This window comes from Citrobacter sp. CK195 (assembly GCF_030333365.1).
GTDB lineage: Bacteria > Pseudomonadota > Gammaproteobacteria > Enterobacterales > Enterobacteriaceae > Citrobacter_B > Citrobacter_B koseri.
The window spans coordinates 443261-558603 of record NZ_JAOWGB010000024.1; the positions used below are offsets into that span (position 1 = coordinate 443261).

Here is a 115343-nt window from a genome sequence, read left to right on the forward strand (position 1 = left end):
TCCTTTCCGCGTTTATCGGGGATGAGATCCCGCAGGAAATCTTAGAAGAGCGCGTCCGCGAGGCATTCGCTTTTCCGGCGCCGGTGCGTCAGGTGGAAGGCGATGTCGGGTGCCTGGAGTTGTTCCACGGCCCGACGCTGGCCTTTAAGGATTTTGGCGGTCGCTTTATGGCGCAAATGCTGACGCACATCAGCGGCGACAAACCGGTGACTATCCTGACGGCGACCTCTGGCGATACCGGCGCGGCAGTTGCTCACGCATTCTACGGTCTGAAAAATGTACGCGTCGTGATCCTCTACCCACGCGGCAAGATCAGCCCGTTGCAGGAAAAACTGTTCTGTACGCTGGGCGGCAACATCGAAACGGTTGCGATTGACGGTGATTTCGATGCCTGCCAGGCGCTGGTAAAACAGGCGTTTGATGATGAAGAACTGAAGGCGGCGCTGGGGCTGAATTCGGCGAACTCCATCAACATCAGCCGTCTGCTGGCGCAGATTTGCTATTACTTTGAAGCGGTCGCTCAACTGCCGCAGGACGCGCGTAATCAGTTAGTGATCTCCGTGCCCAGCGGTAACTTTGGCGACCTGACGGCGGGGCTGCTGGCGAAGTCGCTCGGCCTGCCGGTGAAACGCTTTATCGCCGCCACTAACGTCAACGATACGGTGCCGCGCTTCCTGAAAGAGGGGCAGTGGTCGCCGAAAGCGACGCAGGCTACCTTGTCGAACGCGATGGATGTCAGCCAGCCCAATAACTGGCCGCGCGTGGAAGAGCTGTTCCGCCGTAAAATCTGGCGTCTGACGGAGCTGGGCTACGCTGCGGTTGACGATGAGACGACGCAGGAGACCATGCGCGAACTGAAAGCGGCAGGTTATACCTCTGAACCGCACGCTGCCGTGGCGTACCGCGCGCTGCGTGATCAGCTGCATCCGGGGGAGTATGGCTTGTTCCTCGGGACCGCGCATCCGGCGAAATTCAAAGAGAGTGTGGAGGCGATTCTTGGTGAAACATTGGATCTGCCAAAAGAGCTGGCGGATCGTGCCGATCTGCCGCTGCTCTCGCATAATCTGCCTGCCGATTTTGCCGAATTGCGTAAGCTGATGATGACACGCGGCTAACGGTTGTGCCCGGTGGCGCTTCGGGGCTATTGTAGCTATTGTAGGCCGGATAAGGCGTTAGCCGCCATCCGGCTTTTTTATGGAGAAAATAAGGAGAAATTTAGCAGGTAAAAAGGAGTAATTCTCAATAAATGCGGTAACTTAGAGATTAGGATTGCAGAGAATAACAACCCGCGTTCTCATCAAGTAATCTCCTTTCATCGACCCAAATCGGGCAATGGTAAAAAGGAGTACCTCATGAACAAGTTGAAACCCGTGCTTCTTGCACTTTCCATGATGCTGGTGGCTCCCCTCGCAGCACAGGCTGCCGAAATTACTCTCGTACCGGCAGTTAAACTTCAGATTGGCGATCGCGATAACCACGGCAACTACTGGGATGGCGGTCACTGGCGCGACCACGGCTGGTGGCAGAAGCATTATGAGTGGCGAGAAAACCGCTGGCAGCCGCATGGACCACGTCCGCAACCGCATCATAATAAGCATGACGAGCATCGTCATGATGATCGCCGCGACGACCACCGCCATTAAGTACGCAAGCCTGATAAGCATAGCGCTATCAGGCAGTTATGCGATTTTAGCGCCGGATAGCGACAAAAGGCGTCTTATTCGGCCTGCGCTTCAGGGCATCAGTTTTGCTCGTGGCGTTTAAACACCAGTTCGCCTTTTCCTGACGCTGGCTCATCATAGAAATAGCCTTCGCTGTTAAATGCGGTGAGCTGTTCCGGCTTCGTCAGCCGGTTTTCAATGATGTAACGGCTCATCAGGCCGCGCGCTTTTTTGGCGTAGAAGCTGATAACTTTGAATTTGCCGTTTTTCTCGTCAAGGAACACGGGCTTGATAACCTCCGCATTCAGCTGCTTCGGCTTCACGGATTTATAATATTCATCCGAGGCCAGGTTGATGACGATTTTATCGCCTTGCGCAGCCAGCGCTTCGTTCAGCTTATCGGTAATCACATCGCCCCAGAACTGATAAAGGTCTTTCCCTTTGGCGTTCTCAAGGCGAATGCCCATCTCCAGACGGTAAGGCTGCATCAGATCCAGCGGACGCAGGACGCCGTACAACCCGGAAAGCATACGCAAATGCTGCTGCGCGAAATCAAAATCGGCTTCGCTGAACGTTTCCGCCTGTAGTCCGGTATAGACGTCGCCTTTAAACGCCAGAATCGCCTGGCGGGCGTTTTCAGGGGAGAAGTCAGGCTGCCAGTCATGAAAACGGGTGGCATTCAGATCGGCCAGTTTGTCGCTAATGCCCATTAGCTTGCCAATCTGCGGCGCCGAGAGCTTGCGCGCCTCGCGGATCAACTGCTGGGAGTAATCCAGCAGTTCAGGCCGCGTATAGCGCGTCGTGGCCAGCGGGCTTTGGTAATCGAGCGTTTTTGCAGGTGAAATCAGAATCAGCATATCCAGTCCTTGCAGGAAATTTACCGCGACTTTAGCAAAAAAACCGACCGATTTGATCGATGGTTGTGATTGCCGCGCTAGTGACGCGGCAACTCATCCCATGTATCCGGCGCCAGTTGCTGCTCAATTTCAGGGTAGCGGAACGGGTCGAATACGGGTTGTACGCCGAGCTTACGCTGTCGCAGATAGTCGCTGGCGATCGTATGCACCACTGGCGAGAGCAGCAGAATCGCCGTCAGGTTGGTGATGGCCATACAGGCCATAATAATGTCGGCCAACTGCCAGACGAGCGGAAAGCTGAGTAACGTGCCCGCCACGACCATCCCGACGGTGACAATACGCAGCGCCCAGCGCATTCGCAGACTGTCCAGACGCAGAAAAATCAGGTTATTTTCGGCGTAAACGTAGTTGGCGACAATCGAGCTGAAGGCGAACAACACCACAATAAACGCGACAAGGCTTGCGCCCCATTCGCCGGTCAGTGAAATCATTGCCTGTTGCACCAGCTGGATGCCTTCTGTTGGCATATGCGAGGCGCCATTGCCTGCCAGCAGAATAATCATCGCGCTGGCGGTGCAGATAATAATGGTATCGGTAAAGACGCCGATCATCTGCACAATTCCCTGCGCGGCAGGGTGCGGCGGCCAGGATGAAGCGGCGGCCGCAATGTTAGGCGCAGAACCCATTCCCGCTTCGTTGGAGAACATGCCGCGCTGGAAACCGCTGGTAATCGCCTGGCTGAGCGTATACCCAGCCGCCCCGGCAGTGGCTTCCTGCCAGCCGAATGCGCTTTTCACAATCGACGCGATAATGTCGGGCAGCTGTTCGATGTGCCAGAGGCAAATCACTAAACCGGTGAGCGTCCACAGAAGGGCCATCGCAGGGACGAACCATTGCATGAGTTTTGCGACATCTTTAATGCCGCGAACGATGACAAAAAAGGCCGCCAGCGCCAGCACGATACCGGAGATAATGGGCGGTATGTCAAAGGCAAAAGCGAGCGCCCGCGAGACGGAGTTCGCCTGTACGCTATTAAAAATCAGACCATACGCAATGAGTAAGAAAATCGCGAAGAGAACGCCCATCCAGCGCATACCCAGACCACGCGCCATATACCATGCCGGGCCGCCGCGATACTGTCCTGTGCTGTCGCGCTCTTTGTAGAGCTGGGCCAGAGAGCATTCGGCAAACGAGGTCGCCATGCCGATAAGCGCAGATACCCACATCCAGAATACGGCGCCTGGCCCGCCTGCGGCGATGGCCAACGCAACGCCTGCCAGGTTGCCGCTGCCAATACGCGCGGCAAGGCTGGTACACAGCGCCTGAAATGACGTAAGCCCGCCCGGCTGGGGATGTATGCTGTTTTTAAGACTTTTGCCAAACTGGCGGATATAGCGAAACTGAACGAATCCGGTACGGTAAGTAAACCAAAAACCTGCGCCAAGCAGGAGGTAGATCATTACCGAACCCCAGAGTATTTCATTAATAAAGGCGAAGAAATCAGGCATTAACATCCCTCTTGTTGATGCCGGTACGCTTTTGGGTTCCAGTGTAAGCGTTACCAATTCACGAACAGTATAGACCCTGTCAGGCTATTGAATGGGGGGAGTCTACCATACTATATGGCAATATCCTTTAATTGCGCGCAGCCGTGGCGAGGGGCTGAAAAGGGGCAAACAAAGAGGGGAGAGGGATAACCGCATTGTCTGCGGTTGCGCTGTGAGTGCGTCGTGTTATCATCAAGGCAGACCGGTTACATCCCCCTAACAAGCTGTTTAAAGAGAAACACTATCATGACGGACAAATTGACCTCCCTTCGTCAGTTCACCACCGTGGTGGCCGACACCGGAGACATCGCGGCAATGAAGCTGTACCAGCCGCAGGATGCCACAACCAACCCTTCTCTCATTCTTAACGCAGCACAGATCCCGGAATACCGTAAGCTGATTGACGATGCCGTTGCCTGGGCGAAACAGCAGAGCAGCGATCGCGCGCAGCAGATTGTTGACGCGGCCGACAAGCTGGCGGTGAACATTGGTCTGGAGATCCTGAAACTGGTTCCGGGCCGTATCTCCACCGAAGTTGACGCTCGTCTGTCTTACGACACCGACGCGTCTATCGCCAAAGCAAAACGCATCATCAAGCTCTACAACGACGCGGGCATCAGCAACGATCGCATCCTGATCAAACTGGCGTCTACCTGGCAGGGGATTCGTGCTGCTGAACAGCTGGAAAAGGAAGGTATCAACTGTAACCTGACTCTGCTGTTCTCCTTCGCGCAGGCGCGTGCTTGTGCGGAAGCGGGCGTATACCTGATCTCTCCGTTCGTGGGCCGTATTCTTGACTGGTACAAAGCCAATACCGACAAGAAAGAGTACGCTCCGGCAGAAGATCCGGGCGTGGTTTCCGTTACGGAAATCTACGAATACTACAAACAGCACGGTTATGAGACAGTGGTGATGGGCGCGAGCTTCCGCAACGTCGGTGAAATTCTGGAGCTGGCGGGTTGCGATCGTCTGACTATCGCTCCGGCGCTGCTGAAAGAGCTGGCGGAAAGCGAAGGCGCTATCGAACGTAAACTGTCCTTCTCTGGCGAAGTGAAAGCGCGTCCAGAACGCATCACCGAGTCTGAGTTCCTGTGGCAGCACAACCAGGACCCGATGGCGGTAGACAAACTGGCGGACGGTATCCGTAAGTTTGCTATTGACCAGGAAAAACTGGAAAAAATGATCGGCGATCTGCTGTAATCATTCGGCGTGACCAGACAGGTTTCTGGTCACGCTACCTCTTCTGAAACCTGTCTGTCCTTTCCTTTGCAGTGTATCATTCTGTTTAACGAGACTGTTTAGACGGAATAATCATGAACACCTTACGTATTGGTTTAGTTTCCATTTCTGACCGCGCGTCCAGCGGCGTATACCAGGATAAAGGCATTCCTGCTCTTGAAGAGTGGCTGGCCTCCGCGCTGACCACCCCTTTTGACGTACAAACCCGACTGATCCCGGATGAGCAGGCGATCATTGAGCAAACGCTGTGTGAGCTGGTGGATGAAATGAGCTGTCACCTGGTACTGACGACGGGCGGTACGGGGCCAGCGCGTCGTGATGTCACGCCTGACGCGACTCTGGCCGTCGCCGACAGAGAAATGCCCGGCTTTGGCGAGCAGATGCGCCAGATCAGCCTGCACTTTGTTCCTACGGCGATCCTTTCCCGCCAGGTTGGCGTGATCCGTAAGCAGGCGCTGATCCTGAACTTACCGGGGCAGCCAAAATCCATCAAAGAGACCCTGGAAGGGGTGAAAGATGCCGAGGGTAAGGTTGTTGTGCCGGGAATTTTCGCAAGCGTACCGTATTGTGTACAGTTGCTTGAAGGGCCTTATGTGGAAACCGCAGCGGAAGTGGTAGCATCTTTCCGCCCGAAAAATGCCAGACGCGACATAAACGCCTGAAGTTGGCCTTTCTGTGACATAAATTACGCAGGTGGTGGAGTATTGAATTGTTTACGATATAGTAATTTTTGATTTACACATATCGATAAGCGCCCTCAATAACTCCACTGACTCATGGTTTGCTATGTCACAACACACACGACCTCTGAATCGCCAGGATTATAAGACTCTTTCACTTGCCGCTCTCGGCGGCGCGCTCGAGTTTTACGACTTCATCATCTTTGTTTTCTTCGCAGCGGTTGTGGGCGAACTGTTTTTCCCCGCTGATATTCCTGAGTGGCTTCGTCAGGTTCAGACGTTTGGGATCTTCGCCGCCGGTTATCTGGCGCGCCCGCTGGGCGGCATTATCATGGCGCACTTTGGCGATCTGGTAGGGCGCAAGAAGATGTTCACCCTGAGTATTCTATTGATGGCTGTTCCAACGCTGGCGATTGGCCTGCTGCCGACTTACGCCTCAATGGGCATCCTTGCGCCGTTGTTATTGCTGCTGATGCGTATTTTGCAAGGCGCAGCGATTGGCGGCGAAGTGCCGGGAGCGTGGGTGTTTGTGGCTGAACATGTGCCGGAGCGCCGTATCGGCATCGCCTGCGGCACGCTGACTGCGGGACTGACGGTCGGTATCCTGCTTGGCTCTGTCGTGGCGACGCTGGTGAATACCAGTATGACCCAGCAGGCGGTGCATGATTATGGCTGGCGTATTCCCTTCCTGCTCGGCGGCGTATTTGGTCTGATTGCGATGTATTTACGTCGTTGGTTGCAGGAAACGCCCATCTTCCTTGAAATGCAGCAGCGCAAAACGCTCGCGCAGGAATTGCCCGTCAAAGCGGTAGTGGTGAAACATAAAAAAGCGGTGGCGATTTCGATGCTGCTGACCTGGTTGTTATCGGCCGGCATTGTCGTCGTGATTTTGATGTCGCCGGTCTGGTTGCAAAAGCAGTACGGGTTTGCGCCCGCGTTAACTTTACAGGCAAATAGCGTGGCGACCATTATGCTGTGCGTGGGATGCCTGCTGGCAGGGTTCATTGTCGATCGGGTTGGCGCCAGCAAAACCTTTATTGTAGGCAGTTTTCTGCTGGCCTGCTCAAGCTGGATCTTCTATCACCTGTCTGGCGCGCATCCCGAGCAGTTGTTTTTATTATACGGGCTGGTGGGGCTGTGTGTTGGTGTTGTTGGCGCGGTGCCGTACGTAATGGTGCGAGCCTTCCCGGCGGAAGTGCGTTTCACCGGCATCTCTTTTTCTTACAACGTCTCGTATGCCATTTTTGGTGGCCTGACGCCAATTGCGGTCACCATGTTGATGGGCGTGTCGCCAATGGCGCCGGCCTGGTATGTGCTGGCGTTGTCACTGGTGGGGCTGGGGTTGGGCATCTGGTTGCGACAGGATATTTATTATCGCGATGCGGATGTGCAGGCAGAATTACAACAGCTGTAAAAATTATCCCCCCGGTCGGGGGGATAACGGAAGATTAGTGCGCTTCACCGATTGGCAGGATGGTGCGGCCAAACTGTTCGTTCAGCACTTCGCCCATCGCCAGGTAAATGGCGCTGGCGCCACACACTAAGCCAATCCAACCCGCAACGTGGATCACCGCTTCGTTACCCGCGATGTTGCCGAAGGCCAGCAGGGCGAACAGTACGGTCAGGCTCAGGAAGACAAACTGTAGCGCGCGAGCGGCTTTCAGCGTGCCAAAGAACATGAACAGTGTGAACACGCCCCACAGCCCCAGGTAGGCGCCCAGGAACTGCGCGTTCGGCGCTTCTGTCAGACCCATTTTCGGCATTAACAGGATCGCGACCAGCGTCAGCCAGAAAGAACCGTAAGAGGTAAATGCGGTTAAGCCGAAGGTGTTGCCTTTTTTATATTCCAGCAGGCCAGCAAAAATTTGCGCGATACCGCCGTAGAAAATGCCCATCGCCAGAATAATGCCGTCTAAAGCGAAGAAACCCGCGTTGTGCAGGTTAAGCAGAATGGTGGTCATGCCGAAGCCCATCAGGCCCAGCGGAGCCGGGTTAGCCAACTTAGTGTTGCCCATAATTCCTCAAAATCATCATTAATCGAATGGTGAAATAGTTTCCCCGAACAACCGATACCGTATTCGGGGCGCGGCATGATAATCAGGGGAATAGAGGCTGTCTATGATCTAATAGGGGGAAAATGAAATATTTCCCCTTGTGATGACGATCACGGAAGAAAAAGGCTTAACCGTTGCGCCGGCAGAGGTGTTTTCCATATGCCCGGTGAAGAAAATTATCGTTTTTCGCAAAAAAAATTTTTCATGCCCCCCTTGATGACGTGGGTTACGACCCCATCTTGTAGTCAACCGCAGTGAGTGAGTCTGAAAAAAAACGATTCAGGGTAGTTGAAACCGCACGTTTCGCCCTTATTACAGATTCACAACCACATGATGACCGAATTTTTAGTGGAGACGTTTAGATGGGTAAAATTATTGGTATCGACCTGGGTACTACCAACTCTTGTGTAGCGATTATGGATGGCACAACTGCACGTGTGCTGGAGAACGCCGAGGGCGATCGCACCACGCCTTCTATCATTGCTTATACCCAGGATGGTGAAACTCTGGTTGGTCAGCCGGCTAAACGTCAGGCAGTGACAAACCCGCAAAACACCCTGTTTGCGATTAAACGCCTGATTGGCCGCCGCTTCCAGGACGAAGAAGTTCAGCGTGACGTTTCCATCATGCCGTACAAAATCATCGGCGCTGATAACGGCGACGCATGGCTTGATGTGAAAGGTCAGAAAATGGCACCGCCGCAGATCTCTGCTGAAGTGCTGAAAAAAATGAAGAAAACCGCAGAAGATTACCTGGGCGAACCGGTAACTGAAGCTGTTATCACCGTACCTGCTTACTTCAACGATGCTCAGCGTCAGGCAACGAAAGATGCCGGTCGTATCGCAGGTCTGGAAGTAAAACGTATCATCAACGAACCGACCGCCGCCGCGCTGGCTTATGGTCTGGATAAAGAAGTCGGCAACCGTACTATCGCGGTTTACGACCTCGGTGGTGGTACTTTCGATATCTCTATTATCGAAATCGACGAAGTTGACGGCGAAAAAACCTTCGAAGTTCTGGCAACCAACGGTGATACTCACCTGGGTGGTGAAGACTTCGACAGCCGTATGATCAACTACCTGGTTGAAGAATTTAAGAAAGATCAGGGCATTGACCTGCGTAACGACCCGCTGGCGATGCAGCGTCTGAAAGAAGCGGCAGAGAAAGCGAAAATTGAGCTTTCTTCCGCACAGCAGACCGACGTGAACCTGCCGTACATCACCGCAGATGCTACCGGTCCGAAACACATGAACATCAAAGTGACTCGCGCGAAACTGGAAAGCCTGGTCGAAGACCTGGTGAACCGTTCCATCGAGCCGCTGAAAGTCGCGTTGCAGGATGCTGGCCTGTCCGTATCTGATATCAACGACGTTATCCTCGTTGGTGGTCAGACGCGTATGCCGATGGTGCAGAAAAAAGTGGCGGAGTTCTTTGGTAAAGAACCGCGTAAAGACGTTAACCCGGACGAAGCTGTTGCTATCGGCGCAGCGGTGCAGGGCGGCGTACTGACCGGTGATGTGAAAGACGTTCTGCTGCTGGACGTTACCCCGCTGTCTCTGGGTATCGAAACCATGGGCGGCGTAATGACGGCGCTGATCAGCAAAAACACCACTATCCCGACCAAACACAGCCAGGTGTTCTCTACCGCTGAAGACAACCAATCTGCGGTAACCATCCATGTGTTGCAGGGTGAGCGTAAACGCGCGTCTGATAACAAATCTCTGGGTCAGTTCAACCTGGATGGCATCAACCCGGCGCCGCGCGGTATGCCGCAGATCGAAGTCACCTTTGATATCGATGCTGACGGTATCCTGCACGTTTCCGCGAAAGACAAAAACAGCGGTAAAGAGCAGAAGATCACCATCAAGGCTTCTTCTGGTCTGAACGAGGACGAAATTCAGAAAATGGTTCGCGATGCTGAAGCGAACGCAGAATCTGACCGTAAGTTCGAAGAGCTGGTTCAGACGCGCAACCAGGGCGACCATCTGCTGCACAGCACGCGTAAGCAGGTTGAGGAAGCGGGCGATCAGTTACCGGCAGACGACAAAACGGCTATCGAGTCTGCACTGAGCGCGCTGGAAACGGCGCTGAAAGGTGAAGACAAAGCGGCTATCGAAGCGAAAATGCAGGAACTGGCGCAGGCTTCCCAGAAACTGATGGAAATCGCTCAGCAGCAGCATGCACAGCAGCAGGCTGGCGGCGCTGACGCTTCTGCAAACAACGCGAAAGATGACGATGTTGTCGACGCTGAGTTTGAAGAAGTGAAAGACAAAAAATAATCGCCCTTTGAACGGGTAAAATACTGGCACGGGCGAAGAGGGTTCCTCTCCGCCCGTGCACGCATGTTAGGGGCAGATAAAAACAAGATGGCTAAGCAAGACTATTACGAGATTTTAGGCGTTTCCAAAACAGCGGAAGAGCGTGAAATCAAAAAGGCGTACAAGCGCCTGGCCATGAAATATCACCCGGACCGTAACCAGGGTGATAAAGAGGCCGAGGCCAAGTTCAAAGAGATCAAGGAAGCCTACGAAGTTCTGACCGATGCGCAAAAACGTGCGGCATACGATCAGTACGGGCACGCCGCGTTTGAACAGGGCGGTGGTGGATTTGGCGGCGGCTTCGGCGGCGGCGCTGACTTCAGCGATATCTTTGGTGACGTTTTCGGCGATATCTTTGGCGGCGGACGTGGTCGTCAGCGCGCAGCGCGTGGTGCTGATTTACGTTACAACATGGATCTCACCCTGGAAGAAGCCGTACGTGGCGTGACCAAAGAGATCCGTATTCCGACGCTGGAAGAGTGCGACGTTTGCCACGGCAGCGGTGCGAAAGCAGGTACTCAGCCGCAGACCTGTCCAACCTGTCATGGTTCCGGCCAGGTGCAGATGCGTCAGGGCTTCTTCGCCGTGCAGCAAACCTGCCCGCACTGTCAGGGGCGCGGTACGCTGATTAAAGATCCGTGCAACAAATGCCACGGTCATGGCCGCGTAGAGAAAACCAAAACCCTGTCGGTTAAAATCCCGGCGGGTGTGGACACCGGCGATCGTATTCGTCTCTCCGGCGAAGGTGAAGCGGGCGAGCATGGTGCGCCAGCGGGCGATCTGTACGTTCAGGTGCAGGTGAAGCAGCACCCGATCTTCGAGCGTGAAGGCAACAACCTGTATTGCGAAGTGCCGATTAACTTTGCAATGGCAGCGCTGGGTGGCGAGATTGAAGTCCCGACGCTGGATGGCCGTGTGAAGTTGAAAGTGCCGCACGAAACGCAAACTGGCAAGCTGTTCCGTATGCGCGGAAGAGGCGTGAAATCCGTACGCGGCGGCGCGCAGGGCGATCTGCTGTGCCGTGTTGTGGTCGAAACGCCGGTAGGTCTGAACGAGAAGCAGAAGCAGTTGCTGAAAGATCTGCAAGAAAGCTTCGGTGGCCCGACAGGCGAGAAAAACAGCCCGCGTTCGAAGAGTTTCTTCGACGGCGTGAAGAAGTTTTTCGATGATTTGACGCGTTAATCACCGCTGTTACATTGCATAAAAAGCCCGGGATTGCACAATCCCGGGCTTTTTTGTTTGTCGGCGGTGATGATTTTATTTCGTAAAAACCGAACATTTCACCATAAATAATCTAATTTTAACGATAGATCATGCGAGGTAAGATAGACGCCACGAGGTTTGATTATATTGAGAGAATAAAAAGTGAAACACCTGCATCGTTTTTTTAGCAGTGATGCCTCCGGGGGCATCATTCTCATTATCGCCGCCGTGCTGGCTATGCTGATGGCGAACAGCGGATTCACCAGCGGATGGTATCACGCCTTTCTGGAGACGCCCGTTCAGCTGCGGGTTGGGGCGCTTGAGATCAACAAAAATATGCTGCTGTGGATCAACGACGCGCTAATGGCGGTATTTTTCCTGCTGATTGGTCTGGAGGTCAAGCGCGAGCTTATGCAGGGCTCGCTTGCCAGTTTACGTCAGGCGGCGTTTCCGGTGATTGCCGCCATTGGCGGCATGATTGTTCCGGCGCTGCTCTATCTGGCTTTTAACTATTCCGACCCGATTACGCGTGAAGGCTGGGCGATCCCGGCGGCAACGGATATTGCTTTTGCGCTGGGCGTATTGGCCTTGCTGGGCAGCAGGGTGCCGCTGGCGTTGAAGATATTCCTGATGGCGCTGGCTATTATTGACGACCTGGGCGCGATTGTGATCATTGCGCTGTTCTACACCAGCGATCTTTCGATGGTCTCGCTGGGAGTTGCGGCATTTGCGATTGTGCTTCTGGCCGTGCTGAACCTGTGTGATGTCAGACGAACAGGGGTTTATATCCTGGTCGGCGTGGTGCTGTGGACTGCCGTATTGAAATCTGGCGTCCATGCCACTCTTGCCGGGGTGATCGTCGGTTTCTTTATCCCATTGAAGGAGAAGCATGGTCGTTCTCCGGCGAAGCGTCTGGAACATGTGCTGCACCCGTGGGTGGCGTATCTGATTCTGCCGCTGTTCGCCTTCGCCAATGCGGGCGTCTCGCTACAGGGGGTGACGCTTGACGGGCTGACCTCAATACTCCCGCTGGGAATCATTGCCGGGTTGCTGATCGGTAAACCGCTGGGGATTAGCCTGTTTTGCTGGCTGGCGCTGCGTCTCAAACTGGCGAAGCTGCCGGAAGGAACACGTTTTCAGCAAATAATGGCGGTCGGTATTCTGTGCGGGATCGGTTTTACGATGTCGATTTTCATCGCCAGTCTGGCGTTTGGTAGTGTAGATCCGGCACTGATTAACTGGGCGAAGCTGGGGATTTTGATTGGTTCTCTGCTTTCGGCAGTGATCGGCTACAGCTGGTTACGTACACGTTTAAGCCCGGTGGTCTGAGTGGGGACAGAGGGTTGGGGGGGGCTGATGTGGCCCCCTTGCGACACAGATCAGGGAGAGGAGTGAGCATGTCTCATATTAACTACAACCACCTTTATTACTTTTGGCATGTGTATAAAGAAGGTTCCGTTGTCGGGGCGGCAGAAGCGCTTTACCTGACGCCGCAAACCATCACCGGTCAGATCAAAGCCCTTGAGGAGCGCTTGCAGGGAAAATTATTCAAGCGTAAAGGGCGTGGGCTGGAGCCCAGTGAATTAGGGGAACTGGTGTTTCGCTATGCGGACAAAATGTTTACCTTAAGCCAGGAAATGCTGGATATCGTTAACTACCGCAAAGAGTCTAACCTGCTGTTTGATGTCGGCGTGGCGGATGCGTTGTCAAAACGTCTGGTCAGCAATGTGCTGGACGCGGCCGTGGTTGACGACGAACAAATTCATTTGCGCTGTTTTGAATCCACCCATGAGATGCTGCTTGAGCAGCTTAGCCAGCATAAGCTGGATATGATTATCTCGGATTGCCCAATCGACTCTACCCAGCAGGAAGGGCTGTTTTCGGTGAAGATAGGTGAATGCAGCGTGAGCTTCTGGTGTACGAAACCACTGCCTGCAAAACCCTTCCCGGCGTGTCTGGAAGAGCGTCGGCTGCTGATCCCTGGCCGTCGCTCTATGCTCGGTCGCAAATTATTAAACTGGTTTAATTCGCAGGGCTTAAATGTCGAAATCCTCGGCGAGTTTGATGATGCGGCGCTGATGAAAGCGTTTGGCGCTACCCACAATGCGATTTTCGTCGCGCCGACGCTCTATGCGCATGACTTTTACGCCGATGAGTCGATCGTTGAGATTGGCCGTGTGGAAAACGTCATGGAAGAGTATCACGCCATTTTTGCCGAGAGGATGATTCAGCACCCGGCCGTACAGCGTATTTGTCACGCGGATTATTCGGCGCTATTTAGCCACAAAGGGTAAGCGCTACAGGCCGGATAAGGCGTTTGCCCGCCATCCGGCAGACATAAAAAAACCCGCTTGCGCGGGCTTTTTTACAAAGCTGATAACAAGCGGGCGATTAAGCCAGTTTGTTGATCTGTGCAGTCAGGTTTGCTTTATGACGTGCAGCTTTGTTTTTGTGGATCAGACCTTTAGCAGCCTGACGGTCCACGATCGGTTGCATTTCGTTAAATGCTTTCAGTGCAGCAGCTTTGTCGCCAGCTTCGATAGCTGCGTATACTTTCTTGATGAAAGTACGCATCATAGAGCGACGGCTTGCGTTGTGCTTACGAGCCTTTTCAGACTGAACGGCGCGCTTCTTAGCTGATTTGATATTAGCCAAGGTCCAACTCCCAAATGTGTTCTATATGGACAATTCAAAGGCCGAGGAATATGCCCTTTTAGCCTTCTTTTGTCAATGGATTTGTGCAAATAAGCGCCGTTAATATGGCGGCACTCGTTACGTAGTGATGGCGCAGGATTCTACCAGCTTGCGGGTCGTGAATACAGCTTTTCCACGATAAAAATTACATTGAATGGGCAGTTTCTTGTTCTGATTTGCCCCATAACAATGAAAACAATCTTCTTTATGTTTCACAGGGGCAATCGTCGGTTAACCTTGACCGCTGTACAAGGTATACTCTGACGATTTTCACTGTTTTGAGCCAGACATGAAGCTGATACGCGGCATACATAATCTCAGTCAGGCCCCGCATGGGTGTGTGCTGACTATTGGTAATTTCGACGGTGTGCATCGTGGCCATCGTGCATTGCTGCAGGGCTTGCGGGAAGAAGGGCGCAAGCGGGGTTTACCAGTGATGGTAATGATTTTCGAACCGCAGCCGCTGGAACTCTTCGCTACGGAAAAGGCCCCTGCGCGCCTGACCCGCCTGCGGGAAAAACTGCGTTACCTGGCGGAATGCGGCGTGGACTACGTGCTGTGCGTACGCTTCGATCGCCGCTTTGCCGCCCTGACCGCACAAAACTTTATCAGCGATCTGCTGGTGAAGCGTCTCGGCGTGCGGTTCCTCGCTGTCGGTGATGATTTCCGTTTTGGCGCTGGTCGCGAAGGCGATTTCTTGTTATTACAGAAAGCCGGAGCGGAGTACGGTTTTGACATCACCAACACGCAGACCTTTTGCGAAGGTGGCGTACGCATCAGCAGTACGGCCGTGCGTCAGGCGCTGGCGGAGGACAACCTGCCGCTGGCTGAAAGTTTGCTGGGGCATCCGTTTACCATCTCCGGGCGTGTCGTCCACGGCGATGAGTTAGGGCGCACCATTGGTTTCCCGACGGCGAATTTACCGCTGCGTCGTCAGGTCTCCCCGGTAAAAGGGGTTTATGCGGTGGAAGTGATGGGGCTGGGTGATAAACCCATGCCTGGCGTTGCCAATATCGGCACGCGTCCGACAGTGGCAGGCGTACGCCAACAGTTAGAAGTGCATCTGCTGGACGTTGTAATGGACCTCTATGGTCGCCATATAGATGTAATACTGCGTAAAAAAATACGCAACGAACAGCGATTCGCGTCGCTGGATGAACTAAAAGCGCAGATTGCGCGTGATGAGTTAACTGCCCGCGATTTTTTTGGGCTATCAAAACCGGCTTAATGCCTATACGAGTTTTAAATACGGAACCGAGAATCTGATGAGTGACTATAAATCAACCCTGAATTTGCCGGAAACAGGGTTCCCGATGCGCGGCGATCTCGCCAAGCGTGAACCGGGAATGCTGGCGCGTTGGACCGATGATGACCTGTACGGCATCATTCGTGCGGCCAAAAAAGGCAAAAAAACCTTCATTCTGCATGATGGCCCTCCTTATGCGAATGGCAGCATTCATATTGGTCACTCGGTTAACAAGATTCTGAAAGACATTATCGTGAAGTCCAAAGGACTCGCGGGATTTGACTCGCCTTACGTTCCGGGCTGGGACTGCCACGGTCTGCCGATCGAGCTGAAAGTCGAGCAGGAATACGGTAAGCCGGGCGAAAAATTCACGGCTGCGGAATTCCGTGCGAAGTGTCGCGAATACGCCGCCACCCAGGTTGACGGCCAGCGTAAAGACTTCATCCGTCTGGGCGTGCTGGGCGACTGGTCGCATCCGTATTTGACGATGGACTTCAAAACTGAAGCCAACATCATTCGCGCGCTGGGTAAAATCATCGGCAACGGCCATCTGCATAAAGGCGCGAAGCCGGTGCACTGGTGCGTGGACTGCCGTTCCGCGCTGGCGGAAGCGGAAGTTGAATATTATGACAAAACATCTCCGTCTATCGACGTGGCGTTCCACGCCGCTGACCAGGATGCGGTGAAAGCGACGTTTGGCGTTTCCAGCGTCAATGGCCCGATCTCGCTGGTTATCTGGACCACCACCCCGTGGACGTTACCTGCGAACCGCGCGATCTCTCTGGCGCCGGATTTTGATTATGCGCTGGTACAAATTGATGGCCAGGCGCTGATTCTGGCGAAAGACCTGGTGGAAAGCGTGATGCAGCGCCTTGGCGCGGCTGACTATACCGTCCTCGGCACCGTAAAAGGCGCGGAGCTGGAGCTGTTGCGCTTTACCCATCCGTTTATGGACTTCGACGTTCCGGCGATCCTCGGCGATCACGTCACGCTGGATGCCGGTACGGGGGCGGTGCATACCGCGCCTGGTCATGGCCCGGACGACTATGTCATCGGTCAAAAATACGGTCTGGAAACCGCTAACCCGGTCGGACCGGACGGCGCTTACCTGCCAGGCACGTATCCGACGCTCGATGGTGTGAACGTTTTCAAAGCGAACGATATCGTCGTTGCGCTGCTGCGTGAAAAAGGCGCGCTGCTGCACGTTGAGAAGCTGCAACACAGCTATCCGTGCTGCTGGCGTCACAAAACGCCGATCATCTTCCGTGCGACGCCGCAGTGGTTCGTCAGCATGGATCAGAAAGGCCTGCGCGAGCAGTCGCTGAAAGAGATCAAAGGCGTACAGTGGATCCCGGACTGGGGTCAGGCACGTATTGAATCAATGGTTGCGAACCGTCCTGACTGGTGTATTTCCCGTCAGCGTACCTGGGGCGTGCCGATGTCTCTGTTCGTACATAAAGACACCGAAGAGCTGCACCCGCGCGCCATCGAACTGATGGAAGAAGTGGCGAAGCGCGTTGAAGTGGACGGCATTCAGGCATGGTGGGACCTCGATCCGAAAGAGATCCTCGGCGACGACGCTGACCAGTACGTAAAAGTGCCGGATACGCTGGACGTCTGGTTTGACTCCGGTTCGACGCACGCTTCTGTGGTCGATGTGCGTCCTGAGTTTGCCGGTCATGCGGCGGATATGTATCTGGAAGGTTCCGACCAGCATCGCGGCTGGTTCATGTCCTCCCTGATGATCTCCACTGCGATGAAGGGCAAAGCGCCGTACCGTCAGGTACTGACCCACGGCTTCACCGTGGATGGTCAGGGCCGCAAAATGTCCAAATCCATCGGTAACACCGTTTCTCCGCAGGATGTGATGAACAAACTGGGCGCGGATATTCTGCGTCTGTGGGTGGCGTCTACCGACTACACCGGCGAAATGGCCGTTTCCGACGAGATCCTGAAACGCGCTGCCGACAGCTATCGTCGTATCCGTAACACCGCGCGCTTCCTGCTGGCGAACCTGAACGGGTTTGATCCGGTAAAAGATATGGTGAAACCGGAAGAGATGGTGGTGCTGGATCGCTGGGCGGTGGGCTGCGCGAAAGCGGCGCAGGACGATATCCTGAAAGCCTACGAAGCCTATGATTTCCACGAAGTGGTACAGCGTCTGATGCGCTTCTGCTCCGTTGAGATGGGCTCGTTCTACCTCGACATCATCAAAGACCGCCAGTACACCGCGAAAGCCGACAGCGTGGCGCGTCGTAGTTGCCAGAGTGCGCTGTACCATATCGCAGAAGCGCTGGTGCGCTGGATGGCGCCGATCATGTCCTTCACCGCAGATGAAATCTGGGGTTATCTGCCAGGCGATCGTGAGAAGTACGTCTTTACCGGTGAGTGGTATGAAGGTCTGTTTGGCTTAGGCGAAACCGAAGCGATGAATGACGCTTACTGGGACGAGCTGCTGAAAGTGCGTGGCGAAGTGAACAAGGTTATCGAGCAGGCGCGTGCGGACAAGAAAGTCGGTGGTTCTCTCGAAGCGGCTGTCACCCTGTACGCTGAACCGGAACTGGCGGCGAAGCTGACTGCACTGGGCGATGAATTACGATTTGTCCTGTTGACCTCTGGCGCGAAAGTCGCTGACTATGCGGAGGCTTCTGCTGATGCGCAGCAGAGCGAACTGCTCAAAGGGCTGAAAGTCGCGTTGAGTAAAGCCGAAGGTGAGAAGTGCCCACGCTGCTGGCACTACACCACGGATGTCGGCAAGGTAGCGGAACACGCAGAGATCTGCGGCCGCTGTGTCAGCAACATCGCCGGTGATGGCGAAAAACGTAAGTTTGCCTGATGAGTAAGCCTCTTTGTTCAACAGGACTGCGCTGGCTGTGGCTGGTGGTGGTCGTGCTGATTATCGATTTAGGCAGCAAGTACCTGATCCTCCAGAACTTTGCTCTGGGGGATACGGTGTCGCTGTTCCCGTCGCTTAATCTGCACTACGCGCGTAACTATGGTGCGGCGTTTAGCTTCTTAGCCGACAGCGGCGGCTGGCAGCGCTGGTTCTTTGCCGGTATCGCCATCGGTATTTGCGTTATCCTGATGGTGATGATGTATCGCTCGAAGGCGACGCAAAAGCTGAACAACATCGCTTATGCGTTAATCATTGGCGGTGCGCTGGGCAATTTGTTCGACCGTCTGTGGCACGGCTTCGTTGTCGATATGATCGACTTCTATGTCGGCGACTGGCATTTCGCCACCTTTAACCTGGCCGATAGCGCGATTTGTATCGGTGCGGCGTTGATTGTGCTGGAGGGTTTCCTGCCGAAAAAGCAGGCGTAATAAAATGCCGGATGGCGGCGTAAGCGCCTTATCCGGCCTACAAAATAGCGCGATTCTTGTAGGCCCGGTAAACGTAGCGCCACCGGGCAAACAGGTGACCCAAAACAAGTGAGCAAACCTGCATGTCTAAATCAGTACAGAGTAACAGTGCGGTGCTGGTGCACTTCACCTTAAAGCTTGACGATGGCTCTACCGCTGAGTCAACGCGTAACAATGGTAAGCCAGCGCTATTCCGCCTGGGTGACGGCTCCCTGTCCGAAGGGCTGGAGCAGCATCTTCTGGGACTGAAAGACGGCGACAAAACCACGTTTTCTCTGGAGCCGGATGCCGCGTTTGGCGTACCGAGCCCGGACCTGGTTCAATACTTCTCTCGCCGCGAGTTTATGGACGCGGGCGAGCCTGAAGTGGGGGCAATTATGCTCTTTACCGCAATGGACGGCAGTGAGATGCCTGGCGTGATCCGCGAAATTAACGGTGACTCGATTACCGTCGATTTCAACCATCCGCTGGCCGGGCATACCGTTCATTTTGATATTGAAGTGCTGGAAATCGATCCGGCACTGGAGGCGTAAAATGCAGATCCTGTTGGCCAACCCGCGCGGCTTTTGCGCAGGTGTAGACCGCGCTATCAGCATTGTAGAAAACGCGCTGGCTATTTACGGCGCGCCAATTTATGTCCGTCACGAAGTGGTGCACAACCGCTACGTGGTGGATAGCCTGCGTGAGCGCGGGGCGATTTTCATCGAGCAGATCAGTGAAGTGCCGGACGGCGCGATCCTGATTTTCTCCGCACACGGGGTTTCCCAGGCGGTACGTAACGAGGCGAAAAGCCGCGATCTCACCGTTTTTGACGCCACCTGTCCGCTGGTAACAAAAGTGCATATGGAAGTGGCGCGCGCCAGCCGTCGCGGCGAAGAGTCAATCCTGATCGGTCATGCCGGGCACCCGGAAGTGGAAGGGACGATGGGGCAGTACAGCAACCCGGAAGGGGGCATGTATCTGGTCGAGTCGCCGGACGACGTTTTGTCGCTTGATGTCAAAAACGAAGGCAAACTCTCATTTATGACCCAGACGACGCTCTCCGTCGATGACACGTCTGATGTGATTGACGCGCTGCGTCAACGCTTCCCGAAAATTGTCGGGCCGCGTAAAGATGACATTTGCTACGCCACGACGAACCGCCAGGAAGCGGTGCGCGCGCTGGCGGAACAGGCCGATGTTGTGCTGGTGGTCGGTTCGAAAAACTCCTCCAACTCCAACCGTCTGGCTGAACTGGCGCAGCGTATGGGGAAAGCGGCGTTTCTGATCGACGATGCCACCGACATCCAGGAAGCCTGGGTGAAAGAGGCGAAGTGCGTTGGCGTGACCGCTGGCGCTTCCGCACCGGATATTCTGGTGCAGAACGTGATCGCTCGCCTGCAAGAGCTTGGCGGCGGCGAAGCCATTCCGCTGGAAGGCCGCGAAGAGAACATCGTTTTCGAAGTGCCGAAAGAACTGCGTGTGGATGTTCGTGAAGTAGAGTAATTACGCTTTGACGCCGGTCTGCTATCCGACCGGCATCTTTTATGCCATTACGTTTCGCTCAGGCGATACATCCTGCGCGGATGTCCTGGCTTGCCATACAGCATCTCGACGCGAAGAAACCCCGTCTCGACACCGTGTTCAACATAGCGGCGTGCCGTGGTTTTACTTAACCCCGTTCCGGCAACCACATCGTCAACGGAGAAGCTGCGTGTGCTGTTTTCTGTAAAAAGCTTCTGCACCAGCGCCAGCGTGATTTCTTCAATCCCCTTACTGCCATTCTCCTGACGGTAATTTTTCGCCTGTAACAGGTAGAGTGAATCGACGTTTTGCTGATCGACAATTTTCCATACCCGCTGCTGTTCGGCAAACTGGACAAAACGTTCCAGCGACTGGCTGAGCCGTTTCCACGAGATTGGCTTCAGGATGTAGTCAAACGCGCCGTTGCGAATCGCCAGGCTACAGGTATCCATATCACTGGCGGCAGTAATAAAGATCACTGAGCAATTCGTGTTCATGACTAACGGATCGCTGATGAGCGTAATACCCTTACCATCCGGTAGATAGTTGTCCAGCAGCAGTAGCTGAGGCCGCAGCTGGTTGAGTTTTTGCCGGGCATCGGCAAGCGTGGAGGCAATGCCTGCCAGTCGGAGTCTCGGATGTTTGTCGATCAGTTCAGCGTGCAGCTGCGCCAGTTCGTTCTCGTCCTCAACGATCAGGACATCGATAAGTTCAGGTTGCATAATCGGTACCTTCCAGTTCCTGTACGGGACTGCGGGAAATTCCCGTAGCGGGAATAAACAACGTAAATATGGCGCCGCGCGGCGAATTATCAGCGACTTCTATCACCCCTCCCGCCTGAGTGACATAACTTTCAATCAGATACAATCCAATGCCATGATCGCCCCGGGTTTTCGTGGTGACGCCACGTTCGAAAATATGCTCGCGAATCTCCGGTTTAATACCGACTCCCTGATCGGCCACTTCGATAATCAACTCATGCTCGTTGAGTCTGATCAGCACGTCCACTGGCGCATGCGGTAATGTCGATCGCTGCGTTGCTTCGATCGCGTTATCGAGTAAATTGCCCAGGATCGAAATCAGTTCTGATTCTGCAAGTGGCGGAAAAGGCCCATCCATCCGGCAGCTGGGATCGAAATTCAGTTCCACCCCTTTTTCACCCGCTCTTGCCGCTTTACCTAACAGCAGGCCGCACAACGTCGGTGAACTGAAGCGCGATGAGATAAAGTCCAGCAGCTCCTGGGCATGTTCTGACTGGGCCTGAATATAATCAATGGCTTCATTGTAACGACCCATATGCAGTAAACCAGAAAGGGTCGTCATGCAATTGAGCTGCTCGTGGCGCATGATGCGCAAATTATCTACGTAACGTTTTACCTGGCTTAGCTGAGCGCTCAAACTGTCTATTTCATTGCGATCGCGGAAGGTTATCACCCATCCCTGAAGCGAGTTCTCCAGCATGATGCGCACCCGGCTGGCGATAACCGTCAATTCATTGAAACGGCAGATTTCATCATGAGTGTCATTCTTCAGCATTACCTCTTTAAGGAAGAAGGGGGATGGCGTAATCACTTCGGTAATGTGTTGACCGCGTATCGCCTGCGCAGGCTGGCCTAAACCCAGCAGCTCGCGGGCAGCCTGATTGATCACCTCAATGTGCAAATTATTATCAATGGCGATTACCCCTTCATAAATCGATTCCATCATCGCTTTTTGCTGACGAACCAGCAGGCCTATCTCTCGCGGCTCCAGTGAAAAAATCTGTTTTTTAATACTGCGGGTGAAGAACCAGGAAAAGACAAAAAGGGATATCAGCAGCAGGATGGCGGCAACCAGGATACTGACGGCTTTATTCACCGTAATGGTGTTGAGGTAACTGGTGAGGTATCCAACGGAGACGATACCAATAACCTCGCCCTGATCGTCAACAATGGGCGCTTTACTGCGCAGGGAGATGCCCAGGCCGCCACGGCGAATTGTCGTGGTGCTCTTTCCGTGAAGCACTTCAGTGTTATCGTCACCAACCAGCTTTTTTCCTACTCTGTCGGCATAAACAGAATGAAACAGATGGATACCTTCTTTATCTCCGATAACAATAAAACTGGCGTCGCTATGCGCGGCTATTTTTTGCATAAATTGATGAATCGCCGTGGTATCTCTTTCCACGACTTCTTTTCGCAAATTCGGAATAAGCGCAATTTCTTCCGCCTGTATTTTCGCCCTGGCTCCCATCTCCTGATAAAGCTGCTTTTCTACGTGCATATAATAGTATCCACCCAGTAAGGCAAATAATATGGAGAAAAAAGCAATCAGCGATATAAACAGTTTGATCTGAAATGAAACTTTCATAATGTTCAGGCATCGTCATCAGGGATACGTCACTGTATCATCTTTTGGCCTGAATGAAGCGATTTTGCCAGAAACCTGTGATCTTTTGCACAGCAGAATATATTGCGGTAGGCAGCGCGCAGGCGCAACGATGTTACCAAACGTTGCTTTAAATACGCGCTGAAAAGAAACCATAAAAACCACGGCGTTAAATAAGAGATAAATCACATAAAATAATAGAAACCATTAAAACTATAGAGACCATTAAAACTTCTTTTTGAATTCGTCAGCACTCACACAAAGTAAATATTGAAGCCCATAAACTAACCCTGAAAAATAACCGAGGGCTTAATAATGAGCACGACTGATGATTCTTTCTCTGTTACTCATGAACCGTTAAACATTCAGCGCTTGTCACTTAAAGAGCGCTGGTGGCACATTATGGATACATGGAAAATCGGTATTATTCCATTACCGATGTTTTTGTTGGCCGGCGCATTAATCGCGATTGATTGCCTGGGCGGGAAGCTGCCGAGCGATATTGTCGTGATGGTCGCCACGCTGGCTTTTTTTGGCTTTGCCTGCGGAGAGTTTGGGAAGCGTTTGCCCATCGTCGGCAAACTGGGGGCTGCCGCAATTTGCGCGACCTTTATTCCTTCCGCGTTAGTTTACTATGGCCTGCTGCCGGATGTGGTGGTGGAGTCGACGACCAAATTCTATAAATCTACCAACATCCTGTATCTCTATATCTGCTGCATTATCGTCGGCAGTATTATGAGTATGAATCGCACCGTGCTGATTCAGGGTTTCCTGCGTATTTTCTTCCCAATGTTATGCGGTGAAATCGTCGGCATGGTTGTTGGTATGGGCGTCGGCCTGGCGCTTGGCCTCGAACCCTTTCAGATTTTCTTCTTTATTATTTTACCCATCATGGCCGGCGGCGTTGGCGAAGGCGCCATTCCGCTTTCAATCGGCTATGCGACCCTGTTACACATGGATCAAGGGGTGGCGCTCGGTCGTATCTTACCGATGGTGATGCTGGGCAGTCTGACCGCCATTATCATCTCCGGCTGCCTGAACCAACTGGGCAAGCGCTTCCCGCATCTGACCGGCGAAGGTCAATTGATGCCAAACCGTGCGAATGCCGATGAACAATCGCCGTCACTGGCGGAAGGCGTCTCTGGCAAAACGGATGTGACCACGATTGCCGCAGGCGCGCTGCTGGCGATACTGCTCTATATGCTGGGTATGTTAGGGCACAAGCTGATTGGCTTGCCCGCACCGGTTGGCATGTTGTTTGTGGCAGTGCTGGTCAAGTTAGTTAACGGCGTATCGCCCCGCGTTCTTGAAGGCTCGCAGGTGGTGTACAAATTCTTCCAGACTTCAGTGACTTATCCCATTCTGTTCGCGGTTGGCGTCGCCATTACGCCGTGGGAGGAGCTGGTGAACGCCTTCACCCTGACCAATCTTCTGGTCATTATCAGTACCGTTGCTGCGCTGGTCGCGACAGGATTCTTCGTTGGTAAAAAAATCGGTATGCATCCTATTGATGTCGCCATTGTCTCCTGCTGCCAGAGTGGGCAAGGCGGTACGGGCGACGTAGCGATTTTAACCGCAGGCAACCGCATGAGCCTGATGCCATTCGCACAAATTGCGACGCGTATCGGTGGGGCGATAAATGTTTCCATTTCGCTGCTGGTGCTGGGTAACTTTCTTATTTAATTGAAGTATGCAGGATTGATAATTATGAAACTCGCAAGCTTTCTTTATCAGGGCACTCGCAGCTATGGCATCGTCACTGCCGGAGGCGTTATTGATTTGGGGAACCGCATCGGCGACCAGTATCGGGACCTGAAGGCGCTATTGCAGGGGGATGGTCTGGAGCAGGCGCGGCGCTTTGCGCAGGCGCCGGTCGATCTAAAAATGGATGCAATCACTTTTTTACCGGTGATAGAGCGACCGGAAAAAATACTCTGTGTCGGCATGAACTACGCCGAAAAGCGCCAGGAGTTCGATCAGCATGACCCCGCGCCGACGCTGTTTGTTCGTTTTGCGGATTCGCAAACCGGGCACAACATGCCGGTACTCAAGCCACGCCATTCGCATGAGTTTGATTACGAGGGGGAGCTGGCGGTGATCATCGGTAACGGTGGCGAGAATATCTCCCGCGACCATGCGCTTGACCATGTCGCCGGATACAGCTGCTATATGGATGGCTCCGCACGCGACTGGCAGCACAGCTGGTTTACTGCGGGGAAAAACTGGCGGCAGACCGGCGCTTTTGGCCCGTGGATGGTCACTGCCGATGAAATTCCCGACCCGCATCAGCTGGCGATCCGCACCTGGCTCAACGGCCGCATGGTACAGGAAGATAACACCAGCAGTATGATCCATAAAGTTGCTGAATTAATTGAGTATATAAGCACTTTCACCCGTCTTAATTCCGGGGACGTCATCATTACGGGCTCGCCGGGCGGCGTAGGGAAAAAGAGGAATCCGCCGTTATTCATGCAGGAAGGCGATCGTATTGAAGTGGAGATTGAGCACATTGGCCATCTGAGTAATGTCATCATGGAAGCCCCGCTACAGGCCTTTGCGGCGGCGCATTAATACGATGAGCCAACACGTTTTGGCGTATGGGATTAATGACAAATTTTGTTTCGTCTCCTTTTGTCGGTCGGTCGCTTGCCAACCGGCAAAAGGTTTGCCAATAATCGGATGCCAACCCTGGAGCTTGTCATCTTTTTATGGAGGAAACATGCGCCTGCCCATTATTCTGGATACCGATCCGGGTATCGACGATGCCGCCGCCATCGCCGCCGCCCTGTTTGCCCCGCAGCTTGACCTGCAACTGATGACCACCGTCGCGGGGAATGTCTCCGTAGAGAAAACCACCCGCAACGCGCTGCAACTGCTGCATTTCTGGAACGTGGATATCCCGCTGGCGCAGGGGGCCGCCACGCCGCTGTTGCGCCCGTTGCGCGATGCTGCTTACGTCCACGGCGAGTCGGGCATGGAAGGCTATGACTTTGTCGCCCATGATTGCCAGCCACTGGCAAAACCGGCCTTTATCGCCATTCGGGATGCCCTGATGAGCGCCCCGGAACCCGTCACGCTGGTCGCGATCGGCCCGTTGACCAATATTGCGCTGCTGCTGACTCACTACCCGGAATGCGCTTTTAACATTCGTCGTCTGGTGATCATGGGCGGCTCTGCGGGGCGGGGGAACTTTACGCCGAACGCCGAATTCAATATTGCCGTCGACCCGGAAGCCGCTTCCCGCGTTTTCCAGAGTGGGGTAGAGATTGTGATGTGCGGGCTGGATGTGACCAACCAGGCCCTGCTGGCGCCGGATTATCTGGCAAAACTGCCCGAACTTAACCGGACGGGAAAAATGCTGCATGCGTTGTTTAGCCACTACCGCAGCGGCAGCATGAACACCGGGCTGCGTATGCACGATCTCTGCGCCATCGCCTGGCTGGTTCGCCCGGATCTGTTCACCGTTAAACCCTGTTTTGTCGCGGTAGAGACGCAGGGGGAATACACCGCAGGCACAACGGTTGTTGATATTGAAGGCCGGCTGGGTAAAAGCCCTAACGTGCAGGTGGCGCTGGAGATAGATGTGGCTGGCTTCCAGCAGTGGGTCGCCGACGTGCTGGCGCTGGCGCCCTAGGCTAGGATTTTAGTTGTTGGCTAAGGTAATCAATCATGGCCCGTATTTTGAGAGGCATATGCTTGTTTCCAGCCCACAAAAGCCATAGCTCGCCGGAGTAGTTGCTGATAAACGTCCACTCCGGCAACACCTGCATGATTTCGCCGTCTTGTAACGCTTCTCTGGCCGTGAATGCAGGGAGACTGCCAATTCCCAGATGGCGCTTTACTGCGTCCAGTCTTACACCCGTATGATTAGCCGCATAGCGCCCCGTTGTTTGAACGACTTCTGTCTTGCCTTGTTTACGAAATTTCCAGCGTGAGTCCGTTGGCGTCTCTCCGAGGCTAATGCAACTGTGCTGACGTAAATCTTCCGGGTGCGTCGGTGTCCCCTGCTTTTGCAGATACTCTGGTGTGGCGCAGAGGATGTGGGTGATTGGCATTAACGGCTTGCCATGCAACCCGGGCGAGGGGGTATTGGTGATTTGCAGCGCCAGATCGACACCATCATCAATGAGATCCATATAGCGGTCTTCGAGCCTCAGGCAAACATCAACCAGGGGAAAACGTTCAAGAAATTGCGGGATCAGTGGATGAATAACGAAGCGTCCGACGGCTTTGGGTACGCTGAGCGTAATCTTTCCCTGAGGAACGTGTTGTACGCTTCCCCCGGAATCAATGGCCTGTCGCGCTGCTTCCAGCATCATTTTTGCATGTTCATACACCATCTTTCCTGTTTCACTTAATGCCAGCTTACGTGTTGAACGATGCAACAACTGGCTGCCCGTTTCGCGTTCAAGGCGTGAAACGCTGCGGCTCATGGCTGATGGGGTCACACCTGCTGCGCGCGCTGCGGCAGAAAAGCTACCGTGATCAACAATCAACACAAAAGTGGCCAGATCGGGAAGGAGTGTCAAATTCATTTGTGTTTCTCAGGCAAAGATTCATTGCCGGGCAGGCGGATTATCTGCTCCGGGATAAATAATATACTGCCCTTCACGACAGGAGGACATATGACAGAACGTCTTTATTACAACACCGATGATACAGAAGGCATGGTATGTGTGACGGGGTGCTCTCCACAAATGGATGGCCTGTATGCCGTTACGCTCGATAAAACATTATTCCACCCTCAGGGAGGTGGACAACCCGCAGACAAAGGCTGGATTGCGGATATTCCAGTTTGCGGAATCATGTTACGTGATAATCAAATTATACATATTCTGCCGCAACCCGTTGCAGCGGGAGTGGTGCAGCTAAAAGTCGATGCACAGACACGTTTGCTCAACTCTCGTCTGCATTCAGCAGGCCATCTTATCGGGTGTGCGGGAGAAACATGGGGTTGGTCGCCAGTGAAAGCGCACCACTGGCCGGGTGAGGGGCGCATTACCTTTTCAGCAGGTGAACATGCTCGTCTTCCTGATGCTGAAAATCTGCTGGCGTGTATTGAGCAGTGGCAGGCGAAGGATTATGCCCGTCGAATTGAGTTTGACGGTGAGCGACGTAAAGTGGGGTTTGGCGAACTTCCGATGTACTTCTGTGGAGGAACACATGTCACTTCGCTCGGCCAACTTGGTCGTATAATGATCGGTGGGATCAAAATGAAGAAAGGGCAGCTCATCATTAACTATTCCATTGAATAGCGTCCATTTGCTCTTGATCGCAGGCCGAGTTGCCTGCGGCGTCCCGCTTTTCCCGCATATAGCTTTTACTGATATCTCTCCCTGTTTATCATTAAATTCTAATTATCGACGTTTTTGGCTAGCGGCGCGGCGTGGCGCTGGTTAATCTGAAAACGATTTACGCAAAATTAACAAAAGAGAATAGCTATGCATGATGCACAAATCCGCGTTGCCATCGCGGGAGCCGGGGGACGCATGGGACGTCAGCTGATTCAGGCCGCCCTGGGGATGGACGGCGTTCAACTCGGCGCGGCGCTGGAGCGGGAAGGTTCTTCATTACTGGGCAGCGATGCCGGTGAATTAGCAGGCGCAGGGAAAACGGGCGTCACCGTGCAAAGTAGCCTCGAAGCGGTAAAAGATGATTTTGACATCTTTATCGATTTCACTCGCCCGGAAGGGACGCTGGCGCACCTGGCGTTTTGCCGTCAGCACGGTAGAGGCATCGTCATTGGCACGACGGGATTTGATGACGCAGGCAAGCAGGCCATTCGCGATGCCGCGCAGGATATCGGCATTGTGTTCGCCGCCAACTTTAGCGTCGGTGTTAACGTCATGCTGAAGCTACTTGAGAAAGCGGCGAAAGTGATGGGCGACTATACCGATATTGAAATTATCGAAGCGCACCATCGCCATAAAGTGGATGCGCCGTCAGGCACCGCACTGGCGATGGGGGAAGCGATCGCCCACGCGCTGGACAAAGATCTGAAAGCGTGCGCGATATACAGTCGTGAAGGTTATACCGGCGAACGCGTGCCGGGCACCATCGGTTTTGCGACGGTTCGTGCCGGCGACATTGTGGGTGAACATACTGCGATGTTTGCTGATATTGGTGAACGTATTGAAATCACGCATAAGGCCTCCAGCCGTATGACGTTTGCGAATGGCGCGGTCAGATCGGCTATCTGGCTAAAATCAAAGCCAAATGGTCTTTTTGATATGCGAGATGTGCTGGATTTAAACAATTTATAGCTGGTTTTTACCCTTCGTGATGTGGTTATGGTAATCATAATTTGTTGATTACATAGGGCAATAATTTATTGCCCTATTATTTTTAGCATTATCTTTCTGTTTTTTATTTAAACTCGTGAATTTATCTGTTTTCTTCTGTTTATTTGTTGCTTTTATGTGAATTTTGACCAAATGGTCCACTTTTTCCTTCTCACTGGTTTCATAATGCATTCTTTCAGCCACGCAAGCGTTTTCCAGGACAAGTTAGCTGATCTTTTTGCCTGTTAAATCAGAACATCCTTGCCTGAGTCGTAAAACAATACAAAAAATACCGCCTTTAAGTTGACTTTTACCCGCCTTATCTTCAGAATGCCGCCGTTTGCCAGAAATCCACGGGTAAGCAGATTTGCATTGATTCAGGTTATACAAATGAATTAATATGCAAATAAAGTGAGTGAATATTCTCTGGAGGGTGTTTTGATTAAGTCAGCGCTATTGGTTCTGGAAGACGGAACCCAGTTTCACGGTCGGGCCATAGGGGCAACAGGTTCGGCGGTTGGGGAAGTCGTTTTCAATACTTCAATGACCGGTTATCAAGAAATCCTCACTGATCCTTCCTATTCCCGCCAAATTGTCACTCTTACTTATCCTCATATCGGTAATGTCGGCACCAATGAAGCCGATGAAGAATCCTCTCAGGTTCATGCGCAAGGTCTGGTCATTCGCGATCTGCCGCTGATTGCCAGCAACTTCCGCAATACTGAAGACCTCTCTTCTTACCTGAAACGCCATAACATCGTGGCGATTGCCGATATTGATACCCGTAAGCTGACGCGCCTGCTGCGTGAGAAGGGCGCACAGAACGGCTGCATTATTGCGGGTGATAACCCGGATGCGGCACTGGCGCTGGAGAAAGCGAAAGCCTTCCCGGGCCTCAACGGAATGGATCTGGCGAAAGAAGTGACCACCGCTGAATCCTATAGCTGGACGCAGGGAAGCTGGACGCTTGCAGACGACCTGCCGGAAGCCAAATCAGAAACTGACCTGCCGTTCCACGTTGTGGCTTACGACTACGGCGCGAAACGCAACATCCTGCGTATGCTGGTGGACAGAGGCTGCCGCCTGACGGTGGTTCCGGCGAAGACCTCCGCCGAAGAGGTGCTGAAGATGAACCCGGACGGTATCTTCCTCTCTAACGGCCCTGGCGATCCGGCGCCGTGCGACTACGCTATCGAGGCGATTCAGGCATTCCTCGAAACCGATATTCCGGTTTTCGGCATCTGCCTCGGCCATCAGCTGCTGGCGCTGGCGAGCGGCGCGAAAACCATCAAGATGAAGTTCGGCCACCACGGCGGTAACCATCCGGTAAAAGATATCGATAACAATACCGTGATGATTACGGCGCAGAACCACGGTTTTGCGGTGGATGAGGCTTCTATGCCTGCAAATCTGCGAGTGACGCACAAATCGCTGTTCGACGGCACTCTGCAAGGGATTCATCGTACCGATAAACCGGCGTTCAGCTTCCAGGGGCACCCTGAGGCGAGCCCTGGCCCGCATGATGCCGCGCCATTGTTCGACCACTTTATCGAGTTAATTGAGCAGTACCGTCAGTCCGCGAAATAATCAGGAGTAAACAGAGCCATGCCAAAACGTACAGACATAAAAAGTATCCTGATTCTGGGTGCGGGCCCGATTGTTATCGGCCAGGCGTGTGAGTTTGACTACTCTGGCGCCCAGGCGTGTAAAGCGCTGCGTGAAGAAGGTTATCGCGTCATCCTGGTGAACTCTAACCCCGCGACCATCATGACCGACCCGGAAATGGCCGATGCGACCTACATCGAGCCGATTCACTGGGAAGTGGTGCGTAAAATTATTGAGAAAGAGCGCCCGGATGCGGTGCTGCCGACGATGGGCGGCCAGACGGCGCTGAACTGCGCGCTGGAGCTGGAGCGTCAGGGCGTGCTGGCTGAGTTCGGCGTGACCATGATTGGCGCCACTGCCGATGCGATTGATAAAGCCGAAGACCGCCGCCGTTTCGACGTGGCGATGAAGAAAATCGGCCTCGACACTGCCCGCTCCGGTATTGCGCATACGATGGAAGAGGCGCTGGCTGTTGCTGCTGACGTCGGTTATCCGTGCATTATCCGTCCATCCTTTACGATGGGCGGCACCGGCGGCGGTATTGCCTACAACCGCGAAGAGTTCGAAGAAATTTGCGCGCGCGGTCTGGATCTCTCCCCAACCAACGAACTGCTGATAGATGAGTCGCTGATTGGCTGGAAAGAGTACGAAATGGAAGTGGTGCGTGATAAGAACGACAACTGCATTATCGTCTGCTCCATTGAGAACTTTGACGCGATGGGCATCCACACCGGTGATTCCATCACGGTGGCTCCGGCGCAAACGCTGACGGACAAAGAGTACCAAATCATGCGTAACGCCTCGATGGCGGTACTGCGTGAAATCGGCGTGGAAACCGGCGGTTCCAACGTTCAGTTTGCGGTGAACCCGAAAAACGGTCGTCTGATTGTTATCGAAATGAACCCGCGCGTCTCCCGCTCTTCGGCGCTGGCGTCAAAAGCCACCGGCTTCCCGATTGCTAAAGTGGCGGCAAAACTGGCGGTGGGTTACACCCTCGACGAACTGATGAACGACATCACCGGTGGCCGTACCCCGGCATCGTTCGAACCGTCCATCGACTACGTTGTCACCAAAATTCCTCGCTTCAACTTTGAAAAATTCGCGGGCAGCAACGACCGTCTCACCACCCAGATGAAATCCGTCGGCGAAGTGATGGCGATTGGCCGCACTCAGCAGGAATCCTTACAGAAAGCGCTGCGCGGTCTGGAAGTAGGCGCCGCCGGTTTTGACCCGAAAGTCAGTCTGGATGACCCGGAAGCGCTGACCAAAATTCGTCGCGAGCTGAAAGATGCGGGCGCCGAGCGTATCTGGTACATCGCTGATGCGTTCCGCGCGGGGCTGTCTGTCGATGGCGTCTTTAACCTGACCAACATCGACCGCTGGTTCCTGGTGCAGATTGAGGAACTGGTTCGTCTGGAAGAGAAAGTGGCAGAGCTTGGCATCACCGGTCTTGACGCTGACTTCCTGCGGATGCTGAAGCGCAAAGGCTTTGCCGATGCGCGTCTGGCTAAACTGGCGGGCGTGCGCGAAGCGGAAGTGCGCAAATTGCGCGACCAGTTCAACCTGCACCCGGTTTACAAGCGCGTGGATACCTGTGCAGCGGAATTTGCTACCGACACCGCCTACATGTACTCCACTTATGAAGATGAGTGCGAAGCGAATCCGAACCAGGACCGCGACAAAATCATGGTGCTCGGCGGCGGCCCGAACCGTATCGGCCAGGGGATTGAATTTGACTACTGCTGCGTACACGCCTCGCTGGCGCTGCGCGAAGACGGTTACGAGACCATTATGGTCAACTGTAACCCGGAAACGGTCTCCACCGACTACGACACTTCCGACCGCCTGTACTTCGAGCCGGTCACGCTGGAAGATGTGCTGGAAATCGTGCGCGTCGAGAAACCGAAAGGCGTCATCGTACAGTACGGCGGCCAGACTCCGCTGAAACTGGCGCGCGCGCTGGAAGCGGCAGGCGTGCCGGTTATCGGCACCAGCCCGGATGCGATTGACCGCGCGGAAGACCGTGAGCGCTTCCAGCAGGCGGTTGACCGTCTGAAACTGAAACAGCCTGCTAACGCCACCGTGACGGCGATTGAACAGGCCGTTGAGAAGGCAAAAGAGATTGGCTATCCGCTGGTGGTTCGCCCGTCCTACGTGCTGGGCGGCCGCGCGATGGAAATCGTTTACGACGAAGCTGACCTGCGTCGTTACTTCCAGACCGCAGTCAGCGTCTCTAACGATGCGCCGGTACTGCTGGACCGCTTCCTTGATGACGCGGTGGAAGTGGATGTGGATGCTATCTGCGACGGCGAAATGGTGCTGATTGGCGGCATCATGGAACACATCGAACAGGCGGGCGTGCACTCCGGTGACTCCGCATGTTCTCTGCCGGCCTACACGTTAAGCAAAGAGATTCAGGACGTGATGCGCCAGCAGGTGCAGAAGCTGGCCTTTGAGTTGCAGGTGCGTGGTCTGATGAACGTGCAGTTCGCGGTGAAAGACAACGAAGTCTACCTGATTGAAGTGAACCCGCGTGCGGCGCGTACCGTACCGTTCGTCTCCAAAGCGACCGGCTTACCGCTGGCGAAAGTGGCGGCGCGCGTGATGGCGGGCAAATCGCTGACCGAGCAGGGCGTGACGAAAGAAATCATCCCGCCGTACTACTCGGTGAAAGAAGTGGTGCTGCCGTTCAACAAATTCCCGGGCGTTGACCCGCTGTTAGGGCCAGAAATGCGCTCTACCGGGGAAGTGATGGGCGTTGGCCGCACCTTCGCTGAAGCGTTCGCCAAAGCGCAGCTTGGCAGCAGCTCGACGATGAAGAAATCGGGCCGTGCGCTGCTCTCCGTTCGTGAAGGCGACAAAGAACGTGTGGTGGACCTGGCGGCGAAGCTGCTGAAACAGGGCTTCGAACTGGATGCGACTCACGGTACGGCGATTGTGCTGGGTGAGGCGGGTATCAATCCGCGTCTGGTCAACAAGGTGCACGAAGGTCGTCCGCACATTCAGGACCGTATCAAGAATGGCGAATACACCTACATCATCAACACCACCGCAGGTCGTCAGGCGATTGAGGACTCTAAACTGATTCGCCGCAGCGCGTTGCAGTATAAAGTGCATTACGACACGACCCTGAACGGCGGCTTCGCCACGACGATGGCGCTGAACGCCGATGCGACTGAAAAGGTGATCTCCGTACAGGAAATGCACGCGCAAATTACGAAGTAAGCGGCAGACGCATTTATCTGGTGATATAAAAAGGTTCCTGCAAAGGAACCTTTTTTTACGCCATAAGGTCATTCCTGGTCACATACGCTTCTTTGATGTGGTTTTCAATGTAACAAGCACGATTTCGCTCACACTAATCAACAATTAAGTCGCATACTATCCCCTATATCCACAATTTATTTATGGTTAATGGCATTATTTATATTCAGGCCATAACGAACCGTAGCAAGATTTTTAATTTGTAAAATGGTGTGCTTATGAGTGAAAAATATGTTGAGAAACCACTTTATTTGTTAATTGCTGATTGGGTAATGGCAGAAAACCGGTGGGTGAGCGCCAAAGAGATCGCGAAGCAATTTAATATGGATTATTGCAAAGCGATTAATACAGTTTCATATATTCTTTCTGAAGTGGGGGAAATAGAGTGCGAGACCAGGACGATCCCTAATCAGCTGGAAGGGCGAGGATGCCAGTGCCAGCGTCTGGTGCGTATTAAGCGTATTGACGCGCAGCTCTATGCGCGTTTGGGTCATAGCGCGCAGGAGAAGATGGTAAAAGCGGAGAGAACCCCGCGAATGCCGGTTCCGCCCGCAGAGCTAAACCGCGAGCAGAAATGGCAGATGATGCTATCAAAAAGTATGCGTCGGTAATGTCGGTGTGCCGGATGACGGCGTAATGCCTTATCCGGCCTGCAACGGCGTGTTGACCCGTAGGCCGGATAAGCGTTAGCGCCATCCGGCACAAAGCGCTACGCCGATTTTGGCTTCACCTCCGTCGTGCCTTTCAGGCGCGGCCGGTTCTTTTCGACCTGGGCTAAGGGTTGCGTTTCACATAGCGATGCCCGACAGCGTACCGCGAGATCCTGATATTCCTGCGTGTTGAGCCGTTTCCAGTGCAGCTCTTCATCCGTGATATCACGTTTGACGCGTGCAGGCGCGCCAACCAGCAGCTGCCTGGGCGCGCCGACAAAACCTGCTTTTACAAAACTCATGGCGGCAACGATACTCTCTTCGCCGATGATTGCGCCATCCATGATTACGCTGTTCATGCCCACCAACGCATCACGACCAATCACGCAGCCGTGAAGGATTGCGCCGTGCCCGATATGCCCGTTTTCATGCACGATGGTGTCGGTATCGCAATAACCGTGCATGATGCAGCCATCCTGAAGGTTAGCGCCCGCCTCAAGAATCAGACGCCCATAGTCGCCGCGCAGCGATGCAAGCGGGCCGATATAGACGCCGGCACCGACGATGACATCGCCAATCAACACGGCGCTGGGATGCACGTACGCCTCTGGATGTACTACCGGAATCAGGCCTTCAAAGGCGTAATAGCTCATGGTTATTCCTCCGTGATTGTTGTCGGATGGCGGCTGCGCCTTATCCGACCTACGGCAGTAGGCGGATAAGCGTTAGTGTCATCCGGCAGAGCGGCGCTAGCGGCCTTTCCAGACCGGATCGCGTTTTTCGGCAAACGCCTGCGGGCCTTCGATCGCATCTTCAGAGTGCAGTACCGACGGGTAGTGCTTCAATGCGCCGCTGCGAATGTAGCGATAACCTTCTTCCACCGGCATTTCGCTGGTTGCGCGGTAGATCTCTTTGAGGGCGGCGATCGCCAACGGCGCGCTGTTCACCAGCTGTTGCGCCAGTTCGCGGGCGCTGTCCATTAACGCTTGCTGGCTGACAACCCGGTTCACAATTCCCCAGCGCAAGGCTTCTTCTGCGTCCATTCGTCTGCCGGTCATCAGCATTTCGTTGACGATAGCAGGCGGCAACAGCTTAGGCAGGCGCAGCACGCCGCCGCTGTCAGGCACAATGCCGAGCTTTGCTTCAGGCAGCGCGAAACTGGCGTTATCGGCGCAGACGATAAAATCCGCCGCCAGCGCCAGTTCGAACCCGCCGCCGAAGGCATAGCCGTTAACGGCGGCAATCACCGGTTTATCCAGGTCAAAGATCTCGGTTAAACCGGCAAACCCGCCGGGGCCAAAATCGGCGTCCGGGGCTTCGCCTTCGGCCGCCGCTTTTAAATCCCAGCCTGCGGAGAAGAATTTTTCGCCGCCACCGGTGATGATCGCCACACGCAATTCGGGATCGTCACGGAAATTGAGAAAAACTTCGCCCATCTCAAAACTGGTTTTTGCGTCTATTGCATTCGCTTTCGGGCGATCCAGCGTAATTTCCAGAATCGGGCCGTGACGGGTCAAATGTAATGATTCACTCATATCTTCACTCCATTATTTAAAATCGGACGGGTAAGAATGCTTATTTCAGGTTCTTTTTAATTATTTTTCCTGAACAGTTTCGGGGCAGATCATTTCTTATCTCAAGAAAAGAGGGGACTTTGAATTTCGCCATATTCTGTTCACAGAAAGCGAAAAACTCCTCTTCCGTTAATGTTTCACCTTCATTAAGCACCACAAAGGCTTTAATGGCTTCATCGCGGATCGAATCGTGAATACCAATAACGACGATGTCCTGAATTTTGGGATGAGCCGAAATAATGTTTTCCAGTTCGACGCAGGAGACATTTTCGCCGCCGCGCTTAATCATGTTGCAACGCCTGTCAACGAAATAGAAAAATCCCTCCTCATCCCGATAGCCGGAATCACCGGTATGCAGCCAGCCGTTGGCTTCCAGCGCTTTGGCGGTGGCTTCCGGCCTGGCGTAATACTCTTTAAAGAGGGTTTTTCCCGGCACGCCTTTAATACAGATTTCACCGATTTCTCCGGCGGGCAGCGAGCGGTTCTGCTCATCGCGGATGTCCGCCTCATAGCAAAATCCAGGGCGACCAATAGATGGCCAGCGCCGTTTATCGCCGGGACGATCGCCAATAATGCCGACAATGGTTTCCGTCATCCCGTAAGAGGTCAGCAGTCGGACGCCGAAACGTGCAATAAAAGCGTCTTTTTCCTGCACGGAAAGGTTGAGATAGAACATCACTTCGCGCAGACAATGCTGCCTCTCTTCCGGGGAAGCGGGCTGCACCATCAGCGTCCTGATCATCATCGGAATACATTCCGTGACGGTGGCACGATACTTTCGTACCTGTCCCCAGAACGCGCGGGCGCTGTATTTTTCGATCAGCACAAAGGTGCTGCCTGCGGAGAATGCCGCCATTGCCGCAGTACACTGACAGTCAATATGAAAGGCGGGCATCACCGTCAGATAGACGTCATCTTCACGCAGCGCACACTGCCAGGAGGAGTAGTAACCCGCAAAACGCAGGTTGTAATGGGTAATGACCACGCCTTTGGGCCGCGAGGTGGTGCCAGAAGTAAACAGAATCTCCGCCGTGTCGTCAGTGGATAACGGCGGCGCATAGCACAATGTAGCAGGCTGCTGGTCTTTCAATTGAGAAAAATGGCTAACGTTATCTTCAACGGGCGCATTTTCGCCAATCAGACAGATATGATTGAGCAGGGTATCGTCCTCAAGCAGTATCTGGCGATACATCGGATAAAATTCAGCGCTGGTGACGATGAGCTGCGCGCGGCTGTTTTGTAAAATCCAGGCGCTCTCTTCGCGCAGGAGCCTGGCATTGATCGGCACCATGATGGCGCCAATTTTGGCCAGACCAAACCAGCAGAAAAAGAACTCCGGGCAGTTATCCAGATGCAGCGCGACGTTATCGCCTTTCTGAATGCCTGAGGCGAGGAAAAGGTTCGCCGTGCGGTTGATCTCCTCATTCAGCGACGCGTAGCTGAATTGCCGGACAACGCCTTCGCTGGATTCAAAAATAAGCGCCGTTTTATTTCCGTATACCTCGGCCAGGTCGTCCCACATCTGACGTAAGTTTTGTCCGCCAACGATATCCATTGCACTGTTATCCGTTCGAAAATAGGCATGCGCGCTAACCGGATAAACCGGTTAGCGCTTTGCGTTTAATCCTCAACTTTGGCCAGACCCTTGCTGACCAGTTCCTGTATATCTGCTTCGTTGTAACCGATGTTTTTTAGAATGGCGGCGGTGTCCATGCCATGCGACGGCATGCCACGCCAGATTTTCCCTGGGTTGTTTTTGAATTTCGGCATGATGTTTGGCCCTTTACAGGTGCGGCCATCCATCGTGTGCCACTCGGTAATGGATTCGCGGGCGACGTACTGCGGGTTGCTTTCCAGTTCTGGAATGGTCAGCACTTTCGCGCAGGCGATATTCAGCTCGGCGAAACGCGCCTGCACGTCGGCGATGGAACGGGTCGCCAGCCACGCATCCAGTTTTTCCTCGACTAACGGCCCGTAAGGGCACTCAACGCGATGGATAAGCTGGGTGCCTTCCGGCACCTCTGGCGTACCCAGAATGTGCGCCAGGCCGATATCCTTAAAGCACTCGTTGATCTGCGTAATGCCGACCAGCTCCATCACGATGTAACCGTCTGCGCATTTATACAGCCCGCATCCGGCGTAGTAGGGGTCTTTGCCTTTGGTCATGCGCGGGCAAATTTCGCCGCCGTTGAAGTAATCCATCATGAAGTACTGACCCATGCGCAGCATTACTTCATACATCGCCACATCAATGCTTTCGCCTTTGCCGGTTTCACGCACTCTGTGCAAAGCCGCCAGCGCGGCGGTGGTGGCGGTCATCCCGGAAAAATAGTCCGCCGTATACGGGAATGCGGGCATGGGTTGATCGACATCGCCGTTCTGAATCAGGTAACCGCTAAAGGCCTGGGCGATGGTGTTGTAAGCCGGGAGGTTGGTGTACTCCTCCGTGCCGTACTGACCGAAACCGGAAAGGTGGGCGATCACCAGTTTGGGGTTGTGTTCCCACAGCACGTCATCGGTAATTCCGCGACGGGCAAACGCCGGGCCTTTGCTGGCTTCGATGAAGATGTCAGTGGTTTCCATGAGTTTCAGAAACGCTTCCCGACCTTCATCTTTGAAGATGTTAAGGGAGAGAGCATGCAAGTTTCGGCGTGAAAGCTGCGGATAGTTCGGCTGGACGCGAATGGTATCGGCCCAGGCGACGTTTTCAATCCAGATCACTTCCGCGCCCCATTCTGCGAACATTTGTCCGGCGAACGGCCCGGCGATTTCAATCCCGGAGAACACGACCCGCAATCCGGCGAGCGGCCCGAAAGTGGGCATCGGTAAACGGTTCATAAATAAATTCCTGCATTTTTTGTAGGCCCGGTAAGCGCAGCGCCACCGGGCAATGTTTAACGGTATTGCTTCAGCACGGCGCGGCCGAGTGTCAGGATCTGCATTTCGTCAGAGCCGCCGGAGACGCGGTCAACGCGCAGGTCACGCCAGAAACGCGTAATGCGGTGGTTGCCCGCAATCCCGACGCCGCCCAATACCTGCATGGCGCTGTCTACCACGTCAAACGCGGCGTTGGCGCAGAAGTATTTACACATCGCGGCATCGCCCGAGGTGATGGTGCCGTTATCCGCTTTCCACGCGGCTTCCAGAAGCATGTTTTTCATGGAGTTTAATTTGATCGCCATATGCGCGAACTTCTCCTGAATCAGCTGGAAGCGGCCGATCGTCTCGCCAAACTGCACGCGCTGATTGGCGTAACGCGCAGCGTCTTCGAACGCGCACATCGCCGTACCGTAGTTGGTTAAAGCCACCAGGAAACGTTCGTGGTCGAACTCTTCTTTTACGCGGTTAAAGCCATTACCTTCCCGGCCGAACATGTCTTTTTCGTCCAGCTCAACATCGTCAAAATTGATTTCACAGCAGCTGTCCATGCGCAGGCCGAGCTTCTCAAGTTTGTTAACCTTGATGCCGGGTTTGCTCATATCGACAAACCATTCGGTATAAATCGGTTTGTCCGGGGAGGCGCCGTCCCGTGCCATCACCACGATGTAGGGGGTGTAGGCGCTACTGGTGATGAAACACTTGCTGCCGTTAAGATAAACCTTACCATTTTTACGGGTATAGGTAGTTTTTAAACTGCCAACATCCGATCCCGCTCCCGGTTCGGTGATCGCCGAGTTCCACATCTGCTTGCCGGTCCCCTGGAACGCCATGATTTTATCAATTTGCTCCTGGGTCCCTTCACGCAGGAAAGTGTTAAAACCTCCCGGCAATTGGTACAACACGTAAGTTGGCGCGCCCAGACGCCCCAGTTCCATCCATACGGCGGCAACGGTGACGAAACCGGCTTCCAGGCCGCCGTGTTCTTCCGGGATCAACAGGCTGTCGATGCCCATATCCGCCAGCGCTTTCACAAAACGTTCCGGGTAGACGCTGTCGCGATCGCACTCGGCAAAGTAGGCTTCCCAGTTCTCACTGGCCATCAGTTCACGAATACCGGCGACAAACAGTTCCTGCTCGTCATTCAAATTAAAATCCATCTTCCAGCCTCATTTGTAAGGAGTTTATTGAGTTTATTTATCTTTCCAGTGCACTTTGGCGTCTTTGATAAAGGAGAGCGTTACCATGATGTTGACGAAGAACAGCGGGCATCCTCCGGCGATAATCGCGGTTTGAATGGGTTTTAACCCGCCGAGCGCTAACAGGACGATGCCGATAACGCCAACCAGCACCGACCAGCCGATACGTACCAGCAGCGGCGGCTCTTCACCGTCGCGCACTTCGCGGCAGGTGGACATGGCCAGCGTGTAGGAGCAGGCGTTAATCAGCGTGACGGTAGCGATAAAGCAGAGGATGAAGAATCCCCACATCGTAGCCGTGCTGAATGGCAGTGCGGCCCAGGTTTCGATGATGGCGCGCGCCACGCCGTGCTGTTCGATAAGTTGTGGAATATTGAGGATATTTTTATCCATCAGCAGCAGGGTGTTGCTGCCAAGAACGGTCCACAGAATCCAGGTGGAGGCGGTCAGGCCGAGCACCATCCCAAAGCACAGTTCGCGCACGGTACGGCCGCGGGAAATACGCGCGAGGAAGATACTCATCTGGATGGCGTAAATGACCCACCATGCCCAGTAGAAAACGGTCCAGCCCTGCGGGAAGCCGCCTTTGCCGATCGCATCGGTGTAGAACAACATGCGTGGCAGATACATCAACAGCATACCGACGGAATCGGTGAAGTAGTTCATGATGAAGCTGGCGCCGCTGACGATAAACACCCAGCCGAGCATCAGGAAGCTGAGATAGCTACGCACGTCACTGGCGATTTTCACCCCTTTTTGCAGGCCGCAGGCCACGCAAATGGCGTTCAGAACGATCCAGCAGGTAATGATGATGGCGTCCAGTTCCAGCGTATGAGGGATGCCGAACAGATACTGCATACACTCTGTCACCAGCGGCGTCGCCAGACCGAGGCTGGTGCCCATCGCGAAGATCAGCGCCACCAGATAGAAGTTATCGACAATAGTACCGAATAACCCTTTCGCGTGTTTCTCGCCCACTAAAGGCACCAGCGTCGAGCTGGGACGAATCACGTCCATTTTGCGAACAAAAAAGAAGTAGGCGAACGCGACGGAGAGGAAGCTGTAAGTCGCCCACGGTAACGGCCCCCAGTGAAACAGGCTGTAGGCGAGGCCGATCTCTTTGGCGCCGTTGGAGCCAGGTGCCAGAGCAAAGGGCGGCGTCGAGATGTAATAATAAATTTCGATTGAGCCCCAGAACAGCACGGCGGCGGAAGTGCAGGAGGCGAACATCATGAAAATCCAGCTGGCGGTGCTGAATTCCGGCGGTTCATCACCTAATCTTTTTTTAGCGTAAGGGCCGAAGACCAGCCAGAACCAGCCAAAAAGCATCACCACCATGTACCATTCAAATGCCCAACCCCAGATATTTGTGACATAACTGAAGACGGCATTAATAACAATATTCGCAGCGTCGAGATCTCTGACGGTTAGCCAACAAAGTATCCCTACAATTATTAACGGCGGGAAAAAAACCTTAGGTTCAATCCCGGACTTTCTCTTTTCATTTTTCATGAGTCAATTCCAGTGTCAAAACGAAATTTATGTTACGTTCCCGTTTGTTATATTTTGTTTATTTTTCTTAGTAATAATCTGATGACAGTTAGACCTCAGAGTCGCTTTGGCGAGTAACTCATAATGGGTATTCATTTTGCGGTAATCCGTTATATGGATCACACTTTTTTGTCTGATGTTTTTGACCCTGATTTTCAAATAAAATAAATGTAAAACAATTAGATGCGTTGTATTTTGGTCAAATTGCGCGCATCTCTCATTCAATATTGGTGATCCATCAAACAATATTGAAAATTTTTATGTTCTACGGGTGCTGTTCAATATTAGTGAGGTGCTTAACAATATTGAAAGTTGTAAATATCAGCGTGTGACATTTTCAATATTGGTGATTAAAGTTTTATTTCCGAATTAAAGAGCGTGATATCTGTATTTAACACCGCCGATATGGATGACGTTTCCCTCATGATTTCTGGAGATGCAATGAAGATAATTACTTGTTACAAGTGCGTGCCTGATGAACAGGATATTGCGATCAATAATGCCGATGGTTCATTAGATATCAGCAAAGCGGATGCCAAAATCAGTCAGTACGATCTGAATGCGATTGAAGCTGCCTGCCAGTTAAAGCAGCAGGCAAGCGATGCCCAGGTGATTGCCATGAGCGTAGGCGGCAAGGCGCTGACCAACGCCAAAGGGCGTAAAGATGTGCTTTCCCGTGGGCCAGATGAACTGGTCGTGGTGATAGACGACCAGTTTGAACAGGCTTTGCCGCAACGCACCGCCGCAGCGCTTGCCGCCGCCGCGCAAAAATCGGGCTTTGATCTGATCGTTTGCGGCGACGGTTCCTCCGACCTTTATGCCCAGCAGGTCAGCCTGCTGGTGGGTGAAACGCTGAACATTCCGGCCATCAACGGCGTGAGCAAAATCCTCTCCCTGACGGAAAGTGCGCTTACCGTTGAGCGTGAACTGGAAGATGAAATTGAAACCCTGAGTATTCCCCTGCCTGCGGTGGTGGCGGTCTCCACAGACATTAACGCTCCGCAGATCCCGTCGATGAAAGCGATTCTGGGCGCGGCGAAAAAACCGGTGCAGGTCTGGTCTGCGGCGGATATTGGTTTCAGTGCGCCAGACGCGTACTCCGTCCAGAAGGTCGCCGCACCGAAACAACGTGAGCGTCAGCGCATCGTTATTGAAGGCGATGGTGAAGAACAGATCGCCGCGTTCGCCGAACATCTGCGCAAAATCATTTAATTACCGGGGGATATTATGAACACGTTTTCTCATGTCTGGGTATTCAGCGATACCCCTTCTCGTCTGCCGGAACTGATGAGCGGCGCACTGGCTTCAGGCGAGCAGATTCATGCGTTTGTGCAGCACGACGCCGAGGGCGAGACGGCACGCCAGCTGGGGGCGAATCACATCTGGCATTTACGCGGTAAACCGGACGACCGCATGGTGGAAGATTACGCCGGGGTGATGGCGCAGACGATTCGCCAGCAGGGGGATTCGGGTCTGGTGCTGCTGCCTAATACTCGCCGTGGCAAACTGCTGGCGGCAAAGCTGGGATTTCGTCTCGCGGCGGCCGTCTCTAACGACGCCAGTGCGGTAACGCAGCAGGAGGGCCATGCGACCGTCCGGCATATGGTCTACGGCGGGCTGGCGATTGGCGAAGAGACCATCACATCACCGTATGCGGTGATCACCGTCGGCAGCGGCACGTTCGAGGCGCAACAGGCGGACGCGTCCCGCCACGGCGAGTCGCATGACGTGCAGTGGCAGTCGCCAGATGTCGTCGTAACGCGCACCGCAACGCAGGCGCGCCAGAGCAACACGGTCGATCTTGATAAAGCGCGACTGGTGGTTAGCGTCGGGCGCGGCATCGGCAGCAAAGAGAATATCTCGCTGGCCCAGGCGCTGTGTCAGGCCATTGGCGCGGAACTGGCGTGTTCTCGTCCGGTGGCGGAAAACGAAAAATGGATGGAGCACGAGCGTTATGTCGGCATCTCCAACCTGATGCTTAAACCAGAGCTTTACCTCGCGGTGGGCATTTCCGGGCAGATCCAGCACATGGTGGGTGCGAACGGTTCACAAACCATCTGCGCCATCAACAAAGATAAAAATGCGCCGATATTTCAATACGCTGATTACGGCATTGTCGGCGATGTGATGAAGATTCTGCCTGCGCTTACGAGCGCTTTAGCACGCTGATCCACTCGGGCAGGGCTTGTGGGTATCGGCCCTGCCGCTGACAGGTAAATCTGGAGTTCTTATGTCCGAAGATATCTTTGATGCCATCATCGTGGGGGCCGGGCTGGCGGGTTCCGTCGCGGCGCTGGTGCTCGCCCGTGAAGGGGCGCAGGTGCTGGTTATTGAGCGCGGCAATTCCGCTGGCGCGAAGAATGTCACCGGCGGGCGCATCTACGCGCACAGTCTGGAGCGCATTATCCCCGGTTTTGCTGAGCATGCCCCGGTTGAACGCGTGATAACCCATGAAAAACTCGCTTTTATGACCGAAAAAGGGGCGATGGCGGTGGATTACGTCAATGGCGAGGATGCCGCGCCTTCGCAGGTCTCTTATTCCGTATTGCGCAGTAAATTTGACGCCTGGCTGATGGAACAGGCTGAAGAGGCGGGCGCGCAGCTGATAACCGGCATCCGCGTGGATAATCTTGTTCAGCGCGACGGCAAAGTGGTGGGCGTTGAGGCGGATGGCGACGTTATTGAAGCGAAAACGGTCATTCTCGCTGATGGCGTGAACTCGCTGTTGGCGGAAAAACTGGGAATGGCGAAACGTGTAGATGCCGCCCATGTCGCGGTAGGCGTAAAAGAGTTAATTGAGTTGCCTGAATCGGTCATTGTGGATCGCTTCGGATTACAGGGAAATGAAGGCGCGGCCTGTCTGTTTGCCGGTTCTCCGACCGACGGTCTGATGGGCGGCGGCTTCCTCTATACCAATAAAACGACCCTCTCTTTGGGGCTGGTTTGCGGTCTGCATCATCTGAAAGAGGCGAAAAAGTCGGTTCCACAAATGCTGGAAGATTTTAAACAGCATCCGGCGGTGGCGCCGCTGATTGCGGGCGGAAAACTGCTGGAGTACGCCGCGCACGTCGTCCCGGAAGCGGGAATGAATATGCAGCCGGAGCTGGTGGGCGACGGCGTGCTGATTGCCGGTGACGCCGCCGGTATGTGTATGAACCTCGGTTTTACGATTCGCGGTATGGACCTGGCCGTCGCGGCAGGGGAAGCGGCGGCGAAGACCGTACTTTCGGCCATGCAGAGCAACGATTTCAGCCGACAGGGGCTGGCGGAATATCGACAGCATCTCGACAACGGGCCGATGCGGGATATGCGTATGTACCAGCGCTTACCGGCGTTTCTGGACAACCCGCGTATGTTCACGCGCTACCCTGAAATGGCGGTGGGCATTGCCCGCGATCTGTTTACCGTCGATGGCAGCGCTCCCGTCCCTGTGCGTAAAAAAATCCTGCGCCACGCGAAGAAAGTGGGCTTCATCAATCTGATGAAGGATGGCATCAAAGGAGTGACCGTATTATGACTTCTCCCGTCAATGTGGACGTCAAACTGGGCGTCAATAAATTCAATGTGGATGAAGACAATCCGCACATCATCCTGAAAACCGAACCGGATAAGCAGGCGCTGGAGGTGCTGATCAAGGCGTGTCCGGCCGGGTTGTATAAAAAGCAGGACGACGGCAGCGTGCGTTTTGATTACGCCGGGTGCCTGGAGTGCGGCACCTGTCGAATTCTCGGGTTGGGGACGGCGCTGGAGAAATGGGAATACCCGCGCGGCACCTTTGGCGTGGAATTTCGCTACGGCTGAGGTTGATGCCGGATGGCGTCGCTGATGCGTCTTATCCGGCCTACAAAATACGTGATTCGTAGGCCTGATAAGCGTAGCGCCATCAGGCATCAAGTGAAAACAAAACAGGACGCGGCTATGCAGCAGCCCAGGAACTTTGACGACATTAAATTCTCCTCTATTCACCGCAGAATTATGCTGTGGGGAAGCGGCGGGCCGTTCCTGGACGGTTACGTACTGGTCATGATTGGCGTGGCGCTGGAGCAGCTCACGCCTGCGCTGAAGCTGGATGCGCAGTGGCTGGGATTGCTGGGGGCAGGCACGCTGGCCGGGCTGTTTGTCGGTACGTCGCTGTTCGGCTATATCTCAGACAAAGTGGGGCGACGTAAAATGTTCCTCATCGATATCATCGCCATTGGGGTGATATCGGTAGCGACGATGTTTGTCTCATCGCCGATGGAGTTGCTCGTCATGCGCGTGCTGATTGGGGTGGTGATTGGCGCGGATTATCCTATCGCCACCTCGATGATCACCGAGTTTTCCAACACCCGCCAGCGCGCCTTCTCGATCAGTTTTATTGCCGCGATGTGGTATGTCGGCGCCACCTGCGCCGATCTGGTCGGCTACTGGTTGTACGATGTGGCGGGCGGATGGCGCTGGATGCTGGGGAGCGCGGCAATTCCCTGCATTATGATCCTGATCGGGCGCTTCGATCTTCCCGAATCACCGCGCTGGCTGTTGCGTAAGGGGCGGGTGAAAGAGTGCGAGGAGATGATGATTAAACTGTTTGGCGAGCCGGTGGCGTTCGATGAAGAACCGCCCCAGGAGACGCGCTTCTTACAGCTGTTTAATCGCCGTCACTTCCCGTTTGTTTTGTTTGTCGCCGCCATCTGGACCTGCCAGGTCATCCCGATGTTCGCCATCTATACCTTTGGCCCGCAGATTGTCGGCCTGCTGGGGCTGGGCGTCGGGAAAAGCGCGGCGCTGGGTAATGTGGTGATCAGTTTGTTCTTTATGCTGGGCTGTATTCCGCCGATGTACTGGCTGAACAGCATAGGGCGACGGCCATTGCTGATCGGCAGCTTTGTTATGATGACGCTGGCGCTGGCTGTGCTGGGGTTGATCCCAGAAATGGGGATCTGGCTGGTGGTTGCGGCCTTTGCGGTGTACGCCTTTTTCTCCGGCGGCCCGGGGAACCTTCAGTGGCTCTACCCGAATGAGCTGTTCCCGACGGATATTCGCGCGTCTGCCGTGGGCGTCATTATGTCCCTGAGTCGAATTGGCACCATCCTTTCAACGTGGGCGCTGCCGATCTTCATCACCAGATATGGGATCAGCTACGTCATGCTGATGGGGGCGGGAATTTCACTTATCGGTCTGCTTATTTCCATCGCCTTTGCGCCGGAGACGCGTGGACTGACGCTTGCCCAGACGAGCAGTATGACGATTCGCAACAAGCCTCTGTGCTAGGGGATATCTTCAGAGTGTTCTGTATTTTCTTTTAAGGTCAGTCAGTTAGTCTATAGTTAATGGGTATACCACTGAAAATGACTGAAAAGCAGGGAGAACACCATGCAAAAACAACTTCTTATTGCGTCTCTTTTTGCCGCTGCGACGGTATTTACCGTAGCGGGCTGTTCATCAAACCAGGCCATAAAAACCACCGACGGCAAAACGATCGTCACTGATGGTAAACCACAGGTCGATGATGATACCGGACTGGTGTCCTACAAAAACGCAGAAACCGGTAAAACGGAACAGATCAACCGCGATCAGGTGAAGAACATGAGCGAACTGGATAATTAATTCAGTTTTATCCATTTAGCTGCTCAATAATATTCACTATTAGCCTGTTAAATTACTGACTACACTCTGTGGTAAAACAGAGATGTAAAATAACAGGCTACTTCATGATCCTCATTATTTATGCCCATCCGTATCCGCAGCACTCGCATGCGAATAAACGGATGCTGGAACAGGCAAGGACGCTGGATGGCGTCGAAATTCGCTCGCTCTATCAACTTTACCCTGACTTCAATATTGATGTTGCCGCCGAGCAGCAGGCGCTGGCGCGCGCGCGTCTTATCATCTGGCAGCATCCAATGCAGTGGTACAGCGTTCCCCCTTTACTCAAACTCTGGATGGACAAAGTCCTCGCGCATGGCTGGGCCTACGGGCATGGCGGCACGGCGCTCCGGGACAAAGATCTGATGTGGGCCGTGACGACTGGCGGAGGCGAAAGCCACTTCGCTATTGGCGCCTATCCGGGCTTTGATGTGCTCTCGCAGCCGTTACAGGCTACCGCGCTCTATTGTGGGCTCAACTGGCTGCCGCCTTTCGCGATGCACTGTACGTTTGTCTGTGATGACGAAACGCTCCAGGCGCAGGCGCGCCACTACAAGCAACGTTTGCTGGCGTGGCAGGAGGCAAATCATGGATAGCCATACGCTGATACAGGCGCTGATTTACCTGGGATCGGCCGCGCTGATTGTGCCGATTGCCGTCCGGCTGGGCTTAGGGTCGGTGCTGGGCTACCTTATTGCCGGGTGTATTATCGGCCCGTGGGGGCTGCGTCTGGTGACGGACGCTGAAGCTATTCTTCATTTCGCCGAAATTGGCGTGGTGCTGATGCTGTTTGTGATTGGGCTGGAGCTGGACCCGCAGCGTTTGTGGAAACTGCGTGCGTCGGTTTTTGGCGGCGGCGCGTTGCAGATGGTGGTATGCGGTGGGTTGATTGGCCTGTTCTGTATGTTCCTCGGTCTGCGCTGGCAGGTGGCGGAGCTGATCGGCATGACGCTGGCGCTCTCTTCCACGGCGATTGCGATGCAGGCGATGGATGAGCGTAACCTGACCGTCTCGCAAATGGGCCGTAGCACATTCGCCGTGCTGCTGTTTCAGGATATTGCCGCTATTCCACTGGTGGCGATGATCCCCTTGCTGGCCGCCAGCAGCGCCTCAACGACGCTGGGCGTCTTTGCGCTGTCTGCGTTAAAAGTGGCAGGGGCGCTGGCGCTGGTGGTGCTGTTAGGGCGCTATGTCACGCGCCCGGCGTTGCGTTTCGTCGCGCGTTCCGGTTTGCGTGAAGTGTTCAGCGCCGTGGCCCTGTTTCTGGTCTTTGGCTTCGGCTTGCTGCTGGAAGAAGTGGGGCTGTCGATGGCGATGGGGGCGTTTCTGGCGGGCGTGTTGCTGGCAAGCTCGGAATACCGGCATGCGCTGGAAAGCGACATAGAACCGTTTAAAGGGCTGCTGCTGGGGCTGTTCTTTATCGGCGTCGGCATGTCTATCGACTTTGGCACGCTGATCGATAATCCGTTACGCATTCTTATCCTGCTGGTCGGTTTCCTGGTCATTAAAACGGTAATGCTGTGGCTTGTCGCCAGGCCGCTACGGGTGCCGAATAAGCAACGTCTCTGGTTTGCCGTATTATTAGGACAGGGGAGTGAGTTTGCCTTTGTGGTATTCGGCGCGGCGCAAATGGCCAGTGTACTCGACCCGGAATGGGCGAAGGCGTTGACGCTCACCGTTGCGCTCTCAATGGCGGCGACGCCCATTTTTCTGGTGCTCCTGAGCCGTCTGGAAAAATCCGCAATCGGTGAAGCGCGTGAAGCGGATGAGATCGATGCGGAGCAACCGCGCGTGATCATCGCCGGATTTGGCCGTTTTGGGCAGATTACGGGGCGTTTGCTGCTGTCGAGCGGGGTAAAAATGGTGGTTCTCGACCATGACCCGGATCATATTGAAACGCTGCGCAAATTTGGCATGAAGGTCTTTTACGGTGACGCGACGCGCATGGATCTGCTGGAGTCCGCCGGTGCGGCGAAAGCGGAAGTGCTGATCAACGCGATTGACGATCCGCAAACCAGTTTACAACTGACAGAAATGGTAAAAGCCCATTTCCCCGACCTGCAAATTATTGCCCGCGCCCGCGATGTCGATCACTACATCCGTCTGCGACAGGCCGGTGTTGAGATGCCGGAGCGTGAAACGTTTGAAGGCGCGTTAAAAACAGGGCGTCAGGCGCTGGAAAAATTAGGGCTGGGACGCTACGAGGCGCGCGAGCGTGCCGATCTGTTCCGTCGTTTTAATACGCAGATGGTGGAAGAGATGGCGAAAGGGGAAAACGATCCAACGTCCCGCGCGGCTGTCTATAAACGCACCAGCGCTATGTTGAGCGAGATTATTACTGAAGACCGTGAACATTTATCGTTAATTCAACGCCACGGCTGGCAAGGCACGGATGAAGGTAAACATACGGGTGACGCAGATGATGAGCCGGAAGTGAAACCGTCAACGTAGGCCGGATAAGGCGTTTACGCCGCCATCCGGCAATTTGCCCGGTGGCGCTGCGCTTACCGGGCCTACAAACCATCGTAGGCCGGATGGCGCGTCTGATTGCCTGATGGCGGCCTGCGAGCTGACACCGCTTTAAATAAGTCGGGTTGCCAGCAGAACGGAAAATTTTCGTGCTATTCCTCTTTTCGTTAGTCGACGAAAGATTGCTCTTTCCGTATAGTGGCGACAATTTTTTGTATCCAGGAAATATTCAATGATCAGTCTGATTGCGGCGTTAGCGGTAGATCGCGTTATCGGCATGGAAAACGCCATGCCGTGGAACCTGCCTGCCGATCTCGCCTGGTTTAAACGTAACACCTTAAACAAGCCTGTGGTTATGGGGCGCCATACCTGGGAATCCATCGGGCGACCGCTGCCGGGGCGTAAAAACATCGTCATCAGCAGCCAGCCTGGCACTGACGATCGCGTGCAGTGGGTGAAATCGGTCGATGAAGCGATTGCCGCCTGCGGCGATGCGCCAGAGATTATGGTGATTGGCGGCGGACGCGTGTACGAACAGTTCTTGCCGAAAGCGCAGAAACTGTATCTGACGCATATTGATGCCGAAGTGGAAGGGGACACCCATTTCCCGGACTACGAACCGGATGACTGGGAATCGGTCTTCAGCGAGTTCCACGACGCCGATGAGCAGAATTCTCACAGCTACTGCTTCGAGATTCTGGAACGTCGTTAATCCGGCATGTTGTAATGCGGATTTGTAGGCCTGATAAGCGAAGCGCCATCAGGCAATAATGTGGCGTGAATGCCGGATAGCGGCGTAAACGCCTTATCCGGCCTACAAAATAACGCTCAGGCGTTTACCGCCTCGCCTTTGCCTGAATCAAGATGACGATTCGACGGCTGCACGAAGTAGCGCTTATCTTCCCAACGCAGGCAGGTTAAATCCCCGCCCCAGCAGCAGCCGGTATCCAGACCATAAATGCCTTCCGGCGTCCCTTTACCTTCCAGCGACGCCCAGTGACCAAAGACAATGCTGTATGCTTCGCTAACCGGCCCCGGAATGGCGAACCAGGGTTTCAGTGGCGCAGGGGCGTTTTCCGGCGACTCTTTGCTGTACATATCCAGTTGGCCGTTCGGGAAACAGTAACGCATACGGGTGAAGGCATTCGTGATAAAACGCAGCCGCGCCAGACCCGTTAGCTCCGGCGTCCAGTTGTTCGGCATATCGCCGTACATCGCGTCGAGGAAGAAGGGATAGGAGTCGCTCGACAGCACGGCTTCAACATCGCGCGCGCAGTCTTTCGCTGTCTGTAAATCCCACTGCGGCGTAATGCCCGCATGCGCCATCACCAGCTTCTTCTCTTCGTCGACCTGCAACAGCGGCTGACGGCGCAGCCAGTTGAGCAGTTCGTCGGCGTCTGGCGCTTCCAGCAGCGGAGTCAGCCTGTCTTTCGGCTTATTGCGGCTAATGCCCGCAAAGACGGCCAACAGATGTAAATCGTGATTGCCAAGCACCAGGCGCACGCAGTCGCCCAGTGATTTCACGTAGCGGAGCACTTCCAGAGAACCAGGGCCGCGAGCGACCAGATCGCCGGTAAGCCACAGGGTGTCTGATCCGGGGGTAAATTCTACCTGGTGTAACAATGCGATCAGTTCGTCGTAGCAACCGTGAACGTCGCCAATGAGGTATGTTGCCATTGCTTTAGTTTTAATGAATAAGTGTTGGAACGGCGAGTCGGAACACGGGAATATCGATAGTAAAGGCGACGCCTTTTTCATCGATCATTTCGTAGTGACCCTGCATGGTGCCCAGCGGCGTTTCAATAACGGCGCCGCTGGTGTACTGGTACTCTTCTCCGGGCGCGATGTGCGGCTGCACGCCAACCACACCTTCGCCCTGTACTTCGGTTTCGCGGCCATGACCATTGGTTATCAGCCAATAACGCCCCAACAACTGCACTGGCGCTCGCCCCAAATTGCGGATGGTTACCGTGTATGCGAATACGTAACGTTCATCATCAGGTGAAGATTGCGCTTCAATGTAGACGCTCTGAACCTGAATACACACTCGGGGCGAATTGATCATGCTTAACTCTCCTTCGAAGGCGCGTTTTCTGACAGATAGTTCGCCATCTGGCAATATTGCGCGACAGAGATATTTTCCGCTCGCAATGCCGGGTCAATGCCCAGTTCCGTCAGCACCTCGACGCTGAACAGATTGCCGAGGCTGTTGCGAATCGTTTTACGACGCTGGTTAAACGCCTCGGTGGTGATGCGGCTCAACACGCGTATGTCTTTCACCGGATACGGCATCGTCGCGTGAGGCACCAGACGCACAACGGCGGAATCGACTTTAGGCGGCGGCGTGAAGGCGGATGGTGGCACTTCCAGCACCGGGATCACCTGGCAATAATATTGCGCCATGACGCTTAATCGACCATACGCCTTACTGTTCGGCCCTGCAACCAGACGATTGACCACTTCTTTTTGCAACATAAAGTGCATGTCGGCAATGGCATCAGTATAGCTAAAGAGGTGGAACATCAACGGGGTGGAGATGTTGTAGGGCAAGTTGCCGAATACGCGCAGCGGCTGACCTATCTTCTCAGACAGCTCACCGAAGTTCATGGTCATGGCATCTTGCTGATAAATCGTCAGTTTCGGCCCCAAAAACGGGTGCGTTTGCAGGCGCGCGGCCAGATCGCGGTCAAGTTCGATCACCGTGAGCTGGTCCAGACGTTCGCCGACAGGCTCCGTCAGCGCTGCCAGACCGGGGCCGATTTCGACCATTGCCTGACCCTTTTGCGGGTTAATGGCGGAGACAATACTGTCGATCACAAACTGATCGTTGAGAAAGTTTTGCCCGAAACGTTTACGGGCTAAGTGGCCCTGATGGACTCGATTATTCATTGGGTATTAACAATCATTTTGATGGCGAGATTAAGCGCCGTAATAAAACTGCCGACATCCGCTTGCCCCCGACCCGCCAGTTCAAGCGCGGTGCCGTGGTCTACGGATGTTCGAATAAAAGGCAGGCCCAGCGTGATATTCACGCCGCGACCAAATCCCTGGTATTTTAGCACGGGGAGACCCTGATCGTGGTACATCGCCAGCACGGCATCGGCATGATCGAGATATTTAGGCTGGAAAAGCGTGTCGGCGGGCAAAGGGCCGCTTAAGCGCATCCCCTGAGCGCGCAGATCATCCAGTACCGGAACGATCGTGTCGATCTCTTCGGTTCCCATATGGCCGCCTTCACCCGCATGCGGATTTAGCCCGCACACCAGAATATGCGGATCGGCAAGGCCGAATTTCGTGCGTAAATCATGATGCAGAATGCCGATCACCTCATGCAGCAAAGCGGGCGTAATGGCGTCGGCAACCGCTCTTAACGGCAGGTGCGTTGTCGCCAGCGCGACCCGCAGCTCCTCGGTGGCCAGCATCATCACCACTTTCTTCGCCTGCGAACGCGCTTCAAAAAACTCCGTGTGTCCGGTAAACGGTACGCCAGCGTCATTGATGACGCCTTTGTGAACCGGCCCGGTGATCAGCGCCGCAAATTCCCCTTGCAGACAACCGTCGCAGGCGCGCGCCAGCGTATCCACCACATACTGCCCATTCTCAACGCTGAGTTGACCCGGGGTGACAGGAGCGCGAAGCGCTGTCGGCAACAGGGTCAGCGTGCCGGCGGATTGCGGTTTTGCAGGGTGATTTGGCGAGTAGGGAAGAAGCGAGAGGGGCAAACCGAGCAACGCGGCCCGGTCGGTTAACAGACGGGCATCTGCACAGACGACGAGTTCGACTGGCCACTCACGCTGTGCGAGCTGAACGACTAAGTCAGGACCAATCCCGGCGGGTTCGCCGGGAGTGATAACAACGCGTTGAACCGTAGTCATTAATTGCTCAGGATTTTAACGTAAGCGCTGGCGCGTTGTTCCTGCATCCAGGTCGCCGCTTCTTCCGAGAACTTACGGTTCATCAGCATACGGTAAGCTCTGTCTTTCTGCGCCGCGTCGGTTTTATCAACGTTACGCGTATCCAGCAGTTCGATCAGGTGCCAGCCAAAGGAGGAGTGCACCGGGGCGCTCATCTGGCCTTTGTTGAGGCGGGTCAGCGCGTCGCGGAAGGCAGGATCGAAAATATCCGCTGCCGCCCAGCCCAGATCGCCGCCCTGGTTGGCAGAACCTGGGTCCTGTGAAAACTCTTTCGCTGCGGCAGCAAAGGTCGTTTTGCCGCTCTTAATGTCTGCTGCGATCTCTTCCAGTTTCAGGCGCGCCTGTTGATCGGTCATGATCGGCGAGGGTTTCAGCAGAATATGGCGGGCATGAACTTCAGTGACGGAGATGCTCTGGCTCTGGCCACGCAGATCGTTCACTTTCAGAATGTGGAAGCCAACGCCGGAACGAATCGGGCCAACGATGTCGCCTTTTTTCGCCGTGCTCAGCGCTTGCGCGAAAATGCCCGGCAGCTCCTGAATACGTCCCCAGCCCATCTGGCCGCCTTTCAGCGCCTGCTGGTCGGCGGAGTAGGTGATCGCCAGTTTGCCGAAATCACTGCCGTTACGCGCTTCATCAACAATCGAACGCGCCTGGGCTTCCGCTTCGCTTACCTGATCCGACGTCGGGTTTTCCGGCAGCGGGATCAGAATGTGGCTCAGGTTCAGCTCTGTGCTGGCATCGTTCTGGTTACCGACCTGTTGGGCCAGCGCATCCACTTCCTGCGGCAGGATGGTGACGCGACGACGCACTTCGTTGTTACGCACTTCGGAGATGATCATCTCTTTGCGGATCTGGCTACGGTAGGTCGAGTAGCTCAGACCATCGTAAGCCAGACGGCTGCGCATCTGGTCCAGCGTCATGTTGTTCTGTTTAGCGATATTGGCGATAGCCTGATCCAGCTGTTCATCAGAGATTTTCACCCCCATCTTCTGACCCATCTGGAGAACGATTTGATCCATGATCAAACGTTCCAGGATCTGATGACGTAGCGTGGCATCATCAGGAAGCTGCTGACCAGCCTGACCCGCATTAAGTTTTACTGATTGCATTAAGCCATCAACGTCGCTTTCCAGCACGACGCCGTTATTGACGACGGCTGCGACTTTATCGACCACCTGCGGGGCAGCGAAACTGGTATTCGCGATCATGGCGATACCGAGAAGCAGCGTTTTCCAGTTCTTCATACTTTTTCCATTTCAATTAACCGCAATGCGGATTACGTGGTAAATCAATCAAATCACAGAGAGCTTTGATACGGCAAAATGTTCGAACGCAACATCTCTTTGGTGCCGAGACCGTAGTTGGAGCTCAGACCACGCAATTCAATGTTAAAGCCGATCACGTTGTCATAAACAGCGTGTTCTTTATCGTTATCCCAACCGTTCAGCTTACGCTCATAACCGAAGCGAATCGCATAGCAGCAGGAGTTGTACTGCACGCCGAGCATCTGGTCGGCAGGCTTATTCACATTGGTATCAAAGTAGTAAGCGCCTACGATAGACCAACGATCGGCAATCGGCCAACTGGCAACGCCCCCGACCTGGGAAATCCCGTTTTTATACTGCTCCGCAGTGGAATAAGACGGCAGCGTAGCCTGAATATATTCCGCGCTGGCATAACGGTAGTTCAACTGTAAGAGACGATTTTCATCGCGACGGTATTCGATCGTACTGCTGCTGGTCGCGACGCTGTCCAGACGCGTGTCGTACTGAATGCCGCTACGCAGTCCCCAGCGGTCGGAGATACGCCAGTAGGTGTCGCCCGCCCAAACCAGTGAGCCCGTTTTGTCGTCATTCTCCCAGGTTATGTTGTCATCGCCGGTGCGAGACTCCGTGAAATAGTAGATTTGACCCACGGAAACATTAAAACGTTCAATTGCGGCATCATCATAAATACGCGATGTGACGCCGGTCGTGACCTGGTTTGCGGAGGCGATACGGTCCAGACCGCCATATGTGCGGTCGCGGAACAGGCCGCTGTAGTCGGACTGCAATAATGAGGAGTCGTAGTTATTGATGCTGCTCTGGTTACGATAGGGAACGTACAGATACTGCGCGCGCGGCTCTAGCGTCTGGGTGTAACCAGGTGCCAACGTCGTCATATCGCGTTCAAACACCATCCTGCCATCGACTTTGAACTGCGGCATTACGCGGTTAACCGACTCATCGAGTTTATTGACGTTTCGCGAATTGTTGTTGTACGAGTCCAGATTGGTTTGCTGGTAGTGCGTCGCCAGCAGCTTCGCTTCAGTATTGATGCTGCCCCACTGATTCGATAACGGCAGATTGATGGTTGGCTCCAGGTGAACGCGAGTCGCTTCCGGCATGTTGTCTCGGGTGTTCACAAACTTCACGGCCTGGCCGTAAATACGCGTATCGAATGGACCAACGTCATTCTGGTAGAAGTTAACGTCTAACTGCGGCTCAGCGGAGTAACTGCTGGTATTCTGATCGCTGAATACCTGGAACTGTTTGGTTGACACCGTGGCATCAAAGTTCTGCACGGCATAGCCGACGCTGAATTTCTGCGTGGCGTAACCGTCGGTACTGGAACCGTACTTATTGTCAAAGTCATTGAAGTAGCTGGAGTCGCTGACCTTGGTATAGTCGACATTAAAGCGCCATACCTGATCCATCACGCCGCCATGACGCCAGTAGAACAACCAGCGACGGGAGTTGCTGTCGTTCGGATGCTCATCGTCGTAAACGCGATCGGAATTCAGATAGTCGAACTCCATTAAACCCGCGCCCGCCTGGCTGAGGTAGCGGAACTCATTCTCCCACATGACACCGCCACGACGGTGCATATAATGCGGCGTAATGGTGGCGTCCATATTGGGCGCGATGTTCCAGTAATACGGCAGGTAGAACTCAAAATAGTTCTTGGTGGTGTACTTCGCGTTTGGGATCAGGAAACCGGAGCGGCGTTTGTCACCGACCGGCAGCTGTAAATAAGGGCTGTAAAAGACGGGAACCGGACCCAGTTTAAAACGGGCGTTCCAGATTTCCGCTACCTGCTCTTCACGATCGTGAATCACTTCGCTGCCCACAACGCTCCAGGTATCGGAGCCTGGCAGACAGGAGGTAAAGCTGCCATTTTCCAGAATGGTATAGCGGTTTTCGCCACGCTGCTTCATCAGATCCGCTTTCCCGCGCCCCTGACGGCCGACCATCTGGTAGTCGCCTTCCCACACGTTTGTGTCTTTGGTGTTCAGGTTCGCCCAGCCTTTCGGCCCCTTCAGAATAACCTGATTGTCGTCATAATGGACGTTGCCGAGCGCATCGACGGTACGCACCGGTTCCGGCTGGCCTGGCGCCTCTTTTTGATGGAGTTGCACCTCGTCAGCTTGCAGGCGACTGTTACCCTGGTTGATATCGACATTACCGGTGAATACCGCGTCGTCCGGGTAGTTCCCTTTCGCGTGATCGGCGTTGATCGTCACGGGTAATTCGTTCGTCTCGCCTTTCACCAGAGGACGGTCGTAGCTTGGCACACCCAACATGCACTGCGAGGCAAGGTCGGCGGCCAGTCCCTGCTGACTATAAAGGGCGCTGGCGATCATGGTGGCCAGGAAAGTGGGAATACGTTTTTTCATACGTTGTATTTATTGTTCCATCATCAGTAGCGTTGCGCGTGACAAACGGTCAGAGACTAACGTACTCATCTTCACTACGCTAGTGTTAATCCTGTCCCTTTTCTACCCGTCGTCTTTCAGGTTGCGCTTTCGTGGACGTTATTCGCATGCCCCCGGCGACTTGCCTGGATAAGCGTCTGGCGGCTGTGCGGCGGTCTTGCTGCAACGTGAAATCCAATGGGTATGTGTCTGTGGTGTTAGGCACGGCATTGAATGACAGGTATGATAATGCAAATTATAGGCGATGTCCCACAATTGACCGCAGCCTTCATTCCAGGAAAAGCACTCTATATTGTGGGACATAGCCTCACTGTCAGCGTAAAGATTTGGGGAGTCTATGCAGTACTGGGGAAAGATTGTAGGTGTCGCAGTGGCGCTGATGATGGGAGGCGGCTTCTGGGGCGTGGTATTAGGTCTGCTGATAGGCCACATGTTCGACAAAGCCCGCAGCCGCAAAATGGCATGGTTCGCCAATCAGCGTGAACGGCAGGCACTGTTTTTCGCCACCACTTTTGAGGTCATGGGGCATTTAACCAAATCGAAAGGGCGCGTGACGGAAGCGGATATCCATATTGCCAGCCAGTTGATGGACCGGATGAACTTACACGGCGAATCACGTACCGCCGCCCAACACGCGTTTCGCGTGGGAAAATCGGATAATTACCCGTTACGTGAAAAAATGCGCCAGTTTCGCAGCGTCTGCTTTGGGCGGTTTGATCTGATACGGATGTTTCTGGAAATTCAGATTCAGGCGGCGTTTGCGGATGGAACGCTGCATCCGAACGAGCGGGAAGTGCTGTACGTTATCGCCGAGGAGCTGGGGATTTCCCGCGCTCAGTTTGATCAGTTCTTACGCATGATGCAGGGCGGGGCGCAGTTTGGCGGCGGTTATCAGCAACAGCAGTCCGGTGGCGGCTGGCAGCAGGCGCAGCGTGGCCCTACGCTGGAAGATGCCTGCAATGTGCTGGGGGTTAAGCCGACAGATGATGCGACAACCATTAAACGCGCGTACCGCAGACTGATGAGCGAGCACCACCCGGACAAACTGGTCGCAAAAGGGTTGCCGCCGGAGATGATGGAGATGGCGAAGCAAAAAGCGCAGGAAATTCAGAAAGCGTATGAAATGATTAAAGAGCAGAAAGGTTTTAAATAATGGTTTTGCCGGATGGCGACGTAAAGCGTCTTATCCGGCCTACGTTGAGAACGGTAGGCCGGGCAAGCGAAGCGCCCCCGGCAAAAATGGGTACAGAATTTAAAAATCTACCGGGGCTTTAAAGGTCATACTGTTGCCATACGCGGGATGGGTGATGGTTAGCGTTTCGGCATGCAGCAACAGACGCGGTGCCATCGCCAGCGCTTCTGGCGACGCGTAGAAGCGATCGCCGAGAATGGGGTGTCCCAACGCCAGCATATGCACACGTAGCTGATGAGAACGCCCGGTAATCGGTTTAAGCACCACCCGTGCGGTGTTATCCGCAGCGAAGTCCACCACCTCATACCCGGTTTGCGCAGGCTTACCTGTCTCATAGCACACTTTCTGTTTCGGCCTGTTCGGCCAGTCGCAGATCAGCGGTAAATCAACCAGCCCTTCGGCAGGGGCTGGATGCCCCCACACGCGCGCAACGTACTGTTTTTTCGGCTCACGCTCGCGGAACTGGCGTTTCAGTTCCCGTTCCGCCGCTTTGGTCAGCGCCACTACAATCACGCCGCTGGTCGCCATATCCAGACGATGCACCGACTCCGCCTGCGGATAATCGCGTTGAATACGCGTCATCACGCTATCTTTGTGCTCCTCAAGGCGGCCCGGCACGGACAACAAGCCGCTGGGCTTGTTGACCACCATAATGTGCTCATCCTGATACAGGATAATCAGCCAGGGCTCCTGCGGCGGATTGTAGTTTTCCATCCCCATTTTTTGCTCCGTTACTGATGCGTGACGACGATAAGACGCAAGGCATCCAGACGCCAGTTGGCCTGATCCAGGCTTTCCATTACCTGCTGACGGTTGCTGTCGATCGCCGCAAGTTCATCATCACGGATGTTCGGGTTAACGGCGCGCAGCGCTTCCAGACGCGACAGTTCGGCAGACAGTTTTTCATCCGCTTCGCTACGCGCGGCGTCGATCAGCGCCCGGGCCGATTTCTCCGCCTGCGCTTCGCCCAGTTGCAGAATCGCGTGTACGTCCTGTTGCACCGCGTTGACCAGCTTGCTGCCGGTATGACGGTTAACGGCGCTCAGCTGGCGGTTGAAGGTTTCAAACTCCACCTGCGCGGCCAGGTTATTGCCGTTTTTATCCAGCAGCATGCGCACCGGCGTCGGCGGCAGGAAACGGTTAAGCTGTAAATGTTTCGGCGCCTGCGCTTCAACGACATACACCAGTTCCACCAGCAGCGTTCCCACCGGCAACGCTTTGTTTTTCAACAGTGAAATCGTGCTGCTGCCGGTATCGCCAGACAGAATCAGATCCAGGCCGTTGCGAATCAGCGGATGTTCCCAGGTAACAAACTGCGCATCTTCACGCGACAGCGCCACATCACGCTCGAACGTAATGGTGCAGCCATCTTCCGGCAGGCCAGGGAAGTCCGGCACCAGCATATGATCGGAAGGCGTCAGCACAATCAGGTTTTCACCACGGTCATCCTGGTTAATCCCGACGATATCAAACAGGTTCATGGCGAAGGCGATCAGGCTGGTGTCGTCATCCTGTTCTTCAATGCTCTCTGCCAGTGCCTGCGCTTTCTCGCCGCCGTTAGAGTGGATCTCCAGCAGACGGTCGCGCCCTTGCTCCAGCTGCGCCTTCAGCGCTTCGTGCTGCTCGCGGCAGGTTTTGATCAGCGCGTCAAAACCGTCGGTGTTTTCAGGCGTCGCCAGGTAAGCGATCAGATCGTGATACACCGTATCGTAGATGGCGCGACCGGTTGGGCAGGTGTGCTCAAAGGCATCCAGCCCTTCGTGATACCAGCGAACCAGCACGGACTGCGCGGTTTTTTCCAGATACGGAACGTGGATCTGAATATCGTGCGCCTGACCGATACGGTCCAGACGGCCAATACGCTGCTCCAGCAAATCCGGGTTAAACGGCAGGTCAAACATCACCAGGTTGCTGGCGAACTGGAAGTTACGGCCTTCAGAACCGATTTCCGAGCACAGCAGAACCTGCGCGCCGCTGTCTTCTTCGCTAAACCACGCGGCGGCGCGGTCACGTTCAATAATGGACATGCCTTCATGGAATACGGCGGCGCGGATGCCTTCGCGCTCGCGCAGCACCTGCTCCAGTTGCAGCGCGGTGGCGGCTTTCACGCAGATCACCAGCACTTTCTGCGAGCGGTGGCTGGTCAGATGCCCCATCAGCCACTCCACGCGCGGGTCGAAGTTCCACCAGGTGCCGCTATCCCCTTCGAATTCCTGATAAATCTGCTCCGGGTAGAGCATATCGCGCGCTCTGTCCTCCGCGCTTTTACGCGCGCCCATAATGCCGGAGACTTTAATCGCCGTCTGATATTGCGTTGGCAGCGGCAGCTTGATGGTGTGCAGCTCGCGTTTCGGGAAGCCTTTGACGCCGTTACGGGTGTTGCGGAACAGTACGCGGCTGGTGCCGTGTCTGTCCATCAGCATGGAGACCAGTTCCTGGCGGGCATTCTGCGCGCCATCGCGGTCGCTGTTCGCCGTTTGCAGCAGCGGTTCGATGTCCTGCTCGCCAATCAGGTCGCCGAGCATGTTCAGCTCTTCGTTGCTCAGCTTGTTGCCTGCCAGCAGCATGGCGACGGCGTCGGCGACCGGGCGATAATTTTTTTGCTCTTCGACAAATTGTTCGAAGTCGTGGAAACGGCTCGGGTCGAGCAGACGCAGACGGGCGAAGTGGCTTTCCATGCCCAGCTGTTCCGGCGTTGCGGTCAGCAGCAGGACGCCAGGCACGCGTTCCGCCAGTTGTTCAATCGCCATATATTCGCGGCTTGGCGCGTCTTCGCTCCACACCAGGTGGTGAGCTTCATCGACGACTAGCAGGTCCCATTGTGCGTCGCACAGATGTTCCAGACGCTGTTTGTTGCGACGCGCGAAGTCCAGCGAGCAGATAACCAGTTGCTCGGTTTCAAACGGGTTGTAGGCATCGTGCTGGGCTTCGGTGTAACGCTCGTCGTCGAACAGCGCGAAGCGCAGGTTGAAGCGGCGCAGCATTTCAACCAGCCACTGATGTTGCAGGGTTTCCGGGACGATGATCAGCACGCGTTCCGCCGCGCCAGACAGCAGCTGTTGGTGCAGGATCATCCCGGCTTCGATGGTTTTTCCTAAGCCCACTTCATCCGCCAGCAGGACGCGCGGCGCGTGGCGGCGACCGACATCATGGGCAATGTTGAGCTGGTGGGGAATCAGGCTGGTGCGCTGACCGCGCAGGCCGCTCCACGGCATGCGGTACTGCTCGCTCTGAAATTTACGTGCGCGGTAGCGCAGGGCGAATCGGTCCATCCGGTCGATTTGCCCGGCGAACAGGCGATCCTGCGGTTTACTGAAAACCAGCTTGCTGTCGAGCAAGACTTCACGCAGCGTGACGGCGGTTTCTTCGGTATCAAGGCGGGTGCCAGTATAGGCAAGCAGGCCGTTTTCTTCTTTTACTTCATCGATTTGTAGCTGCCAGCCTTCATGGCTTGTAATCGTATCACCAGGGTTAAACATCACGCGGGTCACGGGGGAGTCACTGCGCGCATACAGACGGTTTTCACCTGTCGCCGGGAAAAGTAAGGTGACAGTTCGCGCATCCATCGCGACGACGGTTCCAAGTCCCAGTTCGCTTTCTGTATCGCTGATCCAGCGTTGACCAAGTGTAAAAGGCATATATGTTCGGCTCTATATCTTTAATTGCAGGCAATAATCACCCGCTACCAAAATAGAATGGCAGCAGTGTTAATTGGGTCCAGGAATGGAAAGGGCGCTATGGTAATGGATGGCGGCGCATTCGTCACGCGTCAAAATAACCCCAGTTGTCCTGTGAGTAGTGTAGCAAAATTATCATCGATGAAGGGAAGTATTCCCTCTGCGACTGGCTGTAGCTGGCGGGTTAAATAGTGCTCGTAATCCAGCGGTGAATGCCGGTAATCCAGCGGCTCAGGGCCGTTAGTCGTCCACACGTATTTGATCGTGCCTCGGTTCTGATACTGCGCCGGGCGCCCCAGTTTGATGTTTTGTTCATCGGCGAGCCGGGCGGCGCGAACGTGCGGCGGAACGTTACGCTGATATTCGCTCAACGGGCGGCGCAGTCGCTTGCGGTAAACCAACTGTTCATCCAGCTTGCCCGTCATCAGGTTATCGATGGTTTCCCGGACATACTCCTGATAGGGTTCCTGGCGGAAGATACGCAGGTAAAGCTCCTGCTGGAATCGTTGCGCCAGCGGCGTCCAGTCGGTGCGCACGGTCTCCAACCCTTTAAATACCATTCGCTGCTTCTCGCCTTCCTGAATCAGCCCGGCATAGCGCTTTTTGCTGCCGGTGTCCGCCCCGCGAATGGTCGGCATCAGAAAACGGCGGAAGTGGGTTTCAAACTCTAATTCCAGCGCGCTGGTCAGTTTTTGCTGTTGCAGGGATTGCGTCCACCAGTCATTCACATGACGCACCAGCTCGCGGCCAATCCTTGCCGCCTCGTCTTCAGAATGCGCGCCTTTCAGCCAGACGAAAGTGGAATCCGTATCGCCGTAGATCACGTCATAACCCTGCGCCTCGATCAGCGCTTTGGTCTGACGCATGATCGCGTGGCCGCGCATGGTGATCGACGAGGCCAGTCGGGGATCGAAAAAGCGGCAGGCCGTCGTCCCGAGCACGCCGTAAAACGCATTCATGATGATCTTCAGCGCCTGGGACAGCGGTTTATTGCCGTGGCGTTTGGCCTCATCGCGCCCGTGCCAGATCTGCGTGACGATCTCCGGGAGACAGTGCGTTTCTCGCGAGAACCAGGCGTCAAGAAAGCCTTCGGTGCTGTGTGTCGGGTCCGGTTGCGCCATCCCTTCCACCAGCCCAACCGGGTCGATCAGGAACGTGCGAATGATCGACGGGTACAGGCTCTTATAATCCAGCACCAGTACGGAGTCATACAGGCCAGGGCGCGAGTCCATCACGTAACCGCCAGGACTGGCATGCGGCGGGACTTCACCGAGATTCGGCGCAACGTAACCGGCGCGATGCATACGGGGAAAATAGAGATGACCGAAGGCGGCGACAGAACCGCCGTGGCGGTCAGCGGGCAGACCGTTAACGGTGGCGCGCTCCAGTAAAAACGGCATGATCTCCGTCTTATGAAAAATCTGCGTCACCAGCTCGCAGTCCTTGAGGTTATACGTGGCGAGCGCGGGCTTATCTTCGGCGAAACGGCGGTCAATTTCGTCCATTCTGTCCCAGGGATTATCGATCGATTTCCCTTCGCCAAGCAGCTCCTGGGCCACGGTTTCCAGTGAAAATGATGAGAAATTCCAGAACGCGGATTTGAGCGCCTCAATGCCGTCAATGATCAACCGCCCTTTGGCCTGGGCGAAAAACACGCCGTTCTTGAAACCGTGCTCGCGCCATTCCAGCTCGGTGTTGTCGCGCCCCAGACGTAAAGGGATACGATAGCGCTCGGCATGTTTTTGCAGGATGCGTAAATCAAACTGCACCACGTTCCAGCCGATGATCACATCGGGATCGTGCCGGGCAAACCAGTCGTTGAGTTTTTCCAGCAGCAGCGGGCGGCTCGCCGCATACTCAAGCTGGAAATCCAGCGCCGAGGCATCGCCATTCGCCGGGCCGAGCATAAAAACGACGCGTTGTCCGCAGCCTTGCAGGCCAATGCAGTACAGCTCGCCGTGTCGGGTGGTTTCAATATCCAGCGATACCCATTTCAGCGGGGGGCGGTAGTCTGGGTGCGGTTTCAGGCGGGCATTGACGATCGCGCCGTCTTTTGTGTCGCCCTCCAGCCAAACGGGAGCGGTGATAAACCGCTCCATCAGGTAACGTTCCGGCGGGCGCACATCGGCTTCATAGACCGTTATGCCCTGTTCTTTCAGCTGTTTTTCCAGACGCATCAGCTGTCGGTGCGAGCGGCAGTACAACCCCGAGATGGGCTGGCGATGAAAATCCTGCAAATTGAGCGGCGTCAGGCGATAGCCGTTTTCTGTGCTCAGCAGCGAGGTGACGCGGGCGGCCTGATACGTAGGGATAAACGCGACCGACTCCTGCGGCGCGAGCGTGACCTGCAAAGGACCGGTGTCCGTTGCCAGCCAGAATGAGACCTCTGTTCCTTGCGGGGTATCCCGCCAGTGCCGGGTTAAAATAAAACCTGCCTGCGCCACGCTGCGTACTCATTAAAAAACCAGGCATGATTATAGCCTGGTTCGGAACGTTTTGCTGTGGTTTTATACAGGTATGGTTGCGCCGTCGGGCTATCCGTTACTGCCCGTAATAGGCCTTCGCCCCGTGTTTGCGCAGGTAGTGCTTATCCAGCAACGTTTGCTGCATATCCGGCAACTGTGGCGCAAGCTGGCGGCAGAAGATGCCCATACAGGCGACCTCCTCCAGCACAATGGCGTTATGCACCGCGTCTTCGGCGTTTTTGCCCCAGGTGAACGGACCGTGTGAATGCACCAGCACGCCGGGCATCTGCGCGGCATCGATACCCTGTTTTTCAAAGGTTTCGACGATGACGTTGCCCGTTTCCCATTCATATTCGCCGTTGATCTCCGCATCGGTCATTTTGCGCGTGCAGGGGATCGTGCCGTAAAAATAGTCCGCATGGGTCGTCCCCGTCGCCGGAATGGATTGCCCGGCCTGCGCCCAGATGGTCGCGTGGCGCGAATGGGTGTGGACGATGCCGCCAATCGACGGGAAAGACTGATACAACAGACGGTGGGTCGGCGTATCGGAGGAGGGCTTTTTCGTTCCTTCCACCACTTCACCCGTGGCAATGCTGACCACCACCATATCCTCTGCGCTCATCACGCTGTAGTCGACGCCGGAAGGTTTAATGATGAAGACGCCGCGCTCGCGATCGATGGCGCTGACGTTCCCCCAGGTGAGAGTCACCAGATTGTGTTTTGGCAGCGCCAGATTGGCTTCCAGCACCTGACGTTTGAGATCTTCTAACATAGCTGTCTCCACGCCGGATGGCGCTGCGCTTATCCGGCCTACAAGGTTGGTGCGACCTGTAGGCCGGATAAGGCATTTACGCCGCCATCCGGCAACTGTTAACGTTTGAAACCGTAATAAACTTCGTTCCAGCGCAGCGCGTCTTTAAAGGCGGGCAGGCGGGTATCGTTATCGATGACGGTGATTTCAATATCGTGCATCTCTGCGAACTGGCGCATATCGTTCAGATCCAGCGCATGGCTGAAGACGGTGTGATGCGCGCCACCGGCGAGAATCCACGCTTCGGATGCGGTGGTCAGATCCGGCTGGGCTTTCCACAGCGCGTTGGCGACCGGCAGCTTCGGCAGGTCATGCGGCGTTTTTACGGTGTCGATGCAGTTGACCAGCAGACGATAGCGATCGCCGAGGTCGATCAGGCTGGCGACGATCGCCGGGCCGGTTTGGGTGTTGAAGATCAGACGTGCGGGCGCGTCTTTACCCCCGATGCCGAGGTGCTGCACGTCGAGGATCGGTTTTTCTTCCACCGCGATAGACGGGCATACTTCCAGCATGTGCGAGCCGAGCACCAGATCGTTGCCCTTCTCAAAGTGGTAGGTGTAATCCTCCATAAATGAGGTGCCGCCCGGCAAACCGCCAGACATCACTTTCATGATGCGAAGCAGCGCGGCGGTTTTCCAGTCGCCTTCGCCAGCGAAACCGTAGCCCTGTTGCATCAGGCGCTGTACGGCCAGTCCTGGAAGCTGCTTCAGGCCGTGCAAATCTTCAAACGTCGTGGTGAACGCGTGGAAGCCGCCCTGTTCCAGAAAGCGCTTCATGCCCAGTTCAATACGCGCGGCTTCCAGCACGTTCTGCCGCTTGTCGCCGTGAATTTGCGTCGCGGGCGTCAGGGTATAGCGGCTTTCGTATTCATCCACCAGCGCGTTAATGTCGCCGTCGCTAACCGCATTCACGACCTGTACCAGGTCGCCCACCGCCCAGGTATTCACCGAGAAGCCGAACTTGATCTGCGCCGCCACTTTATCGCCGTCGGTCACGGCCACTTCACGCATGTTGTCGCCAAAGCGGCACACTTTCAGGTGGCGGGTGTCCTGTCTGGAGACCGCCTGGCGCATCCATGAGCCGATACGCGCGTGCGCGTGTTTGTCCTGCCAGTGACCGGTCACTACCGCGTGCTGCTGACGCATACGCGCGCCGATAAAACCAAACTCGCGTCCGCCGTGCGCGGTCTGATTCAGGTTCATAAAGTCCATGTCGATGCTGTCCCACGGCAGGGCGGCATTGAACTGGGTGTGGAACTGCAACAGCGGCTTGTTGAGAATACTCAGCCCGTTAATCCACATTTTCGCGGGCGAGAAGGTGTGCAGCCAGACCACCAGGCCCGCACAGCGATCGTCATAATTGGCATCACGACAAATCGCGGTGATCTCGTCAGGCGACGTCCCCAGCGGCTTCAGCACCAGTTTGCAGGGCAGTTTCGCTTCGGTATTCAGCGCCTTTACCACATGTTCGGCATGCTGAGTAACCTGGCGCAGCGTTTCAGAGCCATACAAATGCTGGCTGCCAATCACAAACCACACTTCATAGTTGTCAAAAATCGTCATTGTCGTGTCCTTAATGGGTCAGGGTTGCCTGGCTGACCGGGGTTTTTGGCGCCGGGGCGGCAGTCGGAAGATAGTGTTGTTCAGCGCTGACCGCCCACTGCCGGTAGCGCTGATAAAGCTGTTCGAAGCGTTGAGCCTGTTCCGGGCGCGGTTGCAGGGTGTTCTCTACGGCGCTGGCCATTTTTTGTTGTGCGGCAGGGATATCGACATGCGCTTTTGCGGCGACGGCGGCAAAAATGGCGGCGCCTAACGCGCAGCACTGGTCTGAGGCGACAATCTGTAGCGGGCGGTTGAGCACGTCGCAGCAGGCCTGCATGATCACCTGATTCTTACGGGCTATGCCGCCCAGCGCCATCACGTTGTTGACGGCAATGCCCTGTTCGGTAAAGCATTCCTGAATGGCGCGTGCGCCGAAGGCGGTGGCGGCGATCAGCCCGCCAAACAGCGCTGGCGCATCGGTGGCGAGATTCAGATCGCTAATCACCCCTTTCAGACGCTGGTTAGCGTTCGGCGTGCGGCGACCGTTAAACCAGTCGAGTACCACGGGCAGATGATCCAGCGATGGATTCTTCGCCCACGCCTCGGTCAGCGCCGGGAGTAGCTGCTTTTGGCTGATGGCGATTTGGTCTTTCAGTTCAGGATGCTGCGCCGCAAGCTGCTCCAGCGGCCAGCCGAGAATGCGGCCAAACCAGGCATAGATATCGCCGAACGCCGATTGTCCCGCTTCCAGGCCAATAAAATCAGGCACGACGCTGCCGTCTACCTGGCCGCAAATGCCTTTCACCGCACGGTCGCCGACGCTCTGCTTGTCGGCAATCAGAATGTCGCAGGTCGATGTGCCGATCACTTTCACCAGCGCATTCGGCTGCGCGCCCGCGCCAACCGCGCCCATATGGCAGTCAAACGCGCCGCCAGAGATGACCACGCTTTCCGGCAGGCCGAGGCGTTGCGCCCACTCCGCGCACAGCGTGCCAACCGGCAGATCGGCAGTGAAGGTATCGGTAAACAGCGGCCAGGCGAGGTGGCGGTTGATGATGGGATCGAGGTCATCGAAGAAACTGGCGGGCGGCAAACCGCCCCAGCTCTCATGCCACAGCGATTTATGTCCGGCGCTACAGCGACCACGGCGAATATCCTGCGGGCGCGTGGTGCCGGAGAGCAGGGCTGGCACCCAGTCGCACAGCTCAATCCAGGAGGCGGCGGCCTGCGCGACGGCGCTGTCCTGACGCGTAACGTGCAGAATTTTCGCCCAAAACCATTCGCTGGAGTAAATACCGCCGATGTAGCGGGAATAATCGGTTTTGCCCGGCGTATGGCACAGGCGGGTGATGGCTTCCGCTTCTTCGACCGAGGTGTGATCTTTCCACAGGACGAACATCGCATTCGGGTTTTCGGCGAACTCAGGACGCAGCGCCAGTACGTGGCCGTCGGCATCAATGGGGGCGGGGGTGGAGCCGGTGCTGTCGACGCCGATGCCGACCACCTCGCCACGCTGTGACGCGCTCAGGGTCGCGAGAACGTTTTTCAACGCAGCTTCCATTGACTCTATGTAGTCGCGTGGATGATGGCGGAACTGGTTGTTCGGGGCGTCGCAATAGCGCCCTTCCTGCCAGCGGGGATACCACTCTACGCAGGTGGCGATCTCTTCCCCGGTGGCGCAATCCACCGCCAGAGCACGAACTGAATCACTGCCAAAATCGAGGCCAATTGCAATCGCCATCGTCTTACTCCATCGAAAAAAACAGGTATGGAGAAACAGTAGATAGCGGGGATAAAAACCGTCAGGCAGGATCCGCTAATCTTATGGATTAAAATGCTATGGCATTGCAAAGTGTGACGCCGTGCAAATATTCAATGTGGACATTTCTGTCGTAGTTATAGACACTTTTGTTACCCGTTTTTATCGCCTTCGCAATCGGCCTTTGTTACAAATCTCTTTTCGCAAGCGGGGTTGATGGTCCGTAATCGCAATGACGGCGGGGCGCAGAGGGGAAGGTGAAGATGTCTCACTCAATATGGACAATTGGTTTCTTCTCAGAACGCCGGGAGTATTGAATTTATGGCTGAAACGCAAAATGATCCCCTGCTGCCGGGTTATTCGTTTAATGCGCATCTGGTTGCCGGGCTGACGCCCATTGAGGCGAACGGCTATCTGGATTTTTTTATCGACCGCCCGCTGGGGATGAAGGGGTATATCCTTAATCTTACGATTCGCGGGGAAGGGGTGATCAATAACCACGGCAAACAGTTTGTCTGCCGTCCGGGGGATATTTTGCTGTTTCCGCCTGGCGAGGTACACCACTACGGTCGCCATCCCAACGCGAGCGAATGGTATCACCAGTGGGTGTACTTCCGACCGCGCGCCTACTGGCAGGAGTGGCTCACCTGGCCGACGATTTTTGCGCAGACCGGTTTTTTCCGCCCTGACGAAGCGCACCAGCCGCGCTTTAATGAGCTTTTTGGTCAAATCATCAATGCCGGGCAGGGGGAAGGGCGCTACTCTGAACTGCTGGCGATTAACCTGCTGGAGCAGCTTCTGCTGCGACGTATGGAGGCGATCAATGAATCGTTGCATCCGCCGATGGACAGCCGGGTGCGCGACGCCTGTCAGTACATCAGCGATCATCTGGCGGACAGCCAGTTTGATATTGCCAGCGTGGCGCAGCACGTCTGCCTGTCGCCGTCCCGCCTGTCGCACCTGTTCCGCCAACAGTTAGGCATTAGCGTACTGAGCTGGCGCGAGGATCAGCGCATCAGCCAGGCGAAGCTGCTGCTCAGCACGACGCGGATGCCGATAGCCACCGTCGGGCGCAATGTCGGGTTTGACGATCAGCTTTATTTCTCTCGCGTCTTTAAAAAATGTACCGGGGCCAGCCCGAGCGAGTTCCGCGCTGGTTGTGAATAAAAAGTGAATGATGTGTCTGCAAAGATGTCATAACGCGTAATCTATTCAGACAATTGGCGACTTGACGAAGCGGGTGAGGGTTAGCAGAATCGCTGCTTCGTAAATCTGACGGACACATTATGCAAGCATTGCTGGAACACTTTATTCTCCAATCCGCTCTGTACTCGCTAATTGCGGTGGCGCTGGTGGCCTTTCTGGAGTCGCTGGCGTTGGTCGGTCTGATTCTGCCCGGTACGGTGATGATGGCGGGGCTGGGGGCGCTTATCGGCAGCGGTGAGCTGAATTTCTGGCATGCGTGGCTGGCGGGCATTATCGGTTGCCTGCTGGGGGACTGGATCTCCTTCTGGTTGGGCTGGCGCTTCAAAAAGCCGCTGCATCGCTGGTCTTTTATGAAAAAGAACAAAGCGCTGCTGGACAAAACCGAACACGCGCTGCATCAACACAGCATGTTCACCATTCTGGTCGGGCGTTTTGTCGGCCCGACGCGGCCGCTGGTGCCGATGGTGGCGGGGATGCTGGATCTGCCCGTCGCGAAATTTATCGTGCCGAATATTATTGGTTGCGTGCTGTGGCCGCCGTTCTATTTCTTGCCGGGGATTCTGGCGGGCGCTGCGATCGACATTCCGGCCGATATGCAGAGCGGCTATTTCAAATGGCTGTTGTTGGCAACGGCGCTGCTGCTGTGGCTGGCGGCCTGGCTGTGCTGGCGGTTATGGCGTAGCGGTAAGGCCGCCGCCGATCGCTTAACGCCGTTTTTACCGCGAGGCCGCCTGTTATGGCTGGCGCCGGTGATGCTCGGCGCGGGCATTGTCGCGCTGGTGATGCTGCTTCGTCATCCGCTGATGCCGGTGTATATCGATATTCTGCGTAAAGTCGTGGGTTACTGAGGAATCTTTTGCCGGATGGCGCTGACGCTTATCCGGCCTACAACGGATGCCTGTCCGTAGGCCCGGTAAGCGCAGCGCCACCGGGCACCCCATTACGCTTTAATGCCCAGCAATGCCGAGGCGCTGGCCTGACCGCTTAATAACTCATCCGTTTTGCCCTGCCATGCGATACGCCCGTCGGCCACGACAATCGAGCGTGACGCAATGCGCGCGGCATCCTCCACACTATGTGACACCATCAGCAGGGTTAATTGCTGGTCGCGGCAGACGTCGCTGACCAGCGTCAGCATCTCCTGACGCAGGGCGGGGTCGAGAGCGGAAAACGGCTCGTCGAGCAGCAATACCGGCTGTTCGCGCACCAGGCAGCGCGCAAGCGCCACGCGTTGACGTTGCCCGCCGGAAAGCTCGCCCGGCAGGCGCTCCAGCAGATTTTCGATCCCCATCTGGCGTGCAATATGATGCAGCTTCTCCCGCTGAGCCGCGTTCAGCTTTAGCCCAGGGTTTAACCCCAGCCCGATGTTCTGCTGCACGTTGAGGTGGCTGAACAGATTATTTTCCTGAAACAGCATGGAAACGGGACGGCGGGAGGGCGGTGTCGTGGTGTGATCCTGACCTTCAATCATTATTGTGCCGCTGGCCGGTGTCAGAAACCCGGCGATTAAATTCAGCAACGTACTTTTCCCGGCGCCGCTTGGCCCGAGAACCGCCACCTGTTCACCGCGCGCCACCGACAGTGTGAAGCGCATGGGCAAATGGTGATAAAGCCAGGTGATATCAGTCAGTTTTAACATTTCGCCCCGGTAATTTTTCGATAACGGTAAACAGCATAAAGCAGAGCATCAGCAGTAATAATGCGGTAACCGCGCCGTCCTGGCTGCGATAGGAGCCAATTTGCTGATACAGATAAAACGGTAGCGTGCGGAAATCGTCGTTGCCAAACAGCGCCACCACGCCAAAATCACCGATGGAGAGCACGCAGGCAAAGGCCAGCGCCTGCGCCAGAGGGCGTTTCAGGGCGCGCAGTTCCACCACCTTCAGTCGCGACCATCCCTCAATGCCCAATGACTGACATAGCATGCTGTAGCGTGCGGTCACATCGCGCATGGGGTTTTCCAGCACTTTTAGCGCATAGGGAATCGCCATTAGCGCGTTGGTGAAAATCACAATACCGTCAGCCGACTCCGGTAGCCCAACGCTGTTGTTGAGCAGTAAAAAGAAGCCGGTCGCCAGCACGATGCCGGGCATGGCAAGGATCAACATCCCGCTCAGTTCCAGCGCCTGGCCTGCCAGCACCTGCTGGCGGGCGCGCAGTTCGCGGCTGCTCCATAAAAGCATCATCGTCAGGATGACGCACAGCACTCCCGCCGCCAGCGCAATGCGCAGAGAGGTCCACAGCGCCTGCCACAAAATGGGTTGCGCCAGCACGTCCAGCAGGCTGCGATTGACGCCATCAATAATAACCGCCAGCAGCGGCGGGAGAAGCAACAGCAGCGCCAGGGCGATCAGCAGGCTGTCCGTCAGGCGGCTGTGGAGCCGATCGTCAGGGTCGCGCCAGCCTTGCACCAGCGTGACGCCGGGGGCAATGGCTTTACTCAGCCGCTGGCTCAGCAGCACCAGCGCCAGACAACATATCATCTGGATCAGCGCCAGCATGGCCGCACGGGCAGGATCGTAGTCGTAGCTCAGCGCCTGATAGATGGCCAGCTCGATAGTGGTAGCCTGCGGGCCGCCGCCAAGTGACAACACGGTGGCGAAACTGGCGAAACAGAGCATAAAAATCAGCGCCGCCACCGGCGGGATTTGACGACGCAGCCACGGCCATTCAACAAAGCGGAAGAAGTGCCAGCCGCGCATGCCTAGCTGCGCGGCGAGCTGTCGCTGTTCGCCGGGAATGTTTTCCAGCGCCTGAAGCAGCAGGCGGCTTGCCATCGGCAGGTTAAAAAAGACGTGCGCCAGTAAAATCCCCTGCAAGCCGTAGGGCGAGAAATGCCACTCCAGCCCCAGCGTATGCCACAGCGAGGCCAGCCAGCCCTGACGACCGTAGACGCTGAGGATACCGAAAACGGCGACCAGCACCGGTAAAATCAGCGTCATGGCGCACAGGCGCAATAACGCCAGACGTCCGGGAAAACGGCGACGATAGAGCGCTCTGGCGAGGAAAATCGCCGGGATGACGGAGAGCAGCGCCGACAGGAACGCCTGCCAGAACGAGAAACGCACGACGTGCCACAGGTAGCTGTCCTGCCATAGCGACGACCATTCACCCTGCGGCGCGTTAAGCCATAGCGCCAGAAATGCCGCCAGAGCCACTGCCACCATCAGCGCGGCGGCAGAAAGCCCGGGTATCAGCCAGCCGGGAATTAGCGGCTGACGGCGCGTTGCCATTCGCTAATCCATGCCTGACGCTGGGATGCCACTTCCGCAGGCGTAAATTCCAGCGTGGTGGATGGCTTCGTCAGTTGTTCAAATCCTGCGGGCAGGGCGACGTCAGCGACCGGATACATCCAGTTGCCGGTAGGAATGGCGTTCTGGAATGCCGGTGAAACCATAAACTTGAGGAATTTTTCTGCCAGTTCCGGCTGTTTGCTGGCGGCAGTGCGCGCAGCCACTTCCACTTGCAGGTAATGACCTTCGCTGAAGCTGGCGGCGGCGTAGTTATCTTTTTTCTCTTCGATGATGTGATACGCCGGAGAGGTGGTGTAGCTCAGCACCAGATCGCTTTCGCCTTTCAGGAACAGGCCGTAGGATTCGCTCCAGCCTTTGGTGACGGTGACCGTTTTGGCCGCCAGTTTTTGCCAGGCTTCCGGCGCGTTATCGCCGTAGACTTTCTGCATCCACAGCAGCAGACCCAGCCCCGGTGTACTGGTGCGCGGGTCCTGATAAATCACGCGCCATTTCCGATCGCTCTCTACCAGTTCTTTCAGGCTTTTCGGTGGGTTTTTCAGTTTGTTTTTGTCATAGATGAAGGCGAAGTAGCCATAATCAAACGGCACGAATGTGTCGTTATGCCAGCCGCCTGGCACGTTAACCGCATCAGGTGCAATGCCGCTTTTTGCGAACAGGTGGGTTTGCGTGGCGGCTTCCAGCAGGTTGTTGTCCAGGCCAAGCACCACGTCGGCTTTGCTGTTTTTCCCTTCCATTCGCAGGCGGTTGAGCAGCGAAACGCCATCTTCCAGCGCCACCAGCTTCAGTTCGCAATCACAGTCAGATTCAAAGGCTTTTTTGATTGTTGGGCCAGGCCCCCAGTCGGCAGCGAAGGAGTCATAGGTATAGACGGTCAGAACAGGTTTGGCGAAGGCAGGCGCTGCGCACAGGAGTAGCAAGGGAAGACATTTTTTTAACACTTTGCACCTCATAAAGTGGGTGGCAAAGGACTTGAGAAGCAGTCTCAAATCCCTTCGCCGGCGTTATCCGGATCAGGTTCGACGGGTATTTTCTCAGCCCATACACTTCACGAATGGTTTTGCGTATGTTTATCAGCACCCCGTTGAGGACGGCGTTAGTGTAGTGATTTTGTTGCTAAGCGGCAATCATGGGTCGGGTGGCGCAAACCATGCCGATTTAAAGTCAAACCAGCCGAGGGTGTTCATACGTAGCCCGCGCATACTGCGCTGCCCCTGGATGATCAGCCAGTGGTGGATCAGCGGGACGATCGCTTTACTGGCGAGCAATTGCTGGCACCACACTGCCAGGTTCATCTCGCCGTTTCGCCACTGCGCGGCGTCGCCCTCCCAGTCCAGCGGGATGCAATGCTGCAACAGCGGGACTTCGCACAGGTGCGCAAACAGGGAAAAATCGAGCGGTAGCGTAAAGTTGGCGCTGTTGAGCCAGATGTCGCTTGTGACCTCCCCCGCATGCCATTGATCGTAGTCGATCTCATGGATATCCAGATGGACCTGATGTTCAGCCAGCAGCTGGCTCATGATCTGCGCGATCACCCGATGTTCGATGTGGTCGTGGTAGTAGGTCAGCGTGATTGTCTCCAGCCCGGCGGGTTTTTCGCCGTGTCCCGGGCGGGCATGGTGCCAGCGGGGCAGTAATCCGTAAGCCGGGAACCAGTGGCGCTGGTATTGCTCGTCGGCATAGAAGAGCAAATTGCTGGGGGAGAGCACGCGGCTTATCCACTCTCTGACTTCCTGATTCGCGCCGCGATTCGTCCGGGCGTCGAACAGCATATAGTAGCAGCCCTCTTCCAGCCGGCTTTCGATGGCTTTTTCATCTTCGGTCGGCCCTTTTAACGTCAGACCGCCGTTCGGTTCGTCGCCAATGTCCGGCAATACCCAGACGTTCACTTCATCAATCAGCGCCCGATAGCCGAAGAAATCATCAAAGGCGTGGATTTTTAACTGGTTGCGCGTATTACGCATCACCGCGTAAGGGCCGGTGCCGATCGGATGGCTGGAGAAATTATTCAGCGTTTCCCACTCCCGGGGCAGGATCATCGCCGGAACCTGACCCAGCAGCCACGGCAGCCAGCGATCCGGCTGCGACAGGTGAATATCCAGCGTCCAGGCGGTGGGGGAGACTATCTCGGTAATGTGCGAGTAGAGCGGCAGGGCGTTGATGCGCGTCAGTGAGGCAATGACATCCTCCATCTCCAGCTCACGTCCGTGATGGAAGTGAATCCCCGGACGAAGAAAAAAACGCCACTGCAAAGGGGAAATCTGTTGCCAGTGGTGAGCAATATCGGCTTCCAGTTCCCCATTTTCCTCATTTACGCGCGTCAGTGCGCTGAAAATTTGCCGGGCGATATGGGTTTCTGAACGACGCAATGCGGTGCCAGGCAGCAGGTTGTGCATTGGACGATAGTAGAGCACGCGCAGAATATGCCGCCCCTGGCGAAAGCTGCGCCCCAGGTGGGACACCAGCATTTGCCGCACGGCGGTTTTGTCGCCCACCAGCTGTACCAACTGGTCGATGCGATCTTGCTCCAGCAGGTCTTCCGCCCGCTGCTGCTGTAGCGCCAGCCCGGTATAGAGGAAGGTCAGACGGGAGCGTTTCCCGCGTCCGACCTCCGCCTCCCATGTCAACCAGCCACGTTCCTGCATGGTATTCAGCAGCGTACGCATATGGCGGCGGGAGCAGCTCAGCAGGTCCGCCAGCTCGTTGAGCGTGGTGTCTTGCGTTTTGCCGTCGCAGCATTGCCATAGACGGATGAACTGTTGTTGCAGACGACCTGAAGACATAAAAGGGGAACTCCTGCGCAAAACTCAGCAATTTTACTATCCCCATATTAGGTCAATAATGGATTCCGATGAAGCAATATGGAGAGGTCTTCGATGCGTCAGTTTTATTTGAAGTACTTTACCGCGACAGAAGGGTTGTCCTGGTTGGCTTGTCCGAGCGCGCCGCAGCGCTTAAAGATGCTTGAAGAACTGATGCAGTGGGAGGTGACTGCCTGACCTCGGATTTCCGAATTGCAGACATCATGTGTGACTGAGTATTGGTGTTTATCGCCGCGCCAGCAGATAATTCCTGCTGGCTTTTTTCGTTTCGGCTGCGTTTATCCATAAAAAGGGAAAGTATGCTCTGGTTAATGACGATGGGACGGCGCCTCAACGGTGTTTATGCCGCTTTTATGCTGGTTGCCTTTATGATGGGCGTGGCGGGAGCGTTACAGGCACCGACGCTGAGCCTGTTTTTGAGTCGTGAAGTCGGTGCGCAGCCGTTCTGGGTCGGCCTTTTTTACACGGTCAACGCGATTGCCGGGATTCTGGTCAGCCTTGCATTAGCAAAACGCTCGGACAGTAAAGGCGATCGCCGTAAGCTGATTATGTTCTGCTGCCTGATGGCGATTGGTAATGCGCTACTGTTCGCCTTCAATCGCCATTATCTCACCCTGATCACCTGCGGCGTGTTATTCGCGTCGCTGGCCAATACCGCCATGCCGCAGCTATTTGCGTTGGCGCGGGAATATGCCGATAACTCCGCGCGTGAAGTGGTGATGTTCAGCTCGGTAATGCGTGCGCAGCTTTCACTGGCATGGGTGATTGGCCCGCCGCTGGCTTTTATGCTGGCGCTGAACTATGGCTTCACGGCGATGTTTTCCATTGCCGCCGGCATATTCGCCATCAGCCTGGCGTTGATTGCTTTTATTCTGCCCTCGGTGGCGCGCGTTGAGCAGCCTGCCGATGTTCCGGTCACGGAAGCGGGCGGCTGGCAGGATAAAAACGTCCGCATGCTGTTTATCGCCTCCACGCTGATGTGGACCTGCAACACCATGTACATCATTGATATGCCGCTATGGATAAGCCTTGAGCTGGGTTTACCGGATAAACTGGCCGGAATATTGATGGGGACTGCGGCAGGTCTGGAGATCCCGGCGATGATTCTGGCTGGCTACTCGGTGAAGCGCTTCGGTAAGCGGCGGATGATGGTTATCGCCGTGGCTGCGGGGGTACTGTTTTATCTCGGCCTGATTTTCTTTCACAGCCAGACGGCGTTGCTTATCCTGCAACTGTTTAACGCGGTGTTTATCGGCATTGTGGCGGGGATTGGTATGCTGTGGTTTCAGGATTTAATGCCTGGCCGCGCCGGTTCAGCTACCACGCTGTTTACCAACAGTATCTCCACGGGAGTGATTCTGGCGGGGGTGATTCAGGGCGCGGTCGCGCAAAGCTACGGGCATTTCGCTGTTTACTGGGTGATAGCGGCGATTTCGCTGGTGGCGCTGGTGATGACCGGGCGGGTGAAGGATGTGTAAAAAATGCCGGATGACGGCTTCGCCTTATCTGGCCTACACAGAGTGGCAGGCCGGATAAACGAAGTGCTATCCGGCAGGTATGCTGAGAATCAGCGCATAAACGACGGTTGTTTCTCTTCGTATGCCGCAATTGCGCTTTCGTGTTGCAACGTCAGGCCGATGCTGTCCAGACCGTTCAACATGCAGTGACGGCGGAAGTCGTCGATTTTAAAGCTGTAGGACTTATCGCCCGCTTTTACTACCTGCGCTTCCAGATCCACTTCAAATTTAATCCCCGGATTGGCTTTCACCAGGGCGAACAGTTCATCGACCTCTTCATCGCTCAGTTTCACCGGCAGCAGCTGGTTGTTAAAGCTGTTGCCATAGAAGATATCCGCGAAGCTCGGCGCGATGACCACTTTAAAGCCGTAATCGGTCAGCGCCCACGGCGCGTGCTCGCGCGATGAACCGCAGCCGAAGTTTTCCCGCGCCAGCAGAATCGATGCGCCTTTATATTCCGGGAAGTTCAGCACGAACTCCGGGTTCGGCTGCTGACCCTTTTCATCCAGAAAACGCCAGTCATTGAACAGATGCGCGCCAAAACCGGTGCGGGTGACTTTCTGTAAAAACTGTTTCGGTATAATCGCGTCGGTATCGACGTTAGCAGCATCCAGCGGGACGACCAGGCCGGTGTGTTGGGTAAATTTCTCTGCCATGGTGTGCTCCTTATTTGATGCTGCGAATATCGGCGAAATGACCGGTGACGGCGGCAGCGGCAGCCATCGCCGGGCTAACCAGATGCGTGCGTCCGCCGCGCCCCTGACGACCTTCAAAGTTACGGTTGCTGGTGGAGGCGCAGCGCTCGCCCGGATTCAGACGGTCGTTGTTCATCGCCAGACACATGGAACAGCCTGGTAAACGCCATTCAAAACCGGCTTCGATAAAGATCTTATCCAGACCTTCCGCCTCTGCCTGCGCTTTTACCGGGCCGGAGCCGGGAACCACCAGAGCCTGAACGCCCGGTGCAACTTTACGCCCTTTGGCGATTTCCGCCGCCGCGCGTAAATCTTCAATACGCGAGTTGGTGCAGGAACCGATAAACACTTTGTCGATCGCCACGTCGGTTAACGGAATGCCCGGTTTCAGCCCCATATAGGCCAGCGCTTTTTCGGCGCTTGCGCGCTCGACAGGATCGGCAAACGAGGCCGGATCGGGGATATTGTCGTTGACGGAGATAACCTGACCCGGGTTGGTTCCCCAGGTAACCTGCGGCGCAATGTCTTCCGCTTGCAGGGTCACGACGGTATCGAACGTTGCGCCGTCGTCGGTTTTCAGGGTTTTCCAGTATGCGACGGCATCGTCAAAATCGCTGCCTTTCGGGGCGTGCAGACGCCCTTTTACGTAGTTGAAGGTGGTGTCATCCGGCGCGACCAGACCGGCTTTGGCACCCATCTCGATCGCCATGTTGCACAGGGTCATACGACCTTCCATGCTCAGATTGCGAATGGCTTCGCCGCAGAACTCGACCACATGGCCCGTACCGCCCGCGCTGCCGGTTTTACCGATAATCGCCAGCACGATGTCTTTCGCCGTAATACCCGGCGCAGCCGTGCCTTTCACCTCAATCTTCATGGTTTTTGCGCGGCCCTGTTTCAGGGTCTGCGTCGCCAGAACGTGTTCAACTTCGGAGGTGCCGATGCCAAACGCCAGCGCGCCGAATGCGCCGTGCGTGGCGGTATGGGAATCGCCGCAAACAATGGTCATCCCCGGTAAGGTCACGCCCTGTTCCGGCCCCATTACGTGGACGATCCCCTGATACGGGTGGTTCAGGTCATACAGCTCCACGCCGAACGCTTTGCAGTTTTTGATCAACTCCTGCATCTGAATCCGCGCCATCTCGCCAGAGGCGTTGATGTCTTTGGTTTGCGTAGAGACGTTATGATCCATCGTCGCGAAGGTTTTACCCGGCTGGCGAACCGAGCGACCGTGGGCGCGCAGACCGTCAAACGCCTGCGGGGAGGTCACTTCATGCACCAGATGCCTGTCGATGTACAGCAGCGGGGTTTCGTTCTGCGCCTCATAGACCACATGCGCATCGAACAATTTTTCATACAACGTTTTAGCCATGATTACACCCCTTCGGCGACATAACGGGCAATGATGTCGCCCATCTCATCAGTACTGACAGCGGCAGCGCCACGGGCTAAATCACCGGTGCGAATACCTTCTTCTAATGCGCGGTTAATGGCGCTTTCAATGGCGGTTGCCGCATCGTCAGCATCCAGGCTGTAACGCAGCAGCAACGCCAGCGACAGGATCTGCGCGATCGGGTTGGCGATGTTTTTCCCGGCGATATCCGGCGCAGAACCGCCCGCCGGTTCATACAGGCCGAAACCCTGTTCGTTCAGGCTGGCGGAAGGCAACATCCCCATTGAGCCGGTGATCATCGCGCATTCGTCAGACAGAATGTCGCCAAACAGGTTGGAGCACAGCAGCACGTCAAACTGAGAGGGATCTTTAATCAACTGCATCGTGGCATTGTCGATGTACATGTGCGCCAGTTCGACATCCGGGTACGCTTTGGCGACCTCATTGACGATCTCGCGCCACAGAATGGACGTTTGCAGGACGTTGGCTTTGTCGATCGACGTAACCTTACGGCGACGTTTACGCGCCGATTCGAAGGCGATGCGCGCAATACGTTCGATTTCAAAACGGTGATACACCTCGGTATCGAAGGCTTTTTCATGTTGCCCGCTACCTTCGCGGCCTTTCGGCTGACCAAAATAGATCCCGCCGGTCAATTCACGCACGCACAGGATGTCGAAACCGTTGGCCGCGATGTCGGCGCGCAGCGGACAGAAGGCTTCCAGCCCCTGGTACAGCTTTGCCGGACGCAGGTTGCTAAACAATTTGAAGTGTTTACGCAGCGGCAGCAATGCGCCGCGTTCCGGTTGGCTGTCCGGCGGCAGATTTTCCCATTTCGGGCCGCCGACGGAGCCAAACAGAATGGCATCCGCCTGTTCACAGCCTTCAACGGTCGCCTTCGGCAGCGGTTGACCGTGGTTGTCGATAGCGGCGCCGCCGACATCGTAATGGCTGGTGGTAATGCGCATGGCAAAACGACTGCGAACGGCTTCCAGGACTTTCAGGGCTTGCGCCATCACTTCCGGGCCAATACCGTCACCCGGCAAAACAGCAATATGGTAATTCTTCGACATCACACGGTTTCCTTATTGTTCTCTTTATTCTGAGCTTTGCGTTGCAATTCTTTTTCGACTTCGGCGGCGCGCCAGATGTTGTTCAGGACATGCACCATCGCTTTCGCGGAGGATTCGACGATATCGGTCGCCAGACCGACCCCGTGGAAACGACGGCCGTTATAGTTGGCGACGATATCCACCTGGCCCAGCGCATCTTTGCCGTGGCCTTTCGCCGACAGGCTGTATTTCACCAGTTCAATGTTGTAATCGGTGATGCGGTTGATGGCCTGGTAAATGGCATCGACCGGGCCGTTGCCGTTCGCGGCTTCCGCTTTGATGCCGTCGCCGCAGGCCAGTTTGACGGAGGCCGTGGCGATATCGTTAGAGCCGGACTGCACGCTGAAATAGTCCAGACGGAAATGCTCTGGCTCTTCCTGTTGTTTATTGATGAAGGCCAGCGCCTCCAGGTCGTAATCGAATACCTGACCTTTTTTATCCGCCAGCTTCAGGAAAGCGTCGTACAGGTTGTCCAGATTGTATTCACTCTCTTTATAGCCCATCTCGTCCATACGGTGTTTTACGGCCGCACGCCCGGAGCGAGAGGTCAGGTTCAACTGGATCTGGTTCAGGCCGATAGACTCTGGCGTCATGATTTCGTAGTTTTCACGGTTTTTCAGCACGCCGTCCTGGTGAATGCCGGAGGAGTGGGCGAACGCGCCGCTGCCGACAATCGCTTTGTTCGCCGGGATCGGCATGTTGCAGATCTGACTGACCAACTGGCTGGTGCGCCAGATCTCCTGGTGATTGATGCGGGTATGCACATTCAGAATGTCCTGGCGTACCTTGATCGCCATGATGACTTCTTCCAGCGAGCAGTTACCGGCACGTTCGCCGATACCGTTCATGGCGCCTTCAACCTGACGCGCGCCCGCGTGGACAGCCGCCAGCGCGTTGCCGACGCCCAGACCTAAATCATCATGGGTATGTACGGAGATGATGGCCTTGTCGATATTCGGTACGCGCTCATACAGCCCGGAAATAATACCGCCGAACTCGAAGGGCATGGTGTAGCCCACAGTATCGGGAATGTTGATTGTTTTCGCGCCCGCATTGATCGCCGCTTCCACGACGCGAGCGAGATCGTCAATCGGGGTACGGCCTGCGTCTTCACATGAGAACTCCACGTCATCAGTGTAATTACGCGCACGCTTAACCATATAGATAGCACGCTCAATCACTTCATCCAGCGTGCTGCGCAGCTTGGTGGCGATATGCATCGGCGAGGTGGCGATAAAGGTATGGATGCGGAAAGCGTCCGCGACCTTCAGTGATTCTGCCGCGACGTCGATGTCTTTTTCCACGCAGCGGGCTAACGCGCAAACGCGGCTGTTTTTGACCTGGCGGGCGATAGTCTGTACCGACTCAAAATCGCCAGGTGAAGAGACGGGAAAACCCACTTCCATCACATCGACGCCCATACGTTCAAGGGCCAGGGCAATTTGCAGCTTTTCTTTCACACTCAGGCTAGCCTGTAACGCCTGTTCACCGTCGCGTAAAGTGGTATCGAAAATAATGACTTGCTGGCTCATGGTTTAGGTCCTTGTCTCTTTAGGGCGCCTTGCTTCGAGCATAAAAAAACCCGCGCAACGGCGCGGGTTTTTAATCTTACTGATGCTGACTTAATGCTGAATGTCGCTCACCAGTCTACCGCGCAACGAAGATGCGTTTAGTAGTAGTAGACCGTTAAAGCGAGCGATACGAATCATTAAATCAACTCCAGATGAATGCGATATGCTTTTAGTGGTACTGGATACGCTGCGCGATGTCAACCCTGTTGCAGATAAACCCTCCCATGCAGAGGGGATCTTGCGTTCTGTACTTTAGCTAATTGTGCTGAACTTTCAGGCGAATGCAAAATAAATCGACAGGAGGTGCGTACATACTTTTCACTGTTTGACATATTTGAGCATGTTTATTTGCAACTACAGCAAGCTGAAAGGGGGGTAAAGGTATTGCAAAGGTCGTACTTATCTTTTTGATTTTATTTATTTTTATATCTTTCGTGAATAAATTAATGAATCCGTTGCACACGTTATTGATAAATTATTGTTAAGAGTAAAAGCACAACTAATATAAACAATTAATTAAAACTTAATTTATTATTCACCAAAAGCATGATTGTGTATTCGCCACGCTTATGTTTATATTGCTTTTGTAATTTAAACATTATGAATCATCGTGCTGTGGCCTCTGCCGTATTGTACTGGCATGGGCTTTCGCCTTTTCCTGAACGATGCCTTTATGTTTTCCTAATTTTTATGTTTTCTCTTTTTCTTATTTTATATGCATGATAAATCATATTTCCTGAGATTATTTCTGCATTTCGTCAAGAAAAAGGGAGTTTAGTGTGACAGTGGAGTTAACTATGCCAGAGATAGAAATAGATAAACCGCATCCGATAGAAATGGTTAAGCCTCAGCTTCGTATGGTTGATCTGAATTTACTGACCGTCTTTGACGCCGTGATGCAAGAGCAGAATATCACGCGGGCGGCCCACTCCCTGGGGATGTCGCAGCCCGCAGTCAGTAATGCGGTGGCGCGTCTGAAAGTCATGTTTAATGACGAGCTGTTTGTCCGGTACGGACGCGGTATCCAGCCAACGGCGCGCGCTTATCAGCTATTTGGTTCCGTTCGCCAGGCGTTACAGTTAGTGCAAAATGAGTTGCCCGGTTCAGGTTTTGAACCCGCCAGTAGCGAGCGTGTATTCCATCTTTGCGTGTGCAGCCCGCTGGATAATATTCTGACGTCGCTTATTTATAATCGCGTTGAAAAGATTGCGCCGAATATTCATGTCGTTTTTAAATCATCGTTAAATCAAAATACGGAACATCAGCTACGTTATCAGGAAACGGAATTTGTTATTGGGTATGAAGAGTTTCGCCGTCCTGAGTTTACCAGCGTATCGTTATTTAAAGATGAAATGGTGCTGGTCGCCAGCAGAAAACATCCGCGTATCAGCGGTCCGTTGCTGGAGAGCGATGTTTATAATGAACAACATGCGGTCGTTTCACTCGATCGTTATGCCTCATTTAGCCAGCCGTGGTATGACACGCCAGACAGACAAAGCTGCATTGCTTATCAGGGAATGGCGTTGATCAGCGTGCTTAATGTTGTCTCTCAAACGCAGCTGGTGGCAGTTGCGCCGCGTTGGTTAGCCGATGAATTTGCCGAGTCATTAGCGTTACAGATATTACCGTTGCCTTTAAAACTGAATAGCCGGACCTGTTATCTTTCCTGGCATGATGCCGCGGGTCGGGATAAGGGTCATCAATGGATGGAAGAGTTATTGGTTTCTGTCTGTCAAAAGTGAATACGGGTGGAATAAATCAGAGTGAAATATCTGGTTTATTCTGCTTTTTCGTCTGTGTGTGAAATTTTATACTGAATTGTGCATCCAGGCGCTTTACGCATATCGCAAAAAATGGCGATATTGCTGTAAGTCCCCATTTTTAAGCGATTATTTATCATCACATCTGCTTATCCTGGTGTAATTCGCCGTTTCTTCTGCGCTTTCATCTCATTTATTCTTATTTATCTTCGAACGACGACATCAGCCTGAATTGCCTGCGTCATGGTGAGCAGTTAATGTGTTAGCAAAAGGTAAATCATCATAATAGTGGAGCAAGCCATGGAGATGTTGTCTGGAGCCGAGATGGTCGTCCGATCGCTCATCGATCAGGGCGTGAAACAGGTATTCGGTTATCCCGGGGGCGCGGTCCTCGATATTTATGATGCGCTGCACACGGTCGGTGGTATCGATCATGTGCTTGTCCGTCATGAACAAGCGGCTGTGCATATGGCGGATGGTCTGGCGCGGGCAACAGGTGAAGTCGGGGTCGTTCTGGTCACTTCCGGGCCAGGCGCCACGAATGCGATCACCGGTATTGCCACGGCCTATATGGACTCCATTCCTCTGGTCATCCTTTCCGGGCAAGTGGCGACGTCGTTGATTGGCTATGACGCCTTTCAGGAATGCGACATGGTGGGGATCTCACGTCCGGTGGTGAAACACAGCTTCCTCGTTAAACAGACGGAAGACATCCCGCAGGTGCTGAAAAAAGCGTTCTGGCTGGCGGCAAGCGGGCGTCCTGGACCCGTGGTCGTGGACCTCCCGAAAGATATTCTGAATCCGGCGAAAAAGTTGCCTTACGTCTGGCCGGAGTCGGTCAGTATGCGCTCTTATAACCCGACCACGACAGGGCATAAAGGGCAGATTAAGCGCGCGCTGCAAACGCTGGCGGCGGCAAAAAAACCGGTGGTCTACGTCGGCGGCGGTGCAGTGAATGCGGGTTGTCATGAACAACTGCGGCAAACCATTGAAGCGCTCAACCTGCCGGTCGTCTCGTCGCTGATGGGGCTGGGCGCATTCCCGGCCACGCATCGTCAGTCGTTAGGGATGCTGGGGATGCACGGCACCTATGAAGCCAATATGACCATGCATCATTCCGATGTGATTTTTGCCGTCGGGGTGCGTTTTGACGATCGCACGACCAATAATCTGGCGAAATACTGCCCGAATGCGACCGTGCTGCATATCGATATCGATCCGACCTCTATCTCTAAAACCGTGACGGCGGATATTCCCATTGTGGGCGATGCGCGCCTGGTTCTGGAGCAAATGCTGGAATTACTGCCGCAGGAAGTCGCGCAGCAGCCGCTGGATGATATTCGCGACTGGTGGCAACACATTGAACGCTGGCGCGCCCGTCAGTGCCTGAAATATGACACCCAAAGCGAGAGCATTAAACCGCAGGCGGTGATCGAAGCTATCTGGCGTCTGACGAAAGGCGATGCGTATGTCACTTCTGATGTCGGCCAGCACCAGATGTTCGCCGCGCTCTACTACCCCTTTGATAAGCCGCGTCGCTGGATTAACTCCGGCGGTCTCGGCACGATGGGCTTTGGCCTGCCAGCGGCCCTGGGCGTGAAGATGGCGCTGCCGGATGAAACGGTGGTGTGCGTCACGGGAGATGGCAGCATTCAGATGAACATTCAGGAGCTGTCGACGGCGCTACAGTACGAACTGCCGGTGCTGGTGCTCAACCTTAACAACCGCTATCTCGGCATGGTCAAACAATGGCAGGACATGATCTACTCCGGGCGCCACTCCCAGTCTTACATGCAGTCGCTGCCCGATTTTGTACGCCTTGCCGAGGCTTATGGGCATATCGGTATCCAGATTAATCATCCAGATGAACTGGAGAGCAAGCTGGGCGAAGCGCTGGAACATGTGCGTAACCATCGTCTGGTGTTTGTCGATGTCACCGTCGATGGCAGTGAGCATGTCTACCCGATGCAGATTCGTGGGGGCGGGATGGATGAAATGTGGTTAAGCAAAACGGAGAGGACCTGATTATGCGCCGGATATTATCAGTATTGCTGGAAAACGAGTCGGGTGCATTGTCGCGTGTGATTGGCCTCTTCGCCCAGCGTGGATACAACATTGAAAGCCTTACCGTCGCGCCGACCGACGATCCGACGCTATCGCGTATGACCATCCAGACGGTTGGCGATGAGAAAGTTCTGGAGCAAATTGAAAAGCAACTGCACAAGCTGGTGGATGTTCTGCGCGTAAGCGAACTTGGGCAGGGCGCGCACGTTGAGCGAGAAATCATGCTGGTGAAGATTCAGGCCAGCGGATACGGAAGGGAAGAGGTGAAGCGCAACACGGAGATTTTCCGTGGGCAGATTATTGATGTCACGCCTTCTATTTATACCGTCCAGCTGGCAGGCACCAGCGATAAGCTGGACGCGTTTCTGGCGACGCTGCGTGAAGTGGCGAAAATTGTTGAAGTTGCCCGTTCCGGCGTCGTCGGGCTTTCGCGCGGCGACAAGATCATGCGTTAATCATTGTGTTGTATTTCAATTGTAGGCCTGATAAGCGAAGCGCCATCAGGCATTATTGTGGACATCATGCCGGATGATCCCGTTGGCTTTTTTGTAGGCCTGATAAGACGCGGTAGCGTCGCCATCAGGCCATTTACCCTGCCGGATGGCGCTAATGCTTATCCGGCCTACAGGTGACGTCTCAACCTCCGCCGACGCTACCCGTTGGCTTTTTTTTGCGAAATCAGTGGTAACCCGGAATAAAAGCGGTTGCCGCAGTCACTATTCTGCGCTTAGATGTTAAGAAATTTAACCCATGCCGTCACAATGGTTATGGTTTGTACATTTTACGCAAGGGGCAATTGTGAAACTGGATGAAATCGCTCGGCTGGCCGGTGTATCGCGAACGACTGCAAGCTACGTTATTAACGGAAAAGCAAAGCAATACCGCGTGAGCGACAAGACCGTCGAGAAAGTCATGGCGGTGGTGCGTGAGCATAATTACCACCCGAATGCTGTGGCCGCCGGGCTGCGTGCTGGACGCACACGTTCTATCGGACTGGTCATTCCCGATCTGGAGAACACGAGTTATACCCGTATCGCAAACTACCTGGAGCGCCAGGCGCGCCAGCGCGGTTATCAACTGCTGATTGCCTGCTCAGAAGATCAGCCGGATAACGAAATGCGGTGTATCGAACATCTTCTACAACGCCAGGTGGATGCGATCATTGTATCGACCTCGTTACCGCCGGAGCATCCGTTCTACCAGCGCTGGGCCAATGGTTCATTCCCCATCGTGGCGCTGGATCGCGCGCTGGATCGCGAACATTTCACCAGCGTTGTCGGGGCGGATCAGGATGATGCGGAAATGCTGGCGGCAGAGTTACGTAAATTCCCGGCGGAAACGGTGCTTTACCTGGGCGCGTTGCCGGAGCTGTCCGTCAGTTTCCTGCGCGAGCAGGGGTTCCGTACCGCATGGAAAGACGATCCGCGCGAAGTACACTATCTGTACGCCAACAGCTACGAGCGGGAAGCGGCGGCGCAGCTGTTCGAAAAATGGCTGGAAACTCACCCGATGCCGCAGGCGCTGTTTACCACATCGTTTGCGCTCTTGCAGGGCGTGATGGATGTAACGTTACGTCGTGACGGGAAGCTGCCTTCCAACCTGGCGATCGCCACCTTTGGCGATAATGAGCTGCTCGACTTCTTGCAGTGTCCGGTTCTGGCGGTCGCACAGCGTCATCGTGATGTTGCTGAACGCGTCCTGGAGATCGTCCTGGCCAGCCTGGATGAGCCGCGTAAACCGAAGCCAGGTTTAACGCGAATCAAACGTAATTTGTACCGTCGCGGTATTCTTAGCCGCAGTTAGTCCATTTCTGTCGGCCGGATAAGGCGGTTATGCCGCCATCTGGCAAATCGCCCGGCGCGTTGTCGCTGACCGGGCAAATATTCACCTGCCAACAATACTCACACCATAATTAAGATTATTCCTTAGAATTATCCGACTTATCTTTCAAATATGCTGATTTTAAACCTGTCGATACCGACTTCAGGTTTATTGAGACGTCGTATTGAACCCGTTTTGTATTATTTTGTTACATGCGGGCGACGAATTGCCGAATTAACAAACACTTTTTTTCGATGTGGCCTCTACGTCGCGGCTGGCTTGTCGGTGCGGGGCGTAGAGAGCGATAAACAGGTACTGTTATCTCGCTGCATATTGTCCTAAAATGCCGCTCGCGTCGCAAACTGACACTTTATATTTTTATCAGATGATATTGAGTCGTTTTAAACGGTGATGAGTTTTTGGATCTTTTTTCTTACAAATATTCATGACGTTAATTTGCTTCGCTCGTTGGACGGAATTTAATCAACGCTGATATTAGCCGTATACATTGGGTTTTTTACTCCGGTAAGCGTCCTGACTTGCTTGACAAGCTTTTCCTCCGCTCCGTAAACTCCTTTAAGTGGGAATTTGTGGGGCAAAGTGGTAATAAGGGGTGAGGCTGGCATGTTCCGGGGAGCAACGTTAGTCAATCTCGACAGTAAGGGGCGCTTATCTGTGCCCACCCGTTACCGGGATCAACTGATCGAGAACGCTACCGGTCAAATGGTTTGTACCATTGACATCCATCACCCGTGCCTGCTGCTTTACCCCCTGCCTGAATGGGAAATTATCGAGCAAAAATTATCGCGTCTGTCGAGCATGAACCCGGTTGAGCGCCGCGTGCAGCGTTTACTGTTGGGGCATGCCAGCGAATGTCAGATGGATAGCGCGGGTCGCTTATTGATCGCGCCGATTCTGCGGCAACATGCCGGGCTGACGAAAGAAGTGATGCTGGTTGGACAGTTCAATAAGTTTGAACTGTGGGATGAAACGACCTGGTATCAACAGGTCAAGGAAGATATCGACGCTGAGCAGTCAGTAACCGAAACCTTGTCGGAACGACTGCAGGACTTGTCTCTATAATGATGATGGAAAATTTTAAACACACTACGGTGCTGTTGGACGAGGCCGTAAACGGTCTGAACATTCGCCCTGACGGCATCTACATTGATGGGACATTTGGTCGCGGCGGCCACTCACGTCTGATCCTCTCCCGGCTTGGCGAAGAGGGACGTTTGCTGGCGATCGATCGCGATCCGCAGGCTATTGCCGAAGCCCAGGCCATCAATGATCCTCGCTTCTCCATCATTCATGGACCTTTCTCTGCGCTTGCTGATTATGTAAGTGAGCGCGAACTTATCGGCAAGATCGACGGGATTCTCCTTGATCTTGGCGTCTCTTCACCGCAACTCGATGATGCCGAACGTGGTTTTTCTTTTATGCGCGATGGCCCGCTGGATATGCGTATGGACCCAACGCGCGGTCAGTCTGCCGCAGAATGGCTGCAAACCGCGGAAGAAGCCGATATTGCCTGGGTGCTGAAAACCTTTGGCGAAGAGCGTTTTGCGAAACGTATTGCCCGCGCCATTGTGGAGCGCAACCGCGAACAGCCCATGACCCGCACCAAAGAACTGGCGGAAGTGGTCGCAGCGGCGACGCCGGTGAAGGACAAATTCAAACATCCCGCGACCCGTACCTTCCAGGCGGTGCGCATTTGGGTGAACAGTGAACTGGAGGAGATAGAGCAGGCGCTAAAAAGCTCGCTCAGCGTGCTGGCCCCGGGTGGGCGGCTTTCCATTATCAGTTTCCACTCGCTGGAAGACCGTATTGTGAAGCGCTTTATGCGTGAGCAAAGCCGCGGTCCACAGGTTCCAGCAGGGTTGCCGATGACGGAAGAGCAGCTCAAAAAACTGGGCGGTCGTGAGCTAAGAGCATTAGGCAAGTTGATGCCGGGCGAAGAAGAAGTGGCGGAAAATCCACGCGCCCGTAGTTCAGTTCTGCGTATTGCAGAGAGGACGAACGCATGATCAGCAGAGTGACAGAAGCCCTGAGCAAAGTGAAGGGATCGACGGGAATCACCAATCGCCATGCTTTGCCTGGCGTGATCGGTGACGATCTTTTGCGATTTGGGAAGCTGCCACTCTGCCTGTTCATTTGCATCATTTTAACGGCGGTCACCGTCGTGACAACGGCGCACCATACGCGCCTGTTAACCGCACAGCGCGAGCAACTGGTGCTGGAGCGTGATGCGCTGGATATCGAATGGCGCAACCTGATTCTTGAAGAAAACGCGCTCGGCGATCATAGCCGGGTAGAACGGATCGCAACGGAAAAGTTGCAGATGCAGCATGTCGATCCCTCACAAGAAAATATCGTAGTGCAAAAATAAGGATAAACGCGACGCATGAAAGCAGCGGCAAAGACGCTCAAACCAAAACGCCAGGAAGAACAAGCCAACTTTGTCAGTTGGCGTTTTGCGTTGCTGTGCGGCTGTATTCTGCTGGCGCTGGGTTTCCTGCTGGGGCGTGTGGCCTGGCTGCAAATTATTGCGCCTGACATGTTAGTGCGTCAGGGCGACATGCGCTCTTTGCGTGTACAGGAAGTCTCCACCTCTCGCGGCATGATCACCGACCGCTCTGGTCGCCCACTGGCGGTGAGCGTGCCGGTAAAAGCCATCTGGGCGGACCCGAAAGAGCTGCATGATGCAGGCGGGATCACGCTGGACAACCGCTGGAAAGCGCTGGCGGACGCGCTGAAAATGCCGCTCGACCAACTGGCGGCTCGCGTCAATGCGAACCCGAAAGGCCGCTTTATCTATCTGGCGCGTCAGGTTAACCCGGATCTCGGCGATTACATCAAAAAACTGAAGTTGCCAGGCATTCATCTGCGCGAAGAGTCCCGCCGTTACTATCCTTCCGGGGAAGTGACCGCTCACCTCATTGGCTTCACTAACGTCGATAGCCAGGGGATCGAAGGCGTCGAGAAGAGCTTCGATAAGTGGCTGACCGGCCAGCCTGGTGAACGTATTGTACGTAAAGACCGCTATGGCCGGGTTATTGAAGATATCTCTTCTACCGACAGCCAGGCCGCGCACAATCTGGCGCTGAGCATTGATGAGCGCCTGCAAGCGTTGGTCTATCGCGAACTGAACAACGCCGTGGCCTTCAACAAAGCGGAGTCAGGCAGCGCCGTGCTGGTGGATGTTAATACTGGCGAAGTGCTGGCAATGGCGAACAGCCCGTCCTACAACCCGAATAATCTGACCGGTACGCCGAAAGACGCTATGCGTAACCGTACCATCACGGACGTGTTTGAACCCGGTTCAACCGTCAAACCGATGGTGGTGATGACCGCGTTACAGCGCGGGGTCGTGCGTGAAAACACCGTGCTGAACACGGTGCCATATCGAATTAATGGTCACGAAATCAAAGACGTGGCGCGTTACAGCGAATTGACCCTGACCGGGGTTTTACAGAAGTCGAGTAACGTCGGCGTTTCTAAGCTGGCGTTAGCGATGCCGTCCTCAGCGTTAGTAGATACTTACTCACGTTTTGGGCTAGGAAAGGCGACCAATTTGGGGTTGGTCGGAGAACGCAGTGGCTTATATCCTCAAAAACAACGGTGGTCTGACATAGAGAGGGCCACCTTCTCTTTCGGCTATGGGCTAATGGTAACCCCGTTACAGTTAGCGCGAGTCTACGCAACGATTGGCAGCTACGGCGTTTATCGTCCGCTGTCGATTACCAAAGTTGATCCTCCTGTACCGGGCGAGCGCGTCTTCCCGGAAGCGACCGTTCGTACCGTCGTCCACATGATGGAAAGCGTGGCGCTGCCGGGCGGCGGCGGCGTGAAGGCGGCGATCAAAGGTTATCGCATCGCCATTAAAACCGGTACGGCGAAAAAAGTGGGGCCGGATGGCCGCTACATCAACAAATACATTGCTTATACCGCAGGCGTTGCGCCTGCGAGTCAGCCGCGCTTCGCGCTGGTGGTTGTTATCAACGATCCGCAGGCGGGTAAATACTACGGCGGCGCCGTTTCCGCGCCGGTATTCGGTGCCATTATGGGCGGCGTACTACGCACCATGAACATCGAACCGGATGCGCTGGCAACGGGCGAAAAAAGTGAATTTGTAATTAACCAAGGCGAGGGAACAGGTGGCAGATCGTAATTTGCGCGACCTTCTCGCTCCGTGGGTGCCAGGCGCACCGGAGCGAGCACTGCGGGAGATGACACTCGACAGCCGTGTGGCTGCATCGGGCGATCTCTTTGTGGCAGTGGTGGGTCATCAGGCGGACGGGCGTCGATATATCCCGCAGGCGATAGCGCAAGGTGTGGCTGCCATTATTGCAGAGGCCAAAGATGAGGCGACCGACGGGGAAATCCGTGAAATGCACGGTGTGCCGGTTATCTATCTGAGCCAGCTCAACGAGCGTTTATCTGCACTGGCGGGCCGCTTCTACCACGAGCCATCTGAACATATGCGTCTGGTCGGCGTGACCGGAACGAACGGAAAAACCACCACCACGCAACTGCTGGCGCAGTGGAGCCAACTACTTGGCGAAACCAGCGCGGTAATGGGAACGGTGGGTAATGGCCTGTTGGGCAAAGTGATCCCGACGGAGAACACAACCGGTTCCGCCGTTGACGTACAGCATGTGCTGGCCGGTCTGGTTGAGCAGGGCGCAACATTCGGTGCAATGGAAGTCTCTTCTCACGGCCTGGTGCAGCACCGGGTCGCCGCGCTGAAATTTGCCGCCTCTGTTTTCACGAATTTAAGCCGCGATCACCTTGATTATCACGGTGACATGGAACATTACGAAGCGGCGAAATGGATGCTCTATTCAACGCACCATTACGGCGAGGCTATTATCAATGCCGATGATGAAGTCGGACGCCGATGGCTGGTGAGGTTGCCGGATGCCGTTGCGGTCTCTATGGAGGATCATATCAACCCGAACTGCCACGGACGTTGGCTGAAAGCGGTTGAGGTGAAGTACCACGATAGCGGCGCGACGATCCGTTTCGACTCCAGTTGGGGCGAAGGCGAGATTGAAAGCCGTCTGATGGGCGCGTTTAACGTCAGCAACCTGCTGCTGGCGCTGGCAACGTTGCTGGCGCTTGGCTACCCCCTGGCGGATCTGCTGAAAACCGCCCCCCGACTGCAACCGGTTTGCGGGCGGATGGAGGTGTTCAGCGCGCCGGGCAAAACTACGGTGGTGGTCGATTACGCCCACACACCGGATGCGCTGGAAAAAGCGTTGCAGGCTGCGCGGTTGCACTGTACTGGTCAACTGTGGTGCGTCTTTGGCTGCGGCGGCGATCGCGATAAAGGTAAACGTCCGCTGATGGGGGCGATTGCCGAAGAGTTCGCGGACGTGGTGGTCGTGACGGACGATAACCCACGCACCGAAGAGCCGCGCGCGATCATCAACGACATTCTGGCGGGTATGCTGGATGCCGGGCACGCGAAAGTGATGGAAGGCCGCGCAGAGGCGGTGACCTGCGCCATTATGCAGGCGAAAGAAAACGACGTGGTTCTGGTCGCGGGTAAAGGGCATGAGGATTACCAGATTGTCGGTACTCAACGCCTTGATTACTCCGACCGCGTGACGGCTGCGCGTCTGCTGGGGGTGATCGCATGATTAGCGTAACGCTCAGCCAACTGGCCGGTATTCTGCACGGCGAATTACAGGGCGCCGACCTGACGATTGACGCGGTCACGACTGATACGCGTAAGGTGACGCCGGGCTGCCTGTTTGTGGCGCTGAAAGGCGAGCGTTTCGACGCCCACGATTTTGCGGATAACGCGAAAGCGGGCGGCGCCGGTGCGCTGCTGGTGAGTCGCCCGCTGGATTGCGATCTGCCGCAGCTGATTGTCAAAGATACGCGGCTGGCCTTCGGCGAACTGGCCGCATGGGTTCGGGCGCAGGTTCCCGCCCGCGTAGTGGCGTTAACCGGCTCCTCCGGCAAAACATCCGTTAAAGAGATGACCGCCGCCATTCTGAGTCAGTGTGGCAACACCTTATACACCGCGGGCAACCTGAATAACGATATCGGCGTACCGATGACGTTGCTGCGGTTAAACAACGATTATGACTATGCCGTCATTGAGTTAGGCGCCAATCACCAGGGCGAAATTGCCTGGACCGTCGGCCTGACGCGTCCTGAAGCGGCACTGGTTAATAATCTGGCGGCAGCGCACCTGGAAGGATTCGGTTCGCTGGCGGGCGTGGCGAAAGCGAAAGGCGAAATCTATACCGGCTTGCCGGTGAATGGGATCGCCATTATGAACGCCGATAACAACGACTGGCTGAACTGGCAGGGCATTATTGGCGATCGCAAAGTGTGGCGTTTTTCACCGAATGCCGCCAACAGCGATTTTACCGCGACCAATATCCATGTGACCTCGCACGGTACGGAATTCACGCTGCAAACGCCGACGGGCGACATTGACGTCCTGCTGCCGCTGCCTGGTCGTCACAATATTGCGAACGCGCTGGCGGCGACTGCGCTGTCGATGGCGGTAGGGGCGACCCTTGACGCCATTAAAACCGGTCTGGCGAACCTGAAAGCCGTGCCGGGGCGCCTGTTCCCCATCCAGTTGAATGACAACCAGCTGTTACTTGATGACTCCTATAACGCCAACGTCGGTTCGATGACCGCCGCTGTGCAGGTGCTGTCTGAAATGCCGGGCTACCGGGTGCTGGTGGTCGGCGATATGGCGGAGCTGGGCGCGGAAAGCGAAGCATGCCATGTTCAGGTCGGTGAAGCGGCAAAAGCGGCGGGTATCGACAGCGTGCTGAGTACAGGAAAACTGAGTCAGGCGATCGGCAATGCCAGCGGCGTTGGCGAACATTTTGCGGATAAATCGGCTCTGGTCGCGCGTCTTAACACGCTGATTGCGGAGCATCAGATTATTACCATTTTAGTGAAGGGTTCACGTAGTGCCGCCATGGAAGAGGTAGTACGCGCATTACAGGAGAATGGAACATGTTAGTTTGGCTGGCCGAACATTTGGTCAAATATTATTCCGGCTTTAACGTCTTTTCCTATCTGACGTTTCGCGCCATCGTCAGCCTGCTGACCGCGCTGTTCATCTCCTTGTGGATGGGCCCGCGTATGATTGCCCGCTTACAAAAATTGTCTTTTGGCCAGGTCGTGCGTAATGACGGCCCGGAATCGCACTTTAGCAAGCGCGGTACGCCAACAATGGGCGGCATTATGATTCTGACGGCGATTGTGGTCTCCGTCCTGCTGTGGGCTTACCCGTCTAACCCGTACGTCTGGTGCGTGCTGGTGGTGCTGGTGGGCTACGGCATTATTGGTTTTGTCGATGATTACCGCAAAGTGGTGCGTAAAGACACCAAAGGGCTGATCGCTCGCTGGAAATATTTCTGGATGTCGGTGATTGCGCTGGGCGTGGCGTTCGCGCTGTATCTGGCGGGGAAAGACACGCCGGCCACCGAACTGGTGGTGCCGTTCTTTAAAGACGTGATGCCGCAACTGGGTCTGTTCTACGTGCTGCTGGCGTACTTCGTGATCGTCGGAACGGGCAACGCGGTTAACCTGACCGATGGCCTGGACGGCCTGGCGATTATGCCGACCGTATTCGTCGCCGCCGGTTTTGCGCTGGTGGCGTGGGCAACCGGCAACATGAACTTCGCCAACTACCTGCATATTCCGTACTTACGCCATGCCGGTGAACTGGTGATTGTCTGTACGGCGATTGTCGGCGCGGGCTTAGGCTTCCTGTGGTTTAACACCTATCCGGCGCAGGTCTTTATGGGAGACGTCGGGTCGCTGGCGCTGGGCGGCGCGCTGGGCATCATCGCGGTGCTGCTGCGTCAGGAGTTTTTGCTGGTGATTATGGGCGGCGTGTTTGTCGTGGAAACCCTGTCAGTCATTTTGCAGGTCGGTTCCTTTAAATTGCGCGGGCAGCGCATCTTCCGCATGGCGCCGATTCATCATCACTATGAACTGAAAGGCTGGCCGGAACCGCGCGTTATCGTGCGCTTCTGGATTATTTCGCTGATGCTGGTCCTGATTGGCCTGGCAACGCTGAAGGTACGTTAATCATGGCTGATTACCAGGGTAAAAAAGTCGTCATTATTGGTCTGGGATTGACCGGACTTTCCTGCGTGGACTTTTTCCTGGCGCGCGGCGTAACGCCGCGCGTAATGGATACCCGTGCGACGCCGCCGGGTCTGGACAAATTACCGGAAGCGGTAGAGCGTCACGTCGGCAGCCTGAATGATGACTGGCTACTGGCGGCGGATCTGATCGTCGCCAGCCCTGGTATTGCTCTGGCGCACCCTTCACTGAGCGCTGCCGCCGATGCGGGTATTGAGATTGTCGGCGATATCGAACTGTTCTGTCGCGAAGCGCAGGCGCCGATCGTGGCGATCACCGGATCGAACGGTAAAAGCACCGTGACCACGCTGGTAGGCGAGATGGCGAAAGCGGCGGGCGTGAACGTGGGCGTTGGCGGTAACATCGGTCTGCCTGCGTTGATGCTGCTGGACGCCGCTCGCGAGCTGTACGTACTGGAGCTTTCCAGCTTCCAGCTGGAAACGACATCCAGCCTACAGGCCGTTGCCGCAACCATCCTGAACGTTACCGAAGACCATATGGACCGATATCCGTTTGGTCTGCAACAGTATCGCGCGGCAAAACTGCGCGTGTATGAGAATGCGAAAGTTTGCGTGGTGAATGCCGATGACGCGCTGACCATGCCGGTACGCGGCGCGGATGCGCGTTGCGTCAGTTTTGGCGTCAACATGGGGGATTATCACCTCAATCGCCAGCAGGGCGAGACCTGGCTGCGGGTGAAGGGGGAAAAAGTGTTGAACGTGAAAGAGATGAAGCTTTCCGGCCAGCACAACTACACCAATGCGCTGGCGGCGCTGGCGCTGGCCGATGCGGCGGGTTTACCGCGCGCCAGCAGCCTGAAAGCGTTGACGACCTTTACCGGCCTGGCGCATCGCTTCCAGCTGGCGCTGGAGCATAACGGCGTGCGCTGGATTAACGACTCCAAAGCCACCAACGTAGGCAGCACGGAAGCGGCGCTGAATGGCCTGCACGTAGACGGTACGCTGCACCTGCTGCTCGGCGGCGATGGTAAATCGGCGGATTTCTCTTCGCTCACCCGTTACCTGGGCGGCGATCGCGTTCGCCTGTACTGCTTTGGTCGTGATGGCGCGCAACTGGCGGCGCTGCGCCCGGAAATCGCAGAACAAACTGAGACGATGGAAGAGGCGATGCGTCTGCTGGCGCCGCGTTTGCAACCGGGCGATATGGTCCTGCTGTCTCCGGCCTGCGCCAGCCTCGATCAGTTTAAGAATTTTGAGCAACGGGGCGATGTCTTTACCCGTCTGGCGAAGGAGTTAGGTTGATGCGTTTATCTCTCCCTCGCCTGAGAATGCCGCGCCTGCCGGGATTTGGAATCCTGGTATGGGTCTTTACGGCGCTTAAAGGCTGGGTGATGGCGTCGCGCGATAAAGACGACGATAGCCTGATCATGTATGACCGCACGTTGCTCTGGCTGACATTTGGCCTGGCGGCGATCGGTTTCATCATGGTGACGTCGGCGTCAATGCCTGTCGGACAACGTCTGGCGAACGATCCTTTCCTGTTTGCCAAGCGTGACGCGCTGTACATACTCCTGGCGTTTTGCCTGGCGATGATCACGCTGCGTTTACCGATGGAGTTCTGGCAAAAGTACAGCACCACGATGCTGATCGCGTCGATCATCATGTTGTTGATCGTGCTGGTGGTGGGTAGCTCAGTTAACGGGGCATCGCGTTGGATTGCGCTGGGGCCGCTGCGTATTCAGCCTGCGGAATTTACCAAACTGTCGCTGTTCTGCTACCTCGCCAACTATCTGGTGCGCAAAGTTGATGAAGTGCGTAATAACCTGCGCGGCTTCTTAAAACCGATGGGCGTGATTCTGGTGCTGGCGATTTTGCTGCTGGCGCAGCCCGATCTCGGGACGGTGGTGGTGCTGTTCGTTACCACGCTGGCGATGCTGTTTCTCGCCGGGGCGAAGTTATGGCAGTTCATTGCCATCATCGGCATGGGGATATCGGCGGTGATCCTGCTGATCCTCGCCGAACCGTATCGTATTCGCCGTGTGACCTCTTTCTGGAACCCCTGGGAAGATCCGTTTGGCAGCGGCTACCAGCTGACGCAATCCCTGATGGCATTTGGCCGTGGTGAGATGTGGGGGCAGGGGCTGGGGAACTCGGTACAAAAACTGGAGTATCTGCCGGAAGCGCATACTGACTTCATCTTCGCCATTATTGGGGAAGAACTGGGTTATATCGGTGTGGTACTGGCGCTTTTAATGGTATTCTTCGTCGCTTTTCGCGCGATGTCGATTGGCCGTAAGGCGCTGGAGATTGATCACCGTTTTTCAGGGTTCCTGGCCTGCTCGATTGGAATCTGGTTCAGCTTCCAGGCGCTGGTCAACGTCGGCGCGGCGGCAGGCATGCTGCCAACGAAGGGTCTGACGCTGCCGCTGATCAGTTATGGTGGTTCCAGTTTGCTGATCATGTCGACGGCCATCATGTTTTTGTTACGTATTGATTATGAAACGCGTCTGGAAAAAGCGCAGGCGTTTACACGAGGTTCACGATGAGTGGTCAACCGAAGCGGTTAATGGTGATGGCGGGCGGTACTGGCGGACATGTGTTCCCAGGACTGGCCGTCGCGCACCATTTAATGGACCAGGGCTGGCAAGTACGCTGGCTCGGAACCGCCGATCGTATGGAAGCGGATTTAGTGCCGAAGCATGGCATTGAGATTGATTTCATTCGCATTTCCGGTTTGCGCGGAAAAGGCGTGAAAGCGCTGCTGGCGGCACCGCTGCGTATTTTTAACGCCTGGCGCCAGGCGCGGGCGATCATGAAGCAGTTTAAGCCTGATGTGGTGCTCGGCATGGGCGGCTATGTCTCTGGCCCCGGCGGTCTGGCGGCGTGGTCGCTGGGTATTCCGGTTGTGCTGCATGAGCAAAACGGCATTGCAGGGTTGACCAATAAGTGGCTGGCGAAAATCGCCACGACGGTGATGCAGGCTTTTCCCGGCGCGTTTCCGAAAGCGGACGTGGTCGGAAACCCGGTACGTACTGACGTACTGGCGCTTCCCTTGCCGCAAGAACGCCTGGCCGGACGTGAAGGGCCGATTCGCGTGCTGGTGGTGGGTGGCTCTCAGGGGGCGCGGGTATTAAACCAGACGCTGCCGCAAGTTGCGGCAAAACTGGGCGATACGGTCACTATCTGGCATCAAAGCGGTAAAGGCGCGCAGCAGACCGTAGAGCAGGCTTATGCCGGGGCGGGGCAACCGCAGCATAAGGTGACGGAATTTATTGATGACATGGCCGCAGCCTATGCGTGGGCGGATGTTGTCGTTTGCCGCTCTGGCGCGTTAACGGTGAGTGAAATCGCCGCCGCCGGTTTGCCCGCGCTGTTTGTGCCGTTTCAGCATAAAGACCGGCAGCAGTACTGGAATGCCCTGCCGCTGGAGAAAGCGGGGGCCGCCAAAATTTTTGAGCAGCCGCAGTTTACTGTGGATGCCGTCGCCAGCACCCTGTCCGGGTGGTCGCGAGAAACGTTATTAACCATGGCAGAACGTGCCCGCGCTGCATCTATTCCAGATGCCACCGAGCGTGTTGCAAATGAAGTGAGCCGGGCTGCCCGGGCGTAATTGTGGCGGTGCCTTTTGCACCGCATGAATTGAGAAGTGAATGGCGTAAAGAATGAATACACAACAACTGGCAAAACTGCGTTCCATCGTGCCCGAAATGCGTCGCGTTCGGCACATCCACTTTGTCGGCATCGGTGGTGCCGGTATGGGCGGTATTGCCGAAGTTCTGGCCAATGAAGGGTATCAGATCAGTGGTTCTGATTTAGCGCCGAATCCGGTTACGCAGCAACTGGCGAGCCTCGGCGCCACCATTTTCTTCAATCATCGCCCGGAAAACGTGCGCGATGCGAGTGTGGTGGTGGTTTCCAGCGCGATCTCTGCGGATAACCCGGAGATTGTCGCGGCGCATGAAGCACGTATTCCGGTGATCCGCCGCGCGGAGATGCTGGCAGAATTAATGCGTTTTCGTCACGGCATCGCCATTGCCGGGACGCACGGTAAAACAACGACCACCGCGATGGTCTCCAGCATTTACGCGGAAGCGGGACTGGACCCGACCTTCGTCAACGGTGGGCTGGTGAAAGCGGCGGGCGTGCATGCGCGTTTAGGCCACAGCCGTTATCTGATTGCGGAAGCGGATGAGAGCGATGCGTCGTTCCTGCATCTGCAACCGATGGTGGCGATTGTCACCAATATTGAAGCCGACCATATGGATACTTACCAGGGCGACTTCGAAAATTTGAAGCAGACCTTTATTAATTTCCTGCACAATTTGCCGTTTTATGGTCGTGCAGTGATGTGTGTTGACGATCCGGTGATCCGCGAGCTGCTGCCGCGCGTGGGCCGTCAGACCACAACGTATGGTTTTAGCGACGACGCTGACGTGCGTGTGGAAGAGTACCAGCAGGTTGGTCCGCAGGGGCATTTCACGCTGCTGCGTCAGGATAAACCTGCAATGCAGGTGACGCTGAATGCGCCGGGCCGCCACAATGCGCTGAACGCGGCTGCTGCCGTGGCGGTGGCGACCGAAGAGGGGATTGACGACGAGGCGATTCTGCGCGCGCTGGAAAGCTTCCAGGGTACCGGGCGTCGCTTCGATTTCCTCGGCGAATTCCCGCTTGAGCCGGTAAACGGTAAAGCAGGGACGGCGATGCTGGTCGATGATTACGGCCATCATCCAACGGAAGTCGACGCCACCATTAAGGCCGCGCGTGCAGGCTGGCCGGATAAAAATCTGGTGATGGTTTTCCAGCCGCACCGCTTCACGCGTACGCGCGATCTGTACGACGATTTCGCCAATGTGCTGACGCAGGTTGACGCGCTGTTAATGCTGGATGTTTACGCCGCAGGCGAAGCGCCAATTCCGGGAGCGGACAGCCGTTCGCTGTGCCGTACGATTCGCGGTCGCGGTAAAATTGACCCGATTCTGGTCTCCGATCCGGCGCAGGTTGCGCAAATGCTGGCGCCGGTATTAACCGGTAATGATTTGATTTTGGTGCAAGGCGCGGGAAATATCGGCAAAATTGCGCGCACCTTAGCTGAAATCAAACTGAAGCCGCAAGCCCAGGAGGAGGAGCAACATGGCTGATAAAATCGCGGTCCTGTTGGGTGGAACCTCCGCCGAACGTGATGTTTCGCTGAATTCCGGCGCGGCGGTGCTGGCCGGGTTACGCGAAGGCGGCGTGGATGCGCATCCGATCGATCCGAAAGAGGTTGATGTCACCCTGCTGAAATCAATGGGTTTTCAGAAGGTGTTTATTGCGTTGCATGGTCGCGGCGGCGAAGATGGCACGCTGCAAGGGATGCTGGATCTGATTGGCCTGCCCTATACCGGCAGCGGGGTGATGGCTTCAGCAATCTCAATGGATAAACTGCGCAGCAAATTGCTGTGGCAGGGCGCCGGATTACCGGTTGCGCCGTGGGTGGCATTGACGCGCGCTGAGTTTGAAAAAGGGCTTAGCGACGACGCGCTAACGCAAATTTCTGCGCTGGGTTTGCCGCTGATTGTGAAGCCGAGCCGTGAAGGTTCCAGCGTCGGCATGTCGAAAGTGGTAGAAGAAAATGCTTTGCAGGCAGCATTAGCATTGGCTTTTCAGCATGATGAAGAAGTACTGATTGAGAAATGGCTCAGTGGCCCGGAATTTACGGTTGCGATACTCGGTGAAGAAATTTTACCGTCAATTCGTATCCAACCCGCCGGAACCTTCTATGATTATGAGGCGAAGTATCTCTCTGATGAGACACAATATTTCTGCCCGGCAGGTCTGGAAGAGGAACAAGAGGCTATTTTGCAGACATTGGTCCTGAAAGCGTGGACCGCGTTGGGTTGCAAAGGATGGGGCCGCATCGACGTCATGCTGGACAGCGATGGCCAGTTTTATCTGCTGGAAGCGAATACCTCGCCGGGTATGACCAGCCACAGTCTGGTGCCGATGGCGGCGCGTCAGGCGGGCATGAGCTTCTCGCAGTTGGTGGTACGAATTCTGGAGTTGGCGGACTGATATGTCGCAGGCTGCGCTGAACACGCGAAACAGTGATGAAGAGGTGTCTTCTTCACGGCGCAATAATGGAACGCGTCTTGCAGGAATACTGTTCCTGCTGACGGTGCTCTGCACCGTGTTTGTCAGCGGCTGGGTTGTGTTGGGCTGGATGGAAGACGCGCAGCGTTTGCCGTTGTCGAAACTGGTGTTAACCGGCGAACGGCATTACACGCGCAATGATGACATCCGCCAGTCGATTCTGGCGTTGGGTGCGCCGGGTACTTTTATGACTCAGGATGTGAACATTATCCAGAGCCAGATAGAGCGTTTACCGTGGATTAAACAGGCCAGCGTCAGAAAGCAATGGCCTGATGAATTGAAGATTCATCTGGTTGAATATGTGCCGATTGCGCGTTGGAATGATCAGCATATGGTTGATGCCGAAGGCAATACCTTCAGCGTACCGGCAGAGCGAACCAGTAAACAGGTATTACCCATGTTGTATGGCCCGGAAGGCAGCGCGAGTGAAGTGTTGCAGGGGTATCGCGATATGGGGCAGGTGCTGGCTAAGGACAGATTCACCCTGAAGGAAGCGGCAATGACCGCGCGTCGTTCCTGGCAGTTGACGCTGAATAACGATATTAAGCTCAACCTCGGCAGGGGCGATACGATGAAACGTTTGGCTCGCTTTGTAGAACTTTATCCGGTTTTACAGCAGCAGGCGCAAACCGATGGCAAACGGATAAGCTACGTTGATTTGCGTTATGACTCGGGGGCGGCAGTAGGGTGGGCACCCTTACCTCCAGAGGAATCTAATCAGCAACAGAATCAGGCACAGGCAGAACAACAATGATCAAGGCGACGGACAGAAAACTGGTAGTAGGACTGGAGATTGGCACCGCGAAGGTTGCCGCTTTAGTAGGGGAAGTTCTGCCCGACGGTATGGTCAATATCATTGGCGTGGGCAGTTGCCCGTCGCGAGGTATGGATAAAGGCGGGGTGAATGACCTCGAGTCAGTGGTGAAGTGTGTACAGCGCGCCATTGACCAGGCGGAGCTGATGGCGGATTGCCAGATCTCCTCGGTGTATCTGGCGCTTTCTGGCAAGCACATTAGCTGTCAGAATGAAATTGGTATGGTGCCGATCTCCGAAGAAGAAGTGACGCAGGAAGATGTGGAAAACGTCGTGCATACCGCGAAGTCGGTGCGCGTGCGTGATGAGCATCGTGTACTGCATGTCATTCCGCAGGAATATGCGATCGATTACCAGGAAGGCATTAAGAATCCGGTTGGCCTTTCCGGTGTGCGTATGCAGGCAAAAGTGCACTTGATCACATGCCACAACGACATGGCGAAAAACATCGTTAAAGCGGTGGAACGTTGTGGCCTGAAAGTTGACCAACTCATATTTGCCGGGTTAGCGGCCAGTTACTCCGTTTTAACGGAAGATGAACGTGAACTGGGCGTCTGCGTGGTTGATATCGGTGGTGGTACAATGGATATCGCCGTTTATACTGGCGGGGCGTTGCGCCATACCAAGGTAATCCCTTACGCAGGGAATGTCGTGACCAGCGATATCGCGTATGCCTTCGGTACGCCGCCGAGCGATGCTGAAGCCATCAAAGTGCGTCACGGCTGCGCGCTGGGTTCTATCGTCGGCAAAGACGAAAGCGTTGAAGTGCCGAGCGTGGGCGGTCGTCCGCCGCGTAGTCTGCAACGTCAGACGCTTGCGGAGGTGATTGAGCCGCGTTACACCGAGCTGCTCAACCTGGTCAACGAAGAGATTTTGCAATTACAGGAACAGCTTCGCCAGCAGGGTGTGAAACATCATCTGGCGGCGGGGATTGTATTAACCGGCGGCGCGGCGCAAATTGAAGGTCTTGCTGCCTGTGCTCAGCGCGTGTTCCATACGCAAGTGCGTATTGGCGCGCCGCTGAATATTACCGGACTGACGGATTATGCCCAGGAGCCGTACTACTCAACGGCGGTGGGGCTGCTTCACTACGGGAAAGAGTCCCACTTAAGTGGCGAAGCGGAAGTGGAAAAACGTGTTACGGCATCAGTTGGCTCGTGGATCAAGCGACTTAATAGCTGGCTGCGAAAAGAGTTTTAATTTTTATGAGACCGGCGACTATTAACGGTCTCAGGCGACAGGCACAAAACGGAGAGAAACTATGTTTGAACCTATGGAACTGACCAACGACGCGGTGATTAAAGTCATCGGCGTCGGTGGCGGCGGCGGTAATGCCGTTGAACACATGGTGCGCGAGCGCATCGAAGGTGTTGAATTCTTCGCGGTGAATACCGACGCTCAGGCGTTGCGTAAGACTGCGGTTGGGCAGACCATTCAGATTGGTAGCGGCATCACCAAAGGTCTGGGCGCGGGTGCAAACCCGGAAGTCGGTCGCAATGCGGCGGACGAAGATCGTGAAGCACTGCGTGCAGCGCTTGACGGCGCAGACATGGTGTTTATCGCAGCAGGCATGGGCGGCGGTACCGGTACCGGTGCAGCGCCAGTGGTTGCGGAAGTGGCAAAAGATTTAGGTATCCTGACCGTTGCCGTGGTGACGAAGCCTTTCAACTTCGAAGGCAAGAAGCGCATGGCATTCGCGGAGCAGGGTATTACTGAGCTGTCCAAACATGTGGACTCGCTGATCACCATCCCGAACGACAAACTGCTGAAAGTGCTGGGGCGCGGTATCTCCCTGCTGGATGCGTTTGGCGCGGCGAACGACGTGCTGAAAGGCGCGGTTCAGGGTATCGCTGAGCTGATTACCCGCCCGGGTCTGATGAACGTCGACTTTGCAGACGTGCGCACCGTGATGTCCGAAATGGGCTACGCGATGATGGGCTCCGGCGTGGCAAGCGGTGAAGACCGTGCGGAAGAAGCGGCAGAAATGGCGATCTCTTCTCCGCTGCTGGAAGATATCGATCTGTCTGGCGCGCGCGGCGTGCTGGTTAACATCACTGCGGGCTTCGACCTGCGTCTGGATGAGTTCGAAACCGTTGGTAACACCATCCGTGCTTTTGCGTCGGATAACGCGACCGTGGTTATCGGTACTTCTCTGGACCCGGATATGAACGACGAACTGCGCGTCACCGTTGTGGCAACCGGTATTGGTATGGACAAGCGTCCTGAAATCACCCTGGTGACCAACAAACAGGTACAGCAGCCGGTGATGGATCGTTACCAGCAGCACGGCATGGCGCCGCTGACGCAAGAGCAGAAGCCGGTCGCAAAAGTGGTGAACGACAATACGCCGCAAACGGCAAAAGAACCGGATTATCTGGATATCCCTGCGTTCCTGCGTAAGCAAGCCGATTAAGAATTGGCTGGAATTTGGGATTCACGGCTCTTTGTGCTAAACTGGCCCACCGAATGTATAGTACACTTCGGTTGGATAGGTAATTTGGCGAGATTATACGATGATCAAACAAAGGACACTTAAACGTATCGTTCAGGCGACAGGTGTCGGTTTACATACCGGCAAGAAAGTCACCCTGACCTTACGCCCTGCGCCGGCCAACACCGGGGTCATCTATCGTCGCACCGACTTGAATCCACCGGTAGATTTCCCGGCCGATGCCAAATCTGTGCGTGATACCATGCTCTGTACGTGTCTGGTCAACGAGCATGATGTACGGATTTCAACCGTAGAGCACCTTAACGCTGCTCTGGCGGGTCTGGGTATCGATAATATCGTTATCGAAGTCGATGCGCCGGAAATCCCGATCATGGATGGCAGTGCTGCTCCGTTCGTCTATCTGCTGCTTGATGCGGGTATTGATGAGCTGAACTGCGCCAAAAAATTTGTACGCATCAAAGAGACGGTTCGCGTCGAAGATGGCGACAAGTGGGCTGAATTTAAGCCGTACAATGGTTTTACGTTGGATTTCACCATCGACTTTAACCATCCGGCGATTGATTCCAGCAGCCAGCGCTATGCGATGAACTTCTCTGCGGACGCGTTCATGCGCCAGATCAGCCGTGCGCGTACCTTCGGTTTCATGCGTGATATCGAATATTTGCAGTCCCGTGGCCTGTGCCTGGGCGGCAGCTTCGATTGTGCCATCGTTGTTGACGATTATCGCGTACTGAACGAAGACGGTCTGCGTTTTGAAGACGAATTTGTTCGTCACAAAATGCTCGACGCGATCGGTGATTTGTTCATGTGCGGTCACAACATTATTGGTGCGTTTACCGCGTATAAGTCCGGTCACGCATTGAATAACAAACTGTTGCAGGCTGTCCTGGCGAAACAGGAAGCTTGGGAATATGTGACCTTCCAGGACGACGCAGAACTGCCGTTGGCTTTCAAAGCGCCTTCGACTGTACTGGCATAATAGCTATACACAAAATCATTCAAGTTGCATCAAGACGGCAACTGAGCGAATTCCCAGGAACGTACGACCAGTACGTGACTGGGGTGAGAGAAGGCAGCCAACAAAGAGGCAGCTTGAAGGATGAAGTGTATACCTGTCGCATAAATTCGACTGGTTAATCTGGCACCCTCTCCGGCCAGGTAAGCCAGTCGTTTTTTTATCTCTTCCGTACGGCGTTTGCCTTCGCCTTTTTCTCTGCCGCTGAACCGAAATACAGTGCGTTCGCTGCTTTCTTAAGCATTTTTATCCTCAGCGCCATGTCATTACTGCTGTAGAGCGTACGCTTTAATGGTAAGATTTGTGCGCAAAAAACGTTTTGAATTCGTAAGCCCACATGCCGGGCATATCAGGGTGGCAATGACGTGAGTGGAATACTGACGCGCTGGCGACAGTTAGGTAGACGGTACTTCTGGCCGCATCTCTTATTGGGGATGGTCGCGGCTAGCTTTGGTCTGCCCGCTCTCAGTAACGCAGCCGAGCCTAATACGCCGGCGAAAGCGACCGCCAGTAACCACGATCAATCCGTTAAGGTTAACTTCAGCCAGCTCGCGCTGCTGGAGGCGAGTAACCGCCGCCCGAATTTTACCGTCGACTACTGGCATCAGCATGCGATTCGCACGGTTATCCGCCATCTCTCTTTTGCCATGGCGCCGCAAACGCTGCCGGTTGCTGAAGAGTCTTCGCCACTTCAGGCGCACCATATTGCGTTACTGAACACGCTCAGCGCGATGCTGACGCAGGAAGGCACACCGCCAACGATTGTACGTCGCGTCGCCCGTGCGCACTTTACGCCTCAGGCCTCATTTAGCGTTCCCGCCTGGATAAGTCAGGCGCAGGGAATCCGCGCTGGCCCTCAACGCCTCAGCTAAAAACAAAAAACCTTCAACTAATTATAGAGACCCGTATCGCGGGGCGTTTGAGATTTTATTATGCTAATCAAATTGTTAACCAAAGTATTCGGTAGTCGTAACGATCGTACCTTGCGTCGTATGCGTAAAGCGGTCGGCATCATCAATGCCATGGAACCGGAGATGGAAAAACTCTCCGATGATGAACTGAAAGGGAAAACGGCAGAGTTTCGCGCGCGTCTGGAGAAAGGCGAAAGCGTTGAAAGCCTGATCCCGGAAGCGTTCGCCGTGGTTCGTGAAGCGAGTAAGCGCGTATTCGGCATGCGTCACTTTGACGTCCAGTTGCTGGGCGGTATGGTGCTGAACGATCGCTGTATCGCGGAAATGCGTACCGGTGAAGGTAAAACCCTGACCGCAACGCTGCCTGCTTACCTGAACGCGTTAAGCGGTAAGGGCGTACACGTCGTCACAGTGAACGACTATCTGGCGCAACGTGATGCTGAAAACAACCGCCCGTTGTTTGAATTCCTCGGGATGAGCGTCGGTATTAACCTGCCGGGCATGCCTGCTCCAGCAAAACGTGAAGCTTACGCCGCCGACATCACTTACGGCACCAACAACGAATACGGCTTTGACTACCTGCGCGATAACATGGCGTTCAGCCCGGAAGAGCGCGTACAGCGTAAACTGCACTATGCGCTGGTGGATGAGGTCGACTCCATCCTGATCGATGAAGCGCGTACGCCGCTGATCATTTCCGGCCCGGCTGAAGACAGCTCGGAAATGTACAAGAAAGTAAACAAGATCATCCCGCATCTGATTCGCCAGGAAAAAGAAGACTCTGATACTTTCCAGGGTGAAGGCCACTTCTCCGTTGATGAGAAAGCGCGTCAGGTCAACCTGACGGAACGCGGTCTGGTGCTGATCGAAGAACTGCTGGTGAAAGAAGGCATTATGGATGAAGGCGAGTCCCTGTACTCTCCGGGCAACATCATGCTGATGCATCACGTAACCGCCGCGCTGCGCGCGCACGCGCTGTTTACCCGCGATGTGGATTACATCGTTAAAGATGGCGAAGTGATCATTGTTGACGAACACACCGGTCGTACCATGCAGGGTCGCCGCTGGTCCGACGGTCTGCACCAGGCTGTGGAAGCGAAAGAAGGCGTGGAAATCCAGAACGAGAACCAGACGCTGGCATCCATCACCTTCCAGAACTACTTCCGTCTGTATGAGAAACTGGCTGGTATGACCGGTACAGCGGATACCGAAGCGTTCGAATTCAGCTCTATCTATAAGCTGGATACCGTTGTGGTTCCGACCAACCGTCCGATGATCCGTAAGGATATGCCGGATCTGGTCTACATGACCGAAGCGGAAAAAATTCAGGCGATCATTGAAGACATCAAAGAGCGTACCGCGAACGGCCAGCCGGTACTGGTGGGTACGATCTCGATCGAAAAATCTGAAGTGGTCTCTAATGAGCTGACCAAAGCGGGCATCAAGCATAACGTTCTGAACGCCAAATTCCACGCCAACGAAGCGGCGATTGTTGCACAGGCGGGCTACCCGGCTGCGGTCACTATCGCCACCAACATGGCCGGTCGTGGTACGGACATCGTGCTGGGCGGTAGCTGGCAGGCTGAAGTGGCGGAGCTGGAAAACCCAACGCCAGAGCAGATCGCGCAGATCAAAGCGGACTGGCAGGTTCGTCATGAGGCGGTGCTGGCGTCTGGCGGTCTGCACATCATCGGTACTGAGCGTCACGAATCTCGCCGTATCGACAACCAGTTGCGTGGTCGTTCCGGTCGTCAGGGTGATGCGGGCTCTTCCCGTTTCTACCTGTCAATGGAAGATGCGCTGATGCGTATTTTTGCCTCTGACCGTGTGTCGGGCATGATGCGTAAACTGGGTATGAAACCAGGTGAAGCCATTGAGCACCCGTGGGTGACTAAAGCGATTGCCAATGCGCAGCGTAAAGTTGAAAGCCGTAACTTCGATATTCGTAAGCAACTGCTGGAATACGATGATGTCGCGAACGATCAGCGTCGCGCTATTTACACCCAGCGTAACGAACTGCTGGATGTCAGCGACGTCAGCGAAACCATCAACAGCATTCGTGAAGACGTCTTTAAAGTGACGATCGATGCGTACATTCCGCCGCAGTCGCTGGAAGAGATGTGGGATATTCCGGGTTTGCAGGAACGTCTGAAAAACGACTTCGATCTGGATATGCCAATTGCCGAGTGGCTGGATAAAGAGCCGGAGCTGCACGAAGAGACGCTGCGTGAGCGTATTCTGGCGCACTCAATCGAAGTGTATCAGCGTAAAGAAGAAGTGGTTGGCGCAGAGATGATGCGTCACTTCGAAAAAGGCGTCATGCTGCAAACTCTTGATTCGCTGTGGAAAGAGCACCTGGCGGCGATGGATTACCTGCGTCAGGGTATCCACCTGCGTGGCTATGCGCAGAAAGATCCGAAGCAGGAATACAAACGCGAGTCCTTCTCCATGTTTGCAGCAATGCTGGAATCGCTGAAGTATGAAGTGGTCAGTACGCTGAGCAAAGTTCAGGTTCGTATGCCTGAAGAAGTAGAAGCGATGGAACAACAGCGCCGCGAAGAAGCCGAGCGTTTAGCGCAGATGCAGCAGCTTAGTCATCAGGATGACGACAGCGCAGCGGCGGCCGCTCTGGCAGCGCAAACGGGCGATCGTAAAGTGGGTCGTAACGATCCTTGCCCTTGCGGTTCCGGTAAAAAATACAAACAGTGCCACGGCCGTCTGAGCTAAGGTCTGAATAAAGACAATGAGGCGCAGGTGACTGCGCCTTTTTTATGGATGTAACCATATGAAAAAACTGCAAATCGCTGTCGGGATTATTCGCAACCCGAACCACGAAATTTTTATTACCCAACGTGCGGCCGATGCTCATATGGCCAACAAACTGGAGTTTCCCGGCGGGAAAATCGAAGCGGGCGAAACGCCGGAGCAGGCGCTGATCCGGGAGTTGCAGGAAGAAGTGGGGATCACCCCGCGTGAAGCGACGCTATTTGAAAAGCTGGAATATCAGTTCCCGGACAGGCACATCACACTGTGGTTCTGGTTAGTTGATTACTGGGAAGGGGAGCCGTGGGGAAAAGAGGGGCAACCGGGGCGGTGGATTGCGCAAAATGCTCTGAATGCGGAAGATTTCCCGCCCGCGAATGCGCCAGTAATTGAAAAGCTGATTGCTGGCTAATGGTGTTTGTAGGCCGGATAAGGCAACGCCGCCATCCGGCAAATTATGGCGGGGGCGCTGCGCTTGCCCGCCCTACGTTTTAGTGGAATTACTTCTGCTCTTCACTCCAGTCGTCGCTTTCTGACAAGTCGCCAGAGCTTGGAATACGCTTCTCTTCAGCGGCCCACTCGCCGAGATCGATCAACTGGCAGCGTTTAGAACAAAATGGACGGAACGGACTCACTTCGCCCCAGACAACGGTTTTCCCGCAGGTTGGGCAGCTAACGGTGATAGTTTCTGACATCTTTACTCCTTAACAACATGCCAGTTCGAAATCGAGGCGCTCAGGCACCAGCCCATTTTCGCTATCCAGCGGCATAAAGCGAATCGCAAAGCGGCTCTTATGCCCGGAAATTTGTGGATAGAGCTGTGAATCAAGCGCCAGTTGCAAACGCAGCAGGTCGGCATCATCGCCATTGTCCTGATAAAAACCATTCAGGCTGGTTTGCTTACGGAACGGCGAGGAATTACGAATTAAATCCAGGATCAGCGTTAATGCCTGATTGAGCGGATTCAGGCTGGCGATCCAGGTTTCAACCTGCGCATCACGCTGTTCCTGCGGCAAATGCAGCCAGATATGCAGGGTCGGCAAATCAAAACTACAACAACCGCCAGGAATACTCAGGCGCTGACGAACCAGAGCAATCAGGCGATCTTCACGTAGTTGCTGCCCGATACGCGGAGCAGAAATCAGAATGCTGCCCGCCGTCTTCAATTGCTGGCGCAGAGCCTCAATTCGACTCTGGTCAACCCCCGGCACTTCAACCCAGGCCTGAAGTTTGCGCTGCTGACGCTCAAGCTCTTTTAGCAACTCGGTCCGCACTTCACCACGTTCGAACACATCCAGCAAATCCCCGATGTTACGGAAAAAATGCAGAGCGTCCGCATGATCTGCGAGGGGCAAATTGACGGAGAGTTGCTGAATCAGAAACTCAATGCGCAGCCATGTACGCATCTTCTCATTGAGAGGGTGTTCAAAAAGGACCTGGGTGTGCATTACGGTTTTTCCTGTGAGACAAACTGCGACGCAAGCTGTAAATAGCGCGCGTGCAGGCGGGCGACATCCGACGCGATAGCGTCCGGTGCGCCATTATTATCAATAACATCATCTGCCACGGCAAGGCGTGCTTCACGCGTTGCCTGGGCAGCCAGAATTTGTTCAGCATGTTCACGCGTCACATCATCGCGCTGCATGGTTCGCAAGAGCTGCGTTTCGGGCGTCACGTCGACCACCAGAACGCGATTGGCTTGTTTATACAGCGCATTTTCGACGAGCAGGGGCACAACCCATAGCACGTAAGGGGACGTTGCCTGCTGAAACTGACGCCGGGTTTCCTGCTGAATTAACGGATGGAGCAGGGCATTCAGCCAGGATTTCTCTTCAGGACTGGCAAAGATACGTTCGCGCAATATCCGACGTTGTAGCGAACCGTCTGGCGCGATAAGTGCAGAACCAAAATGTTCAGCGATCGCCATAAGGGCGGGTTGACCGGGTTCAACCACCTGACGCGCAATAATATCGGCGTCGATAACGTTTATTCCGAGGTCAGCGAATGCATTCGCAACGGTGCTTTTACCACTGCCAATGCCGCCGGTTAAGGCTACTGTATACCTCATAAGTCCAGATCCTGGGATTTAGGTTTGATAATCAAATGGTTAAAAGTTGAGCGCGCGAAGGCGATATTACTGTAGGCATTATCTACTATTCGCCAGGTAAATTTATGGGATTGTAGCGTAAAAAAAGAGAATTTCGCAGTCTTGCGCAAGCCTGATTAGTGCGTATGATAACGTCACTGGAGTTGTGAGTTTCGCTTTTTTGCCATTAACCCCAGGAATCCGCACATGCGTATCGAAGAAGATCTGAAATTAGGTTTCAAAGACGTTCTTATCCGCCCTAAACGCTCTACCCTCAAAAGTCGTTCTGATGTTGAACTGGAACGTCAATTCACCTTTAAACATTCAGGTCAGACCTGGTCCGGCGTGCCGGTTATCGCGGCCAATATGGACACCGTCGGGACTTTCGAGATGGCAAGCGCTCTGGCATCGTTCGACATTCTGACTGCCGTACATAAGCACTATTCCGTTGAGGACTGGAACGCTTTCACCAGTACCGCCTCTGAGGATGTTCTCAGGCATGTGATGGTTTCAACAGGCACCTCCGATGCTGATTTCGAAAAAACCAAACAGATTCTGGCGCAGAGCCCGGCACTGAACTTTGTTTGTATTGATGTGGCAAATGGTTACTCCGAACACTTCGTGCAGTTTGTTTCAAAGGCGCGTGAAGCATGGCCGACAAAAACCATTTGTGCCGGTAATGTGGTGACCGGTGAAATGTGTGAAGAGTTGGTTCTCTCCGGCGCGGATATTGTAAAAGTCGGGATTGGTCCTGGCTCCGTATGTACCACGCGTGTGAAAACTGGCGTGGGCTATCCGCAGCTTTCTGCGGTGATTGAATGCGCCGATGCCGCGCATGGTCTGGGCGGTATGATTGTCAGCGATGGCGGTTGCACCATGCCTGGCGATGTCGCAAAAGCGTTCGGCGGCGGCGCGGATTTCGTGATGCTGGGCGGCATGCTGGCAGGCCATGAAGAAAGCGGCGGTAAAATTGTTGAAGAGAATGGCGAGAAATTTATGCTGTTCTATGGCATGAGTTCTGAATCTGCTATGACCCGTCACGTTGGCGGCGTTGCGCAATATCGTGCAGCAGAAGGGAAAACCGTTAAGCTGCCGCTGCGTGGCCCGGTGGAATACACCGCGCGTGATATCCTCGGCGGCCTGCGTTCAGCCTGTACCTACGTTGGCGCCTCCCGTCTGAAAGAGCTGACGAAACGCACGACGTTTATTCGGGTACAGGAACAAGAAAACCGCGTTTTCAATAGTCTGTAATCCCCTGCGCTGGCGCAGCACAATGCGCCAGCATTATCCCATACCGCTCATCGCATCCCCCAAATGGAAAACGGGCAAATACATTGCCACGACCAACGTACCAATAATGACCCCTGTGATAACAAGCAAGGCGGGTTCCAGTAGCGCCGCCAGGTTATCCGCCAGCGATAGTGTATTCTCACCGTGGTGCCGGGCAAGGTTATGCAACATTGCATCCAGCGCGCCGGAAGTTTCACCGGTCATGACCAACTGTATGCACAATGGGCTGAACTCACCGGCATTTTTAAGCGCCTGCCAGACCGGCTTTCCGGCATGAATATCGCGATGAACCTGAGCTAAACGCTGAGACCAGTAAGGGCAATTCAGGGTTTCTGCGACACTTTCCAGCCCTTGTGAAAAGGGAATTCCGGCGCGTTGCGTTAATGCCAGGATGGTGAAAATCTGCGTGAGTTTTTGGCCTCTGACCAGGCGTGCAATAACGGGACAGCGCAGCAGAAGACGCTGGCGTTGAATCTGCCAGTACGGTTTTTTTATTATTAAACCGTAGATTACCCCCATTGCGACACCGGGCAGTGCCATCAGCCAGCCCCATTGGGCACTCCACTGCGCCAGTGTGATGATGCCCTGCGTCAGTGCCGGTAACGGCGTATTGAATGTCCGGTAAATAGCGGCAAACTCTGGCAGGACAAAGTGCAGCATGGCGAAAACAACCATCACGGCCATCGTCAGAATTATGATGGGATAACGCAGCGCTTTTTTGACTTTGTCAGCAAGCTGTTTTTGGGCATTTTGCTGACGTGCCAGCTCAAGGCAGCATTCATCGAGTTTTCCGGTAAGCTCCCCGGTACGGATCATCGCCTGATAGAGTGGAGGAAAGACCTGCGGCCATTGCGCCAGCGCGGAAGAAAGCGGGGCGCCTTGCTCCAGGTTATGGGCCAGTGTTTGCAGCAGCGCCTGCCATTGTCGACTGGGATGCTGCCCGGCAAGCAATGTCAGTCCTTCGGAAAGCGTAAGCCCCGCTTTGAGAAGCGTCGCCAGTTGGTGGACGATCTCCGCGCTTTGCTCTGCGCGCCAGTGTGCCGCTTTAATGCTCAAGCGTTTTGCGCGTATCGGCATGATGTGCTGATGCTCCAGAGCAACGAGCAGTGCGGCACGATCGTCAGCCCATAAGGCCCCCTCTTCCGAATGGCCCGTGGCGTTAATCCCTTGCCAGCGCCAAAGCTGTTTAGCTGACATGGGGTAGCCCCAGAACGCGCAGGAGTTCTTCAAAGGTCGTCAATCCTTGTTCAACCGCATGACAGCCGTTCTCAAAAAGCGTACTCATCCCTTCCTGTCGGGCGCAGGACTCCAGCGCCTCAACGGTTGCATTGTTGATTAGCAACTGTCGCAATGCGGGCGTAACAGGCAAAACCTCGAAGAGTGCGGTACGCCCATAAAATCCGTGGTAGCAACGTTCGCAACCGGGCGCTTGCCAGCGGGGAAGCGTGGTAGGCCATAGCGCGGCGGGAAGCGAGACAGGCTCTGCGGCAAGATGACGGCAGTACGGACATAATTTTCTGACCAGTCGCTGGGCGACGACCAGCGTCAGGGCGGATGAGATCATCCAACGCGCGACGCCCATCTGTTGTAAACGTATCAGCGTTTCACTGGTGGAGTTGGTATGCAGCGTGGACAGCACCAGGTGGCCGGTTTGCGCGGCTTTAATCGCAATTTCTGCCGTTTCGCCATCACGGAT

100 protein-coding genes and 1 riboswitch (2 of these 101 running past the window's edge) are annotated in these 115343 nt (G+C 54.9%); of the genes, 61 read left to right on the forward strand and 39 right to left on the reverse strand.

Going from position 1 to position 115343, the window contains the following annotated elements:
• On the forward strand, window positions 1-1115 hold the 3' portion of the coding sequence (gene thrC / locus OGX93_RS13250; RefSeq protein ID WP_071257499.1) for a threonine synthase. It extends 172 nt beyond the left edge of the window; the window shows 1115 of its 1287 coding nt (coding positions 173-1287); the start codon falls outside the window, past its left edge; its stop codon occupies window positions 1113-1115.
• A gap of 237 nt (window positions 1116-1352) precedes the next feature.
• A complete protein-coding gene (locus OGX93_RS13255) occupies window positions 1353-1643 on the forward strand; it encodes a DUF2502 domain-containing protein (protein WP_012134167.1) in 291 nt (96 codons plus the stop codon).
• Window positions 1644-1741: 98 nt separating this feature from the next.
• Here OGX93_RS13255 and yaaA read toward each other — a convergent pair whose 3' ends face one another.
• Together yaaA and OGX93_RS13265 are read right to left on the reverse strand one after the other, a co-directional pair.
• Complete coding sequence (gene yaaA / locus OGX93_RS13260) at window positions 1742-2518, reverse strand: peroxide stress protein YaaA (protein ID WP_199971779.1); 777 nt, start codon at window positions 2516-2518, stop codon at window positions 1742-1744.
• Between the two features lie 77 nt (window positions 2519-2595).
• Window positions 2596-4026 carry an alanine/glycine:cation symporter family protein gene (locus OGX93_RS13265; RefSeq protein ID WP_024130724.1) on the reverse strand — a complete coding sequence of 477 codons (1431 nt, stop codon included), beginning with the start codon at window positions 4024-4026 and terminating at the stop codon, window positions 2596-2598.
• Between the two features lie 285 nt (window positions 4027-4311).
• Between OGX93_RS13265 and tal the strand changes: the two genes are divergently transcribed.
• The 3 genes from tal to OGX93_RS13280 all read left to right on the forward strand — a co-directional run bounded on the left by tal (window position 4312) and on the right by OGX93_RS13280 (window position 7398).
• Entirely contained in the window at window positions 4312-5265 is a 954-nt protein-coding gene (gene tal / locus OGX93_RS13270; protein WP_012134163.1) for a transaldolase, read from the forward strand.
• Between the two features lie 113 nt (window positions 5266-5378).
• Entirely contained in the window at window positions 5379-5966 is a 588-nt protein-coding gene (gene mog / locus OGX93_RS13275) for a molybdopterin adenylyltransferase (protein ID WP_012134162.1), read from the forward strand.
• 124 nt (window positions 5967-6090) lie between these two features.
• Entirely contained in the window at window positions 6091-7398 is a 1308-nt protein-coding gene (locus OGX93_RS13280) for an MFS transporter (protein ID WP_286449873.1), read from the forward strand.
• Window positions 7399-7432: 34 nt separating this feature from the next.
• Here OGX93_RS13280 and satP read toward each other — a convergent pair whose 3' ends face one another.
• The gene (gene satP / locus OGX93_RS13285; protein ID WP_012134160.1) at window positions 7433-7999 is read right to left on the reverse strand and encodes an acetate uptake transporter; all 567 of its coding nucleotides are present in this window, start codon (window positions 7997-7999) and stop codon (window positions 7433-7435) included.
• Window positions 8000-8400: 401 nt separating this feature from the next.
• On the opposite strand from satP, the gene dnaK reads away from it, so the two are divergent.
• The 4 genes from dnaK (at window position 8401) to nhaR (ending at window position 13853) form a co-directional block, all read left to right on the forward strand.
• Window positions 8401-10317, forward strand: coding sequence for a molecular chaperone DnaK (dnaK, locus tag OGX93_RS13290; RefSeq protein ID WP_012134158.1), 1917 nt, complete (start codon window positions 8401-8403; stop codon window positions 10315-10317).
• 87 nt (window positions 10318-10404) lie between these two features.
• Window positions 10405-11538 carry a molecular chaperone DnaJ gene (gene dnaJ, locus OGX93_RS13295; RefSeq protein WP_047463780.1) on the forward strand — a complete coding sequence of 378 codons (1134 nt, stop codon included), beginning with the start codon at window positions 10405-10407 and terminating at the stop codon, window positions 11536-11538.
• Between the two features lie 183 nt (window positions 11539-11721).
• Complete coding sequence (gene nhaA, locus OGX93_RS13300; protein ID WP_012134155.1) at window positions 11722-12888, forward strand: Na+/H+ antiporter NhaA; 1167 nt, start codon at window positions 11722-11724, stop codon at window positions 12886-12888.
• A gap of 68 nt (window positions 12889-12956) precedes the next feature.
• Complete coding sequence (gene nhaR, locus OGX93_RS13305; RefSeq protein ID WP_012134154.1) at window positions 12957-13853, forward strand: transcriptional activator NhaR; 897 nt, start codon at window positions 12957-12959, stop codon at window positions 13851-13853.
• 97 nt (window positions 13854-13950) lie between these two features.
• On the opposite strand, the gene rpsT is transcribed toward nhaR, so the two are convergent.
• The gene (rpsT, locus tag OGX93_RS13310) at window positions 13951-14214 is read right to left on the reverse strand and encodes a 30S ribosomal protein S20 (RefSeq protein ID WP_001518655.1); all 264 of its coding nucleotides are present in this window, start codon (window positions 14212-14214) and stop codon (window positions 13951-13953) included.
• 102 nt (window positions 14215-14316) lie between these two features.
• Between rpsT and OGX93_RS13315 the strand changes: the two genes are divergently transcribed.
• From OGX93_RS13315 to ispH, 6 genes are all read left to right on the forward strand, one after another.
• Window positions 14317-14517, forward strand: a complete 201-nt coding sequence (locus tag OGX93_RS13315; RefSeq protein ID WP_049008862.1) for a DUF2575 family protein — start codon at window positions 14317-14319, stop codon at window positions 14515-14517.
• A gap of 25 nt (window positions 14518-14542) precedes the next feature.
• A complete protein-coding gene (gene ribF, locus OGX93_RS13320; RefSeq protein WP_012134153.1) occupies window positions 14543-15481 on the forward strand; it encodes a bifunctional riboflavin kinase/FAD synthetase in 939 nt (312 codons plus the stop codon).
• A 37-nt stretch (window positions 15482-15518) separates the two neighbouring features.
• Window positions 15519-18335, forward strand: a complete 2817-nt coding sequence (ileS, locus tag OGX93_RS13325; RefSeq protein WP_115609635.1) for an isoleucine--tRNA ligase — start codon at window positions 15519-15521, stop codon at window positions 18333-18335.
• The gene (lspA, locus tag OGX93_RS13330) at window positions 18335-18823 is read left to right on the forward strand and encodes a signal peptidase II (RefSeq protein ID WP_047459022.1); all 489 of its coding nucleotides are present in this window, start codon (window positions 18335-18337) and stop codon (window positions 18821-18823) included. Before ileS ends, lspA begins: the two co-directional genes overlap by 1 nt.
• Before the next feature lie 122 nt (window positions 18824-18945).
• Complete coding sequence (fkpB, locus tag OGX93_RS13335) at window positions 18946-19395, forward strand: FKBP-type peptidyl-prolyl cis-trans isomerase (RefSeq protein ID WP_012134150.1); 450 nt, start codon at window positions 18946-18948, stop codon at window positions 19393-19395.
• Between the two features lies 1 nt (window position 19396).
• Complete coding sequence (gene ispH / locus OGX93_RS13340) at window positions 19397-20347, forward strand: 4-hydroxy-3-methylbut-2-enyl diphosphate reductase (RefSeq protein ID WP_012134149.1); 951 nt, start codon at window positions 19397-19399, stop codon at window positions 20345-20347.
• A gap of 47 nt (window positions 20348-20394) precedes the next feature.
• On the opposite strand, the gene OGX93_RS13345 is transcribed toward ispH, so the two are convergent.
• Both OGX93_RS13345 and OGX93_RS13350 read right to left on the reverse strand, forming a co-directional pair.
• On the reverse strand, window positions 20395-21087 hold the full coding sequence (locus OGX93_RS13345) for a response regulator (protein WP_049010161.1): 693 nt from the start codon (window positions 21085-21087) through the stop codon (window positions 20395-20397).
• A complete protein-coding gene (locus OGX93_RS13350; protein WP_058668548.1) occupies window positions 21077-22714 on the reverse strand; it encodes an ATP-binding protein in 1638 nt (545 codons plus the stop codon). The genes OGX93_RS13345 and OGX93_RS13350 overlap by 11 nt, the downstream gene beginning before the upstream one ends.
• A 333-nt stretch (window positions 22715-23047) precedes the next feature.
• On the opposite strand from OGX93_RS13350, the gene OGX93_RS13355 reads away from it, so the two are divergent.
• The 3 genes from OGX93_RS13355 (at window position 23048) to rihC (ending at window position 26366) form a co-directional block, all read left to right on the forward strand.
• Complete coding sequence (locus tag OGX93_RS13355) at window positions 23048-24415, forward strand: 2-hydroxycarboxylate transporter family protein (RefSeq protein ID WP_012134145.1); 1368 nt, start codon at window positions 23048-23050, stop codon at window positions 24413-24415.
• 24 nt (window positions 24416-24439) lie between these two features.
• Window positions 24440-25303 (forward strand): fumarylacetoacetate hydrolase family protein, encoded by an 864-nt coding sequence (locus tag OGX93_RS13360; RefSeq protein ID WP_024130722.1) that lies wholly within the window; start codon window positions 24440-24442, stop codon window positions 25301-25303.
• A 148-nt stretch (window positions 25304-25451) separates the two neighbouring features.
• The gene (gene rihC / locus OGX93_RS13365) at window positions 25452-26366 is read left to right on the forward strand and encodes a ribonucleoside hydrolase RihC (RefSeq protein ID WP_049010165.1); all 915 of its coding nucleotides are present in this window, start codon (window positions 25452-25454) and stop codon (window positions 26364-26366) included.
• A 1-nt stretch (window position 26367) separates the two neighbouring features.
• Here rihC and OGX93_RS13370 read toward each other — a convergent pair whose 3' ends face one another.
• Window positions 26368-27267, reverse strand: a complete 900-nt coding sequence (locus OGX93_RS13370) for a LysR family transcriptional regulator (RefSeq protein ID WP_012134142.1) — start codon at window positions 27265-27267, stop codon at window positions 26368-26370.
• 90 nt (window positions 27268-27357) lie between these two features.
• Between OGX93_RS13370 and OGX93_RS13375 the strand changes: the two genes are divergently transcribed.
• From OGX93_RS13375 to caiF, 5 genes are all read left to right on the forward strand, one after another.
• Window positions 27358-27987 (forward strand): alanyl-tRNA editing protein, encoded by a 630-nt coding sequence (locus tag OGX93_RS13375; protein ID WP_058668551.1) that lies wholly within the window; start codon window positions 27358-27360, stop codon window positions 27985-27987.
• Window positions 27988-28173: 186 nt separating this feature from the next.
• Entirely contained in the window at window positions 28174-28995 is an 822-nt protein-coding gene (dapB, locus tag OGX93_RS13380) for a 4-hydroxy-tetrahydrodipicolinate reductase (protein ID WP_214143633.1), read from the forward strand.
• A gap of 456 nt (window positions 28996-29451) precedes the next feature.
• A complete protein-coding gene (gene carA, locus OGX93_RS13385; RefSeq protein WP_024130719.1) occupies window positions 29452-30600 on the forward strand; it encodes a glutamine-hydrolyzing carbamoyl-phosphate synthase small subunit in 1149 nt (382 codons plus the stop codon).
• 18 nt (window positions 30601-30618) lie between these two features.
• A complete protein-coding gene (gene carB / locus OGX93_RS13390; protein WP_012134136.1) occupies window positions 30619-33843 on the forward strand; it encodes a carbamoyl-phosphate synthase large subunit in 3225 nt (1074 codons plus the stop codon).
• Between the two features lie 257 nt (window positions 33844-34100).
• Window positions 34101-34493 (forward strand): carnitine metabolism transcriptional regulator CaiF, encoded by a 393-nt coding sequence (gene caiF / locus OGX93_RS13395; protein ID WP_012134135.1) that lies wholly within the window; start codon window positions 34101-34103, stop codon window positions 34491-34493.
• A 98-nt stretch (window positions 34494-34591) separates the two neighbouring features.
• Here caiF and caiE read toward each other — a convergent pair whose 3' ends face one another.
• The 6 genes from caiE to caiT all read right to left on the reverse strand — a co-directional run bounded on the left by caiE (window position 34592) and on the right by caiT (window position 41694).
• Window positions 34592-35185: a carnitine operon protein CaiE gene (gene caiE / locus OGX93_RS13400; RefSeq protein WP_286449872.1), complete on the reverse strand. Its 594-nt coding sequence runs from the start codon at window positions 35183-35185 to the stop codon at window positions 34592-34594.
• A 96-nt stretch (window positions 35186-35281) separates the two neighbouring features.
• Window positions 35282-36067, reverse strand: a complete 786-nt coding sequence (gene caiD, locus OGX93_RS13405) for a crotonobetainyl-CoA hydratase (RefSeq protein WP_058668554.1) — start codon at window positions 36065-36067, stop codon at window positions 35282-35284.
• A gap of 40 nt (window positions 36068-36107) precedes the next feature.
• Window positions 36108-37661, reverse strand: coding sequence for a crotonobetaine/carnitine-CoA ligase (gene caiC / locus OGX93_RS13410; protein ID WP_058668555.1), 1554 nt, complete (start codon window positions 37659-37661; stop codon window positions 36108-36110).
• A gap of 65 nt (window positions 37662-37726) precedes the next feature.
• Entirely contained in the window at window positions 37727-38944 is a 1218-nt protein-coding gene (gene caiB / locus OGX93_RS13415) for an L-carnitine CoA-transferase (RefSeq protein ID WP_024130718.1), read from the reverse strand.
• Window positions 38945-39000: 56 nt separating this feature from the next.
• The gene (caiA, locus tag OGX93_RS13420) at window positions 39001-40143 is read right to left on the reverse strand and encodes a crotonobetainyl-CoA dehydrogenase (protein ID WP_012134130.1); all 1143 of its coding nucleotides are present in this window, start codon (window positions 40141-40143) and stop codon (window positions 39001-39003) included.
• A 33-nt stretch (window positions 40144-40176) separates the two neighbouring features.
• A complete protein-coding gene (caiT, locus tag OGX93_RS13425; RefSeq protein ID WP_012134129.1) occupies window positions 40177-41694 on the reverse strand; it encodes an L-carnitine/gamma-butyrobetaine antiporter in 1518 nt (505 codons plus the stop codon).
• 480 nt (window positions 41695-42174) lie between these two features.
• On the opposite strand from caiT, the gene OGX93_RS13430 reads away from it, so the two are divergent.
• The 9 genes from OGX93_RS13430 to folA all read left to right on the forward strand — a co-directional run bounded on the left by OGX93_RS13430 (window position 42175) and on the right by folA (window position 50539).
• Window positions 42175-42945, forward strand: a complete 771-nt coding sequence (locus OGX93_RS13430) for an electron transfer flavoprotein FixA (RefSeq protein WP_049008001.1) — start codon at window positions 42175-42177, stop codon at window positions 42943-42945.
• A 15-nt stretch (window positions 42946-42960) separates the two neighbouring features.
• A complete protein-coding gene (locus OGX93_RS13435) occupies window positions 42961-43902 on the forward strand; it encodes an electron transfer flavoprotein subunit alpha/FixB family protein (RefSeq protein WP_110494691.1) in 942 nt (313 codons plus the stop codon).
• 61 nt (window positions 43903-43963) lie between these two features.
• Complete coding sequence (locus OGX93_RS13440) at window positions 43964-45250, forward strand: FAD-dependent oxidoreductase (RefSeq protein WP_012134125.1); 1287 nt, start codon at window positions 43964-43966, stop codon at window positions 45248-45250.
• Entirely contained in the window at window positions 45247-45534 is a 288-nt protein-coding gene (gene fixX, locus OGX93_RS13445) for a ferredoxin-like protein FixX (protein WP_012134124.1), read from the forward strand. The genes OGX93_RS13440 and fixX overlap by 4 nt, the downstream gene beginning before the upstream one ends.
• 117 nt (window positions 45535-45651) lie before the next feature.
• Window positions 45652-46983 (forward strand): MFS transporter, encoded by a 1332-nt coding sequence (locus OGX93_RS13450; RefSeq protein WP_024130715.1) that lies wholly within the window; start codon window positions 45652-45654, stop codon window positions 46981-46983.
• 102 nt (window positions 46984-47085) lie between these two features.
• Window positions 47086-47319: a YgdI/YgdR family lipoprotein gene (locus tag OGX93_RS13455; RefSeq protein WP_012134122.1), complete on the forward strand. Its 234-nt coding sequence runs from the start codon at window positions 47086-47088 to the stop codon at window positions 47317-47319.
• Window positions 47320-47423: 104 nt separating this feature from the next.
• Window positions 47424-47954 (forward strand): glutathione-regulated potassium-efflux system oxidoreductase KefF, encoded by a 531-nt coding sequence (gene kefF / locus OGX93_RS13460; protein ID WP_012134121.1) that lies wholly within the window; start codon window positions 47424-47426, stop codon window positions 47952-47954.
• Window positions 47947-49809 (forward strand): glutathione-regulated potassium-efflux system protein KefC, encoded by a 1863-nt coding sequence (gene kefC, locus OGX93_RS13465; RefSeq protein WP_200031206.1) that lies wholly within the window; start codon window positions 47947-47949, stop codon window positions 49807-49809. The genes kefF and kefC overlap by 8 nt, the downstream gene beginning before the upstream one ends.
• 250 nt (window positions 49810-50059) lie before the next feature.
• A complete protein-coding gene (folA, locus tag OGX93_RS13470; RefSeq protein WP_012134119.1) occupies window positions 50060-50539 on the forward strand; it encodes a type 3 dihydrofolate reductase in 480 nt (159 codons plus the stop codon).
• Window positions 50540-50655: 116 nt separating this feature from the next.
• On the opposite strand, the gene apaH is transcribed toward folA, so the two are convergent.
• From apaH to lptD, 6 genes are read right to left on the reverse strand one after another with little or no spacing between them, the layout of a single operon-like run.
• Entirely contained in the window at window positions 50656-51504 is an 849-nt protein-coding gene (gene apaH, locus OGX93_RS13475) for a bis(5'-nucleosyl)-tetraphosphatase (symmetrical) ApaH (protein ID WP_012134118.1), read from the reverse strand.
• A 10-nt stretch (window positions 51505-51514) separates the two neighbouring features.
• Window positions 51515-51892: a Co2+/Mg2+ efflux facilitator ApaG/CorD gene (apaG, locus tag OGX93_RS13480; RefSeq protein ID WP_012134116.1), complete on the reverse strand. Its 378-nt coding sequence runs from the start codon at window positions 51890-51892 to the stop codon at window positions 51515-51517.
• Between the two features lie 2 nt (window positions 51893-51894).
• Window positions 51895-52716 carry a 16S rRNA (adenine(1518)-N(6)/adenine(1519)-N(6))-dimethyltransferase RsmA gene (gene rsmA / locus OGX93_RS13485; RefSeq protein WP_049011436.1) on the reverse strand — a complete coding sequence of 274 codons (822 nt, stop codon included), beginning with the start codon at window positions 52714-52716 and terminating at the stop codon, window positions 51895-51897.
• Window positions 52713-53702, reverse strand: coding sequence for a 4-hydroxythreonine-4-phosphate dehydrogenase PdxA (gene pdxA / locus OGX93_RS13490; protein WP_071257545.1), 990 nt, complete (start codon window positions 53700-53702; stop codon window positions 52713-52715). Before pdxA ends, rsmA begins: the two co-directional genes overlap by 4 nt.
• Window positions 53702-54988 (reverse strand): peptidylprolyl isomerase SurA, encoded by a 1287-nt coding sequence (surA, locus tag OGX93_RS13495; protein WP_047458976.1) that lies wholly within the window; start codon window positions 54986-54988, stop codon window positions 53702-53704. The genes pdxA and surA overlap by 1 nt, the downstream gene beginning before the upstream one ends.
• Before the next feature lie 53 nt (window positions 54989-55041).
• Complete coding sequence (gene lptD / locus OGX93_RS13500) at window positions 55042-57399, reverse strand: LPS assembly protein LptD (RefSeq protein WP_049011438.1); 2358 nt, start codon at window positions 57397-57399, stop codon at window positions 55042-55044.
• 376 nt (window positions 57400-57775) lie between these two features.
• On the opposite strand from lptD, the gene djlA reads away from it, so the two are divergent.
• Window positions 57776-58591, forward strand: coding sequence for a co-chaperone DjlA (djlA, locus tag OGX93_RS13505; RefSeq protein ID WP_012134111.1), 816 nt, complete (start codon window positions 57776-57778; stop codon window positions 58589-58591).
• Between the two features lie 99 nt (window positions 58592-58690).
• On the opposite strand, the gene rluA is transcribed toward djlA, so the two are convergent.
• The 6 genes from rluA to araB form a co-directional block, all read right to left on the reverse strand.
• Window positions 58691-59350 (reverse strand): bifunctional tRNA pseudouridine(32) synthase/23S rRNA pseudouridine(746) synthase RluA, encoded by a 660-nt coding sequence (gene rluA / locus OGX93_RS13510; RefSeq protein ID WP_012134110.1) that lies wholly within the window; start codon window positions 59348-59350, stop codon window positions 58691-58693.
• Window positions 59351-59361: 11 nt separating this feature from the next.
• On the reverse strand, window positions 59362-62268 hold the full coding sequence (gene rapA, locus OGX93_RS13515) for an RNA polymerase-associated protein RapA (RefSeq protein WP_286449871.1): 2907 nt from the start codon (window positions 62266-62268) through the stop codon (window positions 59362-59364).
• A gap of 131 nt (window positions 62269-62399) precedes the next feature.
• Complete coding sequence (gene polB, locus OGX93_RS13520; RefSeq protein WP_286449870.1) at window positions 62400-64751, reverse strand: DNA polymerase II; 2352 nt, start codon at window positions 64749-64751, stop codon at window positions 62400-62402.
• Between the two features lie 97 nt (window positions 64752-64848).
• On the reverse strand, window positions 64849-65544 hold the full coding sequence (araD, locus tag OGX93_RS13525; RefSeq protein WP_049008529.1) for an L-ribulose-5-phosphate 4-epimerase: 696 nt from the start codon (window positions 65542-65544) through the stop codon (window positions 64849-64851).
• A 98-nt stretch (window positions 65545-65642) separates the two neighbouring features.
• A complete protein-coding gene (gene araA, locus OGX93_RS13530; RefSeq protein ID WP_060815966.1) occupies window positions 65643-67145 on the reverse strand; it encodes an L-arabinose isomerase in 1503 nt (500 codons plus the stop codon).
• A gap of 10 nt (window positions 67146-67155) precedes the next feature.
• Entirely contained in the window at window positions 67156-68865 is a 1710-nt protein-coding gene (gene araB / locus OGX93_RS13535) for a ribulokinase (RefSeq protein ID WP_049008525.1), read from the reverse strand.
• 339 nt (window positions 68866-69204) lie between these two features.
• Here araB and araC point away from each other — a divergent pair, with 339 nt between their 5' ends.
• Entirely contained in the window at window positions 69205-70050 is an 846-nt protein-coding gene (araC, locus tag OGX93_RS13540; protein WP_012134104.1) for an arabinose operon transcriptional regulator AraC, read from the forward strand.
• 119 nt (window positions 70051-70169) lie between these two features.
• Window positions 70170-70937 (forward strand): DedA family protein, encoded by a 768-nt coding sequence (locus OGX93_RS13545; protein ID WP_012134103.1) that lies wholly within the window; start codon window positions 70170-70172, stop codon window positions 70935-70937.
• A 92-nt stretch (window positions 70938-71029) separates the two neighbouring features.
• On the opposite strand, the gene thiQ is transcribed toward OGX93_RS13545, so the two are convergent.
• From thiQ to sgrR, 4 genes are all read right to left on the reverse strand, one after another.
• Window positions 71030-71728 (reverse strand): thiamine ABC transporter ATP-binding protein ThiQ, encoded by a 699-nt coding sequence (thiQ, locus tag OGX93_RS13550; RefSeq protein ID WP_058668564.1) that lies wholly within the window; start codon window positions 71726-71728, stop codon window positions 71030-71032.
• Window positions 71712-73322, reverse strand: a complete 1611-nt coding sequence (gene thiP, locus OGX93_RS13555) for a thiamine/thiamine pyrophosphate ABC transporter permease ThiP (RefSeq protein ID WP_110494682.1) — start codon at window positions 73320-73322, stop codon at window positions 71712-71714. Before thiP ends, thiQ begins: the two co-directional genes overlap by 17 nt.
• Window positions 73298-74281 (reverse strand): thiamine ABC transporter substrate binding subunit, encoded by a 984-nt coding sequence (gene thiB / locus OGX93_RS13560; RefSeq protein WP_286449869.1) that lies wholly within the window; start codon window positions 74279-74281, stop codon window positions 73298-73300. The genes thiP and thiB overlap by 25 nt, the downstream gene beginning before the upstream one ends.
• Window positions 74282-74312: 31 nt before the next feature.
• A riboswitch (TPP riboswitch) is annotated at window positions 74313-74434 on the reverse strand.
• A 33-nt stretch (window positions 74435-74467) separates the two neighbouring features.
• Window positions 74468-76123 carry an HTH-type transcriptional regulator SgrR gene (gene sgrR / locus OGX93_RS13565; protein ID WP_012134099.1) on the reverse strand — a complete coding sequence of 552 codons (1656 nt, stop codon included), beginning with the start codon at window positions 76121-76123 and terminating at the stop codon, window positions 74468-74470.
• A 93-nt stretch (window positions 76124-76216) separates the two neighbouring features.
• On the opposite strand from sgrR, the gene sgrT reads away from it, so the two are divergent.
• Both sgrT and OGX93_RS13575 read left to right on the forward strand, forming a co-directional pair.
• A complete protein-coding gene (gene sgrT, locus OGX93_RS13570) occupies window positions 76217-76339 on the forward strand; it encodes a glucose uptake inhibitor SgrT (protein ID WP_024130713.1) in 123 nt (40 codons plus the stop codon).
• Between the two features lie 122 nt (window positions 76340-76461).
• Window positions 76462-77640 carry a sugar efflux transporter gene (locus OGX93_RS13575; protein ID WP_012134096.1) on the forward strand — a complete coding sequence of 393 codons (1179 nt, stop codon included), beginning with the start codon at window positions 76462-76464 and terminating at the stop codon, window positions 77638-77640.
• An 89-nt stretch (window positions 77641-77729) separates the two neighbouring features.
• Here OGX93_RS13575 and leuD read toward each other — a convergent pair whose 3' ends face one another.
• The 5 genes from leuD to leuL form a co-directional block, all read right to left on the reverse strand.
• Window positions 77730-78335 carry a 3-isopropylmalate dehydratase small subunit gene (leuD, locus tag OGX93_RS13580; protein ID WP_049008518.1) on the reverse strand — a complete coding sequence of 202 codons (606 nt, stop codon included), beginning with the start codon at window positions 78333-78335 and terminating at the stop codon, window positions 77730-77732.
• A gap of 10 nt (window positions 78336-78345) precedes the next feature.
• Window positions 78346-79746, reverse strand: coding sequence for a 3-isopropylmalate dehydratase large subunit (gene leuC / locus OGX93_RS13585; protein WP_286449868.1), 1401 nt, complete (start codon window positions 79744-79746; stop codon window positions 78346-78348).
• Window positions 79747-79748: 2 nt separating this feature from the next.
• Window positions 79749-80840 (reverse strand): 3-isopropylmalate dehydrogenase, encoded by a 1092-nt coding sequence (leuB, locus tag OGX93_RS13590; RefSeq protein ID WP_012134092.1) that lies wholly within the window; start codon window positions 80838-80840, stop codon window positions 79749-79751.
• Window positions 80840-82411 carry a 2-isopropylmalate synthase gene (gene leuA, locus OGX93_RS13595; protein WP_275376233.1) on the reverse strand — a complete coding sequence of 524 codons (1572 nt, stop codon included), beginning with the start codon at window positions 82409-82411 and terminating at the stop codon, window positions 80840-80842. The genes leuB and leuA overlap by 1 nt, the downstream gene beginning before the upstream one ends.
• Window positions 82412-82501: 90 nt before the next feature.
• Entirely contained in the window at window positions 82502-82588 is an 87-nt protein-coding gene (gene leuL, locus OGX93_RS13600; RefSeq protein ID WP_047458945.1) for a leu operon leader peptide, read from the reverse strand.
• A gap of 659 nt (window positions 82589-83247) precedes the next feature.
• On the opposite strand from leuL, the gene leuO reads away from it, so the two are divergent.
• The 23 genes from leuO (at window position 83248) to mutT (ending at window position 110683) form a co-directional block, all read left to right on the forward strand.
• Window positions 83248-84192 (forward strand): transcriptional regulator LeuO, encoded by a 945-nt coding sequence (leuO, locus tag OGX93_RS13605; RefSeq protein ID WP_012134089.1) that lies wholly within the window; start codon window positions 83248-83250, stop codon window positions 84190-84192.
• Window positions 84193-84510: 318 nt separating this feature from the next.
• Window positions 84511-86235 carry an acetolactate synthase 3 large subunit gene (gene ilvI / locus OGX93_RS13610; RefSeq protein WP_012134088.1) on the forward strand — a complete coding sequence of 575 codons (1725 nt, stop codon included), beginning with the start codon at window positions 84511-84513 and terminating at the stop codon, window positions 86233-86235.
• A gap of 2 nt (window positions 86236-86237) precedes the next feature.
• Entirely contained in the window at window positions 86238-86729 is a 492-nt protein-coding gene (gene ilvN / locus OGX93_RS13615) for an acetolactate synthase small subunit (protein WP_003829566.1), read from the forward strand.
• A gap of 343 nt (window positions 86730-87072) precedes the next feature.
• A complete protein-coding gene (gene cra / locus OGX93_RS13620) occupies window positions 87073-88077 on the forward strand; it encodes a catabolite repressor/activator (protein ID WP_024130712.1) in 1005 nt (334 codons plus the stop codon).
• Between the two features lie 642 nt (window positions 88078-88719).
• Window positions 88720-89178 carry a division/cell wall cluster transcriptional repressor MraZ gene (mraZ, locus tag OGX93_RS13625; protein ID WP_012134081.1) on the forward strand — a complete coding sequence of 153 codons (459 nt, stop codon included), beginning with the start codon at window positions 88720-88722 and terminating at the stop codon, window positions 89176-89178.
• Between the two features lie 2 nt (window positions 89179-89180).
• Window positions 89181-90122 (forward strand): 16S rRNA (cytosine(1402)-N(4))-methyltransferase RsmH, encoded by a 942-nt coding sequence (gene rsmH, locus OGX93_RS13630; RefSeq protein ID WP_024130711.1) that lies wholly within the window; start codon window positions 89181-89183, stop codon window positions 90120-90122.
• Window positions 90119-90484 carry a cell division protein FtsL gene (gene ftsL / locus OGX93_RS13635; RefSeq protein WP_012134079.1) on the forward strand — a complete coding sequence of 122 codons (366 nt, stop codon included), beginning with the start codon at window positions 90119-90121 and terminating at the stop codon, window positions 90482-90484. Before rsmH ends, ftsL begins: the two co-directional genes overlap by 4 nt.
• Before the next feature lie 15 nt (window positions 90485-90499).
• Window positions 90500-92266, forward strand: a complete 1767-nt coding sequence (ftsI, locus tag OGX93_RS13640; RefSeq protein WP_012134078.1) for a peptidoglycan glycosyltransferase FtsI — start codon at window positions 90500-90502, stop codon at window positions 92264-92266.
• Window positions 92253-93740 carry a UDP-N-acetylmuramoyl-L-alanyl-D-glutamate--2,6-diaminopimelate ligase gene (gene murE / locus OGX93_RS13645; RefSeq protein ID WP_104867773.1) on the forward strand — a complete coding sequence of 496 codons (1488 nt, stop codon included), beginning with the start codon at window positions 92253-92255 and terminating at the stop codon, window positions 93738-93740. Before ftsI ends, murE begins: the two co-directional genes overlap by 14 nt.
• Entirely contained in the window at window positions 93737-95095 is a 1359-nt protein-coding gene (gene murF, locus OGX93_RS13650) for a UDP-N-acetylmuramoyl-tripeptide--D-alanyl-D-alanine ligase (RefSeq protein ID WP_198447394.1), read from the forward strand. Before murE ends, murF begins: the two co-directional genes overlap by 4 nt.
• Window positions 95089-96171, forward strand: a complete 1083-nt coding sequence (mraY, locus tag OGX93_RS13655) for a phospho-N-acetylmuramoyl-pentapeptide-transferase (protein WP_012134075.1) — start codon at window positions 95089-95091, stop codon at window positions 96169-96171. The genes murF and mraY overlap by 7 nt, the downstream gene beginning before the upstream one ends.
• A 2-nt stretch (window positions 96172-96173) precedes the next feature.
• Window positions 96174-97490 (forward strand): UDP-N-acetylmuramoyl-L-alanine--D-glutamate ligase, encoded by a 1317-nt coding sequence (murD, locus tag OGX93_RS13660; RefSeq protein ID WP_012134074.1) that lies wholly within the window; start codon window positions 96174-96176, stop codon window positions 97488-97490.
• Window positions 97490-98734, forward strand: a complete 1245-nt coding sequence (gene ftsW, locus OGX93_RS13665; protein WP_024130710.1) for a cell division protein FtsW — start codon at window positions 97490-97492, stop codon at window positions 98732-98734. Before murD ends, ftsW begins: the two co-directional genes overlap by 1 nt.
• Window positions 98731-99798: an undecaprenyldiphospho-muramoylpentapeptide beta-N-acetylglucosaminyltransferase gene (gene murG / locus OGX93_RS13670; RefSeq protein ID WP_012134072.1), complete on the forward strand. Its 1068-nt coding sequence runs from the start codon at window positions 98731-98733 to the stop codon at window positions 99796-99798. The genes ftsW and murG overlap by 4 nt, the downstream gene beginning before the upstream one ends.
• A 52-nt stretch (window positions 99799-99850) precedes the next feature.
• Window positions 99851-101326 (forward strand): UDP-N-acetylmuramate--L-alanine ligase, encoded by a 1476-nt coding sequence (gene murC, locus OGX93_RS13675; RefSeq protein WP_071257563.1) that lies wholly within the window; start codon window positions 99851-99853, stop codon window positions 101324-101326.
• Window positions 101319-102239: a D-alanine--D-alanine ligase gene (locus OGX93_RS13680; protein WP_071257565.1), complete on the forward strand. Its 921-nt coding sequence runs from the start codon at window positions 101319-101321 to the stop codon at window positions 102237-102239. The genes murC and OGX93_RS13680 overlap by 8 nt, the downstream gene beginning before the upstream one ends.
• Before the next feature lies 1 nt (window position 102240).
• Window positions 102241-103071, forward strand: a complete 831-nt coding sequence (gene ftsQ / locus OGX93_RS13685; protein ID WP_012134069.1) for a cell division protein FtsQ — start codon at window positions 102241-102243, stop codon at window positions 103069-103071.
• On the forward strand, window positions 103068-104330 hold the full coding sequence (ftsA, locus tag OGX93_RS13690; RefSeq protein WP_003018755.1) for a cell division protein FtsA: 1263 nt from the start codon (window positions 103068-103070) through the stop codon (window positions 104328-104330). Before ftsQ ends, ftsA begins: the two co-directional genes overlap by 4 nt.
• 61 nt (window positions 104331-104391) lie before the next feature.
• Window positions 104392-105543, forward strand: coding sequence for a cell division protein FtsZ (gene ftsZ / locus OGX93_RS13695; RefSeq protein ID WP_004857884.1), 1152 nt, complete (start codon window positions 104392-104394; stop codon window positions 105541-105543).
• Window positions 105544-105643: 100 nt separating this feature from the next.
• Window positions 105644-106561, forward strand: a complete 918-nt coding sequence (gene lpxC, locus OGX93_RS13700) for a UDP-3-O-acyl-N-acetylglucosamine deacetylase (RefSeq protein WP_012134068.1) — start codon at window positions 105644-105646, stop codon at window positions 106559-106561.
• Between the two features lie 401 nt (window positions 106562-106962).
• Entirely contained in the window at window positions 106963-107469 is a 507-nt protein-coding gene (gene secM / locus OGX93_RS13705; protein ID WP_286449866.1) for a secA translation cis-regulator SecM, read from the forward strand.
• 60 nt (window positions 107470-107529) lie between these two features.
• Window positions 107530-110235 (forward strand): preprotein translocase subunit SecA, encoded by a 2706-nt coding sequence (secA, locus tag OGX93_RS13710; RefSeq protein ID WP_047458916.1) that lies wholly within the window; start codon window positions 107530-107532, stop codon window positions 110233-110235.
• A 58-nt stretch (window positions 110236-110293) separates the two neighbouring features.
• On the forward strand, window positions 110294-110683 hold the full coding sequence (mutT, locus tag OGX93_RS13715) for an 8-oxo-dGTP diphosphatase MutT (RefSeq protein WP_230012052.1): 390 nt from the start codon (window positions 110294-110296) through the stop codon (window positions 110681-110683).
• An 88-nt stretch (window positions 110684-110771) separates the two neighbouring features.
• Here the strand turns inward: mutT and yacG are convergent, their stop codons facing one another.
• From yacG to coaE, 3 genes are read right to left on the reverse strand one after another with little or no spacing between them, the layout of a single operon-like run.
• Complete coding sequence (gene yacG, locus OGX93_RS13720; protein WP_047458910.1) at window positions 110772-110966, reverse strand: DNA gyrase inhibitor YacG; 195 nt, start codon at window positions 110964-110966, stop codon at window positions 110772-110774.
• Between the two features lie 9 nt (window positions 110967-110975).
• Window positions 110976-111719, reverse strand: coding sequence for a cell division protein ZapD (gene zapD / locus OGX93_RS13725; RefSeq protein ID WP_012134063.1), 744 nt, complete (start codon window positions 111717-111719; stop codon window positions 110976-110978).
• Window positions 111719-112339 carry a dephospho-CoA kinase gene (gene coaE, locus OGX93_RS13730; protein WP_286449865.1) on the reverse strand — a complete coding sequence of 207 codons (621 nt, stop codon included), beginning with the start codon at window positions 112337-112339 and terminating at the stop codon, window positions 111719-111721. Before coaE ends, zapD begins: the two co-directional genes overlap by 1 nt.
• 225 nt (window positions 112340-112564) lie before the next feature.
• On the opposite strand from coaE, the gene OGX93_RS13735 reads away from it, so the two are divergent.
• Window positions 112565-113608 (forward strand): GMP reductase, encoded by a 1044-nt coding sequence (locus OGX93_RS13735; protein WP_230012050.1) that lies wholly within the window; start codon window positions 112565-112567, stop codon window positions 113606-113608.
• Between the two features lie 33 nt (window positions 113609-113641).
• Here OGX93_RS13735 and hofC read toward each other — a convergent pair whose 3' ends face one another.
• Both hofC and gspE read right to left on the reverse strand, forming a co-directional pair.
• Window positions 113642-114844, reverse strand: coding sequence for a protein transport protein HofC (hofC, locus tag OGX93_RS13740; RefSeq protein WP_214143622.1), 1203 nt, complete (start codon window positions 114842-114844; stop codon window positions 113642-113644).
• Window positions 114834-115343, reverse strand: the end of a protein-coding gene (gspE, locus tag OGX93_RS13745) for a type II secretion system protein GspE (protein WP_286449864.1). The gene runs 876 nt beyond the window's last position; only the last 510 of its 1386 coding nucleotides appear in the window; its start codon lies beyond the right edge, outside the window — the gene reads right to left on this strand; the stop codon is at window positions 114834-114836. The genes hofC and gspE overlap by 11 nt, the downstream gene beginning before the upstream one ends.

What these genes read in the sequence shown, in the direction of transcription:
- OGX93_RS13370 (WP_012134142.1), bottom strand. Translation starts at nt 27,267, where the DNA reads ATGAATTTGACACTCCTTCCCGATCTGGCCACTTTTGTGTTGATTGTT.
- ftsA (WP_003018755.1), top strand. Translation starts at nt 103,068, where the DNA reads ATGATCAAGGCGACGGACAGAAAACTGGTAGTAGGACTGGAGATTGGC.
- yaaA (WP_199971779.1), bottom strand. Translation starts at nt 2,518, where the DNA reads ATGCTGATTCTGATTTCACCTGCAAAAACGCTCGATTACCAAAGCCCG.
- sgrR (WP_012134099.1), bottom strand. Translation starts at nt 76,123, where the DNA reads ATGTCTTCAGGTCGTCTGCAACAACAGTTCATCCGTCTATGGCAATGC.
- caiD (WP_058668554.1), bottom strand. Translation starts at nt 36,067, where the DNA reads ATGAGTGAATCATTACATTTGACCCGTCACGGCCCGATTCTGGAAATT.
- OGX93_RS13360 (WP_024130722.1), top strand. Translation starts at nt 24,440, where the DNA reads ATGAAACTCGCAAGCTTTCTTTATCAGGGCACTCGCAGCTATGGCATC.
- lspA (WP_047459022.1), top strand. Translation starts at nt 18,335, where the DNA reads ATGAGTAAGCCTCTTTGTTCAACAGGACTGCGCTGGCTGTGGCTGGTG.
- secA (WP_047458916.1), top strand. Translation starts at nt 107,530, where the DNA reads ATGCTAATCAAATTGTTAACCAAAGTATTCGGTAGTCGTAACGATCGT.
- dnaJ (WP_047463780.1), top strand. Translation starts at nt 10,405, where the DNA reads ATGGCTAAGCAAGACTATTACGAGATTTTAGGCGTTTCCAAAACAGCG.
- lptD (WP_049011438.1), bottom strand. Translation starts at nt 57,399, where the DNA reads ATGAAAAAACGTATTCCCACTTTCCTGGCCACCATGATCGCCAGCGCC.
- OGX93_RS13255 (WP_012134167.1), top strand. Translation starts at nt 1,353, where the DNA reads ATGAACAAGTTGAAACCCGTGCTTCTTGCACTTTCCATGATGCTGGTG.
- araA (WP_060815966.1), bottom strand. Translation starts at nt 67,145, where the DNA reads ATGACGATTTTTGACAACTATGAAGTGTGGTTTGTGATTGGCAGCCAG.
- lpxC (WP_012134068.1), top strand. Translation starts at nt 105,644, where the DNA reads ATGATCAAACAAAGGACACTTAAACGTATCGTTCAGGCGACAGGTGTC.
- apaG (WP_012134116.1), bottom strand. Translation starts at nt 51,892, where the DNA reads ATGATCAATTCGCCCCGAGTGTGTATTCAGGTTCAGAGCGTCTACATT.
- OGX93_RS13545 (WP_012134103.1), top strand. Translation starts at nt 70,170, where the DNA reads ATGCAAGCATTGCTGGAACACTTTATTCTCCAATCCGCTCTGTACTCG.
- OGX93_RS13680 (WP_071257565.1), top strand. Translation starts at nt 101,319, where the DNA reads ATGGCTGATAAAATCGCGGTCCTGTTGGGTGGAACCTCCGCCGAACGT.
- caiF (WP_012134135.1), top strand. Translation starts at nt 34,101, where the DNA reads ATGAGTGAAAAATATGTTGAGAAACCACTTTATTTGTTAATTGCTGAT.
- murD (WP_012134074.1), top strand. Translation starts at nt 96,174, where the DNA reads ATGGCTGATTACCAGGGTAAAAAAGTCGTCATTATTGGTCTGGGATTG.
- thiP (WP_110494682.1), bottom strand. Translation starts at nt 73,322, where the DNA reads ATGGCAACGCGCCGTCAGCCGCTAATTCCCGGCTGGCTGATACCCGGG.
- rihC (WP_049010165.1), top strand. Translation starts at nt 25,452, where the DNA reads ATGCGCCTGCCCATTATTCTGGATACCGATCCGGGTATCGACGATGCC.
- OGX93_RS13430 (WP_049008001.1), top strand. Translation starts at nt 42,175, where the DNA reads ATGAAGATAATTACTTGTTACAAGTGCGTGCCTGATGAACAGGATATT.
- ftsQ (WP_012134069.1), top strand. Translation starts at nt 102,241, where the DNA reads ATGTCGCAGGCTGCGCTGAACACGCGAAACAGTGATGAAGAGGTGTCT.
- caiC (WP_058668555.1), bottom strand. Translation starts at nt 37,661, where the DNA reads ATGGATATCGTTGGCGGACAAAACTTACGTCAGATGTGGGACGACCTG.
- ftsW (WP_024130710.1), top strand. Translation starts at nt 97,490, where the DNA reads ATGCGTTTATCTCTCCCTCGCCTGAGAATGCCGCGCCTGCCGGGATTT.
- OGX93_RS13455 (WP_012134122.1), top strand. Translation starts at nt 47,086, where the DNA reads ATGCAAAAACAACTTCTTATTGCGTCTCTTTTTGCCGCTGCGACGGTA.
- OGX93_RS13345 (WP_049010161.1), bottom strand. Translation starts at nt 21,087, where the DNA reads ATGCAACCTGAACTTATCGATGTCCTGATCGTTGAGGACGAGAACGAA.
- leuB (WP_012134092.1), bottom strand. Translation starts at nt 80,840, where the DNA reads ATGTCGAAGAATTACCATATTGCTGTTTTGCCGGGTGACGGTATTGGC.
- surA (WP_047458976.1), bottom strand. Translation starts at nt 54,988, where the DNA reads ATGAAGAACTGGAAAACGCTGCTTCTCGGTATCGCCATGATCGCGAAT.
- satP (WP_012134160.1), bottom strand. Translation starts at nt 7,999, where the DNA reads ATGGGCAACACTAAGTTGGCTAACCCGGCTCCGCTGGGCCTGATGGGC.
- ribF (WP_012134153.1), top strand. Translation starts at nt 14,543, where the DNA reads ATGAAGCTGATACGCGGCATACATAATCTCAGTCAGGCCCCGCATGGG.
- dapB (WP_214143633.1), top strand. Translation starts at nt 28,174, where the DNA reads ATGCATGATGCACAAATCCGCGTTGCCATCGCGGGAGCCGGGGGACGC.
- tal (WP_012134163.1), top strand. Translation starts at nt 4,312, where the DNA reads ATGACGGACAAATTGACCTCCCTTCGTCAGTTCACCACCGTGGTGGCC.
- ileS (WP_115609635.1), top strand. Translation starts at nt 15,519, where the DNA reads ATGAGTGACTATAAATCAACCCTGAATTTGCCGGAAACAGGGTTCCCG.
- OGX93_RS13575 (WP_012134096.1), top strand. Translation starts at nt 76,462, where the DNA reads ATGCTCTGGTTAATGACGATGGGACGGCGCCTCAACGGTGTTTATGCC.
- murF (WP_198447394.1), top strand. Translation starts at nt 93,737, where the DNA reads ATGATTAGCGTAACGCTCAGCCAACTGGCCGGTATTCTGCACGGCGAA.
- ftsL (WP_012134079.1), top strand. Translation starts at nt 90,119, where the DNA reads ATGATCAGCAGAGTGACAGAAGCCCTGAGCAAAGTGAAGGGATCGACG.
- carB (WP_012134136.1), top strand. Translation starts at nt 30,619, where the DNA reads ATGCCAAAACGTACAGACATAAAAAGTATCCTGATTCTGGGTGCGGGC.
- nhaR (WP_012134154.1), top strand. Translation starts at nt 12,957, where the DNA reads ATGTCTCATATTAACTACAACCACCTTTATTACTTTTGGCATGTGTAT.
- leuA (WP_275376233.1), bottom strand. Translation starts at nt 82,411, where the DNA reads ATGAGCCAGCAAGTCATTATTTTCGATACCACTTTACGCGACGGTGAA.
- murC (WP_071257563.1), top strand. Translation starts at nt 99,851, where the DNA reads ATGAATACACAACAACTGGCAAAACTGCGTTCCATCGTGCCCGAAATG.
- leuL (WP_047458945.1), bottom strand. Translation starts at nt 82,588, where the DNA reads ATGATTCGTATCGCTCGCTTTAACGGTCTACTACTACTAAACGCATCT.
- OGX93_RS13280 (WP_286449873.1), top strand. Translation starts at nt 6,091, where the DNA reads ATGTCACAACACACACGACCTCTGAATCGCCAGGATTATAAGACTCTT.
- OGX93_RS13350 (WP_058668548.1), bottom strand. Translation starts at nt 22,714, where the DNA reads ATGAAAGTTTCATTTCAGATCAAACTGTTTATATCGCTGATTGCTTTT.
- yacG (WP_047458910.1), bottom strand. Translation starts at nt 110,966, where the DNA reads ATGTCAGAAACTATCACCGTTAGCTGCCCAACCTGCGGGAAAACCGTT.
- araB (WP_049008525.1), bottom strand. Translation starts at nt 68,865, where the DNA reads ATGGCGATTGCAATTGGCCTCGATTTTGGCAGTGATTCAGTTCGTGCT.
- leuC (WP_286449868.1), bottom strand. Translation starts at nt 79,746, where the DNA reads ATGGCTAAAACGTTGTATGAAAAATTGTTCGATGCGCATGTGGTCTAT.
- OGX93_RS13265 (WP_024130724.1), bottom strand. Translation starts at nt 4,026, where the DNA reads ATGCCTGATTTCTTCGCCTTTATTAATGAAATACTCTGGGGTTCGGTA.
- kefC (WP_200031206.1), top strand. Translation starts at nt 47,947, where the DNA reads ATGGATAGCCATACGCTGATACAGGCGCTGATTTACCTGGGATCGGCC.
- mraY (WP_012134075.1), top strand. Translation starts at nt 95,089, where the DNA reads ATGTTAGTTTGGCTGGCCGAACATTTGGTCAAATATTATTCCGGCTTT.
- zapD (WP_012134063.1), bottom strand. Translation starts at nt 111,719, where the DNA reads ATGCACACCCAGGTCCTTTTTGAACACCCTCTCAATGAGAAGATGCGT.
- kefF (WP_012134121.1), top strand. Translation starts at nt 47,424, where the DNA reads ATGATCCTCATTATTTATGCCCATCCGTATCCGCAGCACTCGCATGCG.
- ispH (WP_012134149.1), top strand. Translation starts at nt 19,397, where the DNA reads ATGCAGATCCTGTTGGCCAACCCGCGCGGCTTTTGCGCAGGTGTAGAC.
- mraZ (WP_012134081.1), top strand. Translation starts at nt 88,720, where the DNA reads ATGTTCCGGGGAGCAACGTTAGTCAATCTCGACAGTAAGGGGCGCTTA.
- djlA (WP_012134111.1), top strand. Translation starts at nt 57,776, where the DNA reads ATGCAGTACTGGGGAAAGATTGTAGGTGTCGCAGTGGCGCTGATGATG.
- OGX93_RS13375 (WP_058668551.1), top strand. Translation starts at nt 27,358, where the DNA reads ATGACAGAACGTCTTTATTACAACACCGATGATACAGAAGGCATGGTA.
- apaH (WP_012134118.1), bottom strand. Translation starts at nt 51,504, where the DNA reads ATGGCAACATACCTCATTGGCGACGTTCACGGTTGCTACGACGAACTG.
- ilvN (WP_003829566.1), top strand. Translation starts at nt 86,238, where the DNA reads ATGCGCCGGATATTATCAGTATTGCTGGAAAACGAGTCGGGTGCATTG.
- mutT (WP_230012052.1), top strand. Translation starts at nt 110,294, where the DNA reads ATGAAAAAACTGCAAATCGCTGTCGGGATTATTCGCAACCCGAACCAC.
- coaE (WP_286449865.1), bottom strand. Translation starts at nt 112,339, where the DNA reads ATGAGGTATACAGTAGCCTTAACCGGCGGCATTGGCAGTGGTAAAAGC.
- dnaK (WP_012134158.1), top strand. Translation starts at nt 8,401, where the DNA reads ATGGGTAAAATTATTGGTATCGACCTGGGTACTACCAACTCTTGTGTA.
- rluA (WP_012134110.1), bottom strand. Translation starts at nt 59,350, where the DNA reads ATGGGGATGGAAAACTACAATCCGCCGCAGGAGCCCTGGCTGATTATC.
- OGX93_RS13440 (WP_012134125.1), top strand. Translation starts at nt 43,964, where the DNA reads ATGTCCGAAGATATCTTTGATGCCATCATCGTGGGGGCCGGGCTGGCG.
- mog (WP_012134162.1), top strand. Translation starts at nt 5,379, where the DNA reads ATGAACACCTTACGTATTGGTTTAGTTTCCATTTCTGACCGCGCGTCC.
- rapA (WP_286449871.1), bottom strand. Translation starts at nt 62,268, where the DNA reads ATGCCTTTTACACTTGGTCAACGCTGGATCAGCGATACAGAAAGCGAA.
- rsmH (WP_024130711.1), top strand. Translation starts at nt 89,181, where the DNA reads ATGATGGAAAATTTTAAACACACTACGGTGCTGTTGGACGAGGCCGTA.
- OGX93_RS13435 (WP_110494691.1), top strand. Translation starts at nt 42,961, where the DNA reads ATGAACACGTTTTCTCATGTCTGGGTATTCAGCGATACCCCTTCTCGT.
- fkpB (WP_012134150.1), top strand. Translation starts at nt 18,946, where the DNA reads ATGTCTAAATCAGTACAGAGTAACAGTGCGGTGCTGGTGCACTTCACC.
- sgrT (WP_024130713.1), top strand. Translation starts at nt 76,217, where the DNA reads ATGCGTCAGTTTTATTTGAAGTACTTTACCGCGACAGAAGGGTTGTCC.
- caiT (WP_012134129.1), bottom strand. Translation starts at nt 41,694, where the DNA reads ATGAAAAATGAAAAGAGAAAGTCCGGGATTGAACCTAAGGTTTTTTTC.
- pdxA (WP_071257545.1), bottom strand. Translation starts at nt 53,702, where the DNA reads ATGACTACGGTTCAACGCGTTGTTATCACTCCCGGCGAACCCGCCGGG.
- caiB (WP_024130718.1), bottom strand. Translation starts at nt 38,944, where the DNA reads ATGAACCGTTTACCGATGCCCACTTTCGGGCCGCTCGCCGGATTGCGG.
- caiA (WP_012134130.1), bottom strand. Translation starts at nt 40,143, where the DNA reads ATGGATTTTAATTTGAATGACGAGCAGGAACTGTTTGTCGCCGGTATT.
- murG (WP_012134072.1), top strand. Translation starts at nt 98,731, where the DNA reads ATGAGTGGTCAACCGAAGCGGTTAATGGTGATGGCGGGCGGTACTGGC.
- OGX93_RS13735 (WP_230012050.1), top strand. Translation starts at nt 112,565, where the DNA reads ATGCGTATCGAAGAAGATCTGAAATTAGGTTTCAAAGACGTTCTTATC.
- OGX93_RS13355 (WP_012134145.1), top strand. Translation starts at nt 23,048, where the DNA reads ATGAGCACGACTGATGATTCTTTCTCTGTTACTCATGAACCGTTAAAC.
- folA (WP_012134119.1), top strand. Translation starts at nt 50,060, where the DNA reads ATGATCAGTCTGATTGCGGCGTTAGCGGTAGATCGCGTTATCGGCATG.
- rsmA (WP_049011436.1), bottom strand. Translation starts at nt 52,716, where the DNA reads ATGAATAATCGAGTCCATCAGGGCCACTTAGCCCGTAAACGTTTCGGG.
- ftsZ (WP_004857884.1), top strand. Translation starts at nt 104,392, where the DNA reads ATGTTTGAACCTATGGAACTGACCAACGACGCGGTGATTAAAGTCATC.
- caiE (WP_286449872.1), bottom strand. Translation starts at nt 35,185, where the DNA reads ATGAGCTATTACGCCTTTGAAGGCCTGATTCCGGTAGTACATCCAGAG.
- araD (WP_049008529.1), bottom strand. Translation starts at nt 65,544, where the DNA reads ATGTTAGAAGATCTCAAACGTCAGGTGCTGGAAGCCAATCTGGCGCTG.
- hofC (WP_214143622.1), bottom strand. Translation starts at nt 114,844, where the DNA reads ATGTCAGCTAAACAGCTTTGGCGCTGGCAAGGGATTAACGCCACGGGC.
- OGX93_RS13450 (WP_024130715.1), top strand. Translation starts at nt 45,652, where the DNA reads ATGCAGCAGCCCAGGAACTTTGACGACATTAAATTCTCCTCTATTCAC.
- ftsI (WP_012134078.1), top strand. Translation starts at nt 90,500, where the DNA reads ATGAAAGCAGCGGCAAAGACGCTCAAACCAAAACGCCAGGAAGAACAA.
- thiQ (WP_058668564.1), bottom strand. Translation starts at nt 71,728, where the DNA reads ATGTTAAAACTGACTGATATCACCTGGCTTTATCACCATTTGCCCATG.
- ilvI (WP_012134088.1), top strand. Translation starts at nt 84,511, where the DNA reads ATGGAGATGTTGTCTGGAGCCGAGATGGTCGTCCGATCGCTCATCGAT.
- araC (WP_012134104.1), top strand. Translation starts at nt 69,205, where the DNA reads ATGGCTGAAACGCAAAATGATCCCCTGCTGCCGGGTTATTCGTTTAAT.
- leuD (WP_049008518.1), bottom strand. Translation starts at nt 78,335, where the DNA reads ATGGCAGAGAAATTTACCCAACACACCGGCCTGGTCGTCCCGCTGGAT.
- fixX (WP_012134124.1), top strand. Translation starts at nt 45,247, where the DNA reads ATGACTTCTCCCGTCAATGTGGACGTCAAACTGGGCGTCAATAAATTC.
- leuO (WP_012134089.1), top strand. Translation starts at nt 83,248, where the DNA reads ATGCCAGAGATAGAAATAGATAAACCGCATCCGATAGAAATGGTTAAG.